Source organism: Chryseobacterium sp. CBSDS_008 (assembly GCF_049959325.1).
In the GTDB taxonomy this organism is placed as follows: domain Bacteria; phylum Bacteroidota; class Bacteroidia; order Flavobacteriales; family Weeksellaceae; genus Chryseobacterium.
The window spans coordinates 2018253-2133595 of record NZ_CP188202.1 but is presented as its reverse complement, the minus strand read 5'-3'; the positions used below and the strand labels follow the sequence as shown (position 1 = coordinate 2133595).

106 protein-coding genes and 1 riboswitch (2 of these 107 cut by a window edge) are annotated in these 115343 nt (G+C 37.1%); of the genes, 68 read left to right on the top strand and 38 right to left on the bottom strand.

Features of this window, described 5'->3' with window-relative positions; translation table 11 throughout:
* Together ppk1 and ACP3T3_RS09525 are read right to left on the bottom strand one after the other, a co-directional pair.
* Nucleotides 1-1050: the 5' portion of a polyphosphate kinase 1 gene (ppk1, locus tag ACP3T3_RS09530; protein ID WP_426479648.1), read on the bottom strand. The gene continues 1023 nt to the left of window position 1, outside the view; the window shows 1050 of its 2073 coding nt (coding positions 1-1050); its start codon is at nucleotides 1048-1050; its stop codon lies off the left edge, out of view.
* A gap of 119 nt (nucleotides 1051-1169) precedes the next feature.
* Nucleotides 1170-2144, bottom strand: coding sequence for a hypothetical protein (locus ACP3T3_RS09525; RefSeq protein ID WP_426479647.1), 975 nt, complete (start codon nucleotides 2142-2144; stop codon nucleotides 1170-1172).
* Nucleotides 2145-2298: 154 nt separating this feature from the next.
* Between ACP3T3_RS09525 and ACP3T3_RS09520 the strand changes: the two genes are divergently transcribed.
* The 5 genes from ACP3T3_RS09520 to ACP3T3_RS09500 all read left to right on the top strand — a co-directional run bounded on the left by ACP3T3_RS09520 (nucleotide 2299) and on the right by ACP3T3_RS09500 (nucleotide 12862).
* The gene (locus tag ACP3T3_RS09520) at nucleotides 2299-2736 is read left to right on the top strand and encodes a T9SS type A sorting domain-containing protein (RefSeq protein WP_426479646.1); all 438 of its coding nucleotides are present in this window, start codon (nucleotides 2299-2301) and stop codon (nucleotides 2734-2736) included.
* Between the two features lie 18 nt (nucleotides 2737-2754).
* Nucleotides 2755-9300, top strand: coding sequence for a polymorphic toxin type 23 domain-containing protein (locus ACP3T3_RS09515; RefSeq protein ID WP_426479645.1), 6546 nt, complete (start codon nucleotides 2755-2757; stop codon nucleotides 9298-9300).
* Nucleotides 9294-9821, top strand: coding sequence for a hypothetical protein (locus tag ACP3T3_RS09510; RefSeq protein ID WP_426479644.1), 528 nt, complete (start codon nucleotides 9294-9296; stop codon nucleotides 9819-9821). The genes ACP3T3_RS09515 and ACP3T3_RS09510 overlap by 7 nt, the downstream gene beginning before the upstream one ends.
* A gap of 307 nt (nucleotides 9822-10128) precedes the next feature.
* Nucleotides 10129-12027, top strand: a complete 1899-nt coding sequence (gene dnaK, locus ACP3T3_RS09505; RefSeq protein WP_426479643.1) for a molecular chaperone DnaK — start codon at nucleotides 10129-10131, stop codon at nucleotides 12025-12027.
* A gap of 397 nt (nucleotides 12028-12424) precedes the next feature.
* A complete protein-coding gene (locus ACP3T3_RS09500) occupies nucleotides 12425-12862 on the top strand; it encodes a hypothetical protein (protein WP_426479642.1) in 438 nt (145 codons plus the stop codon).
* A gap of 245 nt (nucleotides 12863-13107) precedes the next feature.
* Here the strand turns inward: ACP3T3_RS09500 and ACP3T3_RS09495 are convergent, their stop codons facing one another.
* Entirely contained in the window at nucleotides 13108-14763 is a 1656-nt protein-coding gene (locus ACP3T3_RS09495) for a hypothetical protein (RefSeq protein ID WP_426479641.1), read from the bottom strand.
* Nucleotides 14764-15727: 964 nt separating this feature from the next.
* On the opposite strand from ACP3T3_RS09495, the gene ACP3T3_RS09490 reads away from it, so the two are divergent.
* The 7 genes from ACP3T3_RS09490 to ACP3T3_RS09460 all read left to right on the top strand — a co-directional run bounded on the left by ACP3T3_RS09490 (nucleotide 15728) and on the right by ACP3T3_RS09460 (nucleotide 21557).
* The gene (locus ACP3T3_RS09490) at nucleotides 15728-15946 is read left to right on the top strand and encodes a hypothetical protein (RefSeq protein WP_426479640.1); all 219 of its coding nucleotides are present in this window, start codon (nucleotides 15728-15730) and stop codon (nucleotides 15944-15946) included.
* 479 nt (nucleotides 15947-16425) lie between these two features.
* A complete protein-coding gene (locus ACP3T3_RS09485; protein WP_426479639.1) occupies nucleotides 16426-17796 on the top strand; it encodes a LuxR C-terminal-related transcriptional regulator in 1371 nt (456 codons plus the stop codon).
* Nucleotides 17797-18397: 601 nt separating this feature from the next.
* The gene (locus tag ACP3T3_RS09480) at nucleotides 18398-18625 is read left to right on the top strand and encodes a hypothetical protein (protein WP_426479638.1); all 228 of its coding nucleotides are present in this window, start codon (nucleotides 18398-18400) and stop codon (nucleotides 18623-18625) included.
* Nucleotides 18626-18866: 241 nt separating this feature from the next.
* On the top strand, nucleotides 18867-19304 hold the full coding sequence (locus ACP3T3_RS09475; protein WP_426479637.1) for a transposase: 438 nt from the start codon (nucleotides 18867-18869) through the stop codon (nucleotides 19302-19304).
* A 28-nt stretch (nucleotides 19305-19332) separates the two neighbouring features.
* The gene (locus ACP3T3_RS09470; RefSeq protein ID WP_426479636.1) at nucleotides 19333-19653 is read left to right on the top strand and encodes a helix-turn-helix domain-containing protein; all 321 of its coding nucleotides are present in this window, start codon (nucleotides 19333-19335) and stop codon (nucleotides 19651-19653) included.
* A gap of 144 nt (nucleotides 19654-19797) precedes the next feature.
* Nucleotides 19798-20562: an aspartate/glutamate racemase family protein gene (locus ACP3T3_RS09465; RefSeq protein WP_426479635.1), complete on the top strand. Its 765-nt coding sequence runs from the start codon at nucleotides 19798-19800 to the stop codon at nucleotides 20560-20562.
* 53 nt (nucleotides 20563-20615) lie between these two features.
* Nucleotides 20616-21557 carry a BPSS1187 family protein gene (locus ACP3T3_RS09460; RefSeq protein WP_426479634.1) on the top strand — a complete coding sequence of 314 codons (942 nt, stop codon included), beginning with the start codon at nucleotides 20616-20618 and terminating at the stop codon, nucleotides 21555-21557.
* Nucleotides 21558-21826: 269 nt separating this feature from the next.
* Here the strand turns inward: ACP3T3_RS09460 and ACP3T3_RS09455 are convergent, their stop codons facing one another.
* The 3 genes from ACP3T3_RS09455 to ACP3T3_RS09445 form a co-directional block, all read right to left on the bottom strand.
* A complete protein-coding gene (locus ACP3T3_RS09455; RefSeq protein WP_426479633.1) occupies nucleotides 21827-22180 on the bottom strand; it encodes a cupin domain-containing protein in 354 nt (117 codons plus the stop codon).
* 11 nt (nucleotides 22181-22191) lie between these two features.
* Nucleotides 22192-22617 (bottom strand): DoxX family membrane protein, encoded by a 426-nt coding sequence (locus tag ACP3T3_RS09450; protein WP_426479632.1) that lies wholly within the window; start codon nucleotides 22615-22617, stop codon nucleotides 22192-22194.
* 159 nt (nucleotides 22618-22776) lie between these two features.
* On the bottom strand, nucleotides 22777-23568 hold the full coding sequence (locus ACP3T3_RS09445; protein ID WP_426479631.1) for a helix-turn-helix domain-containing protein: 792 nt from the start codon (nucleotides 23566-23568) through the stop codon (nucleotides 22777-22779).
* Between the two features lie 310 nt (nucleotides 23569-23878).
* Here ACP3T3_RS09445 and ACP3T3_RS09440 point away from each other — a divergent pair, with 310 nt between their 5' ends.
* The gene (locus ACP3T3_RS09440) at nucleotides 23879-24391 is read left to right on the top strand and encodes a thioredoxin family protein (RefSeq protein WP_426479630.1); all 513 of its coding nucleotides are present in this window, start codon (nucleotides 23879-23881) and stop codon (nucleotides 24389-24391) included.
* Between the two features lie 67 nt (nucleotides 24392-24458).
* Here the strand turns inward: ACP3T3_RS09440 and ACP3T3_RS09435 are convergent, their stop codons facing one another.
* From ACP3T3_RS09435 to ACP3T3_RS09420, 4 genes are all read right to left on the bottom strand, one after another.
* Nucleotides 24459-25055, bottom strand: coding sequence for a hypothetical protein (locus ACP3T3_RS09435; protein ID WP_426479629.1), 597 nt, complete (start codon nucleotides 25053-25055; stop codon nucleotides 24459-24461).
* Nucleotides 25056-25187: 132 nt separating this feature from the next.
* On the bottom strand, nucleotides 25188-25574 hold the full coding sequence (locus ACP3T3_RS09430) for a DUF7674 family protein (RefSeq protein WP_426479628.1): 387 nt from the start codon (nucleotides 25572-25574) through the stop codon (nucleotides 25188-25190).
* Between the two features lie 51 nt (nucleotides 25575-25625).
* Nucleotides 25626-25757 (bottom strand): hypothetical protein, encoded by a 132-nt coding sequence (locus ACP3T3_RS09425; RefSeq protein WP_426479627.1) that lies wholly within the window; start codon nucleotides 25755-25757, stop codon nucleotides 25626-25628.
* 82 nt (nucleotides 25758-25839) lie between these two features.
* The gene (locus tag ACP3T3_RS09420) at nucleotides 25840-26121 is read right to left on the bottom strand and encodes a DUF7674 family protein (RefSeq protein ID WP_426479959.1); all 282 of its coding nucleotides are present in this window, start codon (nucleotides 26119-26121) and stop codon (nucleotides 25840-25842) included.
* 589 nt (nucleotides 26122-26710) lie between these two features.
* Here ACP3T3_RS09420 and ACP3T3_RS09415 point away from each other — a divergent pair.
* The 3 genes from ACP3T3_RS09415 to ACP3T3_RS09405 all read left to right on the top strand — a co-directional run bounded on the left by ACP3T3_RS09415 (nucleotide 26711) and on the right by ACP3T3_RS09405 (nucleotide 29605).
* Entirely contained in the window at nucleotides 26711-27724 is a 1014-nt protein-coding gene (locus tag ACP3T3_RS09415; protein WP_426479626.1) for a nucleoid-associated protein, read from the top strand.
* A gap of 61 nt (nucleotides 27725-27785) precedes the next feature.
* Entirely contained in the window at nucleotides 27786-28748 is a 963-nt protein-coding gene (locus ACP3T3_RS09410) for a hypothetical protein (RefSeq protein ID WP_426479625.1), read from the top strand.
* Nucleotides 28749-28831: 83 nt separating this feature from the next.
* Nucleotides 28832-29605 carry a cyclase family protein gene (locus ACP3T3_RS09405; protein ID WP_426479624.1) on the top strand — a complete coding sequence of 258 codons (774 nt, stop codon included), beginning with the start codon at nucleotides 28832-28834 and terminating at the stop codon, nucleotides 29603-29605.
* An 88-nt stretch (nucleotides 29606-29693) separates the two neighbouring features.
* Here the strand turns inward: ACP3T3_RS09405 and ACP3T3_RS09400 are convergent, their stop codons facing one another.
* The 5 genes from ACP3T3_RS09400 to ACP3T3_RS09380 are packed head-to-tail and all read right to left on the bottom strand — an operon-like array spanning nucleotide 29694 to nucleotide 35676.
* A complete protein-coding gene (locus tag ACP3T3_RS09400; RefSeq protein WP_426479623.1) occupies nucleotides 29694-30446 on the bottom strand; it encodes a succinate dehydrogenase/fumarate reductase iron-sulfur subunit in 753 nt (250 codons plus the stop codon).
* Between the two features lie 11 nt (nucleotides 30447-30457).
* Nucleotides 30458-32374 (bottom strand): fumarate reductase/succinate dehydrogenase flavoprotein subunit, encoded by a 1917-nt coding sequence (locus tag ACP3T3_RS09395; protein WP_426479622.1) that lies wholly within the window; start codon nucleotides 32372-32374, stop codon nucleotides 30458-30460.
* An 11-nt stretch (nucleotides 32375-32385) separates the two neighbouring features.
* Nucleotides 32386-33042 carry a succinate dehydrogenase cytochrome b subunit gene (locus ACP3T3_RS09390; RefSeq protein ID WP_426479621.1) on the bottom strand — a complete coding sequence of 219 codons (657 nt, stop codon included), beginning with the start codon at nucleotides 33040-33042 and terminating at the stop codon, nucleotides 32386-32388.
* Nucleotides 33043-33058: 16 nt separating this feature from the next.
* A complete protein-coding gene (locus tag ACP3T3_RS09385; protein WP_426479620.1) occupies nucleotides 33059-34489 on the bottom strand; it encodes an anion permease in 1431 nt (476 codons plus the stop codon).
* Between the two features lie 20 nt (nucleotides 34490-34509).
* Nucleotides 34510-35676: a porin gene (locus ACP3T3_RS09380; RefSeq protein ID WP_426479619.1), complete on the bottom strand. Its 1167-nt coding sequence runs from the start codon at nucleotides 35674-35676 to the stop codon at nucleotides 34510-34512.
* Between the two features lie 661 nt (nucleotides 35677-36337).
* On the opposite strand from ACP3T3_RS09380, the gene ACP3T3_RS09375 reads away from it, so the two are divergent.
* The 3 genes from ACP3T3_RS09375 (at nucleotide 36338) to ACP3T3_RS09365 (ending at nucleotide 40152) form a co-directional block, all read left to right on the top strand.
* Complete coding sequence (locus ACP3T3_RS09375) at nucleotides 36338-38536, top strand: ATP-binding protein (RefSeq protein WP_426479618.1); 2199 nt, start codon at nucleotides 36338-36340, stop codon at nucleotides 38534-38536.
* Nucleotides 38537-38555: 19 nt separating this feature from the next.
* On the top strand, nucleotides 38556-39107 hold the full coding sequence (locus ACP3T3_RS09370) for a biliverdin-producing heme oxygenase (protein ID WP_426479617.1): 552 nt from the start codon (nucleotides 38556-38558) through the stop codon (nucleotides 39105-39107).
* Between the two features lie 118 nt (nucleotides 39108-39225).
* Entirely contained in the window at nucleotides 39226-40152 is a 927-nt protein-coding gene (locus ACP3T3_RS09365; RefSeq protein ID WP_034699354.1) for a malate dehydrogenase, read from the top strand.
* Nucleotides 40153-40329: 177 nt separating this feature from the next.
* Here the strand turns inward: ACP3T3_RS09365 and ACP3T3_RS09360 are convergent, their stop codons facing one another.
* The 7 genes from ACP3T3_RS09360 to ACP3T3_RS09330 all read right to left on the bottom strand — a co-directional run bounded on the left by ACP3T3_RS09360 (nucleotide 40330) and on the right by ACP3T3_RS09330 (nucleotide 44766).
* Nucleotides 40330-41244: an alpha/beta fold hydrolase gene (locus ACP3T3_RS09360; protein WP_426479616.1), complete on the bottom strand. Its 915-nt coding sequence runs from the start codon at nucleotides 41242-41244 to the stop codon at nucleotides 40330-40332.
* Nucleotides 41245-41315: 71 nt separating this feature from the next.
* A complete protein-coding gene (locus ACP3T3_RS09355) occupies nucleotides 41316-41867 on the bottom strand; it encodes a putative glycolipid-binding domain-containing protein (RefSeq protein ID WP_426479615.1) in 552 nt (183 codons plus the stop codon).
* Between the two features lie 47 nt (nucleotides 41868-41914).
* The gene (locus ACP3T3_RS09350) at nucleotides 41915-42487 is read right to left on the bottom strand and encodes a Crp/Fnr family transcriptional regulator (RefSeq protein WP_426479614.1); all 573 of its coding nucleotides are present in this window, start codon (nucleotides 42485-42487) and stop codon (nucleotides 41915-41917) included.
* A gap of 132 nt (nucleotides 42488-42619) precedes the next feature.
* The gene (locus tag ACP3T3_RS09345; protein ID WP_426479613.1) at nucleotides 42620-42853 is read right to left on the bottom strand and encodes a hypothetical protein; all 234 of its coding nucleotides are present in this window, start codon (nucleotides 42851-42853) and stop codon (nucleotides 42620-42622) included.
* A gap of 110 nt (nucleotides 42854-42963) precedes the next feature.
* Entirely contained in the window at nucleotides 42964-43500 is a 537-nt protein-coding gene (locus ACP3T3_RS09340) for a GNAT family N-acetyltransferase (RefSeq protein ID WP_426479612.1), read from the bottom strand.
* 15 nt (nucleotides 43501-43515) lie between these two features.
* The gene (locus ACP3T3_RS09335) at nucleotides 43516-43908 is read right to left on the bottom strand and encodes a VOC family protein (RefSeq protein WP_426479611.1); all 393 of its coding nucleotides are present in this window, start codon (nucleotides 43906-43908) and stop codon (nucleotides 43516-43518) included.
* Nucleotides 43909-43917: 9 nt separating this feature from the next.
* Nucleotides 43918-44766 (bottom strand): hypothetical protein, encoded by an 849-nt coding sequence (locus ACP3T3_RS09330; RefSeq protein ID WP_426479610.1) that lies wholly within the window; start codon nucleotides 44764-44766, stop codon nucleotides 43918-43920.
* A gap of 52 nt (nucleotides 44767-44818) precedes the next feature.
* On the opposite strand from ACP3T3_RS09330, the gene pafA reads away from it, so the two are divergent.
* From pafA to ACP3T3_RS09315, 3 genes are all read left to right on the top strand, one after another.
* Nucleotides 44819-46465: an alkaline phosphatase PafA gene (gene pafA, locus ACP3T3_RS09325; RefSeq protein ID WP_426479609.1), complete on the top strand. Its 1647-nt coding sequence runs from the start codon at nucleotides 44819-44821 to the stop codon at nucleotides 46463-46465.
* A gap of 122 nt (nucleotides 46466-46587) precedes the next feature.
* A riboswitch (cobalamin riboswitch) is annotated at nucleotides 46588-46765 on the top strand.
* A 32-nt stretch (nucleotides 46766-46797) separates the two neighbouring features.
* The gene (locus ACP3T3_RS09320; RefSeq protein WP_426479608.1) at nucleotides 46798-48624 is read left to right on the top strand and encodes a TonB-dependent receptor plug domain-containing protein; all 1827 of its coding nucleotides are present in this window, start codon (nucleotides 46798-46800) and stop codon (nucleotides 48622-48624) included.
* Between the two features lie 20 nt (nucleotides 48625-48644).
* Nucleotides 48645-49700 (top strand): DUF5074 domain-containing protein, encoded by a 1056-nt coding sequence (locus ACP3T3_RS09315; RefSeq protein ID WP_426479607.1) that lies wholly within the window; start codon nucleotides 48645-48647, stop codon nucleotides 49698-49700.
* A 162-nt stretch (nucleotides 49701-49862) separates the two neighbouring features.
* On the opposite strand, the gene ACP3T3_RS09310 is transcribed toward ACP3T3_RS09315, so the two are convergent.
* The 9 genes from ACP3T3_RS09310 to ACP3T3_RS09270 form a co-directional block, all read right to left on the bottom strand.
* On the bottom strand, nucleotides 49863-51281 hold the full coding sequence (locus tag ACP3T3_RS09310) for a CCA tRNA nucleotidyltransferase (protein WP_426479606.1): 1419 nt from the start codon (nucleotides 51279-51281) through the stop codon (nucleotides 49863-49865).
* 37 nt (nucleotides 51282-51318) lie between these two features.
* The gene (locus tag ACP3T3_RS09305) at nucleotides 51319-51663 is read right to left on the bottom strand and encodes a nuclear transport factor 2 family protein (protein WP_426479605.1); all 345 of its coding nucleotides are present in this window, start codon (nucleotides 51661-51663) and stop codon (nucleotides 51319-51321) included.
* A gap of 106 nt (nucleotides 51664-51769) precedes the next feature.
* Complete coding sequence (locus ACP3T3_RS09300; RefSeq protein WP_426479604.1) at nucleotides 51770-52318, bottom strand: L-threonylcarbamoyladenylate synthase; 549 nt, start codon at nucleotides 52316-52318, stop codon at nucleotides 51770-51772.
* Between the two features lie 296 nt (nucleotides 52319-52614).
* Nucleotides 52615-53043, bottom strand: a complete 429-nt coding sequence (gene tnpA, locus ACP3T3_RS09295; RefSeq protein WP_426479603.1) for an IS200/IS605 family transposase — start codon at nucleotides 53041-53043, stop codon at nucleotides 52615-52617.
* A gap of 320 nt (nucleotides 53044-53363) precedes the next feature.
* On the bottom strand, nucleotides 53364-53876 hold the full coding sequence (locus ACP3T3_RS09290) for a DinB family protein (RefSeq protein ID WP_426479602.1): 513 nt from the start codon (nucleotides 53874-53876) through the stop codon (nucleotides 53364-53366).
* A 106-nt stretch (nucleotides 53877-53982) separates the two neighbouring features.
* Complete coding sequence (locus ACP3T3_RS09285) at nucleotides 53983-54432, bottom strand: N-acetyltransferase family protein (protein ID WP_426479601.1); 450 nt, start codon at nucleotides 54430-54432, stop codon at nucleotides 53983-53985.
* Nucleotides 54433-54500: 68 nt separating this feature from the next.
* Nucleotides 54501-55640, bottom strand: coding sequence for a cystathionine gamma-synthase (locus ACP3T3_RS09280; RefSeq protein WP_426479600.1), 1140 nt, complete (start codon nucleotides 55638-55640; stop codon nucleotides 54501-54503).
* A gap of 108 nt (nucleotides 55641-55748) precedes the next feature.
* The gene (gene gldC, locus ACP3T3_RS09275; protein ID WP_426479599.1) at nucleotides 55749-56072 is read right to left on the bottom strand and encodes a gliding motility protein GldC; all 324 of its coding nucleotides are present in this window, start codon (nucleotides 56070-56072) and stop codon (nucleotides 55749-55751) included.
* Between the two features lie 29 nt (nucleotides 56073-56101).
* Nucleotides 56102-57085 (bottom strand): gliding motility protein GldB, encoded by a 984-nt coding sequence (locus ACP3T3_RS09270; RefSeq protein WP_426479598.1) that lies wholly within the window; start codon nucleotides 57083-57085, stop codon nucleotides 56102-56104.
* A 239-nt stretch (nucleotides 57086-57324) separates the two neighbouring features.
* Between ACP3T3_RS09270 and ACP3T3_RS09265 the strand changes: the two genes are divergently transcribed.
* The 7 genes from ACP3T3_RS09265 to ACP3T3_RS09235 all read left to right on the top strand — a co-directional run bounded on the left by ACP3T3_RS09265 (nucleotide 57325) and on the right by ACP3T3_RS09235 (nucleotide 61176).
* Nucleotides 57325-57855 (top strand): GNAT family N-acetyltransferase, encoded by a 531-nt coding sequence (locus tag ACP3T3_RS09265; RefSeq protein WP_426479597.1) that lies wholly within the window; start codon nucleotides 57325-57327, stop codon nucleotides 57853-57855.
* Nucleotides 57852-58385, top strand: a complete 534-nt coding sequence (locus ACP3T3_RS09260) for a GNAT family N-acetyltransferase (RefSeq protein ID WP_426479596.1) — start codon at nucleotides 57852-57854, stop codon at nucleotides 58383-58385. The genes ACP3T3_RS09265 and ACP3T3_RS09260 overlap by 4 nt, the downstream gene beginning before the upstream one ends.
* Nucleotides 58386-58397: 12 nt before the next feature.
* Nucleotides 58398-59189: an NAD(+) synthase gene (gene nadE / locus ACP3T3_RS09255; RefSeq protein WP_426479595.1), complete on the top strand. Its 792-nt coding sequence runs from the start codon at nucleotides 58398-58400 to the stop codon at nucleotides 59187-59189.
* A 133-nt stretch (nucleotides 59190-59322) separates the two neighbouring features.
* Nucleotides 59323-59826, top strand: a complete 504-nt coding sequence (locus ACP3T3_RS09250; RefSeq protein ID WP_426479594.1) for a ribonuclease domain-containing protein — start codon at nucleotides 59323-59325, stop codon at nucleotides 59824-59826.
* Nucleotides 59827-59875: 49 nt separating this feature from the next.
* Complete coding sequence (locus tag ACP3T3_RS09245; RefSeq protein ID WP_426479593.1) at nucleotides 59876-60184, top strand: GIY-YIG nuclease family protein; 309 nt, start codon at nucleotides 59876-59878, stop codon at nucleotides 60182-60184.
* 144 nt (nucleotides 60185-60328) lie between these two features.
* On the top strand, nucleotides 60329-60874 hold the full coding sequence (locus ACP3T3_RS09240; RefSeq protein ID WP_426479592.1) for a Zn-dependent protease: 546 nt from the start codon (nucleotides 60329-60331) through the stop codon (nucleotides 60872-60874).
* Nucleotides 60871-61176 (top strand): barstar family protein, encoded by a 306-nt coding sequence (locus ACP3T3_RS09235; RefSeq protein ID WP_426479591.1) that lies wholly within the window; start codon nucleotides 60871-60873, stop codon nucleotides 61174-61176. The genes ACP3T3_RS09240 and ACP3T3_RS09235 overlap by 4 nt, the downstream gene beginning before the upstream one ends.
* Before the next feature lie 230 nt (nucleotides 61177-61406).
* On the opposite strand, the gene ACP3T3_RS09230 is transcribed toward ACP3T3_RS09235, so the two are convergent.
* Nucleotides 61407-61889 (bottom strand): cytidine deaminase, encoded by a 483-nt coding sequence (locus tag ACP3T3_RS09230; protein WP_426479590.1) that lies wholly within the window; start codon nucleotides 61887-61889, stop codon nucleotides 61407-61409.
* Between the two features lie 100 nt (nucleotides 61890-61989).
* Between ACP3T3_RS09230 and namA the strand changes: the two genes are divergently transcribed.
* From namA to ACP3T3_RS09135, 19 genes are all read left to right on the top strand, one after another.
* A complete protein-coding gene (gene namA, locus ACP3T3_RS09225; protein ID WP_426479589.1) occupies nucleotides 61990-63042 on the top strand; it encodes an NADPH dehydrogenase NamA in 1053 nt (350 codons plus the stop codon).
* Nucleotides 63043-63070: 28 nt separating this feature from the next.
* Nucleotides 63071-63349 carry a DUF2752 domain-containing protein gene (locus ACP3T3_RS09220; protein WP_426479588.1) on the top strand — a complete coding sequence of 93 codons (279 nt, stop codon included), beginning with the start codon at nucleotides 63071-63073 and terminating at the stop codon, nucleotides 63347-63349.
* Nucleotides 63350-63641: 292 nt separating this feature from the next.
* Nucleotides 63642-64046 (top strand): type VI secretion system tube protein TssD, encoded by a 405-nt coding sequence (gene tssD / locus ACP3T3_RS09215; protein WP_426479587.1) that lies wholly within the window; start codon nucleotides 63642-63644, stop codon nucleotides 64044-64046.
* 133 nt (nucleotides 64047-64179) lie between these two features.
* The gene (locus ACP3T3_RS09210; RefSeq protein WP_426479586.1) at nucleotides 64180-66111 is read left to right on the top strand and encodes a type VI secretion system Vgr family protein; all 1932 of its coding nucleotides are present in this window, start codon (nucleotides 64180-64182) and stop codon (nucleotides 66109-66111) included.
* Nucleotide 66112: 1 nt separating this feature from the next.
* Nucleotides 66113-66283, top strand: coding sequence for a hypothetical protein (locus tag ACP3T3_RS09205; RefSeq protein WP_153816338.1), 171 nt, complete (start codon nucleotides 66113-66115; stop codon nucleotides 66281-66283).
* A gap of 61 nt (nucleotides 66284-66344) precedes the next feature.
* Nucleotides 66345-67319: a DUF2931 family protein gene (locus ACP3T3_RS09200; RefSeq protein ID WP_426479585.1), complete on the top strand. Its 975-nt coding sequence runs from the start codon at nucleotides 66345-66347 to the stop codon at nucleotides 67317-67319.
* 34 nt (nucleotides 67320-67353) lie between these two features.
* A complete protein-coding gene (locus ACP3T3_RS09195) occupies nucleotides 67354-68769 on the top strand; it encodes a T6SS phospholipase effector Tle1-like catalytic domain-containing protein (protein ID WP_426479584.1) in 1416 nt (471 codons plus the stop codon).
* Between the two features lie 41 nt (nucleotides 68770-68810).
* Nucleotides 68811-69848, top strand: a complete 1038-nt coding sequence (locus tag ACP3T3_RS09190) for a hypothetical protein (RefSeq protein WP_426479583.1) — start codon at nucleotides 68811-68813, stop codon at nucleotides 69846-69848.
* 32 nt (nucleotides 69849-69880) lie between these two features.
* Complete coding sequence (locus ACP3T3_RS09185) at nucleotides 69881-70369, top strand: DUF4280 domain-containing protein (protein ID WP_426479582.1); 489 nt, start codon at nucleotides 69881-69883, stop codon at nucleotides 70367-70369.
* 11 nt (nucleotides 70370-70380) lie between these two features.
* Nucleotides 70381-73200, top strand: coding sequence for an OmpA family protein (locus ACP3T3_RS09180; protein ID WP_426479581.1), 2820 nt, complete (start codon nucleotides 70381-70383; stop codon nucleotides 73198-73200).
* A gap of 4 nt (nucleotides 73201-73204) precedes the next feature.
* Nucleotides 73205-73828: a hypothetical protein gene (locus tag ACP3T3_RS09175; RefSeq protein ID WP_426479580.1), complete on the top strand. Its 624-nt coding sequence runs from the start codon at nucleotides 73205-73207 to the stop codon at nucleotides 73826-73828.
* 12 nt (nucleotides 73829-73840) lie between these two features.
* On the top strand, nucleotides 73841-74551 hold the full coding sequence (locus tag ACP3T3_RS09170; RefSeq protein WP_426479579.1) for a hypothetical protein: 711 nt from the start codon (nucleotides 73841-73843) through the stop codon (nucleotides 74549-74551).
* Nucleotides 74552-74559: 8 nt separating this feature from the next.
* Complete coding sequence (locus ACP3T3_RS09165; protein WP_426479578.1) at nucleotides 74560-75351, top strand: hypothetical protein; 792 nt, start codon at nucleotides 74560-74562, stop codon at nucleotides 75349-75351.
* A gap of 97 nt (nucleotides 75352-75448) precedes the next feature.
* The gene (locus ACP3T3_RS09160; RefSeq protein WP_426479577.1) at nucleotides 75449-76231 is read left to right on the top strand and encodes a hypothetical protein; all 783 of its coding nucleotides are present in this window, start codon (nucleotides 75449-75451) and stop codon (nucleotides 76229-76231) included.
* A complete protein-coding gene (locus tag ACP3T3_RS09155) occupies nucleotides 76231-76791 on the top strand; it encodes a LemA family protein (protein ID WP_426479576.1) in 561 nt (186 codons plus the stop codon). Before ACP3T3_RS09160 ends, ACP3T3_RS09155 begins: the two co-directional genes overlap by 1 nt.
* Nucleotides 76772-77152 (top strand): hypothetical protein, encoded by a 381-nt coding sequence (locus tag ACP3T3_RS09150; RefSeq protein ID WP_426479575.1) that lies wholly within the window; start codon nucleotides 76772-76774, stop codon nucleotides 77150-77152. The genes ACP3T3_RS09155 and ACP3T3_RS09150 overlap by 20 nt, the downstream gene beginning before the upstream one ends.
* 20 nt (nucleotides 77153-77172) lie before the next feature.
* Nucleotides 77173-77487, top strand: coding sequence for a hypothetical protein (locus ACP3T3_RS09145; RefSeq protein ID WP_426479574.1), 315 nt, complete (start codon nucleotides 77173-77175; stop codon nucleotides 77485-77487).
* Nucleotides 77488-77495: 8 nt separating this feature from the next.
* Nucleotides 77496-77825 carry a hypothetical protein gene (locus ACP3T3_RS09140; RefSeq protein ID WP_426479573.1) on the top strand — a complete coding sequence of 110 codons (330 nt, stop codon included), beginning with the start codon at nucleotides 77496-77498 and terminating at the stop codon, nucleotides 77823-77825.
* Nucleotides 77826-77977: 152 nt separating this feature from the next.
* Complete coding sequence (locus tag ACP3T3_RS09135) at nucleotides 77978-78697, top strand: hypothetical protein (RefSeq protein WP_426479572.1); 720 nt, start codon at nucleotides 77978-77980, stop codon at nucleotides 78695-78697.
* Nucleotides 78698-78908: 211 nt separating this feature from the next.
* Here ACP3T3_RS09135 and ACP3T3_RS09130 read toward each other — a convergent pair whose 3' ends face one another.
* The 3 genes from ACP3T3_RS09130 to ACP3T3_RS09120 form a co-directional block, all read right to left on the bottom strand.
* Nucleotides 78909-80699, bottom strand: coding sequence for an endonuclease (locus ACP3T3_RS09130; RefSeq protein ID WP_426479571.1), 1791 nt, complete (start codon nucleotides 80697-80699; stop codon nucleotides 78909-78911).
* A gap of 736 nt (nucleotides 80700-81435) precedes the next feature.
* Complete coding sequence (locus tag ACP3T3_RS09125) at nucleotides 81436-81963, bottom strand: DUF4136 domain-containing protein (protein WP_426479570.1); 528 nt, start codon at nucleotides 81961-81963, stop codon at nucleotides 81436-81438.
* 1 nt (nucleotide 81964) lies between these two features.
* Nucleotides 81965-82147 (bottom strand): DUF5522 domain-containing protein, encoded by a 183-nt coding sequence (locus tag ACP3T3_RS09120; RefSeq protein WP_047420972.1) that lies wholly within the window; start codon nucleotides 82145-82147, stop codon nucleotides 81965-81967.
* 40 nt (nucleotides 82148-82187) lie between these two features.
* On the opposite strand from ACP3T3_RS09120, the gene ACP3T3_RS09115 reads away from it, so the two are divergent.
* From ACP3T3_RS09115 to ACP3T3_RS09085, 7 genes are all read left to right on the top strand, one after another.
* The gene (locus tag ACP3T3_RS09115) at nucleotides 82188-82514 is read left to right on the top strand and encodes a hypothetical protein (protein WP_426479569.1); all 327 of its coding nucleotides are present in this window, start codon (nucleotides 82188-82190) and stop codon (nucleotides 82512-82514) included.
* Between the two features lie 273 nt (nucleotides 82515-82787).
* Nucleotides 82788-83696: a 1-aminocyclopropane-1-carboxylate deaminase/D-cysteine desulfhydrase gene (locus ACP3T3_RS09110; protein ID WP_426479568.1), complete on the top strand. Its 909-nt coding sequence runs from the start codon at nucleotides 82788-82790 to the stop codon at nucleotides 83694-83696.
* Nucleotides 83697-83711: 15 nt separating this feature from the next.
* On the top strand, nucleotides 83712-84770 hold the full coding sequence (locus ACP3T3_RS09105) for a glucosaminidase domain-containing protein (RefSeq protein WP_426479567.1): 1059 nt from the start codon (nucleotides 83712-83714) through the stop codon (nucleotides 84768-84770).
* 74 nt (nucleotides 84771-84844) lie between these two features.
* On the top strand, nucleotides 84845-86134 hold the full coding sequence (hemL, locus tag ACP3T3_RS09100) for a glutamate-1-semialdehyde 2,1-aminomutase (protein ID WP_426479566.1): 1290 nt from the start codon (nucleotides 84845-84847) through the stop codon (nucleotides 86132-86134).
* Between the two features lie 222 nt (nucleotides 86135-86356).
* On the top strand, nucleotides 86357-87691 hold the full coding sequence (locus ACP3T3_RS09095; protein WP_426479565.1) for an amidohydrolase: 1335 nt from the start codon (nucleotides 86357-86359) through the stop codon (nucleotides 87689-87691).
* Nucleotides 87692-87926: 235 nt separating this feature from the next.
* Nucleotides 87927-88772 (top strand): AraC family transcriptional regulator, encoded by an 846-nt coding sequence (locus ACP3T3_RS09090; RefSeq protein WP_426479564.1) that lies wholly within the window; start codon nucleotides 87927-87929, stop codon nucleotides 88770-88772.
* A gap of 78 nt (nucleotides 88773-88850) precedes the next feature.
* The gene (locus ACP3T3_RS09085; RefSeq protein ID WP_426479563.1) at nucleotides 88851-90089 is read left to right on the top strand and encodes an amidohydrolase; all 1239 of its coding nucleotides are present in this window, start codon (nucleotides 88851-88853) and stop codon (nucleotides 90087-90089) included.
* Between the two features lie 455 nt (nucleotides 90090-90544).
* Here ACP3T3_RS09085 and ACP3T3_RS09080 read toward each other — a convergent pair whose 3' ends face one another.
* Together ACP3T3_RS09080 and ACP3T3_RS09075 are read right to left on the bottom strand one after the other, a co-directional pair.
* Nucleotides 90545-91954: a hypothetical protein gene (locus ACP3T3_RS09080; RefSeq protein WP_426479562.1), complete on the bottom strand. Its 1410-nt coding sequence runs from the start codon at nucleotides 91952-91954 to the stop codon at nucleotides 90545-90547.
* Between the two features lie 44 nt (nucleotides 91955-91998).
* Nucleotides 91999-94788: a TonB-dependent receptor domain-containing protein gene (locus ACP3T3_RS09075; RefSeq protein ID WP_426479561.1), complete on the bottom strand. Its 2790-nt coding sequence runs from the start codon at nucleotides 94786-94788 to the stop codon at nucleotides 91999-92001.
* 324 nt (nucleotides 94789-95112) lie between these two features.
* On the opposite strand from ACP3T3_RS09075, the gene ACP3T3_RS09070 reads away from it, so the two are divergent.
* The 13 genes from ACP3T3_RS09070 to ACP3T3_RS09010 all read left to right on the top strand — a co-directional run bounded on the left by ACP3T3_RS09070 (nucleotide 95113) and on the right by ACP3T3_RS09010 (nucleotide 114765).
* Nucleotides 95113-95787 (top strand): response regulator, encoded by a 675-nt coding sequence (locus tag ACP3T3_RS09070; protein ID WP_077418208.1) that lies wholly within the window; start codon nucleotides 95113-95115, stop codon nucleotides 95785-95787.
* A 48-nt stretch (nucleotides 95788-95835) separates the two neighbouring features.
* A complete protein-coding gene (locus ACP3T3_RS09065; protein ID WP_426479560.1) occupies nucleotides 95836-96867 on the top strand; it encodes a sensor histidine kinase in 1032 nt (343 codons plus the stop codon).
* 133 nt (nucleotides 96868-97000) lie between these two features.
* Nucleotides 97001-97591: an IS1096 element passenger TnpR family protein gene (locus tag ACP3T3_RS09060; RefSeq protein WP_426479559.1), complete on the top strand. Its 591-nt coding sequence runs from the start codon at nucleotides 97001-97003 to the stop codon at nucleotides 97589-97591.
* Nucleotides 97592-97763: 172 nt separating this feature from the next.
* Complete coding sequence (locus ACP3T3_RS09055) at nucleotides 97764-99113, top strand: alpha-amylase family glycosyl hydrolase (protein WP_426479558.1); 1350 nt, start codon at nucleotides 97764-97766, stop codon at nucleotides 99111-99113.
* Nucleotides 99114-99263: 150 nt separating this feature from the next.
* Nucleotides 99264-99704: a hypothetical protein gene (locus ACP3T3_RS09050; RefSeq protein ID WP_426479557.1), complete on the top strand. Its 441-nt coding sequence runs from the start codon at nucleotides 99264-99266 to the stop codon at nucleotides 99702-99704.
* 135 nt (nucleotides 99705-99839) lie between these two features.
* Entirely contained in the window at nucleotides 99840-100634 is a 795-nt protein-coding gene (locus ACP3T3_RS09045; protein ID WP_426479556.1) for a thymidylate synthase, read from the top strand.
* A 215-nt stretch (nucleotides 100635-100849) separates the two neighbouring features.
* Nucleotides 100850-101068 (top strand): hypothetical protein, encoded by a 219-nt coding sequence (locus ACP3T3_RS09040; protein ID WP_426479555.1) that lies wholly within the window; start codon nucleotides 100850-100852, stop codon nucleotides 101066-101068.
* Nucleotides 101069-101092: 24 nt separating this feature from the next.
* Nucleotides 101093-103603 carry a M1 family metallopeptidase gene (locus ACP3T3_RS09035; protein WP_426479554.1) on the top strand — a complete coding sequence of 837 codons (2511 nt, stop codon included), beginning with the start codon at nucleotides 101093-101095 and terminating at the stop codon, nucleotides 103601-103603.
* Nucleotides 103604-103768: 165 nt separating this feature from the next.
* Nucleotides 103769-105097 carry a hydroxymethylglutaryl-CoA synthase family protein gene (locus tag ACP3T3_RS09030; protein WP_426479553.1) on the top strand — a complete coding sequence of 443 codons (1329 nt, stop codon included), beginning with the start codon at nucleotides 103769-103771 and terminating at the stop codon, nucleotides 105095-105097.
* 416 nt (nucleotides 105098-105513) lie between these two features.
* On the top strand, nucleotides 105514-108393 hold the full coding sequence (locus ACP3T3_RS09025; protein ID WP_426479552.1) for a SusC/RagA family TonB-linked outer membrane protein: 2880 nt from the start codon (nucleotides 105514-105516) through the stop codon (nucleotides 108391-108393).
* Nucleotides 108394-108405: 12 nt separating this feature from the next.
* Nucleotides 108406-109950, top strand: coding sequence for a RagB/SusD family nutrient uptake outer membrane protein (locus ACP3T3_RS09020; RefSeq protein WP_426479551.1), 1545 nt, complete (start codon nucleotides 108406-108408; stop codon nucleotides 109948-109950).
* A gap of 544 nt (nucleotides 109951-110494) precedes the next feature.
* Entirely contained in the window at nucleotides 110495-113290 is a 2796-nt protein-coding gene (locus ACP3T3_RS09015; protein ID WP_426479550.1) for a SusC/RagA family TonB-linked outer membrane protein, read from the top strand.
* A gap of 14 nt (nucleotides 113291-113304) precedes the next feature.
* A complete protein-coding gene (locus ACP3T3_RS09010; protein ID WP_426479549.1) occupies nucleotides 113305-114765 on the top strand; it encodes a RagB/SusD family nutrient uptake outer membrane protein in 1461 nt (486 codons plus the stop codon).
* Nucleotides 114766-114837: 72 nt separating this feature from the next.
* On the opposite strand, the gene ACP3T3_RS09005 is transcribed toward ACP3T3_RS09010, so the two are convergent.
* Nucleotides 114838-115343 carry the 3' portion of an AraC family transcriptional regulator gene (locus ACP3T3_RS09005; protein ID WP_426479548.1) on the bottom strand. 418 nt of this gene lie beyond the right edge of the window, so only the last 506 of its 924 coding nucleotides appear in the window; its start codon lies beyond the right edge, outside the window; its stop codon occupies nucleotides 114838-114840.

Here is a 115343-nt window from a genome sequence, read left to right as displayed (position 1 = left end):
ATTATATTTATGGTAAGGAAAGGTAAGAAGAACATCTTCTTTTAAGATAACATCGGTCACTCTTTCTCCATGCTCAAACGCCTGATGGGTAAAAGAAGTTCTTTCCACCGGTCTTTCATACTTTTCAAAAACATCAGGAAAGTCCATGAAATGTTTGAAATTATGAATTTTTCCTCCCGGAATGATACTGTCTTTTTTCGTTAAATTCAATTTTCTGATAAGGAGCTCCAACAGGGCTTTATCCATATCTTTATCAAAAACGAAACGGGTAGGTTTTCCTTTTCTTCTGTTTTTGAGCCCTTTTTCTATCTTTTCTGCAAAATTGGTTCTAATGTCATTATCCAGATCCAGCTCAGCATCTTTTGTTACTTTAAAAGCATGAGCCGCAAATTCATCATACCCGAAATAAGAAAATATGTGCGGCAGGTTGAACGTGATCACATCCTCCAATAACATCACATTCTTCTCTTCCGGATCTTCCGTTGGAAGCAATACGAATCTTCCTACAAAACGGGAAGGAATTTCAATAATGGCATAATTGCTGGAATACTGCCAGTCTTTTTTTCTCATAGCCACCCCCAGGTAAAGACTTTTGTCTCTCATGTAGGGCATAGGAGTGTTTTCATGAAGAAGAATAGGAATCACATTGGATTCTACCACTTCGTCAAAATATTGTCTGACAAACTCTTTTTGTTTTGCTGTCAGGTTTTTGGAATTTTTAATGGAAACTTTATGGTCAGCCATTTCGGTCTGGATTTTTTTCCAGGTTTTATCGAAATTCAGCTGCTGTCTCATTACGATTTCATTGATTCGCTGAAGGATTTTGGAAGGTGGCTGGTAAAAAGACTCAGCAATTACTTTTTCCTTAAAATCCATGGCACGCTTTAATCCGGCAACACGCACTCTGAAAAATTCATCTAAATTGTTGGAGAAAATTCCCAGGAAACGTATTCTTAAATGTAAGGGAACTTTTTCGTCCATAGCTTCCTGTAGAACTCTTTCATTAAAGGCAAGCCAAGTAATATCTCGTGGATTAAAGTGTAATGACATTCTGAATATGTATATTTTATCAAAAATAATAATTCGCAAAGATTCTTCCTCTATTTCTTAGGTTAAACTTTGATTAATTTTTAAAAAAATTAGAATTAGGGAATTGAGGAAATTATAATTTATGCTTGCAATTTGAGGTTTTTTTTCAACCCTTCCACTTTCTTGTACATTTTGTTAAAAAATATATTTCTTTCTTTATTGTTGGTAGAAAGAAGTTCTGAATTCTTTAAGATAAGCTTAATACTTTTTTCATAATTATCACATACTCTTTTATCCTGAGTATAATAATAGCTCAGGATATTGTAAGGCATAAACAGTATTTTCTGGTCAACAGACTTTATAAATACACTGTTATTCATGATCAGCAGGTCATTTTGATACAATTTAAAATTAACTTCCTTGTTTCCCTTTTTTTCATTAATGGTATCTTCTTCTATCTGTTTTAGCATATCCAGAATCTCATTGCAAATATTCAAGGCATTTTCAGTAAGAATCAAATCAAGCTGATGAAAATAAATAATCTGTTCCAACAGTGCATAAATGGTAACCTCACTCCATATTTCGGTGGAACTTACATCATTATACACTTCAGGCAGAAGCTGAGCCTTTTCTTTAATGTTTGCCGGAACTTCAAATTTTTCGAAACTTACTCTTTTTGAGAAAAATTCAGCATCCATAAGTTTGAGCCATGTATAAATTTTAAACTTATAAAGGTTTTCAAATTTCATAAAATAAAAAAGGGGAATATCTTTGGCAGCATAGATAAATTCTACATCAGGAGCTCCTTTTATTTTTTGCAGGCTTCGGATAGAGGCTTCAAAATATCTCTCAAGATCGTCAATATTATAAATATCATGTACTTTGTTCAGTACTGCATTGCTTGAGCCGGAGGTATGAATCTGATCCAGTGAGATTCCGAAATGAGAGGCAAGAGAAATACCTTCATTGAGTGTAATATGACTTTTTCCGCTGATTCTCCTGTATGCTGTATCATTGGAGAGTGCCAGCTTTTCTATCATAATATCCACAAGCTTTTTCTTCCCGCCCGATTCCTTAATCAAGAAATCGAATAGAGTTTTTTGATGGTTTTTCATGGTTTTAGTGTTGTATTCTCAAAAATATCTAAAAAAACAAATAAAATCTATTTTTTAGATAATTTATCTGATTGTTTTTTTCTGTTTCAGATGCATTGTCTTTTCAAACCTGATTTATTTTATTGATTTTTGTAATGAATCCAAATTTTTTTCTATGAAAAAATCTATAGTATTAATTTTTTTTCTGATAATCGCATCGGGGAAATTGCAGTCACAGACGCTTACATTTTTGTACGAAGACGGTGGAAACCAGATCGAACGAAGGTACTGTGCCACCTGTGCTGCTCACACAAAGAATGCAACAAATGATATTACAGGCAAAAAAGAGTTTCCTCCACCTGAATATCAGGTGAAGATCTATCCTAATCCTACCAAGGACAAAGTTACGCTGGTATGGTCTTCTGAGCTTGGGAGTATGATTGAAAAAGCAGAATATGTAGCTTATAATTTTACCCAATACAGGGAACTCATACTTGATAAAAGAGAAAACAAGGCAATACTTGACCTGTCAGATCAGCCAATAGGAATGTACGTTGTCATTTTCTATCTGAATACAGGAGATAAGCTAACCTACAAAATTCTTAAACAATAACCATAAAAACTTGCTAACATGAGAAAAAAGTTATCTCTTTTATCACTGCTCTTTTGGGCAGTTGGATGGATAAACGCACAGAGTACAGGCCAAACCGGTGGCGAGCTATCTGTATCTCCTACAGGAGGAGCCAGTTATTCAATACCTATTGTTACACTCCCCGGAATTAAGAACATCGCTCCCGGAATTTCCCTGAGTTACTCCAGCCAGGCAGGAAACGGGATTGCCGGATGGGGCTGGAATATTACAGGTATTTCATCTGTGACAAGAGTAGCTTCTACCAAATTTCATGACGGACTTATCGATGCCGTAAACTTCAACGATAAGGACCGCTTTACACTGGATGGGCAAAGGCTGATTTTGAAATCCGGAATATACGGACAAGATGGTGCGGAATATCAGACTGAGAATTATTCAAACAATAAAATAATTTCCTATGGTTATATTGCGGAAGGGCCACAGTATTTTGCAGTCTATTATCCTGATGGAAGAATTGCGAAGTACGGGTATGTAGATAATAATTCACAGGCAGGAAACTCTCTGGAATGGAAGCTGGTGTCCATGGAAGATCCTCAGGGGAATAAAATTAAGTTCACTTATGAAAGCATCAATGGATATATTTATATAAAATCTATTGAATACGGAAACAATGCCGTTGTCAATCCTACTCAGAATATTAATAAGATCAATTTTTATTATAAAGCCGCATCAAGGTCTGATCAAATTTATATATACAGTTCAAGGGTTATTCATTCAGAAAGAAAACTGGACAGAATTGAGATTCTTGGAAATGATAAATTATTCCGAAAATATCAGCTGACCTATAATACTACCTCCCTGAATTATGAGAGACTTATCAGCGTACAGCAGTTTAATGGAAGCGGGGAAAGTGTGAAACCGGTTTTATTCGAATATGATACTACAGAGAACGGACTTACGAATAATTCAAAAACTGTTACAGCTGTATCCCCGGCTTATGACAATTCCAACTGGCAGTATACTTCCGGATATTTTGATAATGATGGATCCATAGATTTCATGACATATCCTAATTCCAAAGACAAACTGTATCGCTTCAATTCTACTCAGCTGGCCGTAACCAACTCCAACTTGTCAGGAAGTCTTACCAATGTTGAAAAATTTACTGATATTTTTTCAACAAAATTAGTGCTGGGCAATAACAAATTCTATAATCTGGATGCGGTCAGTACGGTTGCTGATACAGGTGTTAGCACCGGTTTAGGTGATGAGGAAACGGTTAAGATCAATAATTATATTCCTAATAACACCACCAATTCATTGGATCTGGCATTTTCGAATTCCTATAAATTTGCCACTGCGCTCAATGAAAGATGTATTGTAATCAATGGAAGCAATACCTATTATTCTAAAATTCCGAAAAGATATTTAAGTGGAGATTTTGATGGAGATGGTATTTCAGATTTGCTTGCTATTACACTTCCTTACAGCATTAACCAAACCTATTATTGCGGGCCTTTAAAAAATGCATCAGCTGGTACAGAGCAAAAACCGCCACCTGACTGTTGTACACAAGGATATACTGTGAACGGCTCTACGGTTTATATGCTGAAACTTGATCCTAATAATTCAGCACCCCAACAACCCTTTGTTCTGGGATATAATACCGCCGTGCAATCGGTCTCAAAACTTTATGCAGCAGATTTTGACGGAGATAATGTATTGGACATTTATGTTGTCAATCCCGGACAAATTGTTGTTCTGGGAATGAAAAACGGAGCTTTTGTACAAAAAGCTGTATTCTCCGGTAATCTTATCAAAGCTGAGTTTCCTGTATATATTGCTGACTTCAATGGTGATGGGAAAACAGACATTATTACCCCAATAGCAGATGATAACACCAGTTGGTATATTCTGATATCCAATGGAAATTTCTTTGAAGCAACAGTAAGAGATATTGGCGCTAAATATTTCAAGCCTAAAGTTGATAATGTATGTTATCCCATAACTTCCGGCGGAAATTACCCTAATAACCTCTGCGGATACATGCTGCAGCAGTTCTATTATACATTTACGGATATTAATGGTGATGGAAAGGCAGATATGTTTTACCATGACATTCTTACTCCTTATAACGTTCCTGAAGACGGATACGCAAAGAATTATCCATATTTGACCTATGGTGATAATTATACTGTAAGGGACAGAGGAGGTGTAAAATACAACATGGGCAGTGATACTAACGGGCTCCCAAATTTTTCTGCTTATATAGACAGCTGGCAGAATAATCATACCTATGGCGGTGCTACCAATAAAGGGACCCCTATATTTTTAAATAATCCTAATATTGCCAATCAGAATCTGGATTACGCTTTCTTTGGCGGGGATAAAATAAAGTATGTTTCTTTCAAAAAAGATAATAGAGTAGATGTTACCCTCAAAAGAATCAAAGAAAATGATCTGATTACAGATATCACTTATGATACGGCAGTAGATACGGGAGGTGGTACCGGAAGTTATATTGCAGACAATTCTGAGGAATATCCTTATATCAATCTGAATATTGCTCCCTCCATAAAGCTTGTGAAACGTGTTGAAAAAAGCTTCAACGGAGAAACGAAGATACAGGATTACAAGTACAAAGGAGCTGTTGTTAATATGGAAGGATTAGGCTTTATCGGTTTTAAAGGACTTGCAGTATCTACGGTGTATGGAGGAAATATCACTCAACCGCTATGGTCAGTCTCTCTGCAGGATCCACAGAAGAGAGGAGCAGTGTCTGAAAGTTTCCAGATGAGTGGTGTGGCGAGCTTTACAGCACCATCATCATTTATTTCCAAAACAATAAATACTTACAATACTACTCTTCTTCCTAATAAAGTTTTTGTAAATCTTCCGGCACAGGTACAACAGATTGACAACCTTACGGGAGTTACAACCAACCAGTATTATGAACTTTATGATACCTATTATAATCCTAAAAGAATACGCAATGTTGCCAATGGAGGAGAAAAAATAACGCTGGTAGACTATGAAGATAATGTCACTCCTGCCAATAGCCAGTATTATATTGGACGAATACTTAAAAAAACAGTTACACAGACTCTGGGTACAGATACCTATTCCACAGAAGAACAATATTCGTATAGCGGAAATCTGGTCACCCAAACCAGAAAAAAGGGGAACAATACAGATTATATTACAGAAGACATCAGCTATGATCCGTTTGGTAATTCAATCCTGAAAACACTTTCTGCTCCAGGTATGATGCCAAGAGAGGAAAAAATGCAATATGACCCGTCCGGCAGATTTCCCGTAAAATCTACAGATATTCAGGGAACTTCGTCACTGTTTACCTATGATACAGATTTTGGAGTACTGCTTTCAAAAACCAATCATCTTAATCAGACAATCTCCTATACTTATGACAATTGGCAACGAAAATCTGAAGAAAAAGATATTTATGGAAATGTTACACAACTGACTTATGAATGGATTACCTCCGGAGACTTCAGTAATGGCACAAAGCTAAGGATAGCGGATCCTACGGGCGCAGTTCAGGAAACAATTACTGATAACTGGGGACGTAAACGTCTTGAAAGAGCTCTTTCTATTAATAATAAATGGATCGAAAAAAGAACAGATTATGATGCTCTGGACCGCGCCTACAAAGAAAGCGATCCCTATTTTTCAACTTCAACTCCAAGTAAATGGACCGTTACCGAATTTGATAGCTACGGAAGGGTTGTGAAAGTGAGTTTTCCGTCCGGAAAAATAATAACATCGTCATATAACGGGTTATCTGCAACAGTAGTAGATGGACAAAAAACACAAACCATCACTAAAGATGAATGGGGAAATAAAATAAAACTTGTTGACAATGGTGGGGTAATTAATTACAGCTACTATGCCAATGGAGCCCTGAAATCATCCGATTATCAAGGACATATTATTAATGTAGAACAGGATGGATGGGGAAGGAAAACAAAACTGTCAGATCCTTCAGTGGGGGGCGATTATACCTATGTTTATGACAATTTTGGACAACTCCTGCATGAAACTAATCCTAAAGGAAAAACAGATTACGGTTATGATCAGTTCGGACGCATTGCCAAGAAAGATATTTCCGGTGATAATACGGATATCAAAATTACATACACATATGATTCCAATGGATTTTTAATTGCCGAAACAGGTTCTTCCAATGGAGTTAGTAACTCCTACACCAATGAATATGACAGCTTTTACAGACTTAAAAAAAGAGTAGAAGATAACGGAACAGCCATTTTTACAAAGCATTTTACTTATGATGGCTTTGGTAGAGTCAAAACAGAGGTCAAAGAAACTTTAATTGCCTCGCTTAGTAGCAGCTATGGTATCGAAAATCTATATGCTTCCTGTGGACTTTTGGACAAAATAAAAAATACCGCCGGAACAATAATATGGCAGCTGAATGATATCAATGAAAAAGGAAGTATTCTGAGCGCAGCTCTCGGAAACGGAGTCTCTATTACGAATCAGTACAGTGCAAATAATTTTTTACAGGAAAGCAGGCACATAAATGGTTCTAATTCGGTAATATTAAACAATACATATGAGTTTGATGATAGCAGCGGGCTGCTGAACAAACGTAAGAATGCCGCCGTATCAGGAGGAATACAGGAAAGCTTCGAATATGATGCCATGCAGCGTCTTATATCTTGGACAGATAATACAGGAACACAGTCCCAGACGTATGACGGATTTGGTAGAATTGATAACAATAGTCTTGTAGGAGAGTATAAATATGAAAGTGCCAACAGGTACAGAAAGAAAGGGATTAATTTAAATTCTTCAGGGAATTCATATTACTCTGTTCCTGCCAATCAGTTGCAGCAGATTTCCTATAACGCCTATAAAAATCCGGTTGAAATTACACAGGATGATAATCAATTGGCCAGATTTGCTTATAACATTCATCAGACAAGATCCTATTCAGAATATAATTATAACAAATCTTTCTTATTCTACGGGCGTCATAAAAGCTATTCCGATGATAATACAGTAGAAGTTATAGAATATAGCTATCCCGGAAAACCTAGTGCTGCTGCTCTGGGAACAAGAATTATTACTTACATAGCAGGGAATCCGTATTCGGCACCGGCAGCTTATATTAAAGATTTTTATGTCACTGGGCAAGTTATGAAGGAAGGGGTACATTACCTTCATAGAGATTATCAGGGAACAATTCTTGCTATTTCTGATGAGGTCGGGAAAGCAGAAGAAAAGAGACATTTTGATGCATGGGGAAATTTAGTATATCTTGAACAGAATGGCACCAATGTTATCCTTAAAGGATTTCCGGATCTTATGCTTGAAAGAGGTTATACAGGGCATGAGCACTTCTTCCAGGTAGGACTTATCCACATGAATGGAAGAATGTATGACCCTAAATTGCATACCTTCCTATCTGTTGATAATTTTATTCAGGATTCATTCAACAGTCAGAATTATAATAGGTTTGGATATGTTCTGAATAATCCTCTGATGTTTATTGATCAGGGAGGAGAATTTGCATGGGTCTTAGTGTATGTGGGAGCAATCATTGGTGCTGTGATGGGAGCCACCAGTTATATAGGTCATGCAATACAGACGGGTAACTGGAACTGGGGACAGTTTGGACTTTCTATTTTAGGTGGTGCTGTTTCCGGAGCGATAATGGGAGCTCTTGATGGTGGAGCTTCCAGTGCACTCACGTGGGGCGCTATTGCAGGATATGCCGCAACAGGATTGGTTAGTGGTTTAATGCCAAGTTATTCTATGGACCTTGGGGGAGGGTTTGGTTTTTCTGTTTCTCCATCTATTGCTTTTGGAAAAGGATTTAGTGTAGGAGCCAGCTTTAGTGTATCTTACCGTAAAGGAGATTTTGGTATTGCTGCAGGTTTTGGAGTAAGCTATAAAATATCTCATGCTGGAAGTGGATTAAGTGGTTGGGAATATAGAAAATCTATTATGGCTGGAACATTGGGTACCGAAGGTAATTTAGGAATTATGCTTGGAACCAATATGTGGAGCGGACTTCATGAACAACGTACCGGTATAGTAAAACTGGTAAGTGGAGATTTTTCTCTCACTTATGAAAATGATGGAGCACCATTTGGTAAATTAAAACTAGGTGACAATAATGATAGCTATAGAACTGCTGCAATGTCTTTATCAATAGGTGACTTCCATGCAGGATTCAACTTATTTACAGGAGTAAGAAATAGCTCTACTTATGAGGAAAATCCTGAAAATGAAACAAAATATCAGTATGATTACAGAGAAATGAGAAAATATGGACGTGATGATTATCTTCCTGGGGCTTATGGAGAAAAATATACCCATGGTCTTGTAGCAGAACAAGGGCCAAGATATAGACTCGGAGCAGCTTATGTTGGATGGGGCAACTTCCGGATAGGGGTCAACTCTGAATGGATCAGACATGGAATTCAGAATGTACTGGCTCACCGATGGATTTCTCCTCAACCTGCATTTTTAATGCTTTCAAATAATTGGGCACCATATTTTCAGTATCAAACAGTAAATGAATTTACATCATGGTAAAACAAAAAACAGTAATCGGATTCCTTATCTACCTGTCTTTTTTTTCTGTGTTTTCGTGTCAATCGGCAGAACTCAGGCATATTAAAAATAAACTTTTAAAAAAGACACAAGGTTTTGAAACTGCAAATTTTCCACTTTTGTATTTTGATAGGCTCTATATGATGGAGGGAACCTATGTTACAAAAGGAAAATTTAACATTGTCCCTCCCAAACTTGAAATGCACAGAGGATCGGATCAAAAACCCTATGAAGATTATATCATTTTCAACAGCAATGGTACCGTTGAAAAAATCTATGCTGAAGATGAAAAATCAGCAAGGCAATTAATTGATAAAGATTCATCAGGCCCGTATGGAGTGTTGTATCTGAAAGGGAACAAGCCTTTTATTGAGGTTGTGCAGGCATTTAAGATGGGTGGTGGATATGGAACTTACAAGCAGGAAGTAAAATTTGATCATAATAAAGTCCTGATCCAGAATGGGGCCAACTGTTCTGTTTACTTACCCGTTGTCAACCCATAACCAGAGATCTGTTAATTTTATAATCCTTAAAGGGAAAAAGACTACTTTTTCCCTTTTTTTATTTTACACCATTGTCTAATTGAATTATCCTATTGTGACAAATTGTACAAAAATGTATTGTGTTACTTTTTATTGGTAAATATATTTTCAGAAGTGCCTCAGAATATCTTAACATCGGATTTAAGCCTAACTTCTACAATTAAATAGTTGCGCTTTGTGTCATTTTGTCATAATTCTTCAAATGGTACAGATATTGAGAAATTGAGAGTGTAAATTAAAATTAAAATAGAAAAAAATATAAAATATTATGAGTAAAATAATTGGAATTGACTTAGGAACAACCAACTCTTGTGTTGCTGTAATGGAGGGGAAAGACCCTGTTGTTATTCCTAACGCAGAAGGTAAAAGAACCACTCCTTCTATCGTAGCTTTTACGGAAGACGGAGAAAGAAAAGTAGGTGACCCTGCAAAAAGACAGGCTGTAACGAATCCAACAAAGACTGTTTACTCTATCAAAAGATTCATCGGAACTCACTTTAAAGATGATGCTTCTGAAATCACAAGAGTACCTTATAAAGTAGTTGCCGGACCAAACGATACTGTAAAAGTAAAAATCGACGATAGAGAATATACACCACAGGAAATTTCTGCAATGACTCTTCAGAAAATGAAGAAAACTGCTGAAGATTACCTTGGTCAGGAAGTTACAAGAGCAGTAATCACTGTTCCTGCATACTTCAATGATGCACAAAGACAAGCGACTAAAGAAGCAGGTGAAATTGCAGGTCTTAAAGTAGAAAGAATTATCAATGAGCCTACAGCTGCAGCGTTAGCTTACGGTCTGGATAAAAACCATAAAGATCAGAAAATCGCAGTATATGACCTTGGAGGTGGTACTTTCGATATCTCTATCCTTGATTTAGGAGACGGTGTATTCGAAGTATTGTCTACAAACGGTGATACACACTTAGGAGGTGATGACTTTGATGATGTGATCATCAACTGGATGGCTGACGAATTCAAAGCTGAAGAAGGAGTAGATTTAAAATCTGATGCAATCGCGCTTCAAAGATTGAAAGAAGCTGCTGAAAAAGCTAAAATTGAATTATCTTCTTCTCCTCAGACTGAGATCAACTTACCTTATATCACCGCTACTGCTACAGGTCCTAAACACTTAGTGAAGACTTTAACAAAAGCTAAATTCGAGCAGTTATCTGCTGATTTGGTAAGAAGATCTATGGAGCCTGTTGCGAAAGCATTAAAAGATGCAGGATTATCAACTTCTGATATTGACGAAGTGATCCTGGTAGGTGGTTCTACAAGAATCCCGATCATCCAGGAAGAAGTAGAAAAATTCTTCGGTAAAAAACCATCTAAAGGAGTTAACCCGGATGAGGTTGTAGCAATCGGTGCAGCTATCCAGGGAGGTGTATTGACAGGTGATGTAAAAGACGTATTACTACTTGACGTTACTCCACTTTCTTTAGGGATCGAAACAATGGGTTCTGTATTCACGAAATTAATTGAAGCGAACACTACGATCCCAACCAAGAAATCTGAAGTATTCTCTACAGCTTCTGACAACCAGCCTGCTGTAAGCATCAGAGTAGGACAGGGAGAAAGACCAATGTTCAACGACAACAAGGAAATCGGTAGATTTGATCTTCAGGACATTCCACCGGCACCAAGAGGAGTTCCTCAAATTGAAGTAACTTTCGATATTGATGCTAACGGTATCCTAAGTGTATCTGCTAAAGATAAAGGAACTGGTAAAGAGCAGTCTATCAAGATCCAGGCTTCTTCAGGTCTTTCTGACGAAGAAATCGAAAGAATGAAAAAAGAAGCTCAGGAAAACTCTGCAGCCGATGCTAAGAGAAAAGAAGAAGTTGAAATCTTCAATAAAGCTGACGGATTAATCTTCCAGACTGAAAAACAATTGAAAGAATTCGGTGAGAAACTTTCTGCTGACAAAAAAGCAGCCATCGAAGCAGCTCATGCAGAATTAAAAACAGCTTTCGAAGCTAAAAATGCTGATGAGGTGAAAGCTAAAACGGAAGCATTAGATGCGGCATGGATGGCCGCTTCTGAAGAATTATATGCAGCTGGCCAACAGCCGGGTGCTGATGCAGGTGCAGGAGCTCAGAACCCTGGTGGAAACGCTGGAGCTGAAGACGTACAGGATGCAGACTTCGAAGAAGTAAAATAATTATTGATTATAATAATAAATATTTAAACCCGCCTTAAACGAACGTTTAAGGCGGGTTTTTTATGCTTACACTTTCCAGCTAATTTTTACTGTTTCATTTTCAATTGGAAATTTCTTCGCTCCAGTCATTCAATTAGTTGAACTGTATGCAGCAGAAATTTTATTAATAAAGAAAAGAAGATTAAGAAAAAGCTTAATCTTGGATCAGGCACGGGTTTTTATTACTTACTTAAATCTCTTATGAAAAGCTATAATTCTTTAATCTGTTTTATTAGATTTTTCAATTTTTACTTTATTGACGATGAATTGATTATATAAATGTTGTATCTAAGCTGTATCTGTTTTGTGCTCTTGTAAGAGATGTCTGATATACATTTGTGTTTAGAAATTAAAAATTATGAAAAACATATGTATCATTCTCCTCGCATTTTTGTTTTCGTGTAAAACAAATACCGCCCCATCAAAATCAATTACTTTTAAAGCTGCAGAAAACTATTTTGTGAAAAATACCTACAGGGTAGGTAAACCTGTTGAAAAAGTAATTACTTCCAAAAAAGAGTTTGATGAAATTTTTGGAATGGCAGCCTATATGGGAAACAAAGGAATGCCAACAGCAATTGATTTTTCCAAAGAACAGGTAATTGCCATCATGCTTCCCATAACCAATACTTCTACAGAAATATTTCCGTTGAAATTGGTAAATACAAAAACTGATGAAGCTGAATTCTTTTATAAAATCAAAACAGGTGAGAAATTAAGCTATGATATTAAACCCAAATTATTATTAATAATCAATAAAGATTATAAAACGATACATTTCAATAAAGAAGATTGATTGGCCTCAACACAATTGAATGTAAAATAATTAAAAATCTCTTTTAGAATAGATCTGGGTAAATGAGTTATAATCTGGCAGATACAAGTAATAAAGATTCGGAATTACAGTATGACGATTTGATGATGCTTCGTTTGCTTTCGAACTTCATTCAATAATCATATAAAAGACAAGGATTTATAAATAAAGATCCCCTGAAAATTACCTCAGGAGATCTTTTATACGGAATTATTAACTTTTTTGTATTAGTTCGGTTTAGCAAATATCGTTCCGCTGAGAGAGCCTTTACCCCAGTTGAAGTTATCTCCTGATACGGCCCACATATTAAACCTGGTTGTCGTTGCAGTACTTTCCGCATATCCATTCAGGGTATATACTATATTAATATCTGTTGATCCTGTATTAACAACTGTTTCAGAGAAGCTTCCTGACACGCTCATCATGTGAGAACCCGTGCTGGCATAAGGAACAGCATATTTTCTGGAACCCTCTGGTGCTTCCACTCCATTTTTAAGAAACCGGATACCGAAATACCCATTAACATTGACATTCCCATTTGTAGCGCCACTAGGATAGGTACCCATAGGGACATTATAGGTCATTAATATCTTAGCGGTAGAATTAGCAGGAACCACTACTGTAGCACTTAATCCAATATTTACATTATCCGCAACAAGTCCAGGTCCAACTCCTGTTGCCGCCTGATCCACTGGGGCTGTCGCAGCTACTGCCACTACCTGAGACAATACAAAATCACTTTTCTGAGGGGATAATTTATTCCAGCTAGGAGCTGCAGAAGTTCCGGAATTATAATAAATTCCCTCTCCATAAGGAGTCAATGCCGTGTTGGAATTATAGACTAAAAGTCCTTTTGCCGGCGAAGCAACAGTAGTACCATCTGTTATAGATGCCAATGATACTCTTGGCATCAAAAACCCCTTATTGGTTGCCGTAATGTCCAGCAAAGCTGAATTGTCCGGTGTATTGGTTCCTACGCCTACATTTCCTCCTACCGGGTTTAATACCAATGGCAGACCTGTAGTAGTGGATTTGTTATGGCTGGAAATATAAGAACCGAAAGGGGCGCTGGTATAGGTTCCTATGTCTAGCGAATGGTTGGTATTGCCATCAATTCTTAAGGTAGCGTTAGTAGCTGCCGTTCCCAGCGCAGTAGGCTGGGCATTAGTACCTAATACCACCAATTTGTTGGTAGGCGTTGTTGTCCCGATACCCACCCGGCTATTCGCTGCATCTACTGAAAAAGTAGTTCCGGCTACTGAAAAAGCATTCGTTTGTGTTCCTGTAAAGGATAGGGTATTAGCCCCTTGCGTTACGATCCTGTTGCCTGTAAGAGTACCGTCTGCGGTATAGATATTAACCGGTGTGGCACCAAGCAGGCCACCTTCTGTAGACCTCCATGCTGAATTACTGTAAATGAACTCCAGTGCTTTTCCATTAGGAACGGTAACTCCATTCAAGGCAGCTCCAAATCCCCCGGTAGTATTATTATATACAATAAGACGCTGACCTGCATTAGGCGCCGCAGGCGCTGTAATAGCCACTGTTGCAGTTGCTGCACCGGTAAGCTGTACCTGACTCACATTGGCAGGAATGGTAACCGCATTTGCAGCTATTGCCAAAGCCGTTTCACGGTTGGTAATGGCTCCGTTTACATCCAGTGTAGTACCGGGAGCTGTAAGGCCCAGTCCTAGATTACCATTAGGACTCATCACCAGGTCATCTTTAGCCTGTGTAATGGAAGGTACTCCGGTTGTTGGATTATTCTTCAACCCGTCAACATTAAATATTCCCTGAGGATTAGTTGTGTTAATCCCCACCTGTGATTTCGCCACCAGGGAAAAAGTGGTTAGCAAGCCTGCTAGTAATAAATTTTTTTTCATAATGTATAATAATTGAGTTTAAATTAAATTAATATCTTCTTTATCAAGGGCTCTGCAATTGAGCAGAAGGTCCTTATACTTTATGTATTTTGCTATGGTTACAGAAGCAATAGTTTAATCTCTAAAAAAGTTCAGTAGTAAATCTGTAGGATTAGCTTGTAGCTGTATCATTTATTATGTCTAAGGGGAATTATCGAGACCAGAAAATGTATTGAAGATAGTAATATATAAAATTATTTAGGATACATCTCTGAACTTGAATAAATCAATCTTGTATTATTTTATTTACTGTTAATTTAATTATTAAAAAAAGAAGAAAGCCTGAAGATTTTTTTATTTTATTCTCTGAGTTTTAAATTTTATCTCAAACAAAAATAATACTTATTATAGCTTATAGGTGTTTTATATATACATCACTAATACATCACTCATACATCATGCATACATCTTACATGTATTTTTTACTTTATTTTTTCATTATTAAGTGAAATAATTAATTTATTTTTGTTTTTTTTCTTTTGTATTTAATTTCATACATGCTGTACTTTGGAATTCTCTTAGTCTGTTCAAAAGCTTTTAGAGGTTTAAATGCTCTTTAAAGATATCTTTAGAAAAGTATTTTAATCCGGGATGTATGCCATCTGCTATATTTAAAATTAATAACGGAAAGCTGATAAATATTTTGATAATAATCTTTGTAGTTGATTTACAAACTTATTCATGTTTTTTTTGCTTCCGTATGAAAAATTAAGTACCCTTTGCAGTGAGTTGTTATGAAAGTTACAGTAGGTGATTTTAAGTGCTTATTTAGCTGTATTAACACGAAATGTTGTATGTATGCTGTATGTTGTTATTATGCATTTTTCTGTTTTTTTTCTTAACCTTGCCAATACACAGCCCCATTATGCATAATGAAAAAAAGTGAAGCAAAACTCACTTAAAATATATTTAAATACCACAAAACATGAAAAAAGCACTTTTTTTACCTATTATTATTGTTTCTTATCAGAATGGAAATAATACAGCTTCAGTACTCTCTTATAAAATTGTATATAATTATTTTGTAAGGAACAATCGCAAAATTCCGGATTTTGGCAAAAAGGTAATAAATACAAAAAATGAATTGAACAGGACTTTTGATGGAGTAGCTTTTAATAATCAAGTAGAAAACCAATACAAATAAATTTTTGAAGGAGAAAAATAATAATCCTTTTTTAATCATAACCATTAATATTGAAAATAGTTCCTGTACATATGGAAAAAACTAAAGAAATGAATTTACTTACCGGTATGAGGTGAAAACCGGTGAAAAAAATCTTTTAATGTCGTTCCAAAACTGGTGATTATTGTAAATAAAAAAAAGAAAAATTTAATGTTCAAAAAAGGACTAATTATATTTTTTGTACAATAAATTATTATGGATAGGATATATTATCGTGTTTTTCTGTAATACTTATAATTTGACTAATTAGATGATTCTGATATGATATCCTTATCATAATAATTTTATTAGATTGTTATCAGTATTTTGTTATCTTTAATTAATTACTTGCTATTATGTTTTTTTTAAAAAAAATAAATAAAATACTTTTATTTTCTTTCATAATATGTTATTCGAAATTATGTTCGCAACAATATACGGAAAGAAATATTGATACGCTATTGATCAAAACAAACGAAGTCCTCCGGACAAGGATCTCTGACGATGATCTTATCCGGTGGAACAGGGGAATTATAAAAGAAGCAATCCGAATTGGCTACCGTGAAGGAGAGGCTATGGGGTATGCCAATATTGCCAATCGGTTTATATTTAAAGGAGATCTTAAGAAAGGACTAGAATATTTAAACAAAGCTGAAGATATTTCTAAGAAATACAAGAATAATTTTCTTTTTGGTAAAATAAATCAGGAGTACTCCCAGATTTATAATAAGATGAACGTGAGTAAGATGGCTCTGGATTATAGTTCAAAAGCTTTGAATTATGGTTTGAAGCTGAAAAAAGATAACCGTGACTGCCGCCTGTTTTTACGATATATTTATTCAACAAGATCTGTGTATATGTACGCTGTTAATCAGCCTGATTCTGCAATTATTTATCTTCACAAATCGTTAAAAATAGATGCGAATCCTCTTGATGTTGCTAATATTGGAATACATTATACCTTTTCTGAAGTAAGGCCTGATTCTGCTAAATATTACTTTCAAAAGGCTTTTGTGCTTTTAGAAACCAAGGATTTTAAACATAACAGATATCAGAGAGCTGTTGTTTATCACAATTACGGATTATTTCTGCGAAGCCAGGGGGAAAATAATCAGGCCATCAATGCATTTAAGATGTCAACTGAGTTTGCAAAGCGGGTTAACAGGCCCATGCTTATTCTTGGGAATTATAAGGAATTATGTACACTTTATAAAAAAGTGGGTAATGTAGATAAAGAAAACGAATATCTGAACAAAGCGGTCTCGTTAAAAGACAGCATGGATGCTAATCAAAACCAAGCCATCAATCTTTCCATCAACAGATTGAATAATGATAGAGAAAACGAAAAGGCTCAACTTGAAAATCAAAGTAATGCCACTTTGTGGTACGGCGTTATTTCAATGCTGTTGGTTATTTTAATTATCATTTACTTTTATTTACGCATAAGAAAAAAGAAAAAGAAGCTCACAGAAAGTGAAAAAATAATTCTTGAAAAAGAAAAAGAAACAAAAGATTTAAAAAGAAAGCTCAATGAAAATTATGAAAATATCATCCAGCTCGCGAGAGAGAAAAAGATTGATTTTTTTCCTAAATTTCAGGAAGCATATCCGGAATTATGTAAAGAGCTCTTAAAAATAAACCCTAATCTTTCCAAGTCTGATTTATCCTTTTGCGCGATGATATGGCTTGGGTTTTCTTCAAAGGAAATTGCTCAGTGTACATCTATGGAGCACAGGTCTGTACAGACAAAAAAATACAGAATACGAAAAAAACTAAATCTGGAAAGCGAAACTGATCTGTATCATTTTTTCAGATCTATATCTGAACCATAAAAAACAAGTTTTTAATTCTATCACTGTATAATGAAGCCATTTTCACTTCTGGAAGTTGGTGAAGGGATTGATGTTTTCATTGTGTTGATAATGTGATTGTTATGTAAAATGTTTCGTGCTTTTTTATGGGCTTATCATAGACTCTTGCTATCAGGCTTGCTGTTTAGCTTCTTTGTGCAGTATATAGTAAGAACCTGATGATATTCGCTTAATTAATCAAAATCTTAATTTTTTGAATGTAATACATGTACAGTATTCTTTCGAAGGCTTTGATAATAGTGTTCTAATCTCTGTTTTTTAGCATTACTAACAAGATTACAAAGGAATTAAAATACTTTCTTGTCAGCTATGAAAAAAACAACAACTTATTTTAGCTTTTATAAAAGAAAATAAAATTAACTTAATGTATTGATATTGAGTATTTTGTAATTAGTTTTTCATGAATTTTCAGACTGTTTAAGGTATGATGCATGAATGATGTATTGGCGATGTATGGATGATGTAGGATTGAAGTTTGAATTTTATTGCAAGTGCTCTAATATTGCACTGTGTTATTAATGACACTTACACACAAATGATTTTTTAAATAATTAATTCACAAATGATGAAAAAAAAATTATTATTAACAGGCATGTTTGTTATCTCCTCATTGGCGGCAAAATCGCAAGTGGGGATTAATACAACGAATCCTCAGGGAATATTTAACGTTGACGGGTTAAACAATAATCCGTCAACGGGAATTCCCACAGCAGCTCGGATAATAGATGAGCTGATGATGCTTCTCCAATACCAGCGTATTGCACCAGAACTCACACTTCCATTCATTTAACATCAATATTGTCAACGGGGCGCAAGCCATTACTATACAGCCTCAAAGTTTAGGGGTAGGTAGGTATGTGTTTGAAAAGATAAGATATACTTTTGGGTATTGCTTATGGATTCACTGCGAATAGCATCTGCAATACAATATAGCAGATTAATTTCTCAGGATAGTATGCAGGTGAAATGTAAATAAATAAAGATCATATGAAAGATATCCTAAGAAAAAATAAAAATACTACTATTAATTTATGATTGATTTTAAAAATATTCATATAGGTTCCATTATTAACCAAAGGGTTATCGAAAGCAAAATAGAAATGCCGAGAATCTGCAGTTTTTTTAAATGCAGTGAACATGAAATACTTGAAATGTATACGCTGGAAAATTTAAATTCGGAGCTTTTATTAAAATGGAGTAAGCTGCTGGATTATGATTTATTCAGAATTTATACCCAGCATTTAATTCTGTTCTCACCTCCTACTTCTATGCATTATAATGTCATTCCTATAAAAAAACAACAAACCACTCCGGAATTCAGGAAAAATATTTATACCAAAGAGCTTATTAAATTTATTCTGGAACTTATAGAATCCGGGGAAAGAACAAAACAGGAAATTATCAACGATTATAATATTCCTAAAAGTACATTATATAAATGGATCAATAAATACGCGAGTATTGGTTAGATACAAGATTTAAAATTAAAAAACACTTATGAATTCACAGGCGCCTAATTACCGAAGAATATATACAGATATTATCAGCAAGAAACATCCGGATAAAGAGTTTGATTGCCGCTCTATTCTGAAAAAAGAACAACTGACTACGATTGATATTATCAGACTTAATGAAATTATTTTTAAAACCGATAAAAAAACTGAAGATTTCAATCAGAAGCATCGTTCCTATGATATTGATTCAATAAAAGATATTTTAGAATATCAGGTTAAAAATAAACTGAGCAATACCCAGGTTGCGTTTCATTTTAAGATGAGTAGAAACACCATTAGTAAATGGAAAAAGCTTTATTTATAAGAGTTTTTAGTCTCTGATGCTTACCAGTGAGCTGATTTTTTAATCACCTTTATCGTGTGGAACTGCCAAGGTGTTATTCCATGATATTTTATTGGTATTAACGAATAGAATTGAAATAACTCTTTATTTATAAAACATCAAATTATGACTATTTATAATAAAACTTCTACAGATTCTAAGAATATTCATCTGGATTTGCATTCTTCCATGTTAAGGAAGTTAGGTCTTATTGGAGGCCTTTCCTGGCACTCAACGCTGGAATATTACATTTACCTGAACCAAATAGTTAATGATCATTTTGGTAATAATACAAACCCTCCTCTTGTCTTATTGAATCTTGATCAGTATTGTATCCATGAACTACAACGTTCGGATAACTGGGATGTAATTGCAAAAATGCTGATTGAAGCCTGCCATCAATTATATAAAGCCGGTGCATCTGCGGTTATGTTTTGTGCCAATACACCCCATAAAGTGTATAATGATGTTCAACAGCATAGCATGATTCCCATACTGCATATAGGCGATGCGATAGGAGCTGCTGTTAAGAAGAGAGGTTTTCGCAAGGTTGGGTTTATTGGAACAATATTTAGCATGGAAGAACCATTTATTTCACAAGTCTTAAAAGATAATTATGGTATTGATATGATCGTGCCTGATAAAAAGGAAGACCGAGAAAAGCTTCATGCAATTATACAGAAAGAGCTTGTTCTTGGTATTTTAAAACCAGAAACCAAAAAATATATCCTGGACCAGATCGTACTTCTTGAAGCAATGGGAGCTGAAGGTATCATATTGGGATGTACGGAATTTCCGCTTATTGTAGGACAAAATGATTTGGAGTTGCCGGTATTCAATACCACATTGCTGCATGCTCAGATGGGAGCAGATTTTATTTTAGGAGTTTAATATTATAGCACTTGTTTATATAGTTTAATTGTTTATTTTAATTCTAAATGCTCATGAAAAAAAAGACTTCATTATCAACCATTATAACATTTATTTTGTTATTTATGGTAAGTTCGTCCGTAACTTTGACAGCACAAAAGGTAAGTCCTGCTATTGATTTTTCAGGATATAAAATGCTCAAAGTGAAACCCAGCGAAGCTGATCCTTCGGTAAAGAAGTGGGACAGTGCGCATGTTGTTTATTATGACAGTGCCATTAAAAATAATAAAGTGTTGTTATGGCTTACAGGCACCAATGGGTCAACTGATCATTTTCCTCAAGCTTTTCTTAAAACAGCCCTGGATCAGGGATATAAGGTTATAGCACTCTCTTTTTTTAGTAAACCTGGTGTTTCACAGATTTGTAAAGATGATTATTTAAGTAAAAATGTTAACTGTGCTGCTGAGTTCCGCAGAAAACGTATTTATGGTGATAATGTTTTCCTTCCTATTCCTGATCAGTATCAGGATGCTATTATACCTCGTTTGACAAAACTTTTACAATATTTGTCGAAGAATGATAAAGAAGATGTATGGTCTCAATATCTGAATCAGGGCACAGGGAAGCCTGTTTGGAGCAAAATAGCCATAGCAGGGCAGTCTCAGGGTGGAGGAATGGCTGAATTTATTGCTCAGCATGAGTCTGTAGCGAGAATTATCAGCTTTTCAGGAGGATGGGATTACAGTGACTCAGAAAAGAAAAAGATTGCAGGCTGGTATTCTCAAAAATTGATGACATCTCCTCAAAATGTTTTTGCAACCTATCATGTGAAAGAAGCTGCAGCGGCACAGTTGGAGGAAATTTGTAAAACATTACATATTCCTTCAGAGAATGTTTTCGCTTTAGACGAACCTCTTAAGATGCAAAAGAAAGGTCCTAATCCATATCATGTGGAAGGGGTTAGCAATACGGTATATAAACCTATCTGGATAAAAATGCTTGGCTCAGGACGATAATTTTTATAAATACTGAACAATAAGTATAGATATATTGTAGGTGATTGAATATGAGTTATTTGTGATGTTGGTACGTATGGTGGATAGGAGCTGCCTCAGTTGTGAGGCGGCTTCTTTTGTTTTAAGCATTAATCATTGAAGTTTATTCTGAAGCGATCCTTTAATAACAGATCCCGTAGCATATCATATTCTAAGGTTTTAAAACAACAATTTTGAAAATATTAATAAACCACAGTAGACTTTTACTGTGGTTTTGTTTTGTAATCAATTTAAAGTATTTCCACTTCTTCAGGTACAACAAAAAGAATGGTACAGCCCTGTTCAGATTTTACAGCATGTTTAAAATTGGGTGGAGTATACAAATAATCTCCTTTTTCAAGCCGGGCCCCAGCAATAGTTGCATCTCCTTCCATGATAAAAAGTTCTTCTCCTGCAGGGTGATTATGATAAGGGTAGCTGGCTCCCGGGTCAAATTTTAAAAGAATACTGGTAGAACGTTTTTTTTCCGGGTCAAATTTTAAAGATTTTACAAAAATACCTTCGTAATGAATTCCCTTCTCAACTAAAGGCTGCCATTCTTTTTGTTCTGTTTTTACGATGTAATCGTGGATGTTGGTGTTCATAATATATAATTTTATTGATATTGATATAAAAACTGGTCTAAGCTCCATATGTGCCGTGAAAAATTGCTCAGGAGAAACGCTGCCGCACTGAATACAAAGACCGAATAATCCAGAGGCTCCTTAATTCCAAAAGAAATACTCATAGCAACTGCAAATAATAAAGTGAGAACAGAGGCGCCCCATGCTGTCATTTTTACCTGATATCCTAAAAGGAGCAGAATACCTAGTGACAGCTCAGCAGCAGTGGATAATACGGCAATTGCAGATGCCCAGGACTGTGGTAAAAATGAATTGGTTTCAGCGGTATAACTGACAAACTTTTCCCAGCCGGAAGATCGGGCTCCCCAAAGATTCAATCTGCTTGCCACGGCAGATAAAAATCCGGATGCTAAGGCAATTCTTAATAAGAAAACGGCGATTTCCTGTTGAGTTTTCATATGCATAATTTTTAGATCTTAAATACAGGACAAAGTTCACGGAAATCCACTGTCTAAAGAATAGACAATTCCGGAAAAAGCATATAATATTTGGGGAAGAAGAGTGAAGATCGAAGCTGGGGGTCAGTATGCAGCTGTCATTTCAAAATTTCCAACTTTTTAAATTTCTTTTACTGTTTTCTGATACTCCTTAGGAGAATGCGAAGTATGTTTTTTAAAGAAATTTGAAAAATAGAACGGATCATTGAAGCCAAGCTGATACGCAATTTCCTTTACGGTTAGTTTTTCATAGTGTAAAAGTCTCTTCGCTTCAGAAACCGTAAGGCTGTAGATTACATTCTGTGCGGTTTTGTTGGTATGGAGTTTTGAAACCTCATTCAGTTTCGCTTCTGTGGTTCCAAGAAGATCTGCGAAATGAGCGACCTGATAATTGTTTTTAAAATTATCCCTCACGCTTTCAAGGAATTTGAGAAATAAAGCATCCGGTTTCCAGATTTCATCACCATTGGCAATTTTACTGCGGTTGATTTCTACCAACAACAGTTCAACAAGAGAATGTGTAGAGATCAGATACTGATATGGCTGTTCCTGAATTTCTTTTTCAATGGTATTCAGTATTTCAGAGAAAAATGCTGGATGTTGTATCGTAATCATTTCATTCATTCCGAAATGACAAAAGAGCCCGTTGTGAAAAATAAGTTCAATATCACTGTCGTTTTTACAGAAAAAATCCAGGGTAAATTCCAATGCTGTAAGTTTGCCTTCCACTGATTTTAATTGATGAAACTGCCCTGAAGTAATGGTTACGGTCTGTCCGGTTTTCAGAATAAACATATTCTCATCAATCAGAATTTCAGCAGTTCCATGATGGCACCAGAATAAAGTGTATCTGATGACCCGTCTCGGCTCAGGATGTCCTGAATGATTAGAATATTTTTTTATTTCAATCATTTTATAGATCTGCTAAAAGTTGAACGGATAAAATTTTAATTTAGTTTTTTATTATCAATTTTCTGAAGCTGTTTTTTTACCGAATTGATATTTTCTTCTGTGGGTTTATCATAACCTTGTAAGAAATAGTATTTAAAGGCTGCGCAAGCTCTTTTACAGCATCAGAAATCTGAGCCTGGCACCATGCCAGATTAAAAGTGAGCAGAAACCCATAAAAATATGTATACCTCATATTTGAAATATTTAAAGTTAAATAAAATAACTGAACGATTAAATACCTAAATTCGTTTAGATTTAAAAAAAATTAAGAATGAAATACTCTAAAATTATTATTGTTGCAGCGCTCTTACTGTTTCAGTTAGGCAGAGCACAGGAAAAGGCAGATGTTGTATTAAATAAAGCTTTTACAGAAGCAAAGGCAGGAAATAAAAATGTTCTGCTGGTGTTCCATGCTTCATGGTGCAAATGGTGCAAAATGATGGAAAAAAACATGGATCTTCCTGAAACCAAACCTATTTTTGATAAAAGATTTGTTACCGCTTATGTAGATGTTCAGGAAAGGGGTGATAAGAAAAGCCTTGAAAACCCAGGCGGCCAAGAACTGATGAATAAATATAAAGGTGAAAATGCCGGACTTCCTTTCTGGCTGATTCTAAATCCCAAAGGAGAGGTTTTGGCAGATTCTTTTGACAGCAAAGGAGCGAATCTGGGATCACCGGCAACTCCTGAAGAAGTAACGGCTTTCATTGCCAAGTTAGGGAAAGCCTCAAAACTGAATAATGAAGAGTCGCAGACCATAGAGAAAATATTTGTGAAGAAATAAGACCTGAAAATAGAAAAATCCCTCCAATGAATTCATTGGAGGGATTTTTTATCATTTAAAATCCTGATTACTGTTTTTTATAGTAGTACTCAATATTACTCCATAAAACGCGGTCTTCAGATTTTGTCATATCAGATGGAGTGGTAAAAAGAGTTCCAAACATATTGTCATATTGGGTTGTACCGAAAGATACGTTCTGAATAATCGTCAGTGCATTACCCTGACTTCTCGATTCACGTTTCATGTACTGTAATGTTCTCTTCAAAGTAAAAGTAGAGTTTTCTTTATTAAAATCACCAATATAAATTAGCTTGGAATCTTTATCATTAATCAATACAGAGTCATTGATGATTTTCATGCTGTACGTTATATCTGCTGAATTTCCTGCAATCAATTGTATAGAGCTGTTTTTAACGTCCAGAAATATTTTCTTCCATGCCGGCTCTTTATACAGGCTCCAGTAGCTGCTCAGGTAAGATTCGTCAGGCATAGATTTGCTGCCGGATGATCCCCTGTAAAGAATGGTTGATTTTACAGCGTAACTTTTGAATTCAAATTGATACATTTCTTTGTCAACCGGTCTCGGATCTTCAATCGTATTATCATTATTTCCACATGAGATCAGCGACAGTGATATCATAACAGCATAAAAAGAGTATTTCATGGGTAATTTTTTACAAAAATAGGGGTTTTGCAGGTATAGTGAAACAGGATAGGGTGAAAGTTACCTGTAACAGGGCAAGAAAGTAAAAAAGCGAAAGTGCGGATTTACTTATCCACCTTTTCGCTTTTTGTTTTAATACATCTGATCCCGCTTCTGCTGCTCATTATAAATGATCTGGAAGCTTACAGGCATATATTGGTAAAGGAGTTTCCAATGCTGAATCTTTGCATGTTTTTTGAAGCTTTCGAAAGATCTTACAAACAGGTTTTCTATCATGGCTTTTACATAAGAATTCCCGTTTCTGTAAAGCCAGTCCATCAGCTTGATATGATGGGCAATGATATTGATCTTCGATTCCTGCAGAAGGTCCTTCAGATAATTCACGGTAGCCTGCATGATCCCGGCAAAATTGTCCTGTACAGACAACTGGGTGATTTCATTGCGAAGTGGCGGATAGAAAAATTTTAAGTATTCAACAGCTATTTTTTGATTAATAGTTTGCATTTGTACTTTCATCATAATTAAGAATTTTTCAAACACTTTTTAGTGCAGCTAAATGTATACCAAAATTTAAAGACAGGCCGCAAAAATAAATACGCCTACGATCACAGCAATGTGAGTGAGTAATATCTCTGTATTGTGTCTGTTAGTGGTGGTTTTCCAGCTTTTCCAATCTGAAATCTTTCTGATTTTGTTTTTCATAATCTATTGATTGTGAGTTATTTTTGTTTTTGTTTAATTTAAACACTTTGTAATGAAACAGATAAAAAATGTAACAAAACCGTTATATACCGTGACTGTAAATTTGTCTCGAATATACCTTCTGCAGGTTGGCAGAAATGTGACTAAAAATTGCTTTTCTGTATTCCTGGCTGCAGAAAGCGGTGCAATTGTCCAGAGAATAGATAAAAGTTGTCTCAATGGCATTCTTTAGTACCGTATCTCCGTCAGTATATATTTTGTCCATTTTCTGTAAACTTCTGAACAGCAGATTTCTGTCATTCTGGCAGATCATATTTTTAATACGCCCTGTGAAAGTCCGGATGATGCTGTATGAGTTTTGAATTTTGAGCTCTTTTACTTCTTTTTCAAAGTCAGGAACTACGTCAGTAATTTCCTTTACGGCTTGTAAATAGTTTTGTATTATATTTTAATGGTGATAGTGTTCGAGCATTTTGATGATTGCACCCAAGATGAAAATGGTTAAAAAAGCAAAAAAGAGCATATGATATGGTTTCAGCCACTTTGGAGTTTCCGGTCCTTTACTTTTTAATCTTCTGAGCCTGTCGAGTCTGTTTAAAGTCTTTAAGTCCATTTTTCTATGTTTTCAAATCATGATGCCAATGGTATTCCGATGGAAATGAAATTTATTTAAGATTCTGATAAATAGTGTTTTGTGATTTTTAAGTTTATTTTTTTAAACAAAAAAGCATGTCAAAATGATAAGACTTTTATCAAATTGAAAATAAAAGCCAAAATTCCTGCTGTAATTCTATCACAAAAGAACGACTAAAAATTCCCCTCCCTTGGAGGGGTGGCGGAAATTCAAAGAATTTTTGACGGGGTGGTCAAAAGAGAGTAGTATAAAATGACATTTTTTAAGTTTCGCAGAAAGGATTAGAATGAATATCTTTGCAGTCCAAATATTCAGAAAAATGTTTTCAAAAATAATAGTACACAGAGTCGGAAATAAGATCAACGGAGATTCCCTGACGCTTTCCCAGGAAGAATTGAAGCTGGAAGAAGGAATGGCAGAATTGCTTGAAGATTACTTTTTAGGATCTTTCAAATCGGAAGAAACTTTTCATTTTTACAGCGACACGTATCTGGTGAATAACCCGGTTTACAGTGCTGTATCAGAAATTTTTGATGATAAATCCAAGTTCATCTGGGAGTCTGAGAACATTGCAAAACATCTTTTCGACGCTGCAGAAAATCCAAGAGTTCAGAGCGGGGAGCTTTTCATCGTACTTTTTGAAGACGAAAGTGACCGTCCTGATAAAGTGGACAAAATAGGGATCTTTAAAACAGAGAAGAGAGAATCTTTCCTGAAAATCAATCCTTCCGAAGAAACATTTAATATTGAAAAAGACCAAGGAATTGGTTTATCCAAAATTGATAAAGCCGCCCTGATCTACAACAACAATAAAGAAACCGGATATGTACTTTCTGTAGTTGACAACAACAAAAACGGGGATATGTATTACTGGTTTGAAGATTTCCTGAAAGTAAAGCAGCGTGATGACGAATATTTCCACACACAGGAAGCATTAATGGTCTATAAAGATTATATCACTAAACAGCTTCCTCAGGAATTTGAAGTTTCCAAAGCAGACCAGGCAGATTTCCTGAATAAATCCATCAATTTCTTTAAAGAAAAAGAAGAATTTAAGCTGGATGAATTTGCGAGTGAAGTGTTGGGAGACGAGCATGTGATTGAAAGTTTCGTGAATTTTAAGACCGATTACGAGCAGGACATGCAGGTGAATATCGCTGAAGAATTCCCGATCAGTGAAGCAGCGGTAAAAAAGACACAGAGACACTTCAAAAGCATTATTAAATTAGATAAAAACTTCCACATTTACATCCATGGAGACCGACAAAAAATCGAAATGGGTGAAGATGATAAAGGAAAATATTACAGACTTTATTTCGAAAAAGAGGTATAAAAAGAAGTCTCCCGTTCCATAATAATATCATAACTTTATTGCTGATTACAAAATAGCAGCTATGAAATTTATGATCATTTTCTGGGGAGCCTTTCTCTTCTTTTTCTGTGTTCCTTTTCCTATTTTCATTTATATGATGACGGAGGAACTTACAGCAGAACCGAGAAATTCATTGGCCGTGAGCTATGGATATCTCGGTTTTTCTTTGTTGGTATGGGGATATGTGATTATTTTCTTTATCAATGCTCTTTTCATCAAAACCTTTAAAGAAAAGAATACAATAAAATCCATTCTGCGGAACGGAATCCCAAGGGAAGCCCGTATCATTGATTATAAACTTCTCAAATACATTCCGGAAACCAATATGAATGTCATTCAGATTGTTCTTTCATTTCCCAATCTGAGCAATACAATGATTGAGCATGAAATGATGTTTCACGATTCCAAACCGAAGGAAAAAAGATTTGATGTCGGAAATAAGGTAAAAGTATTGCTAAATCCCAAAGTATCCCAGGAGCCTTATTTTATTTTAAGCGATCAGAAAGTAGGGTTCAATACATCAGGAATGATATTAAGAATCGTATTTGTTACATTACTGATAGCGTATGTCATTGGTTTGTACTGTTATTTCTATAGGAGAGAATCCTTCGATTTTGGCTGGCGGTTTCTGACCTTCATGCACCCGATTATTTTCAGTGGGGTGATGACCATTATTTATGTATTGGTTTTTCAGCTTGTTTTCAGTAAGCTTTTTAAAAATAAAAAAGAAGAACGCATTCTTTTTTCAGGAAGAAATGCTGAAGCTCATATCATCAGTGTAAGCCAGACAGGTCTTACGGTAAACGACCAGCCGCAAATTATGTTTCAGGTAAGCTTCAAAGATTTTAGAGGTATTGAACATATTGCTGTTTACAAGAAAGTTGTCAGCCTTTTGAAGCTTTCTTCCATTCCTCAACAAGGAATTATTGAGATTATGTATGACGAAAACGATCCGAAGAAAATAATGATTCCTAAAGGTGTCTAAAGTAGGAATGAAAAATATTAATTCACTTTTTGCTCTTTTGCCTTATTCATTATTCAGTACCTTTGCCACCTTACCTAAATCATATGAAAACAACCCTTGTCGATCTGACGAAACCTATCCAATACAATGCAGGAGATCCGTGGTTCATGCGGGTGAAAATCAAACATAAATCACACCGGAAAACACATTGGCTGATTCGACTGGCATTGAGACTTCCATCAAGACTTTTCCCTAAAAACTGGACAGGCTGGGCAGATGATACCATCAAAAATATGGGACTTCATGCTACTACTCATATTGATGCTCCATGGCATTATGGCCCCGTAGTGGAAGGAAAACCTGCCAAAACCATAGACCAGATACCGCTGGAATGGTGTTATGGGGACGGAATTGTAATCGACTGTACCCACAAAGAAGATTTTGTTGCCATCACCGTAGATGATCTGAAAAAAGATCTTGATAGAAACGGAATCACCATACAGGAAGGAAATATTGTATTGATAAGAACCGATCGTGATAAGATGATGGGAACATCAGATTTTGTAGAAAAAGGAACTGGAATGAGCAAAGAAGCTACAGAATGGCTGATTGACCAAGGGGTAAAAGTAATGGGAATCGACCAGTGGGGATGGGATCTTCCCCTAAAATATATGGCCCGGAAAGCCAAAGAACTCAATGATCCGGAATTCTTCTGGGAAGGACACCGTGTAGGAATCGAAAAAGAATATCTGCATATCGAACAGCTTACGAATCTAAGTGCACTACCTCCATCCGGATTTAAAATCTGTGTATTCCCGCTTAAAATTGTGGGCGGTTCTGCTGCTCCGGCGAGGGTGGTGGCGATGATGGATGCATAGGAATGGGAATTTTCACTTCTAAAAAATAAAATGGCGAATTTGATTATTTTCAAATTCGCCATTTTGTTTATTACTATTGTTTCTCAGACTAATTTTTCTTCCTGAAAAACAAAGCTCTGTTATACTCAAAATTCATTCTGGCAATATTCAGTACAGAAATTCCCTGAGGGCATTCCACTTCACAGGCTTCCGTATTGGAGCAGTGCCCGAATAATTCCGTATCCATTTGAGCCACCATATCCAGCACCCTTTTGCTTCGTTCTTCTTTCCCCTGAGGAAGAAGTGCCATATGGGTAATCTTTGCAGACGTAAACAAAGCTGCACTTCCATTTTTACAGGTGGCAACACAAGCTCCACATCCGATACATGCAGCAGAATCAAAAGCTTCCTCAGCGGTTTGGTGAGTCACAGGAATGGCAGTAGCATCAGGAGCCTGACCTGTATTTACAGACACAAAACCTCCTGAAGATATAATTCTGTCAAAAGCAGAACGGTCTACTTTTAAATCTTTCTTCACAGGAAAAGCCTCGGCCCGGAACGGCTCTATCAAAATGGTTTCCCCATCTTTAAAAGACCGTAAATGAAGCTGGCAGGTAGTTGTATTTTTCAAAGGACCATGGGCAATACCGTTAATCATCATCCCACATTGTCCGCATATTCCTTCCCGGCAGTCGTGGTCAAATTCTACAGGCTCATCCCCTTCAATGATCAGTTTTTCGTTTAGGGTATCCAGCATTTCTAAGAAAGACATGTGGGGATTCAACCCTTTCAGGTCGTAAGGGATCAGTTTTCCCTCACTTTTTCTGTCTTTCTGTCTCCATATCTTAAGATGTAAATCCATAATTTTCTGTTTTATTTGTAACTTCTTACCGTTGGCTGAATTTCTTCAAAGATTAAAGGTTCCTTAATCAGTTCAGGTTCGCCGTTTTCACCTTTCCATGCCCATGCAGAAATAAATTGGTATTCCGCATCATTTCTCATAGCTTCTCCGTCCGGAGTCTGATATTCTTCTCTGAAATGAGCTCCGCAGGATTCGTTACGGGTTAATGCATCATAGCACATCAGTTCTCCGATTTCGAAATAATCGGCTACACGGCCTGCTTTTTCCAGTTCGGTATTCATTTTATCTCCCTGCCCGGAAACTCTTACGTCTTTGTAGAATTCCTGTTTCAGTTTTCGGATTTCCTGAATGGCGTATTTCAGTCCTTCTTCATTTCTGGCCAGTCCGCAATAATCGTACAGGAGCTTTCCCAGTGTTTTATGGAAATAATCAACGGTTTTTGTTCCTTTGATATGGATAAAATCATTGATCTGATCTTTAACGGCTTTTTCAGCCTGTTCAAATTCAGGCGTATCCGGTGAAATTTTTCCGGTATGAATTTCATCCGCCAGATAATTGGCAATGGTGTAAGGCGCAATGAAATAGCCGTCTACTGAGGCCTGCAAAAGTGAGTTGGCTCCTAATCTGTTTGCTCCGTGATCCGCAAAGTTAGCTTCACCCAAAGCAAACAATCCCGGGACAGTAGTCATCAGTTCATAATCTACCCAAAGCCCGCCCATTGAAAAGTGGGCAGAAGGGGAGATCATCATGGGTTCTTTATACGCATCATATCCTGTTATTTTAAGATACATGTCGAATAAATTCCCATACTTTTCCTTAATCTTATCTTTTCCCTGTTCCCGGATTGCTTTTGAAAAATCAAGATATACCGCATTTTTCAAAGGCCCGATTCCGAAGCCGGCATCAATTCTTTCCTTGGCTGCACGGGACGAAATGTCCCTCGGAGCAAGATTCCCAAAAGCCGGATATCTTCTTTCCAGATAATAATCTCTTTCGTTTTCGGGAATATCATTTGCGGGTCTGTCTTCACCTTTCTTCAATGGAACCCAGATTCGGCCGTCATTACGTAATGATTCGGACATTAAGGTCAGTTTAGACTGATAATCTCCGGATTGCGGAAGAGAAGTAGGATGAACCTGAATCCAGCTTGGGGAAGCCATTAAAGCACCCTTTTTGTGGGCTCTCCAGATTGCAGAGCCATTACAACCCATGGCAAGGGTAGACAGGTAATAGATTTTTCCATAGCCACCCGTTGCCAATACTACAGCGTGGGCAGCATGCCTTTCAATGTCTCCCGTATCCAAATTTCTTACGATAATTCCTCTGGCCTTGCCGTCAACCGTAACCAGGTCCAGCATTTCATGTCTCGAAAACAATTGTACGGAGCCTTTTCCGACCTGACGCATTAAAGCCTGGTAAGCCCCCAGAAGCAGCTGCTGTCCCGTTTGTCCTCTGGCATAGAACGTACGGCTTACCTGAACGCCTCCGAATGAACGGTTGTTCAGATACCCGCCATATTCACGTCCGAAAGGAACGCCCTGCGCTACAGCCTGGTCGATGAGGTTCAGAGAACATTCTGCCATTCGGTAAACATTGGCTTCACGGGCTCTGAAATCTCCTCCTTTCAAGGTATCTACAAACATTCTGTAGACGCTGTCGCCATCATTTTTATAGTTTTTTGCAGCATTCACACCTCCCTGGGCTGCCACAGAGTGTGCTCTCCTCGGGCTGTCCTGGAAGCAGAATGATTTCACATTATAGCCCATTTCTCCCAGGGAAGCTGCGATTGAACTTCCGGCGAGTCCTGTTCCTACAACAATGACATCCAGCTTTTTACGGTTGGCAGGGTTAACGAGTCTTGCTTTCTTTTTATAATTTTCCCATTTATGTTCCAATGGGCCTTGTGGTATTTTTGAATCTAAAATCATGACCGTTTTGTTTAATGATAAGTAAAGAATACATACACCGGCATCAATGCAAAACCTGCACAGATAATGATTGAATAGGCAATCCCGATCGTCTTAAACCACTGTACGAACTTAGGATGGTAAAGTCCCAGTGTTCTTACCGCACTGTATATTCCGTGAATAAGGTGATAACAGAGTGCAATCATTGATAAAACATAAATGATAACATACCACCATTCTTTAAAGACATTCACTACCAGAATGTAGAGATCTTTATTTCCGTTCTTATCCAAAGGCGGATTTCCGAATTTGTAGACATACCAGAAATTCTGAAAATGAATCACCAGGAAGATCAGAATCAGCGTTCCGAGAATTCCCATATTTCGGGAAGCCCATTGGCTGGCTCTTCCACGTCTGTCGGTGTTATAATCTCCACCAGACTTTCTGTTTTTTAACGTGATAATTAATCCGTCTACAGCATGCAGAATGATGCTGCCATACAAAACGTATGAAACTATTTTAATAATAATATTTCCAGATAAAAAATGCGAGTATGCATTAAACTGCAGTTGCGCTTGCTCCTGTGGCAGAAAAAGCTGAAGATTTCCAAGGAAATGAATCAACAGGAAGAATCCCAAAAAGAGTCCTGTAAGGCACATCAGCATTTTTCTTGACAATGTTGATAACATATTTTTGATTTAATAATTAATAATATCCCAGGACTTTCATCCACAATCCTCCTACAACCATATAAATGATCAACAGGACGATTCCTATCTCAAGACCTCTTACCCACCAGGCTTTCAGGTCTACATATCCGCTTCCGAAGAATACCGGAGCGGGCCCATGTCCATAATGGGTAAGAACCCCATAAATTGAACCCATAAAACCGAGCATCATAGCCAGTAACATAGGAGGAATTCCTAAAGAAACACCAACACCCAGCAATGCTGCATACATAGCCGCTACGTGAGCTGTAGCACTGGCAAAAATATAATGGCTGAAGAAATAGACTACAATAATCACCGGAAAGGCTACCTGCCAGCTGAGACCTCCGATCTGTACTTTGATCAGGTTACTAAACCAGCCAATGAATCCCAATTCATTTAAAGAACTTGCCATCATCACCAGTACGGCAAACCAAACGATGGTATCCCATGCTCCTTTTTCACCTTTTACATCTTCCCATGTTAATACTGAGGTTAACAGCAATAATGTTAATCCGATGAATGCCGTAGTAGTAGCATCAATAGAAAGGGCTCCACCAAATATCCAAAGGCCTAAAAGAATGAAAAAGGCCAATAACATCAGCCATTCATTTTTAGAGATTGGTCCCATTTCTTTTAATTTCTGAGCTGCCATTTTGGGAGCATCCCCTGTTTTTTTCAGTTCAGGCGGATATAATTTGTACAATACCAAAGGAACCACAAAGAATGCTACTGCACCGGGAATGAAACCTGCGGCAGCCCATGACATCCAGGTAATATCAATACCAAGGTTGGCGGCAAATTTCTGACACATCGGGTTACTTGCTGTTCCGGTAAGGAACATGGAAGAAGCGATGAGATTCATATAATAGCTGTTCAAGGTTAAAAATGATCCCAGCTTTCTGTGGGTTTCCGGTTTTTCCGGAACGGAATCAAAGCTTATTGCCATAGATTTCATAATCGGGTAGATAATTCCACCACCTCTTGCTGTATTACTAGGGATGGCGGGAGCCAGGCAAACGTCGGCCAATCCTAATCCGTACGCCAGTCCCAATGAGCTTTTCCCAAAAACCCTGATGAATAAAAAAGCGATACGGTTTCCCAATCCTGTTTTGATAAATCCTCTCGCAATAAAGAATGAGATCCCGATCAGCCAGATTACTTTATCTCCAAAACCGGAAAGTGCTTTGGTAATGGATTTCCCTGCATCTCCAGGAGCAACCACCTGGGTAAGTGCTGTGAAGGCAATGGCCATCATACACATCGTACCCATAGGAGCTGCTTTAAGGATAATCCCTAAAATGGTTGCCGCAAAGATGGCAAACAGATGCCAGGCATTTTCAGCAACACCTTCCGGAGCCGGAATGAACCATATGATCAACGCAACAACAAATGTGACCGCTACGTTTTTGATATTAATTTCTTTCATGATACTAACTGTTTAATCGTTTAAAACCTACTCTGAACCTGTACTATGAATAGATTATTATTGTATTGTGAGGTATTTTCCACCTGATATTTATAGCGGTCAAACTGTACTCCCAGCTGAATTCTTGCGCCGTAATTTTTCAGAAATTCCAGTCCGACCATCGGAGTGATTGTTTGTCTTGGGTTGGAAGCCATTCTGAAATTCGTGTCAAGGTATTCGTATCGGCATGATAGTTCGAAGGCACTGAGGTTTTTATGGTTGATTTCATATCTCAGGTTCGGAAGGAAATAAGCGCCGCGGATCAGATACTGATCGGGGTTATCAGGACGTAATTCCGGGGCAATGGCGTTGTACAGAACGTGGTTGGTGGCTTGTTTAGCTTCCAGCTGCATATCCAGGCTCCATTTTGGATCGAAGTGGATCAGTGAGCTGAGGTCAATACCGAGGGCGTATACTTTTTTGCTGAATACTTCCCCGATACCTCCGTTTAAACCTACATTGAAATTGTATTTTTTGGATAACCCGAAAACAAGGCGGGTAGAATACTGCTTTCCGTTATCGTTATCATTGATCTGGTTTTTTCCGTTTCCGTTCACTAATGAAACAGCATATTGCAAAGGAATTTCCCCAAGCTGAAGCTGTCCTGTGGCAGACATCCCGATCTGGAAGCTTGTCCAGCCCAGTTTTCCGAATTCCGTATACTGGTTAGACCAGTCTAAAGATTTAATAATATCGATAGGATACGTTTCTTCAATACCGAACCAGGGCCTGAACTGTCCTACAGTAATAGCTAATTTAGGGTTAAAAGTGTATTTCAGGTAAGCATTTTCAAGGACCCTGCTTTTAGGATCATTTTTAAAATCGGCGAGGTTGGCTAAGACAACTACTTCTGTCCGTTTGCTGATCTGTGCCCGAACCTGAACTCTCATGTATTTGAGCATAAAATTATTATCTGTTCCAGAGCCGTCGGTATGATGAAGCCCGTTGACATCAACATCCCTGGACATCCCTACGAGGTACCGGGCCTGGAAAAGGCCTTTGATCTGCAGCTGCGGATATTTTACATTGCCTTCTCCCTGTGGAGGAGGTGTGGTCTTCAGAGAATCCTGATTTTGTGCATAGGCAGATAACCCGCAGGCCAGCATGCACAGGATCAGGCTTTTCTTTTTAATTGAAAAAAAGGCCATATCTTTTTTGTTTTTTTATGGTGGAACTTTATTTTACCACAACTTTCTTACTGTAAATGAACTATGACAGTTCCTTACAATCATTGTGAGGCATACCCATTACGATCTATTCCTTTAGGTAGAACCCATAAATTGGCAGGGATTTCGTCACGCCAATCCATAGAACGTGCTGTAAGAGCGGTGTTCTGTGACTCTTTGTAAACGGCTCTTGTACATGCTTCTGATGGATTCCATAATCCTACAGAGAGGACTAAAGAAAATAAAATTAATGGGAACTTTTTCATAATAGTATTATTTGAATTTAAATTTTGTATTGAATTTATTGTGAATAATTCAATGTATTGTGGCTGTATTCATTATTTGGTGATATAAATTTAGCAAAATTGTTTAAATAAAACAATTATTCGGGTTAATAATATGTAATCCCTGTTATGAATCATGGTTAAAGATTGAATAACCTGATTATTGGATTTTTTTTTGTATATTTTAGAGATATAGCATTAAAAAGTGGTAAAAATGAAGAATCATTCAATGTGTTTTCAGACTTTTTTTTCCGGATTTTTCTCATGAATGCCTGATAGGGTAGACTTTGAAATTACATACCACAAAATAGGAAGCTGGTCAAAAAAGCCCTATATTTGTTAATAGACTGAAAAGATGTATGAATTTTATAGAATGCCATGAAGAACCTATCCATATTCCGGGTTCTATACAAAGTTTTGGTTATTTGATTGGCATTGATGCAGAATCCCATACCATTACTTTTTTTAGCAGGAATATTGCAGATTTATTTAAAATCGGAAGTTCAGAAGAGCTGTTCGGAAGAAAGCTTACTGACTTTCCGGAAAGTTTTCAGGGTATTATCGATTCAGAAATCTATACTTCACTGGATAAATTTACCAAACGTAAGAATGAAACGTATTTTGATAAGATTTTCATCAATCATAAAGAGTATCATTTTTCTGTTTTCAGAAGTGAGCTTTATATCTTTCTGGAGTTTGAGGAAGTTGTGGTAAATCCCAATAAACGAATTTCCAATAAATACGATAATTTTTACATCATCGATAATGAAAAGGAACTCTGGAATCATCTGCTGGAAACCCTTTCCAAGGTGGTGAACTATGACCGGATGATGGTTTATAAATTCATGATGGATGGTTCCGGAAAAGTAATTGCCGAAAAGAAAGATGAGAACATGGAAAGTTTCCTGGGGCTTCATTATCCGGAATCTGATATTCCGAAACAGGCACGGGACCTTTATCTTAAAAAAAGAAAAAGAATCTTCAGCAATGTATATGCAGATACAGTTCCTATTTTAAGTAAAAGTACTGACAGTATTGATCTTACGTTCTCGGCATCCAGAGGAATGTCACCTGTTCACGGACAGTATCTGAAAAATTCCGGGGTGGCTTCGAGCTTCAGTGTTTCGATTATTATTGACGATCACCTTTGGGGACTGGTAACCTGCCAGAATGCAGAACCTAAACATATTGATCTTGAGGATAGGGTACAGGCCGGAATTTTTACGGCTCTGGCTGCCAATGCTTATTCTTCTTTTAAATCCAAAAGCGAGCTGAATTACCGGTTGGAACTGAATGAGAGAATGTCTCAGCTTAAAACGGAATTTTTAAAGCATAATCACCTTTTTGATTCGCTTATCGAATGTAAAAAAGAAATCAGAAACTTACCGGAAGCAGACGGACTTGCCATTGTTTCGGATGAGAATATTATAACAGACGGCAGGACTCCCGATCTGGAAAGTATCAACAGAATTGTACAGTGGGCGCTTGGAAATACCATTGAACGTATCTATGTCAGCAGAAATTTCCTTAAAGAGCATGGTGAAGAACTTGAACTGTCTGAAAATGCTGCGGGAATTGTTATTTATTTTATTGAAAGGGATAAAAACGAAATGCTGATCTGGTTCAGAAAAGAGTTTGATGAGCATATCAACTGGGCCGGGAATCCGGAGAAAAAAGTCGGTGTGTTTTCTCAGAACGGAGAGGAAAGACAGATGGTATCACCGAGAACTTCCTTCCGTATTTTTACAGAAAATATCAAAGGCCATTCCAAAAGATGGAATTCCCGGAATATAAATGCCGTACAGGCTTTGAGGGATCTTATTTTAGAAACCTCCCATAAAAATTATAATGCGATCAAAAGACTTAATGATGAGCTTAAAAAAGTAAATGAAGAGCTTGATAGTTTTTCATATACCATCTCGCATGATCTTGGAACGCCGCTCACCGTAATGAAACTGAATGCCCAGATGCTGTTGGGAAATCTTGCCGATGATTCAGAAAAAAGCAAAACCAAGATCAATACGATTATTGAGGAAATAGATAATATGGCTGAAATGATGCATGATGTACTGCAGCTCAGCCGTGCCAAGCATAGCGAAATACAGCTTGAAAGCCTGAAAACAATCCAGACGATTGAGAAAATATCTGAAAATGCCAAGATGACCTACGGAAGTCCGAACAGTGAGATTATCATTAAAGAATGTCCGGATGTACTGGCCGATAAAACGATGCTTCATCAGGTATTTCTGAATATCATCAATAACGCGGTGAAATATTCTTCCCACAAAGATCAGCCGAAAGTGGAGATTGAAGGAACAGAAGACGGGCAGACTATTATTTACAGGATTTCTGACAATGGAATTGGTATCCCCGAAGAGGAAAAGCACAAGATGTTTAAAATCTTCAACAGGATGGATAATGCCAAGAAATTCAAAGGGAATGGAGTAGGATTGTCTATTGTACACCGTATCATGAAAAGGATAGGAGGAAATGTAGATTATGAAAGCAATAATGAGGGGACTTCCTTTATTTTAACGTTCAAAAAGCCTTACATTTGAGAAACTTTAAAACATTATTATGATATCAGAATATCTTAAACAGAATACAGCAGATTATCACGATGCAGCGGAAAAACTTTTTAATTCTGAAAAGATTTTCAACAAAACCTTCACTTTAGAAGATTATAAAAAAATTATCCATACCAATTATCTTATGCTTCTTCACAGCGAAGATAAAATATTCAGCAGCCTGTCTGATAAGTATGCAGAAAAACTTCAGCTTGATACAAGAAAGAAGCTTTCTCTCATTGAAAAAGACCTGAAAAGCCTTTCCCTGGAAAATCAAAAAGTTTCCTACCCTCTGGAATTTGATAACGAACATGAAGCACTTGGCGCCATGTATGTGATTGAAGGTTCTACCCTTGGTGGAAACGTAATTGCAAAACAACTTTCTAAAACGGAAGGTTTTGATGAGGTTACTTTTAACTTTTTCGGATGTTATCAGGAAAATACAGGGCCGATGTGGAAGAATTTTAAAGAGGTTCTGGATACGGAAGTGGCCGAAGAAAACTACAGCAAAGTGCTTTCCGGGGCGAAAAAGCTCTATATGTTTTTACTGAACGTGAACTAATTTATTTTAATTCTAATTAAATTCCTGAAAAATTGCGCATTTTTTCAGGAATTGTTAAATTTGGGGAGTTTCAAATTTAAAACTTAACTAACAAAAAAATAATTTAAAAAGTAACAATATGAAAGTAACTGTAGTAGGTGCAGGCGCTGTAGGAGCAAGCTGTGCGGAATACATCGCAATGAAGAACTTCTGTTCAGAAGTAGTTTTGGTAGACATTAAAGAAGGGTTTGCTGAAGGGAAAGCAATGGATTTGATGCAGACGGCATCTCTTAACGGATTTGATACAAAAATTACGGGTACAACAGGAGATTACAGCAAAACTGCAGGTTCTCATGTAGCGGTAATCACTTCAGGAATTCCCAGAAAACCTGGAATGACAAGAGAAGAATTGATCGGTATCAACGCTGGTATCGTGAAAGAAGTTACTGAAAACTTAGTAAAGCATTCTCCGGAAGTTATCATCATCGTGGTTTCTAATCCAATGGATACTATGGCTTACCTTGTTCACAAAACTTCAGGTCTTCCTAAGCACAAAATCATCGGAATGGGTGGTGCATTAGACTCTGCAAGATTTAAATACAGATTGGCTGAAGCGTTAGAAGCTCCTATTTCTGATGTTGACGGAATGGTAATCGCTGCTCACAGTGATACCGGTATGCTTCCATTATTGAGCAAAGCGACAAGAAACGGTGTTCCTGTAACTGAGTTCCTAAGTGATGAGCAACAAAAATATGTAATCGAAGAAACTAAAGTAGGAGGGGCTACTCTTACAAAATTATTAGGAACTTCAGCATGGTATGCTCCAGGTGCAGCAGTTTCTGTAATGGTTCAGGCAATTGCATGTGACCAAAAGAAAATGATCCCTTGTTCTTTAATGCTTGAAGGAGAATACGGACAAAATGATATCTGTTTAGGAGTTCCTGCTATCATCGGAGCAAACGGAGTAGAATCAATCGTAAACGTAACTTTGACTGCTGAAGAGCAATTGAAATTCGCTGAAGCTGCTAATGCAGTAAGAGAAGTGAATGGAGATCTTAAATTCTAATAATTGACCGGCTTTTAAGCAGGAATTAAATAGATAAAATCCGGCTGTTTCAAATTGAAGCAGCCGGATTTTTTTTGATCATTATTGAAAGGTAATTTTAAGGTTTAGTGCCTGTCAAATTTTCGGCGCGGCCGGAGGCCGCGCCGAAAATTTGACTATAAAAATAAACAGCTGCTATTACTTCGTTGTATTTACAAAACGGCTTACAGCATTCACAAATTCTTTATTTCTCTCATAATACAAAAGATGTCCGCCATCAATGGAAACTACTTTCTGATTGGGAAACCTGAAGGTTTTATAATGCTGAGTTCCCACTGCTTTATCCTTTTTTCCCGTAATAATAAGGACAGGAGCATGGATGTCTTTTGTGATAGGAGCATAATCAGCATAGTATTCAGGAAAATCTTTAGGTTTTGAGATTACTGCCATTCCAAAATCGACGATGCGTGGATGGAGAGAGTCTATTTTGTCCATCTGTTTTATGGTTTCGATATCTTCGGTAAGGAATTTATATCCGATTCTTTTCTTTCTTAATTTACTGCTGACTTTTGAAAGCTCTAAAGAAAGACTGTCTTTGGATACAGTTCTGTTTTCGGCCTGTAAAAGGTTGTTTCCGTATTCAATCTGTTCTTTAACCGATTCATCATTCAGGAAATGGAGTGTGACATTGGTAAGAATGAGTCCTTTGGTATACCGGGGATATTTTTTTGCATAACTGACTGCAATGATTCCACCAAAAGAGTGAGCCAGCAGGAAGATTTTTTTCAATTTGAGATGCTGTCTCAGTTCTTCAATATCCTGAACCATTTTATTAAGATGATAATTTTCAGAAGTACCGGATTCACCCGATCCCCGCTGATCCATATAAATCATCTGCATGTTTCTTTCCAGACTGCTTCCACCCATCAGCTCAAAAGATGGATATCCCTGGCCGGGACCACCCGGAATATAAATGCAGGCTTCTCCTTTTCCGGAGATTTTATATTTGATCTTTACATGATCTGAGGTTTCAAAAAAGCCTTCAGCGTGATGATTCTGAGCTGAAACGACAGTCAGAGAAACGAAAAAGAGTAGAAGAGCAATTGTTTTCATATCATTATAACAATTGTAGAGGGTTGTTTATTACTAATAAATATACAGATCTACTTGAGGTATTCGTGTTCTCAGAGTTCTGCAATTTTTTCAAACAATTTGGGATAGCTGATGACCAACCCTTTTGCATCCACTGTAATCTCTGCTTTAAAATCGTTTTCAATATTTTCATACAGGTATTTATCAATTGACGTCCGGGTATATTGCTGCTGGACAGGTTTGATATGATGGTTTAAAACATCAATATAAATAACATCAATCTTCTGAGAACTTTTTTCTGAAAGTTTTAAATTGTTAATCGGCAGTGTATTGGTAAATGGTGTCAGGGAAATATCGATGAACTTAAAACTATTGAATTCAGGGTGAAGATCATTGTTGATTTCCCATTGGTCCTGATCTCTTTTTCCTGAAAAAGTTCTTTTAATCTTATTAATTTCAGATTCTATCAAAAAATTTTGAACGACCCAATTTTTATCAATGAGAATTCTATAATTTACAGCATACATTTTATCTTCGTGGCAGCCGATAATTTTTGATTCCACAGTATAGGTTTCATCATCGGATTGCAGATTAAAATATTCAAGAGATTGATAATAGATTCCTTGCCAGATCATTGTCTTCATATTATATTATTTTGAGTGTAATGTGATTTCTTTGAATGGAAATGGTGTTACTTTGATATTCTTCGTTTCCGGATTCTGCTTAATGTTTCCCTTGCAACACCCAGAAATGAAGCCAGCTGCGTGAGAGGTACACGCTGAATCATTTCGGGATAACGGGTCTCAAGATATTCAAGTCTTTCCTGTACAGTATAGAGCTTGAACAGGTTGGAAAACTCCTCCTGTCTGGCTGCAAACTGGCGGATACAATGCCGTCCTAATGACTCAATTTCCGGAGCTTTTCCGGTGGCTTCAAAAAGTTTTTTCTTATCAAAAATAACAGCACGAAGTTCCTCGCACGCTACAATATTAAACGCTGATTTTTGTCCGCTGCCAAAACTGCTGATATTGGTTACGATTTCGTTTTCAAAGTAAAATCCGGTGTTTTTAGTATTTCCTTCTATGTTATAATAACTTTTACAAAATCCTTTATCAATATAAAATAAAGAGTTGCAGATCTCACCTTCCTGAACCATCATTTCGTTTTTCCTGTAATTCCTTTCCGATAAGGCAGACTGAAGTATATTCCAGCTTTCATCAGAAAATTGAGTGAGTGATCTTATATATTTCAGAAGATTTTGCATATGGGTCCTGTTTATGCGAAAGTAATAAAATTGGCGGGAATTACCTGTATGAGTAAGTTTTTGCTCCGAAGCAGAGTATAAAAAAGAGCGGTAAAAACCGCCCTCAACAAAATTTTATCTAACAAATATTCTTTACATATAAACGCATCCGCATCCTGTTTCCCATTCCTGGCAAAGACGCATAGGTTCATGACATCCGGGATTGCCGCCGCCACCCCCGGAAACTCTGTAACACATACCATCACTGCAATAATATGAACCTATTGTCGGCGGGCAGTTACCATCAATGTCGCATACTGCATAAGGAGTGTCTCCACCGCTTATGAGTACAAGCTGATTTCTCTTTAATTTTTTAAGATTTTTCATAGTAATCATGTTTAGTTTGTTGTTTACTAATGTATAAATTTTTTAACACACCAACAAGTGTTTTAATTGATTGGGATTAAAAATTTTACAACATCTATTTTGCCATAGGCTTATTCCACATCTAAAGTCATGAAGAGGGCGATTTCCTCTGCATTTTCGTACAGCCTTGTGTTCAGCCCGGTAATATTGAATCCCATTCTTCTGTAAAACTGAATGGCAGGATAGTTGGTATTCTGCGTTTCCAGCTCAATGACCCTGCAGTTTAATTTTCTTGCTTCTTTAATGGCACTTTTAATCAGCATAATTCCGATCCCCTGCCGTCTGTGCTTTTCACTGATCAGAATGTTTTCAATATAGAAACTGTTGTTCCATGTTCTTTGCCCACAGATGATCCAGCCTGCCAGCTCTCCGTTGACAAAAGCGCCGAAGGAATTTCCCTGTTCAATGATGGTATTCAGTTCCTCGAGGTCTTCAGAAGCCGTTTCCCAGATTTTGCTGTAAGGCAAAGACTTTTCTTTTATAATAAACTCAAAAGAACCTCCAGATTCAATAGAAGAAACTGAATATATTCTCTCCGTTGTATAACCGTTATTCCCCCAATTTAAGGCAGGGTTGGAGGTTAATCTTTGTAATTTTCTTATTTCCACATCAGTTATTTAAGCTTATTGGACTTCCGTACAGATTTCTACCAGGTAATTGTTGGGATCCTTGATATAAGCCGTTTTCTGTCCCCATGGTTTTACGGCAATATCTTCATACAGAACAGCACCGTTTTTTATTGCCTTTTCTACCAGAGCTTCTACATCATCAGTAACAAATCCCAGTTCTATTCCGAAAGGTTTATCTTCAGCTTTTGAGATGGAAAATCCTTTTTTAATATTGGAACCGGCAAGGCTTACAGAAGCGAATGAAAGAGTAGTTTCTCCGGTCAGCAGCTCTCCGTAATCGTTTTCAGGGGTGATGAACTTTATTTCAGAACCAAAGGTACTTTTATAAAAATTCATAGATTGCTCTACATCTGCCACGTACAGAATAACATATTTGAATTTGATCATTGTATTGAATTAATATGGGTTTATTTTTTTGTTGATAATATACTCCTCATCCACCATCAATACTGAATGAGGTCCCTGTAAAGGATATTCTTTGAAACTTCCGAAATGGCCGAAATGAAGAGGGTACTTTTGAGTAAGCTGCCGTACTTTACCCCCAAAAGAATTGAGATCAACCTTTTGAACAGAGTCTTTTTTCTGCCTGCCATTGGTGAAAAAGAGCATCAGATTACAATGCTCTTTAAAATCAAAATCATGATAATAAAATACATTGAGGTTTTCTTCCCTGCCTATCTGTACCAAATCATTAATAAGACTTTCTTTATGCCGTAAAGGTAGATGGCAGTCAATTCTGGCAGCGTAATTCTCAGCATTGTTTTTTTTGAAATCAGAACCTACCATCTGGATGAAACGGTGTTCTATATTTCTGAATTTTTCTCTTTCCGGAGGATAACTTTTACTGGATTGAACGGAAAAAGGTATACTTGAATCCAATAATACAGCGTTTTCCAGAATTAACAGATGCTCAATCTCTGCCGCAAACTGAAAATGAAAATCAAAAAGCATATAGTCTCCGATATGGATGATTATTTGATTTTCATCGATATTCAGGTATAAATGCGTTTCTTTGAAACCCGTTTTCAATTCTTCCAGTTTTTGAATAAAATGATCGAGGTTTTTAACCCAAACTCTTGCTGCCAGCTCAGCAGGATTATCGGCATGTCCTCCATATCCCGGATAAAATTTGAAAAACCGGAAATCATATAAATGATCCGGGAATTTGAAATACCAGTATACGCCTAAAATCATAGAAGATGGATTGATGAATTGTACAATAATCAAAATTAAATAAAATTTCACACTCTAAAACTTTCAAAACCCTTAAATTTGTCGTCAATAAAAATTTACTTGGATGCTTAGGAATATTTCAATTGCGGCAGCTACTTTTTTGTCCGTAGTTACAATCAATGCACAGAAGAACAGAAATACCCAACTGGAAAGACCCAAACTAGTCGTAGGCCTGGTAGTAGACCAGATGCGTTGGGACTATTTGTACCGTTTTTATGGTAAATATGGAAATGACGGCTTCAAAAGACTTTTGAATACAGGATATTCTTTGAATAATGTACATATTCCCTATGTTCCTACGGTTACTGCTTTAGGACACACGTGTATCTATACAGGATCTGTACCGGCTATTCACGGAATTGCAGGAAATGACTGGACGGATAAGGAAACGGGTAAAGGAGTTTACTGTACTGCGGATGAAGGTGTGCAGCCGGTAGGAACTACCAATACAAAAACCGGAAGCCATTCTCCGAAAAACCTGTGGTCTACAACGGTAACTGACGAATTGAGGCTGGCAACCAACTTCCAGGGAAAAGTAGTGGGGGTTTCTTTGAAAGACCGTGCTTCGATTCTTCCTGCAGGCCATACTCCGAACGGAGCTTTCTGGTTTGATGACAGTACAGGGAACTTTATTACCAGTACATGGTATATGAATGATCTTCCGCAATGGGTAAAATCATTCAATTCTCAGAACCTTCCTGAAAAATTAGTAGCCAACGGTTGGAATACCTTACTTCCGATCAATGAATATACAGAAAGTGCACCGGACAATTCCTCCTGGGAAGGCCTGCTGGGAAGTGCAAAAACACCTACTTTTCCTTACAGTAATCTAGCCAAAGACTATCAGGCTAAAAAAGATAATATCCGTTATACACCTTTCGGAAACACATTGACTTTGAAGCTGGCAGAAGCTTCTGTAGAAGGTGAAAAACTGGGTGGAGATAATATTACAGACTTTTTAGCCATTAACCTTGCATCTACCGATTATGCAGGACATAAATTCGGACCGAATTCTATTGAAGTAGAAGATGTTTATATCAGATTAGATCAGGATTTAGCGGAGTTTTTCAAATACCTTGATTCAAAAGTAGGAAAAGGAGAGTATACCGTTTTCCTTTCTGCTGACCATGGTGGAGCACATTCTGTAGGATTCCTTAAAGACCATAAGATCCCTACAGGTTTCTTCGGGGAAGATGCAGAAAAGAATCTGAATCAGAAGTTAAAAGAAAAATTCGGAGCTGATAAGTTGATCAACGCCATTGATAACTACCAGATTTATTTCGACAGAAAAGTATTGGCAGATAGCAAGCTTGAACTGGATGATGTAAGAAACTTTGCGGTAAAAGAAATTGAAAAAGATCCTACCGTTTTATATGCTGTTTCTGTAGATAAAGTGCAGGAAGCCAGTATTCCGGAACCGATTAAACAAAGAATTATCAACGGGATCAACAGACAGAGAAGTGGAGATATTCAGCTGATTTCTCATGACTCTATGCTTCCGCCGTATTCTAAAACGGGAACTACACACAGCGTATGGAATTCTTATGATTCACATATTCCATTGATCTTTATGGGATGGGGAGTGAAGCAGGGAGAAAGCAATAAAGAATATCACATGACAGATATTGCTCCTACGGTATCTTCTTTACTGAAAATTCAGTTCCCAAGTGGAAATATAGGTAACCCGATTACAGAAGTTATAGGTAAATAATGATCCTACTATTTTATGATAAACAGCTGCTTTCATCGAAAGCAGTTTTTTTGTGAATTATTGTCAGGAATTTTAATCTGCTGCGCTTTAATCTCACTTTTTGGCAAATACATATAAAAAACTATCTTTGCAAAAATTTTGGTTTCCAGTATTTTGGAATGAAAAGGGAATCGGGTGTAACTCCCGGACTGTCCCCGCAACTGTAAATCGCAATATAAGTTTCTGCAAAAAACCACTGTTTAAAAACGGGAAGGGGCAGAATGCGAAAGTCAGGAGACCTGCCAGGATTATAATTAAAAAACATATTGCTTTCGGAGGAAAAGTAAAAAAGTATGGATATAAAAAGATCTTTAGTACTGCTTTTTTCATCTTATGGCTGTTTTCTTTTTGGACAAGAGAAAGCCATTGACACTATTTACGTCTTTGACAACCAGATGAACAGGGTGAAACTTTTTCATCCTGTACAAACTATTTCGGCGGAAGATGCCGAGAAAAATTCCAGCAACTTTTCAGAACTCCTGAGATTTCAGTCCCAGGTTTTTATTAAAGAAAATGGGCGGGGTGCTGTTTCTTCACCTTCTTTCAGAGGAACTACCGCTCAGCAGACAGCATTTGTCTGGAATGGGATTAACATTAATTCTAATTTTCTGGGGCAGGGAGATATCAATAATATCGCTTTATTCGGGTATGATCAGATTGGTATAAAAGCCGGCGGAGGAAGTGTGGTGTATGGAAGTGGTGCCATAGGAGGAAGTATTCACCTGAATAATACCCTTGATTTTAATAAAGGGTTGCATGGGTCATTATTTTCGGAAATCGCTTCCTTTAATACCTATAATAATTTTATAAAAGGCTCTTACAGTAATGATAAGTTCAGTTTTAAAGCTTCCGGAAATTATTCTGTAAGTGAAAATGATTATAAGGTAAATGATCTGAACTACATCAGCAGAAACGGAAATTATTACAATACGACGTTCAATGTTGGGGCATCCTATAAAATTACAAACGATCATAAAATTTCGTGGCAGAGCCAGTTTTTTGATTCTTCACAGCATTATCCCGTGTATGAGGAAACGGGAACCAAAACGAAATATAAAACCCAAAGTGTAAGAAGCCTTCTTTCCTGGGATTGGAACAAAACAAAGTTCAGCAACTCCTTTAAAGCTGCCTATACAGAAGAAAATTTTCAGTATTTCGGTTCGTTAAATATGCCTAAATCAAGTGGCGGAACAGGGAAAAATTATATCTTTAAAAATGATTTTAACTATTTCCTGAATTCTAAATGGAATTTTAACCTCATCGGAGAGTTTCAGGTCAATAAAGGAGAAGGCTACGAGAACGGGATATCCAGTGTCAGTAGAAATATAGGTTCTGTTTCAGGATTGTTGCGGTATTTTGTAACAAAAGACCTTCGTTTTGAAGGAGGATTTAAGAAAGATTTTGTGGAAGATGTGAAATCACCGTTGATGTATTCATTCTCCGGAAAATGGAGTGCTGCAAAATGGTATGATGTAAGCGTTAATGTATCAAAAAACTTCAGATATCCTTCATTTAATGATATTTATTATGAACCGGGAGGAAATAAAAATCTGAGACCGGAAACGTCTACCCAGTTAGATATGACGAATGAGTTCAAAGCGGGAGATTTCAGGCTTACTTTGTCGCCTTATTATATGAATGTGACAGATCTTATTGTATGGCTGCCAACGTCTATGGGCTACTGGCAGGCATTTAATGTTAATAAATCTGAATCTTACGGGCTGGAATCTCAGCTGTCTTTCAGCAAACAGCTGGGAAACCATAAAATCCGCGCAAATGCAGGATATTATTATGCAAAATCTATTGATAAAGAAACCAAGCTGCAGAGACCTTATGTTCCCATGCACAGAGGATCAGCCGGAATAGATTATGAATATGGGTTCTTTAAATTTTTTGCGCAGGGATTGCTCAATGGCATTACCTACACAACAAGTGATGAAAAAAGGTCAGATGCCATAGATCCCTATTTTCTTTTAAATATGGGTATTTCTGCAACCCTAGCAAAAAAATATACCTTGGGGTTTAAGGTGAATAATGTAACGGATACTTATTATAAAACAGTTTCTTTTAATCCTTTACCAAAGAGAAACTATAGTGTGTATGCAGCAATAAATTTTTAAAAAATTAAAATTGAGTAAATATGAAAATAACTAAACTTTTAACTGTACTATTTGCAGTTGTATTATTGTTTAACATGTCTTCGTGTACAAGTGATTCTGCAGAGTTTGATGTCTCTCCGATCACTTACCAGAACGGATATTTTATCTCTAATGAAGGAAACTTCAACAGCCAGGGAGCTAAAGTAACATTCCTGACAAGAGATCTGAGCCTGAAGCAGGATGATGTATATGGTTATAATAACAATAAAGAAATTCTGGGTGACGTTCTTCAAACGATTGGTCTTAACGGAAATAAGGCTTATCTTGTGATAAATAACTCGAACAAAATTGTTGTAGTAGACCGTTATACATTTAAAAAGCTAGCCGTAATCACGGATCAGATTGATAATCCAAGAGGAATTACTTTTGCTAATGGCTTTATCTATATTGCCAACACCAATTTCAGTGCGCATACTCAAAGTGTAACAAAGTATAAAGCTTCTGACTACTCATTTGTAAGCAAAATCAATATGACTGAAGTTTCTGATAAAACCGTAGAAGCAGGAGGAAATGTTTTTGTACAGAACGCTTCATCAGGATTTGGAAATAAGATTACTTATATCAATACTTCCAATGATGCTAAGACTGAAATTACCGTTCCGAATGGTCAAATTGGGAATACTGTGTCTTACAAATCCAATGTTTACACGATTTCTTCTACAGCTACAGATTCTTATATCTATAAGATTACAAGCACAGGAGCTATGACACCGGTAGTTACACTGACAGGAATTCCAAACGCTACAAATCTTCAGATTGATAACGATAAAATCTACTTCAGCTCTGCTAACAAAGTGTATACAACAAGCTTAGCTACACCAACCGTTCCTACAGCTCCATTGCTAACAGCTGCAAATGGTGGTCCTTACTTTACGCTTTATGGATTTAACGTTATTGATGGAAGAATCTTTGCATCAGATGTTAAGGAATTTACAGCAGAAAGCGAAATGGTAATATATTCAGCAACTACCGGTAGCAAAATAGGATCTGTTAAAACAGGAGGTCTTGGTGCCAGCGGAACTTTCCTGAATCCATAATAATTTTATACTTCTAAAAATAATTTTTTATTTTTTCATCATTTGTGTTTTTTTCCGGCCGGTTTCGAAGAAACCGGCCGGCTTTGTTTTTAGATTTATTTATTAAAAAGCCCGGCGGATGGAACATCCCGCCGGGCTTTTTAATATGATCTGTAGATTAAATTAGATTGTTAATCCCAGTTTCTCAGCCTCAGCAATGACAAACTTGGTGGCTTCTTCTTTTTCATTGGGAATTTCACCCTCCAGAATGGCTTCTTTTACTTTTTCTTTCAGAATACCAATTTCACGGCCCGGTTTAAGATTAAACATCTCCATAATCTCTTCTCCGGTAATAGGCGGCTGGAAATTTCTCACCTGATCCTTTTCTTCCACTTCTCTGATCTTTACGGCTACATATTCAAAATTCTTTTTGAATTTCTCCTGCTTTTTAGAATTTTTAGTGGTAATATCTGCTTTACAAAGCGTAAAAAGATCTTCCAGATTTTCTCCGGCATCAAATAAAAGTCTTCTCAATGCAGCATCTGAAGCATCATCAGTGATCAAAGCAATGGGCCGAGATGAAAGCTTTACCATTTTCTGCACATATTTCATGTCACTTCCCAAAGGTAATTTTAATCTTTGGAAAAGTGTTTTCACCATTTTTGAACCTAAAAATTCATGTCCGTGAAATGTCCATCCTGTTCCTTCCACAAACTTTTTTGTAGGTGCTTTCCCAATATCATGGAACAGGGCAGCCCAGCGGAGCCAAAGATTATCTGTATTTACGGAAATATTATCTACAACTTCTAAAGTGTGATAAAAATTATCCTTATGAGTTTGTCCCTCTACTTCTTCCACTCCTTTCAGTTCTATCAGTTCAGGAATAACCAGCTTCATAAGACCGGTTTGTTCCATTAGCCTTAATCCGACAGAAGGTTTTTCAGAAAGCATAATTTTGTTGAATTCCACCATGATTCTTTCCATAGAAACAATCTTGATTCTTTCTGCTTCCTTCCGAATAGCCTGCAGAGAGTTTTCCTCGATTTTAAAATGTAAAGTTGAAGCAAAACGTACCGCTCTCATCATCCTCAACGGATCATCAGAATAAGTTTGAGCAGGTTCCAAAGGAGTTCGTAAAATGCCTTTTTCAAGATCATCAATCCCATTGAAAGGATCTACCAGTTCTCCGAAATTATCCTTATTTAAAGAAATTGCCATCGCATTGATGGTGAAATCTCTTCGTTTCTGGTCGTCTTCCAGGCTTCCTCCTTCCACTTCCGGTTTGCGGCTGTTTTCAGTATAACTTTCCTTTCTTGCTCCCACAAACTCAAGCTCAAGTTCTTTATACTTGATCATGGCCGTGCCATACGTTTTGAATACGGAAACTTTCAATTTAGGATCCAAGTCCTGAGCTACATTTTGAGCAAGCTCAATACCACTTTGTTCCGTGACAAAGTCTATATCTGTGGAAGCTTTTCTGTTCATCAGAAGGTCACGCACATAACCGCCCACAATGTATACGGACTGGTTATTCCTTTCTGCTGCTTCAGAAATAATTTTAAATAGTTTTAAATTCTTATTTTGATTAAGATTAATTTTCATCGTTAATAATAGTGACAATTTCTACGTATGGTACTCATTAATCGTAATGAGCATACATTCTACTAATTTTTCCGTCTTCATTAAAAAACATGACTTCAACAGCATGTTTATCCATAATCGACTTATAAAATAATGCTACAGAACCTACTCCCGCTGTGGAATGTATCAGATCAAAATGGAGATCCGGAAATTTTTCCAATGCTTTTCTCCAATATTCGCAGACGGCTTTTTTTCCTTTTAAAGAACTTTCTTTACCGCCTGTAGCCAGAGCAATCATGGGAGTTGAGATCTCAATATCATCCGAATAATGGGAGAGTATATCCTCTAAATCATGAGAATTCCATGCATTAACCCATATCTGAGCAAATTCCTGATGATTCATAGCAAATAATTTATGAGTTGAGTTTGCAAAGATAGAACTAAAAAAAGAAATCCTGCCGATATGAACTGACAAGACTCTAAAAAATAAACATAAATCCTCAGTATTTTTATTCCCGAAGCACTTTTATCCTGTTGTCATTCCAGATTTTGATTACCGAAGAACCAGAATATTTTGAAACCTTTTCTCTGTCTTCTTCCACTGCATAATCCACAAGGCTGATCATCTCTTCAGAAATATCAGAAAATTTCAAAGGACTTTTCTCACCACTGAAGTTGGCAGAGGTAGATACCAAAGGTCTGTTCAGTTTTGTAATCAGCTTTTTACAGAAATCGTTTTTTACCAATCGGATTCCGATACTTCCATCTTCTGCAAGAAGTTCTTTAGGCAGACCTCTTGGATTTTCATAAACAATAGTTACCGGCTTTTCGCTAAGATCAATAATTTCCCAGGCCATCTCAGGAACATCTACAAGATCCTGAAGCCTTTTCTCAGATTCCACAAGGATGATCATGGATTTGTTTTTTTCGCGCTTTTTGATGTCAAAAATTTTATTGACCGCTTCTATATTGGTTGCATCACACCCGATTCCCCAGATCGTATCGGTAGGGTAAAGAATGGTTCCGCCGGATTTTAATACTTCAATAATATGTTCCATAAGTGTATGTGAATTCAAAGAGTGGATAAAGGTAGAAAATCTGTAAATTTTGGACAAAAAAATGGAGTGTAAATATGGTTTTGTTGATAGGTTTTGGCTAAAGCCAATGGAATTTTATATAATATGAAAACGAGCTAAAGCCCGTTCCTATTGATGTTTGTAGCGTGTTTAATATAATATTTATATGATTTTAATAAAAAAAATACAATAAATTATTAGAGATTCTATTCAATAGAAATGGGCTTTAGCCCATTTAAATAATAGACATAAATGTATCGGCTTTAGCCAAAACTTATCTACATTTTAAAATCATATTTTTCAATAAATTCCTTATACTCCTCTCCAAAGCTCTTTTTCTGATGGTGTTTTTCCTGGTTTTTAATATAATTTCTTACACTTTCTATCATGGATTCAGAAACTGACACCGCAAAATATTCATCCTGCCATGAGAATTTTCCTACAGTAAGTTGATTTTTATTGATCCAATGCGAGGATTCACCTTTTAATAGTTGTACAACTTTTTCAATATTCTGATCAGAGCCGAGAGAAATAAGACAATGACAATGGTCTGAATATCCATTAATCATATCTAGAAATATTCCTTTTTCTGTAGCATATTCTTTAATATGTTTCCAGACCTTGAGACGAATATCGAATGTATTGAGAAAGGGATCTCTGTTTCTTGTAGAGAAAACGAGATGAATGTAGATTTTGATAAAAGCCATTTGTGTTGTTTTATCAAAAATACTATTTATTTAGTAAGTTTCGGCTAAAGCCAATGGATAGGAATTTATTTAAAAAACGGGCTAAAGCCCGTTCCTATTGATGTTTTTATAACTCAATTAAAAAGATAATGTATATCGTGAAAACGGGCTAAGCCCGTTCTTATTCATTTTTATAATACAATTAAAGGTTGATATGATGAATTATTTTTTATATATGTTATTTATTCAATAGAAATGGGCTTTAGCCCATTTAAATAAAAGATACAAATTTCCACGGCTTTAGCCAAAACTTACAATAATTCAAAATAATATTTAATTTCTTACATCCATCCCAATTTCGATAAATACCTTTCCTCAATAATATTCAGGTGATGATAATTATGTCCTACAATCAGTTTTCCGATGGTTTCCACAGAAATTTTATGGCCATTGGCTGTACCGGTATTTTGTAAAGCGGAAGGAGTAAGGGTTTCCAGTAGAATCTGAGAAGATTTTCTTACCAGTTTGTATTCTTCCAGAAGAGATTCCAATGTTCTTTCACTGGCAAAAGACTGATCTGCATATTCGTTTTCATCAAATCCCGGAAGGTTGTTTTTCTCTCCTCTGGCGAAGGCTAAAATTCTGTATTGAAATACTCTTTCTGTATCTGATAGGTGAAGTAGAAGCCCTTTCAACGTCCATTTTCCTTCTGCATAGGCGAAATCTGACTGTTCCTCAGTAAGATTGGAATATATTCCTATGGTTTTGTCTGCTGATATCTGCAGTTCGTTTAACCAGTTTCCTGATGGAATCTGATCTAAATATCTTTGGATGTATTTTTGAAATTCGGTCATTGTTTTTTGTTTTAGTGGTAGTTTAGGATTTCGAGTTCCGGGATTCGAGATTTGGGTTAGCGAGTGTAATTTATAAAATTATTTATTACTGATTATTTATTACCCATTACTCATGATTAGTCCACTCGTAAAAATTGACAGAGTCATACAGCTCAAAACCGCAGGCTGGATAAAGCTGGTTTCCGATCTCATTGCTTTTTCCTGTTTCTAAAAGAATACCGCACGCTTTTGATGTACGGCAGTGTTCTTTGGATTCTTCAATTAATTCTTTAGAATAGCCTTTTCCTCTATGGCTTATATTTACGTAAAGATCGTTCAGCAGCCAGTAACGCTGCATTCTTGTAGATGAAAATATGGGATATAACTGTACAAAGCCTGTCAGGATTCCATTTTCTTCCACAACAAAAATTTCGGAATCTTTATTTTCAAGCCTTTCCTTAAGAAAATTGGTCGCTGCGGGAATATCTGATGTTTTATGATAAAATATCCTGTACTGATCAAATAATTCCGCCAATTGTGGTAAGTCGGAAAGAACTGCTTTCCTTGTGTTTTTCATAGGTAATTTCGTGGTTATAATAAAATGAGAAAGGTTACTGTAACCTTTCTCATTTTTTGTATGGTTTATTAAGAAAAAGCTTTTTCTAAATCTGCAATAAGATCATCAGCATCCTCAATACCTACGCTTAAACGAACAAGGTCATCTGTAATTCCCAATTCAGCACGTTTTTCTGCCGGAATTGAAGCATGTGTCATCAGAGCAGGGTGGTTAGCCAAAGACTCTACACCTCCTAAAGATTCTGCAAGCGTGAATACTCTTACTTTTTCTAAGAATTTGATAGCATCTTCTTTCTTTCCGGATTTAAAAGTGAATGAAACCATTCCTCCTGATTCCTTCATCTGAGATTTTGCCAGTTCATACTGTGGGTGAGATTCCAGTCCCGGATATATTACTTTGTCTACAGCCGGATGCGTTTCAAGGTATTTTGCTACAGCAAGACCGTTGTCAGAGTGTCTCTGCATCCTTAATGCAAGGGTTTTGATTCCTCTTAATACCAGATAAGAATCGTGAGGTCCCAAAATACCGCCACTTGCAAACTGGATAAAGTGAAGCTTTTCTCCCAGTTCAGCGTCTTTAGCGATAAGCGCTCCTGCAATCACATCAGAGTGTCCCCCTAAATATTTTGTTGCAGAGTGCATTACGATATCAGCTCCTAAATCAATAGGTCTCTGGATGTAAGGTGTCGCAAAGGTATTGTCTACCGCAACTAAAATATCTTTTCCTTTCGCAATCTCTACTACTGCTTTGATGTCTACTAATTTCATCAACGGATTAGTTGGTGTTTCTACCCAGATCAGTTTTGTTTTATCTGTGATAACATCTGCAATTTTAGAAGCATCATCAAAATTCACGAAAGTAAACTTCAGCTGATACTTTTCGAAAAGTCTCGTGAACATTCTGTAAGTTCCTCCGTAAAGGTCATCTACAGCAATAACTTCATCACCAGGGTTTAATAATTTCAAAACACAGTCGATGGCAGCAAGACCAGAACCGAAAGCCAGACCTCTGGCTCCGTTTTCAATACTTGCCAAAGAATCTTCCAATGCCTGTCTTGTAGGGTTGGCAGCTCTTGAATATTCATATCCGGAATGTACTCCCGGGCTTTTCTGTGCAAACGTAGAGGTTAAAAATACAGGTACATTTACAGAACCTGTTGCAGACTCATGGTGCTGCCCTCCGTGAATTACTTTTGTATTAAAATTCATAATATTTTATAATTTATCAATCTGGATAATCTAACAATGTACCAATATTTTCTATTTAAAGATTGTTATATTGTTACACTAATACATTGTTACATTGAATGTGTTATTTTACTTAATAGCTGATTTTACAGCAAATTCTTCTGCAATTTCCTCCATCCACTGTGCTACATCCTCTTCTCCGGTTGCTCTCTGATAGGTGCTTCCTAAAGATATTAAAATCTGGTGAATAAACATCTTCATCTGATCTACGGGCATTTCTTTGGTCCAAAGATCAATTCTTAGAGCTTCTCTTGTCTTGTCATCCCATACAGAAATCATCGTGGCTTTAGTCTCCTGTTTATCAATACCTCCGTCCTGAGCGTTCCAGGTAATGTTTTCCGGTACGTGATTTTCATCAAGCTCTACATCTATCGTAATCTGAGTCTTTCTCATTTTTCTATTTTTTCTAAATTCTAATTCTATTATTTAAGTTTCGGCTTATAACCGGATTGATTAAAAATGGTGGTAGCATCCATTTTCAGGAACTCCGTTAATTTTGTTTCAGGCTTTTCCTTTAAATATGCTTTACAGATCTGCCATCCCGTAAAAATTCCGATCTGTGGTGAAGATTCATTATCGATCTCCGTATAAAATTTTGAGAATGGTCCCGGCGAAATAAAACGCTCTCCCAGTCTTGGATCGTCACCGAAGATCAGATTACTCTCTACAAAATAATTCCAGATATTGGCTTCATTACTCGTCGCCCAGTCATATTGCTTCTGGGTGTAATTCATTTTCAGATAATCAGGTACATCAGGAAGAAAAGCGTCCTGTAGAATCATTACTTTTCCGTTCAGGATGATCTGATCAATGAATTTCTGATGATCAGGAGATTCCGTCACAATATTTTCAGCAAAAAGCTGTGATACTTTCGGAACAATGTTCTGCGGGTTCATTGACTTCTGGAAATACAGTTCCAGTCCTTTATAATTAGCATTTCCGTCTCCCATAAAACCGGTAACATCTATAAATAAAAGATTACCCTTTTCATCATAAAATATCGGATCCTGAACCATCTGGAGAGCAGATGAGAACAAATATACTTTTGGGTTTTTGAACTGTGGAAAGTAATATTTAATATGTGAAAATAAACTTTGAAGCTCCGTTTGCAGTTTTGCCTGATCTATTTTTCCAATAGCTTCTCTGTAGATTTTGATCTCTTCAGCGTCAGTTCTTCTTTTTCCGAAATCAGCATCAGAAACACTTCCCTGAAACCATGGGAATTTAGTTTTAAACTGTTCCAGTGGAACATTCGGATTGTAAAATTCTTTGGAAATATCTGTGACATCAACTTTTTCGGCAGTTTGTTTTATTTCTACCTTCCATTGATTTTCAGGGTCCTTTTTGCAGGAAATAAGTCCGGCAGCTAAAACAGAAGAAAACGCTATATATCTAAAAATCTTCATTATTTTTACATGGAATTTAAGTTTACAAAAATAAGGATTAAATACACAATTTATAATGAAAATTAAAATATTTACAGCTATCTTCATTATTTCCGGACCTCCTTTTTACTATGGGTGAAAACTTGAATTTAAAGATAAAAACTTTGAAAAGCAGTGCTCGAGAATTTTGCTCTGAATAAAAACGGAATGCCTGAATCTCTGGAATTCATTTTTAGCACTGGAGAATAAAATGAATAACTATGAAAATAGAAACACAGCGACTGATTTTAAGAAAACTCGAAGATGAAGATTTTGAACGCATATTTCTTCTGGATTCCGACCCGGAAGTAATGAAATATATTGGTGTACCGGTTTTGACAGATATTAATGAGTCAAAAAGCGTCATCAGAATGATTCAGAAGCAATATGAAGAAAATGGTGTGGGAAGACTGGGTGTTGTGGAAAAAGAAACCGGACTTCTGATAGGATGGAGCGGTTTAAAATTACTGACTCATGAAACGAATGGCTACAAAAATGTGCTGGAACTTGGATATCGTTTTCTTCCCGAATCATGGGGAAAAGGATACGCCGTAGAATCCGGAACAGCTTCTCTGGATTATGGTTTTAACAATCTGAATGCGGAAGTTATCTATGCTTATGCTCATGCTGAACATGATGCTTCCAATCATATTTTAAGAAAATTAGGATTTGAAAAAACCGGAGAATTTGAAGAACCGGACGGAATTTGCTTCTGGTACGAACTGAAGCGTGAAAAATATAATAAAAAATGATAACAATACGACAGGAAGAGAGCAATGACTATCAACAAGTCTTTCAGCTTACGGAAGAGGCGTTCAGGGAAATGGAACACAGTGATCATCAGGAACAGTTTCTGGTAGAAAAATTGAGAGGATCTGAAGCCTTTATCCCGGAATTATCATTGGTGGCGGAAGATGCAAACGGAACAATTGCCGGACATATTCTGTTTACGAAAATTAAAATTGTCGATGATCAGGAATCGTTTGATTCTCTTGCTCTGGCACCTGTTTCCGTAAAGCCTGAGTTTCAGAATCAAGGAATCGGTTCAAAATTGATTCTTCAGGGACATCATATTGCCCAAGAGCTGGGATATGAATCGGTAATACTTATAGGACATGAAAATTATTATCCGCGCTTTGGTTACAAAAAAACAAGTAATTTTGGCATTTCTTTTCCATTCGATATTCCGGAAGAAAACGGAATGGCTGTAGAATTGGTAAAAGATGGATTAAATAATAAAAAAGGAGTGGTGAAATACCCTCAGGAATTTGGAATAGATTAAAAAAAATAAACGATGCAGACACAAAAAATGATAGATCATATCGTAAGCTGGTTAAAAGATTATGCGACAAAAGCAAAAGTAAACGGATATGTAATCGGGGTTTCCGGAGGAGTAGATTCCGGAGTGGTTTCTACGCTGGCAGCAATGACGGGCCTGAAAACATTACTGATCGAAATGCCAATCCGCCAGAAAGCAGATCAGGTAGACCGTGCACAGGATCATATGAACGACCTTACATCAAGATTTCCTAACGTAGAAACCATGTCGGTAGATCTGACACCCGCTTTTGAGGAACTGTACAAAACTTTTGATGTAAAAGATGATCTGTATCCTAACGAAAAACTGGCTTTTGCCAATACAAGATCCCGTTTGAGAATGCTTACGCTATATTATTACGGACAGCTGAACGGACTTTTGGTTTGTGGAACCGGAAATAAAGTGGAAGATTTCGGAATCGGTTTTTATACAAAATACGGAGATGGCGGAGTAGACGTTTCTCCTATTGCAGATCTTTATAAGACTGAAGTATATGAGCTGGCAAAAGGGCTTAATTTGATCAAAAGCATACAGGAAGCAATTCCTACAGACGGACTTTGGGATGTGGACAGAACGGACGAGCAGCAAATCGGGGCAACTTACCCTGAGCTGGAGAAAATCCAGAAAGAATACGGAACCAAAACTGTCGATGATTATGAAGGAAGAGATAAGGAAGTGTTCCTGATCTTTGACAGAATGCATAAAGCCGCAAAACATAAAATAGATCCTATTCCGGTTTGCGATATTCCTGAAGAGTGGAGAGCATAATAAAATAATATACAATATAACAGTTTGTGAATGCTTGTGCCTTCTTATTGTTACATTGTTACATTGTTACACTGTTACACTGTTACATTGTTACACTGTTATATTGGTAAATTGTTACATTAATACAAAATTTATGAACGGAAAAATAAGATCTGTATTTTTTATATGCCTGGGACTTCTTTTCGGGATGGGTGTAATGTATGTTTACAGAAACTTTATCGAAGAGAAAAAAGAGGATCCAGGTTCAGCAAAGACAGAAACCGTGAGTTATGGAAGTACTTCTTCGGATGGAAGTACTTCTGTTCAGGTTTCTATAGATCAGCTGACAGCAGAAAAAACGGTGATCAGCTATGTGAAGCAAAATCATAAGCTTCCGGATTATTATATCACTAAAAATGAAGCCAGAAAACAGGGCTGGAATCCTTCCAGAGGAAATCTTTGTGATGTACTTCCCGGAAAAGCGATTGGTGGAGATAAATTCGGAAACAGGGAAGGACGCCTGCCGGATGGGGAAAAATATTTTGAAGCAGATGTAAATTACCATTGCGGAGGAAGAAATGCTGACCGTATCATTTACACCCAGAATGGTGATGTGTACCTTACGAAAAACCATTATAAAAGTTTTGAAAAACAGTAAGGTCATTGCGAGGAACGAAGTGACGAAGCAATCTCTAAAATAATCACAGGTGAAAGCAGGTTTTGTCTACATCATGACAAATAAAAATCACACAACTCTTTATACAGGAGTTACTTCAAATCTGCCTAAACGTGTTCAGCAGCATAAAGAATCATATTATTCTCAAAGTTTTACTTCAAGATATAATTTATATATACTTGTGTATTGGGAATCCTTTCAGGAAATAGGAGATACTATATTTAGGGAAAAACAGATAAAAGCAGGTTCCAGACAAAAGAAACTGGATTTAATCAATAGTATAAATCCTGATTGGAAAGACCTTACAGATGACATTGAAAATATGATGGATGTTTTTTGAGATTGCTTCGTCACTTCGTTCCTCGCAATGACTAATGTATAATTTGCATTGTAATTATTATAAATCTTAATTTTGAAGAATATTAGATTTCTTTACCTTTTAATTGTTTTGCTTCTGACATACTCATGTTCGGAAAAGAAAGACATGATAAAGGAAAAGAAACCAGCCATAACAATACTCATACAGCCATTTAAGGATATTAAGAAGGAAACTGTAGTAAAAGTAACCGAGGGGATAAAAAATGTATATCCGAACGTAAAAGTTCTGGATCCCATAAATTTTCCGGCAAATACTTATTATAAAGAGAGAAACCGATATAGGGCAGATTCAATTATTAAATTTTTGAATAAGGAAACAAAAGAAAGTTTTGTTACAATTGGTCTTACCACAAAAGATATCAGTGCTACCAGAGGAAAAATAAAAGACTTTGGAATCATGGGATTGGGCTATAGACCAGGAAAAGCTTGTGTAGCTTCAAATTTCAGACTGAACAAAGAAAATAAGGATGAGCAGTTTTACAAAATAGCCATTCATGAACTTGGCCATACACAAGGGTTGCCACATTGCCCTGAAAAAATGTGTTTTATGAGAGATGCGGAAGGCAAAAATCCTACCGATGAAGAAACGGATTTCTGCAAAAAATGCAAAACTTTTTTAATCAATAAAAATTGGAAATTTAATTCAATATGAAGACAGTATATATCGATTTTACAGACATAGGTGACTATGAAGATTTTTATGCCCAGTTAAAGGAGAAAATCCAGCTTCCTGAGCATTTTGGGGATAATCTTGATGCCCTTTTTGATACCGTTACCGGTGGTCTTGAAATGCCGCTCCATTTAGAATTCGTAAACATGACTGTAGATCAGCTTGAGATTTTTGAAGACCTTCTGACTACTCTGGAAGATGCGGAAGAAGAAGTGGATGAGTTTAGTTTTACCTACTATCTCGAGCAGTATGAAGATGAAGATGTAGAATCTGAAGAAGAATAAAAGAAAGGCTGTTCCAATGCAGGAGACAGCCTTTTTTATGCTGATCCTTACTCTACAGTATTCAAATCTTTATTCTTTAACATACAAACCTAACAGGTTTTGAAAACCTGTTAGGTTTTTTATCTTATTTAACTGTAACGTCTATTAGGACTGGTCGATGTGAACTTTTGCTTCACACCCTGTCAGAGTTTCAAACCTGGGCGGAGACTTAAAAATCAAGTTTTACTTGGTTACAAAAACGTAGAATCAAAATAAAAAGGCAGCAGATCTTTCACTGCATGCACTTTCACCACCTCCTCATTCATACTTGAAAAATAAAGGTCAATATTCTCATTCTGTTTCGTTTCGTATTCTATTAAACTCTGGCGGCAGGCTCCACAAGGAGGAATTGGTGGATTTTTCTCATGAAATTCTTTGGGACCTCCTACAACGAAAATCTTTTTTATTTTCACATTAGGAAAATTGGCGGCTACCCAAAAAACAGTGGTTCTCTCCGCACAGAGCCCGGACGGGTACGCTGCATTTTCCTGGTTATTCCCGGAATAGATTTCTCCGTTTTCCAGTAATACGGAACATCCTACCAAAAATTGAGAATAAGGCGCATAAGCATTCTCACGAGCCTCCTTGGCTCTTTTAAATAATTGTTTTTCTATATCGCTCAGCTCACTGCTATTTTTAAAATATTCGTAACCGATCTGTATGTCTTTTTTCATATATTGTCAAGTAAAAAAGGGGGGTAAAATTAGTTCTTTTTAATGAAGTGGACAATACTTTATTCTTCCGGCAAAAAGTTCAATTTTTTAAGATTAAAAAATGTTGTATACACCGATAAAATTCAGAAATGTAGAGTTGAAAAACAGATGGGTAATGTCGCCCATGTGCATGTATTCATGTGAAAACGGAGAAGCTAACGACTTCCATTTTGTACACTACGGAAGCAGATCACAGGGCGGTACGGGGCTTTTGATTGTGGAAGCTACAGGAGTAGTACCCAAAGGAAGGATTACCAATCACTGCATGGGAATCTGGAATGATAAACAGGCAGAGAAGCTGCAGAGAATTGTTGAATTTGTACATAAAAATTCAGAAAGTAAAATAGGAATTCAGCTGGCTCATGCCGGAAGAAAAGGCTCCACATGGAATAATATACAGATTCCTCTGGAAGAAGGCTGGGAAACGGTTGCGCCAAGTCCTATTCCTTATCATCCGACAGAAAGAATTCCACATGTATTGAGCACGGATGAGGTTAAAGAACTGGTTCAGGATTTTAAAAAAGCTGCAAGAAAAGCAGTAAAAGCAGGTTTTGATGTTATTGAAATTCACGGCGCTCACGGATATCTGATTCATCAGTTTCTGTCGCCGCTTTCCAATATCAGAACAGACGAATACGGCGGAAGTTTTGAGAACAGAATCAGGTTTCTGATTGAAATTGTAGATGCTGTTAATGAAGAACTGAATGAAAATACAGCGTTATTTGTAAGAATCTCAGGAACAGAATACGCTGAAAACGGCTGGGACATCCAAAGCAGTGTAGCGCTGGCAAAAATTTTAAAAGAACATGGTGTAGACCTTGTTGATGTATCCAGCGGCGGAAATATTCATGGGGCAAAAATTTCAGTGTTTAATGGTTACCAGGTTCCCTTTTCATCACAGGTGAGAAATGAAGCTGAAGTGAAGACCGGAGCCGTAGGCTTAATTACCAACGTAGAACAGGCCGAAGAAATCCTTCAGAACGGTGATGCTGATCTTATCTTCGTCGCAAGAGAGATTCTGAGGAATCCTTATATTGCTGTTCAGGGATCTTTTGAAATGAAGGAAGACTGCTTTTTTCCACATCAGTATACCAGAGCTAAAATATCTTCTTAACTAACGGGATACCTTTTAAAACCTCGAAATGGATATCGGAGACTTTATGCTTACCTGCCCCAGTAAAAAATTCCTTGGAGTGGAGTGTCTGGGATGTGGCGCTCAGAGGGCGATTGTATTGGTATTTGAGGGAAAGTTTGCTGAAGCTTTTCAAATGTATCCTGCAGTGTATACCTTATTGTTGTTTCTTTTTATTCTTGTTCTCAGCTTTATTGATAAAAAAAGAAAATACAGTAATATTTTAATGATTTTGGTGATAGTTAATCTTATTATTATGGTCATTGGGTATATATATAAACATTCTTAAGTAAGAAGGAAAAATAGGAATAAATGGCTGATATGAAGTGAAATACCTGAAATCCGTCTTCTTTCATATATTGATTTATTCGGGATTATTTAGAAAAATTTAAATAAAAAATAAAATTTATTAGATTAAAATTCTTGTATTATTTTGTTGTGATGAATTTTTAAAATGTCGTAGAACTACTACAATTTATGAAAGAGTGTCTCAAAAACTTTTTAAATCAGAACATGAAGTCTATCTTTGTTATATAAATCCTATAACAGGGAACAGTCGTTAAAGATTAAAATGTAAGAATATGGCAGGAAATTCAAGAGGAATCTTAAAATTCAATGGTGGAGAAGGGCAGAAGTTATTAAGGCTTAACTATAGCGTATCAAGATCTACAGACGTTTCAGGACGTGTAGCATCTGACCCGTCAAACGCATTGATCAAAGTAACCATTGAAGCAACAGAAAAATCTGATGTTTTAGAAAGTTTATTAAACAGCAAATATAAACCTACAAGCGGAGAAATCAACTTTAATAAATCTCACGAAGAAGGTACATTGATTACTTTGAAATGGGAAAACGGATATGTAATTCAGCACGAAGTAGACTTCGATGCCATTGACAGCAATAATATGCTGATCAGCTTTGTTGTAAGTGCGGAAAGCATCACATATGGAAATTCATCTTATGACGGACTTTGGCCAATGAGCTAAGTCTTTCATGAGCCGGAAATAGAAGACTGTCCTTATAAGACGGTCTTTTTTTACCTTAGACTATATTCTGCGGGATTGTATATTCCACCCTGCTGAATAATCGTTTACAAAAACTAATCAAATCACTAAGAATATGTCAAATACACCTGGAAAATCACAAGCGGCGTCTTTTCGTCCCACACAGAATGCAGATGGTATTTCCGAAAATCATCATACAGGTATCAATCGTTTGGTAAAACTCTCTCTTGTTATAGAAGGGAAGATTATCAAGTACTATAAACATCTCAAGCTTAAACAAAGTACCAGGCGACACCACGAATTCACGCTGACACTGGCACACGATACCCTGGGAGGCAGACAGACCCACTCATTGGAAGAAGCCAATAAATTTCTTGGGAAACGACTTACAGCCGTTATTTCCTATAAAGATATAGACAACAGCCCGGAGAGAACTTTTGTAGGAGTGATTACCGGAGTAGGATTCAGCCAGGAAAAGATGAGTTTAGGAAATATTGTACTTACAGGATACAGCCCTACCATTCTTCTTGACGGTGCACCGCATATCCAGAGTTTTGGAGGTTCTCAATCTGTTAATGTAGGGATCATCGCGGAAGAAGTGATCAAACAGGGAATTGATAAAAGCCGTTTTGATGTGAGGGTAGATGCTAACAATTATTCTCAGATCATCTACAGCAGCCAGTATGATGAAACCCACTACAACTATCTGGCAAGAATGGCAGAAGCTTATGGTGAACAGTTCTATTATGACGGTGAAGTCTTACATTTCGGAAAGCTTCCTGCTCAGAACAAACCTATTACCCTTACCTACGGAAGCAGTGCCAATGATATAAAAGTTGAGTTGAAAGCTGTACATACCAAACCGCAGTTCTACGGTTATAACAGCAGTAAAAATGAAAGACTCACTTCCGGCTCAACGCCGATCAAACACGTAAGTGACCTGGCAAAAACAGCCTACAGCCATAACGAAACTATTTATAAAACCCCGGCTTTACAGATGGCTCCCATTAAAGCTACAACACACCTTGATGTGGAGTACTCTCAGAAAAGTGCTTCAGGAAGTGAAGCGGTAAATGTTTTTTCCATTTCAGGAAATACAACCGTTCCTTTCCTGCATCCGGGCTGTGTAGCAGATGTACAGATGCGTAAGCAGGATTCCAATGAAACTTCTTATTTCACCAGAATCATGATTACAGAAGCAGAACATGAAATTGATACAATAGGTCATTACAGTGGAAGTTTTGTAGGAATAGCATCAGATACAGGTTTTCTTCCAAAACCGGAATTTACTGTTCCAAAGGCTGAGCCACAGACCGCTACCGTAATTTCCAATACAGATCCGGAAGGACAGGGAAGAATACAGGTAAGATTTGACTGGCAGACGAATGATACCACTCATTTTATCCGTATGATGAGCCCTGATGCCGGAGGAACAGATCAGATTACCCAAAACCGTGGCTATGTAGCCATTCCGGAAGTGGGCGATCAGGTGATGGTCAACTTTGTGCACAGTCATCCGGACAGACCGTTTGTAATGGGAGGTATGTTTCACGGCGGAGTTGCTTTGGGAGGGGGTGTTAACAATCACCTGAAGTCAATTCAGACCAGAAGCGGAATCCGGATTTTAATGAATGATGAAGAAGGAAGCGTAACGATTCTGGATCCGAGCGGAAATACTTATTTCATGGACGGGCAGGGAAATATCAGCATGAAAGCTCCTAAAAACTTTACTTTAAATGCAGGCGATAATATCAATATCACCGCAGGAAAAGAAATTTCAATAGGAGCAGGAGCAAGTATTACCAGCACTGCAAATGACAATATCATTTCCATTGCAGGAAAAGATATGAAACTTACGGCTTCCGGAGATATTACGGAGACTTCCGATACCCGGACGGAAATGATTGAAAAAGAATTCAAGAGACAGTCTGAAACTTCCAACGAAATTGCAGGGGAAATTTCCATGTTCAGCGAACTGGAAAATATGACCATGCAGAGTGGTAAGATTGTAGAATTCAACAGTGCTGAAAAATCAAAACTTTTCTAATATGGCGATCATTAAGACAGCAACCAATCTGCGCATTACAGTCAAAGATTCTTATCATCTTAGCGTAGGAAAAAAGGTGGAGAAAATAGCAAAGAAAATCAATGTGGAAGCCCATAAAGAAAATCTGGTTTTAGCGAGTAACAAGAAGATTATGTCACATGGCCATAAGTAAATACAACCTGCTGATTCTTTTAATAGGGTGTTTTTCATTAACGAATTGTCAGAATAAAAAAATGGAAGAAAAATACAATTGGCTGGGAACCGTTTCTGCCCCGCAGGAATATCCGATGGAAGTATATGAAGGAGCTATTGTTGCCGATGGTTTTACCTATGCTTTTGATGCAATCTGGGGAACACAGAATACAGGATGGGGTAAAGAAGGCGGTACCATGAACGTGACCACCGAAAGAATGGAGGCTCCCCATGAGCTGGAATTCACATGGTATTCTCTGGTTGAAAAGAAATTCTACACCGGAAAATGGAATCTTGATAAACAAAAGATTAAAAACCTTTTTGATCAGGGATTTATAGATCAGGACACAAAAAAGAAATCTACATACAACACTTTTGTAGTAGGATTAGCTCCACAGGGAAGAGTTGTACTTTGGATGAAAGGTCCCGGGAACCAGCAAGAAATAGGCGCTTTCCAGGCTCATGATACCATTATTACCAAAGAAAAAGCATACGATAATGCCCAGTATATGCTGAAAGACGGCTTTGCAGACAGAATGCTGAAAGATCCGTCTTACAAGACATTCAAGCCGGAAGTTCGCGAGAAAATTGAAAAAGAAGGCTATCCGCCAGCAGATATTTATAACGTATACAGAGAAAAATACAACTGGAAACCTTCCGTGATTCTTCCTGAAGGAGCCACATGGATAGATTTCGGTTTTACCAATTATAACGGAGAGCAGGAAAATCTTTTTGATCAGAGCTTAAAAGAAAATACCTACAAGAGCAGAGCTGTACCAAAATTCTGCGGTTTTTACTGGAAAGATAAAAACAACAACAGATATGCGGTATGGATAGACGCTTTTGATGACAAAGAAATATTTGATCTGTTTCAGAAACTGGGAAAAGACAAAAATATTGATCTTACCATTACAGTCAACGAAGACAATACTAAAGTCTTAGTATCCTTAGAATCTGAAAAAGAAAAACTGGCCGTTACCAAAGCAAAAATCAGGGTATCCCGAAAAATAGAATGATAGCATTCACCCAGTCAATTTAAAAACAAGAACTATGCACAACAATCAATTTGGAAGTTATACACCATCTGTATCCAAAGAGGAAGTACTGGATATTACCATTGGGATTTTTTTTGACGGAACCCTGAATAATAAAACCAATACAGACGAAAGAAAAAAAGGGACAGATGCCCATAAAAAACATGGCGGTAAATCTTCAGATAATACCAGCTACAACAATGACTGGAGTAATGTAGCCCGTATGTGGGATAATTATGATAAAAACTTCGGAATTTATATAGAAGGGATCGGTACTCAGGATAAAGAAGGAGATGCTACGCTGGGATATGCTTTCGGAACTGGCGAAACCGGGATCAGGTCGAAGGTAAGAAAAGGCTGTGAAGAAATTGTAAAAAAGGTAAAAACCATTAAAGCAGAAAAGAAAGCCGATAAAATTGCCATGCTTACTTTTGATGTATTCGGATTCAGCCGTGGTGCCGCTGCAGCCCGTAATTTTGTATACGAAATCGGAAAAGCAAAATATAAAGCCACTTCACGCACGGTTGCCAACGAAGCCGTTTCCGTTACTACCTATTCGGATGACGATGGAAAAGGAGTAGCTTCAGAAGAACTTCCAAAATGGGGACATCTTGGCCTTAAACTCGAAGAAGCAGGATTAAAAGTAGATGTTTTAAAAGTAAGATTCCTGGGAATTTACGATACTGTTTCTTCCTATTCAAAATACCTGTCACCAGTACCCGATTTCAGCAATGACGTAGAAGAACTGAGCCTGAATGATATCGGAAAAGCCCAGACAGTCGTTCACTTTACTGCAGAAGATGAACACAGGGAAAATTTTGACCTTACGAGAGTACATATCGGAACTGAAAAAACATTCCCCGGAGTACACTGTGACGTAGGAGGTGCCTATGAAAACGGACAGGAAACGTGGGAGGAAGTTGAAACATCCTGGACAACCAGCTCCAAATTAAAAGCATTAAAAACAGAGCTCGAAAATGAAGGTTGGTATGGAAAAGACGAACTTACCATTACTCCCGGATTTTATCTGTCACTAAGAGGGTCGCGCTATCTGCTGAAAACTTACAGCTATATTCCTCTGCATTTTATGGCGGAATACAGTGTTGGAAAAAACCTTCCGATAACCATTAAGAAACTGACAGACGATAAATATTCCATTTTGGATGATCCGTTTTTAATAGGAATAAAAGACCGTCTAAGACCCTATGTAATGGGAGACGGTAAACCTTATTCCTTCAAACATTATAAAAATCTGCGTGATGCCTACGGAGGAAACGAAATCCCGGAAAACCGTTATGCAGACTATCAGAAAGAAGTAAAGGAACAGGACGATTTAAGAAAGCTTCGTCATAAATACCTTCACTGGTCGGCAAGAAGAGAAGGAATTGGTATGGATCCGAGACCAAACAGAACAAGGGTTATCCATTTTTAATAATAGTATACAAAGAAAGCAGTTGAAGCAGGAATATTTTTATGCAGAAATACAACATACATACCGTTCAGAAAGATGAAACTTTAAAAAGTATAGCCTCGCTGTACGGGCTCGATAAAGATGCATTAAAACTCTTCCATAATAACCATTGTGCTGTTAAGGATATGATACTGATCAACCTTAACGGACAGAAAGAACTCTTTGTTCCGAGAACAGCTGTTGCAGATAAAAACTTTTTGGTACAATTCGGAAGAGGAAACAGCCTTATCCTTCAGCCGGAAAATTCAGTGCGGAAATACAGTGTTGTCATTACCATTGAAAAAGGAAATACCCAAAGTGAATTAAAATATGAAACATCCGTTCGCTGGCTGAAAACAGAAAAAGGGCATTTTTTTGAGATAGACAGGACTTCGAACTTATATCTCAACGAAGAAGAAGTGAATGAAATTGCAGATCTGCTGGCCTACAGAACATCAAAGGTTTTATATCCTTTACAGATCAGTACAGATGAACATGGGAAATTTGAAACCGTAGAAAACGCTGAAACATTTCCCAAAAGATGGCCTGCTGTAAAAGAAGAATTATATAAAGAATTTGAAGGCGAAACCGTGGATGGGTACTGCGGAAAGATTGAAAAAGTGATCAGCCAGCCTGAAGCCATCAGTCTTTACCTTAAAAATGATTATTTCATCCGTGCTTTATTCTTTGGGATATACCAAAGTTTCGGCAAGGAATATAGAACAGAAATGACAGCAACCTTTCCGGTAGTGGACAATCCGATTGAACCCAGATATAAATTGACACTGGAAACAGATCCGCTAAAAGGAGAAACAGGGCTGATCACTATAGAAGGATCCGGAACATTATATGAAGAAAGAGACATTGATGACTTTATAAGAAAATCACCCTTTTCATTGATTATAGAAGATGAGCCTGTAATGAATGAAGAAGGAACTTTCAGACTCATAAGCTATTTGAAAGGAGAAACTTCACTTCCGGAATCTCTTTACCTGGAATGCAGTATCATGCTGCAGGAGGAGAAAAAGATTTCAGTATCAGTTTCAGGAATTGATGAATAATAAATTACCACCTCACCAAAGATAAAATTAATATGGCAGAAAAACATATTGTAGTACAGGGCGCCATGTGCAAATGCCAGTTCGGGCAGGTTCCGGATAAGCTTAAAGTACTCACACATCAAAAAGAATATGCCAACGATAAAAGCGCTTCCAAAAAACTGATCGCCACCACGAAAGAAATAGGAGCAGCCACATTTGAAAAAAATACATTCGGAAACTGTACCAAAATGGGAGTTCCGCCGCCACCCTGCAAAATTATGGTTACAGAATGGCAGAAATTCTATGATAAAGTACAGCTCAGCAATGGCGGATATATCATTGTAGAAGACAGCAAAGCAGTATGTGCCATTGCCGGAACGCCATGCATTGAAATTATAGACCACGGACAGAGAGCTGAAGCCAGCCAGCAGAATTTCAAAAATGCAGACAAAGATGTCCAGCAGCAGATCAATCCGTTGGTAGATTCCGAAGAAATGTATAATGAGCAGCCTTCAGGAGGAGGGCAGGATAGTGCAATCTAAATGATAAGAAAATGGCAAAAGGCGTAAAAAAAATAAAAGTTGTAAGCGGACTGTATTACCCCAAAATGTCTGTACTAGGGCAAAGGGTAACAATAAAACCGGATCAGTGGGTGCAGTTTGGTGTTGAAGAATGGCTGCCGGGAACCACAGATGCAGACAAAAAAAAGCCTCTTACCTGGATGAGACAAAACAGCAGCAGGAAAATTATTATCAATCAGATGACGTCTGCAGGAGGATATAAATTTTTAATAGATAAACAATATTGCGGAAGCTATCAGTTTTATATTGAAGCCAGTCTTTCAGGAGTAAGAGATACCAAAAGTAATACAGGATTATTTGTAAAAGGCTGGTGTGATCCCATTATTGTAAGCAGCAAATGGTCCACACAAAAAAACAGCAAAAGCATAAAAAACAATAAAAAAACTGAGTATATTTCCTATGGGCATATTGTTCATCTGAACCTGATGACGGAAGGACTGAATGGAAATACCGTCAGCATTGAACTGTGGAACCAGCAGTCGGCAAAAGCAGATAAACTGGTACATACCTACAATAATGTACAGGTAATAGATGGGGAAGTAAATCTGAAAATAGAAAATACCTTTGCCTGGATGGCGTATGTGGATAATATTCAGAATGTGGAAGAATTCTATGTTAAAGTTAAAGATACAGCATCAAAACAATACATCAAAGATAAACTTGGTGATGATCTTCACGCCATCTACCTGAATGTCAAAAATAAAATAGTTACCACCAATACCAACGGAGCCCAGAATCAGACTCCAACCAAAGTATATAAGCCGGATGTAAACTCCGTAAGGCAGGAACCATGTAAGTTTGAGACCATCAAGATCACTGAAAATGAAACAAAAGATGGAAAAGCCAACAATACTATAGCTACCGTATTTAAAAACGGGGACGGTGTAAAGCAGATAAAATCTGCGGCATTACAGGAGCATATTCAGAGAACGATCTTTTATAAATTTGATTCCACAGTCATAGATAAAGATGGAGTAGCCATCCTGAATAATGTACTCAAATTCCTCCTCGAGCATAAAGATTCCACCATGAATCTCAGTGGCTATGCCTGCGTTATAGGAAAAGAAAATTACAACAGAGGACTTTCCCAAAGAAGGGCCGATGTGGTAAAAAAATTCTTTGCAGACGGAGGATTAGATCCCAGAAGAATCATCTCAGTAGGAAAAGGAGAAGTAGATCCCACAGATGATAAAATGGGAAGAGATAATATCAAATACAAAAACGAAAAAGACTACGAAAACAACCGTAGAGTAGACATCTCGTTTGTATTCAATGCCCACGATGCCCAGACGATCAATTATGCTGTAATAGCCCCTACTTCAGCTACAAAAAAAGAACTTATCATTGATGTTACAGGATTTGATACCAACAGCTGTTTCAGAGACACCAAAAACAAGCATAAAAAAGAAATTTATATTGTAGACGCAGGACTGGCAATAGATAAAGGAGATCCGAAGAAAAGCTTTCAAACACCATCCTTTCCTTATGAAGTGTATGCTCCGCTGAGCAGGTATAACTTTGGAGGAGGAGTAGGATTTGATGCCCAATCCATGACCCTCATGCAATATATATGGCCTGCATCTGCCAATCCCAATCAGTTTCATATGCATGTGCATACCTGCAGATATTACAGCAATGAAAAAAGAACCACGGTATTAATCAAAGCATATCCGGATATAAAATGGAGGTTTGCCTTTTTTATCAACCTGAGCAACAGCTTAAGTATAAAATGGCAGAAAATGACTCCTGAAAAACATAAAGAACTTCGAAGCAAAGCATTGAGCCTGGCCAATGAAGAAAAAGGAAAATATACAGACGTAGAATTCGGAGTTGAGCTTAAAGCTTCTTATGACAAACAAAAAGATGGAAGCTATTACTGTAAACCGGAGCTTACCCTGAAATATAAAGACAAGATCAGTAAACTTTTCTCCATCATTTCTTCCGTTAAAAAAATGTCTCAGGGGATCACATCACAAACAAAAGGGGTGGTGTCCAAAGGAGTAGGAAGAAAGCTGCCGTTTGAAATAAAATTAAATGCCCCCGCATTATATTTTGGAGCAGAATGGGAAGCAGATGTGAATGAAGCACATTCTGATATAGGAACCAAACTGATGCTCTTTATCGAAGCAAAGCCTTTGGTTGAGCTGGCGATTGTTTTTGACCTTTTGGCCTTAATTGTTCAGGCAGGAGTTGCTGTAGCTTCAGCCGGAACAGGAAATGCACTGGCTCTTGAAATCTTCAGTATGGTAAGAGAATGGGCAAGCAAAGGATATGAAACAGAACATGTAGTTATCAACTTTAAAATGTACATTGATCTCGAAGTAAAAGGAAAAGTAGATGGCGTTATTGATGGTTCATTCAGTACCGTTAAAGGAGATAAGGAAGTTAACTTTGATCTGAGCTCAAACATCACAGTCGAATTAAAATCAGGACTTGAATTAAAAGGAATGTTTGTGGTTATCGGGACTACAAAAAAACCGGAGCTGGAAGGGCATGTCGAAGGAAAATTAACAGCAGGAGCTACCATGGGAATTACTTCAGGGCATAAATTAAAATATGACTCTACTGCAGGAATTTATTATATCCCGAGTTTAAGTATAGACCCATGTGTGGGAACTGTAGTCATCATGGTAAAAGCCGGATTTACCTATAAAAAAGTAAGCTCAGACTGGACTCCGGTGAATTACAACAGAACCCGTACATTTTTTGACGGATTTAATATCATGAAATATTTAGCAGAATTAGCCGGTTATGATAACAAAATATTACTTTGGGAAAAAAAGAAAAATTAAAAATATGCTTCTACTTTTAATGATGTCTCTGTTTATATCATGCAGTACCGCAAAAGAGGACTTATCCAATGTTCTTTTTCCTGTGAAAAAAGAAAAGATTTTAAACGGACTTGACTATACAGAAAAGAAATCTGCATTAGATGAAAATCTTATCGCCTATCAGGTAAAAGATATGAATGCTTTTAGCTTATATGGACAGTATTTCGCCAATGAAATTAAAAGCAATTCTGCAACGTATGCCGGAAAAAATTATCTTGAGCTTTTAGGAGATGCAAAAGAGATAAACGGCTATAAAATCCATCTGTATACACAGAAGGAAAGCGAAAAGCTGGAAAAACTCCTTCTTGGAAAACTGGGAAAACCAGCCTTTGATAAAGGAAACGAAACAGAAAGAAATATCATCTGGGAAACTTCCGGAAAGCTCTACATTCTCAATAGTGGAAACGCCGAAATACAAGGCGAAAAAACAAAAGAATCGGATCTGTTGTGTTTAAATACTAACTTTACCACACTGATCATTAATGCTACCCAGGCTACAAAATATTCTGAGTACTTGAAATTCAGGATAAAAAACAATAAAAAGGTAGAAAATTACCCGTATAGTGTATACAGTAAAGAACAAGATTAAATAAAAAGTTGAATGAAAAAGATCGTTATATGCCAAATCGCTTTGAGCTTTGTTCTCATGAACTGTCAGGAAAAAGGAACAGACAAATCAGTTTCCCAGACAGCCAATACCAACGTTACCAATAAAGCAGTAAACAACACACAAGGAAAAATGGATTTTAAAGATCTGAAATTCGGAACCAATGGAGAAGACCTGCTTAAAGGAATTGGATTAAGTAGTAACGACAATGCTTCAGGTGATTTTAATACCTCGGTGGATTATGTTGAATTTCAATTTCCAAAAGATAAAAACCTGAACCTGTCGTTGTTTAATAACGCCCTGCAACCGGCTGCGGATGACGTTTCCGTTTTTTATTCAAAGAACGATAAAAAAATATGGTGCTACGAAATGGTATTGCAAAATAATCCGAATACAGATGCCATCCTGAGCGCTATTGAAAAAAAAGCAGGACATAAAGCTGACTTTTCAGATAAAAAAGTAAATACAAAAGAAAGACCCATTTTCCTTGATGAAAACGGAGAATTCAAAACAGATCATATAGAAGAAACAATACAGGTTTGGGAGGACAAGGAAGCTAAAACAACCTTCTTCACCATTCACACCGTTAATCTTTCTAAGAAACCCAATGAAAATACATTGAAGATCTTTGCTTTAGATAAAACAAACCCGAAATATAAAGAATGGGTTTCTTACCGCAGTCTCGATATGTTTTACAATAAATAACCACAATAATGGCCAAAGAACCTTACTATACCATTGATTTTACTGCTGTTTATTGCAAATTCGAAGTTCTGGTGAATGACATCCCCGTTATCGCCCTGGAAACCGAAGGACAAATGTCTCCCAATGTTCCTGTTAATTTCGGAATAAGCAGTTCCGGGGAACAAAAAATTGAGATTAAACTTCTGCCGGTTACAGGAGAACAGCATATAGATTCAAGAACTGCATTTCAATATACGGTCAAATTATTTGATGTTTTTAATGATCAGTTTGTTCATGAAAAAGATTGTGGTCATTTCCAGTTTTCAGAAAAGGAAACCGCAAAGAAACTGCCTTCACTAAGTCATAAATCATCCTTTCAGGCTGAAATTCCTTATAAAATGATGAGCTGGGAACAAAGCCGTGATCTGCTGTCCATTTCAAAAGATAATTCTTACCTTAGTACAAAACTGGATTCAGCATACAAAAAAATAAGCAGTCTTATCAGCTCAAAACAATATGAATCTTACTTTGAAATGATAAAGAACCGTGAAAAAAATATGGCTCTATCCATGTATTTAAGCAATGCAGATACAAAAGCAAGGCTAAACAGCTTATTAGAAGATTTTAATAATGGATTTAGAATGATGCCGCTGCCGGAAGACAGGATTCTGAAAATCTATGGCAATGGAAAACTGGCAACCTATAAAAAATTAAACGGAGAACCTGCATTTTTCCTTTATAAAGACCAAACCGGTGAAGAATTAATGCTGGAGCTGATGTTTCATATTCCACAAGGAAAAGAAGAATTCGAAGTCATTTAAAAAAAGAAAAGTAATACTGAAGGAAGATAGTAAATACAATAACTTTACAAAAATATTGTATTAAATTTTTGAAAAGTAAAGTGCTCGGACAAAGTAGATGGAAGGTAACAAAGGAAGATCATACATAGGGTATATTATTCTGGGAATAATAGCATCATGTTTTATTTATTTTATATTATGGGTTATTTTCAAAGATAAAATGCCATTACATGAATATGCTTATGAAATTGCCAATAACTATGACAGCTATGCGGAAAAGGCCATAATTATTATTCCTTTAGCGGTTTTTGTTCTGATCTTTATCACCTTAATGAAACCTGGTGCCGGAAAACGGTTTTTACGTTTACAGTCATCTCTTCCAACTTCAAAAATCCATTCAGTAGCCAAAGGACTGGTAGAAATTGAAGGGGCCTTAATCATGAAAGATCCTTTATCTTCACCGGTGAAGAATGAAGTCTGTATCGGATATTATTATACCATAGAAGATATTGAGAGAGATTCTGATGGTAAAGAAAGCTACCGAACCATTCACAGGGAAACACAGTGCAATGTTTTCCAGGTCACAGATGCTACCGGAACAATAGACGTAGAGGCGGAAGGAATTGAGCTGGTCTTATTGGGAGAAACCAATATAAGCAGCCATAGCGGTAAAAGGTACAAAGAAACGCTTTTAAAAGACGGGCAGAAAATGCTGTTGGTAGGCTATGCGGATTCCAAAAACGGAGTTCCTTTCATCAGAAAAGATGAACATTATAAAATTCTCGGAATTACATCAGCATCAGGAATCACAGTGTGGAACAAATACCAGCCATTGCTGAGGTCATTTATGTTTACCTGCTCCATTATCCTTTTAATAATTATTTATATACTTACACAATAATGAATCAGACGGTCGCCATCATATTACTTATTCTGCTGGGAGTAGTTATCATCAGCTTTTTGATCAATCTGTATAACAAGCTGGTTATGCTCAAATTTAACGTTGAAAAAGCTTACGGAAATATTGATGTAGTGCTGAAACAGCGTGCAGATGAGATCCCCAATCTTGTTACGGTTGCCAAACACTTTATGAACTATGAGGAAAAGCTCCTTGCCCGCCTTACAGAACTCAGGACCTTTTATCATAACAGTACGGATGCAGATAAAAGAACAGAGATTGCCAATGAAACCTCAAAAGCACTTTCTTCATTCTTTGCTGTTTCAGAAAACTATCCCGAACTGAAGTCTAATAATAATTTCCTTGAACTGCAGAAAAGAATTTCCGATCTGGAGAACAGAATAGCAGACAGAAGAGAATTTTTTAATGACAGCGTTAACCTTTATAACATAGGAATCCATGAATTTCCCAATGTGATATTGGCGAAAATGTTAGGCTATAAAGACAAAACTTTACTGGAAATAACAAACGAAGAAAAACAGTATGACGGGGTTCAGTTTTAATACCTTTTTCGGATTAGAAGATAAAATAGCGGATTTCCCGGAAGTAACCATTTTCGGCGCTATGTTTCTGCCGCTTTTGTTGTTTATTCCGGTTGCCGTGATAGGATGGATTTTCAGAAAGCTTACATTCAATATGTATATCATTCATGTGTTGATGTATACTTTGCTTTTTACATTTATATTGGGGGCTATCACCATATTTGTACTTTTTTTTATTACCGATAAAAACGGAGTGAAACTGGCCTATTGCTGGCTTACAGTACTAATGGGAATGTTTTTTTTCAGTTTAATCAATGCCAATACCATCACCAAAATGTTTACCGACTGGTCTAAAATAATTAAAGAAAAAAACAATCAGTAATTTCAGGAAAAATATTTAATATGATGAAAAAAGCAAGGATTGTAATATTGATTTTTGTTGTACTGATCAATATCTGCTGTGGAAATAAATCATTTGACCTGTCAGCCGTATCATTGGGTGAAGATGCAAAAAAATATGATTTTGAAAACAAAGACCTGTTTCTCAAAGATACAGCCAAACCAGACATTATTCAGTACTATGCTGATGAAAATAAAGGAATATCCTATGGAAATATTCCGTTAGACAATACAATGGGCACAAGAATTACAGTGTATAAAGGAAAAGTAGGTGCTATTGATACCAATGCTGCGAAAAATATACCCTGGAATTTGTAGAAAAAATAATGAAACAGCATGGAAAACCTACAGCTTCTATTACAGATAAAGCAACTGTAGATACCCAATTTATAAAGCCTATCTTTGAAAAGCTTAAAAAACTGTCCCCGGAAAAAGTTTCATACAATCAAAATGAGAAAGACTCATTTACCTATCCGGCCTCTTTTTTCTGGGACGATGGAAGAAATTACTCCATATTGAGTATCTCCATTGAAAATGACGGAAGAATAAGAAATAAATACATTGCTGTTACCAAAGATGCATACCGCAACAACGCCGTGTTTGGATTAAAATTTCCCACACCTCCTGCATCCCCATGGTATAAGTATATGAATTAAATGTAAGTGGCAAAATAAAAAGAAATATACTTCTTATCGAGGGAATGAAAGAAGTAAAAGCAAGAACAAAATGAATAAAATTCATTTTTCCATATACTTGAATCCTATTTTTTCTGTTTTATTATTGATAACCGGATACTAACACTAACATTATGAAGAAATTGAAATATGCATTAATATCAATGATCTGTTTGGAATTTGCTTCATGCAGCCAGCAGCAAAATAAAGATAGTGAGTCTGTGGTTGAAACACAGGGAAGTACTCAGACAGAGCCCTTTAATCTTGCAAACGTTACTGTCGGACAAAATATCAATGAAATTTTAAAATCTGCCGGAGCAACAGCAAAAGAAGCCGTACGCACCAATGAAGTAACCCTGATAGGAAATGAAAGACTGGCTTTTGCATCAAAAGAACTATTGCATTTCAATGGGATAGATTTAGAAGGAAAGAATAATAAAAATATCAATAAAGTCCTTTTACATTATGGAAAAGTAGACCAGGAGATTGGCCCGCTTGCCAATGAAAAAGAAGACGAATTAGGAATGTACCAGATTGATATTTATACAGAGCAGCAAAAAACAGCACTCTTTGAAAACCTAAACAAAACACTTCAGAAACCCACTTTTGATACCCTACGCGAAAGCTTTGAATCAGAAGTTAAAGACAATGAGATTATTCAGACCCATAATAAACTCAGACAGGAAGTAGCGATCTGGAAAAATAAAGATATGCTCTATTATTACTGCGAAACCAAAGTAGACAACAGACCTGATGAATACCGCTGCCATCTTTTCGTTTTCAAAAATAAAGAGTGGAAAGACCTTCTGAAAGGATCAGGATATCCGGATCTGGATAAAATATCTCTGAATTAATTGAATTAAGATAAGAACAAACAAAAAAAATAAAACATTTGCTTAGTCGGATCAGCTTGCTGATTCCTCTTTGCCCTCTAAAATAAAATATTATAAAAATAAAACCTTTGCGTAAAAACATTAGCTCAATCAGCAAAATGTGCGATAGTTTAAAAAACACAAAATGCCGGTTTAAAAAGACCGGCATTTTTATATTGAATCAGTATTTGAATTACTTTACAAGGAACTGCATTGTCACCTGATCCAGCTTCAAAATATAAACTCCCTGACCAAGATTTCTGGTTTTAATAGAGTTTCCGTTTCTGAAAGGCTGATCAATCGTCTGAAGAGTTTTCCCCTGAAGATTATAAATCTCAGCTTTTTTTACCTGCTGAAGATCTCCTTTTACAAAAATCTCCTGATTGGTAACAGGGTTCGGAGAAATCTTAAAACTGTTGGACGTGTTTTTAGCAGCTGTATTTTGAACCATTCTTGCACTTGATCCGGAATAGCAGGTCCATGCAAGGTCATCAATAGCTACTCTGTTGCTTGTTGAATTATTAACCAGGCTTACCACCACATTTCCGGAAATATTGATATTGCTGATGGTAGTAGTTGTAGATGAAGTGCTGTAAGGAATAGTTCCTACCGTTGTTCCGTTTACCTTTACGTCAAAAGTACCATTAGTTCCTGAGAATTTAAGCTGTGTCGTCACTGTTAAAGATCCAATACCGTTGGCAGAGCTGCCGGAAGTTAAAGAACCGTTTCTTACGGTAATAGCCTTATTGTTGATAGTCTGATCTGTTCTTGCATCCGTTGCTGTCCAGGAAATGCCTCCGTTGCTCCATGTTCTGGTTGTATAGGTAGAATTGGCAGCAGGAATTGTTTCAAAATTTTCATTGGCACAGTTCGTTGCCGGAGTTGTACCTCCTGAGTTGGTGGTACCGGAAACCGTTGAGCTGTTTGATGAAGAATTTCCTGCGGCATCTTTTGCTACCACATAAAAGCTGTAAGTTGTGGAAGGAGTAAGCCCTGAAATTGTTGTGGAAGTAGAGTTTACTGTAGTTTTCAGACTTCCGTTCATATAAACATTATAGGCCGTTACCCCTACATTATCAGTGGAAGCGTTCCATGCCAGAGAGATGCTGCTGGAAGTTGTTCCTGAAACATTCAGTCCTGTTGCTGCAGTAGGTGCCTGAGTATCACCTGAAGGCTGCTGAGAGCCCCAGATAAGATTTACATAATTCGGATTGTCTATGAAAGGATTTCTGTTCCCCTGGAAAGTATATGATGCGTTATTTCTTTTGATCTCAGCCTGGGAAACCGGATCCTGGTTATGCCATGCCAGCAGAACATTCAGCTCCCATGTCTGTAATCCAGGGAATGTAGAGCTTCCCAGCATGTCTCCTGATGAGAAAGTAGAAAGTTTGCTTTGATAACGGGTTACAAAATAGAAAATCATACGGGCCACATCTCCTTTAAACTCGTCAATCGGCTCAAATACTGTCCCCGAATATCCTGAAGAAATGGAAGTTCCAAGCTTTGAGCCATTCTGTGATGTAAAAGAAGCACTTCCTACCTTTCCGAAAGGATAATTACTTCTCATTCCGTTTACTTTCCCGTCTGTTGCTCTGATAAAGTGAATATCAGCAACCATTGGAGAGGCTTGGTTGAAAAGGCTTTGAGGCACAATATGCTCCCTGTTATAGCAATTTCCTTCCGTAGAGTACGTACCACACTGGTTGGTACCGGGAGTATAGGTATAAGAATCAGCAGCTGTAGGCTTTTCAGAATAAATATCAAGGATAGTCCCGTCATTTTCGTAGTCCTTATCAATGTCAGTGGTTTTATATGCTGTCCAAAGTCCACTGTAGCCTTTATCAATATGCCCGTTGGTGATAATGCTGCTTAATTCAGTTTTCAGTGCTGCACCGCTTAGTCCACTGGCAGAATTGTAGTATCCTGCAGGAGCCTGAGCGTGGGCAAGTCCCGCGAATACAGAAAATAAGATGATTTTTTTCATATGAATATAAGTTTCAGCAAGAATACTACATTTTTGCGAATAAAAAATTACGGAATCGTTAATTTTGAAATGTACAGCATGTAAGATCGTCGAAGACTTGTTTGGTGATTCGGGATTCGAGATTTTGGGTTTAGGATCTGTGTTTTAGGTTTTGAAGTTGGGTTTCTGGGTTTGACTGTAGATTCTTAATTTCTATATTGAATAAGACTGGGCTTTAGCCCGGTTTAGGTAAAATAGTTTTTCATTCGGCTTTAGCCAAAAAAGTTTCCCAATCCATAAAAATCCAAAAAGAATCTGTGCAAATCCGTGTTATCTGTGGGAAAAATAATTTCTATATTGAATAAGACTGGGCTTTAGCCCGGCTTAAGATCAAATCGTTCATTCGGCTTTAGCCAAAAAAAGTTTCCCAATCCATAAAAATCCAAAAAATCTGTGCAAATCCGTGTTATCTGTGGGAAAAATAATTTCATATTCAATAGGGCCGGGCTTTAGCCCGGTTTAGGTAAAATAGTTTTCATTCGGCTTTAGCCAAAACTTAAATAATAGAAGTGGCTGTCTCAAAAAGTCAAGTAATCTGACTTTATCATTCTGACGTATGAAGAATCTTGTTGATAATCAAATAAATGAGAGATAGCCTCACTCTGCAAATCTGTATAATCGGTGAGAAAAACATCTATTATTCCCATAAAAAAAGCCGATACAAAACGTACCGGCTATATAATGGATGACTTACATCTTATTTTCTTTGTGGCGGATAATTTTTCATGATCTCAGCCATGATTTCAGGAATCTGTCTCTGTTTTGCTTTTGGAGAATCTACAGAAATTCCGCTTCCGATACCCTGCCAGACCAATTTGTTGCTTTTTGCATCAATAAGGTCAACAATCAGTGCTCCTTCATTATAATTCGTGGTCCATGTTCTGTTCATTCCAACGCCCCATCCGAATGGTCCGCCCCATCCCCACATTCCGTAAGGTGAAGAGGAATTGATATCGGTAACCTTTTTATGATTTGCTTTTACGTTGATAATCAGATCAGGGCTTTCTCCGGATTGAAGTCCTTTGCTCTGAAGCTGTCTGGACAGTTCATTCAGCACTCTGTCTTTATCAATATCATTCAGTTTCAGATCATCAATTCTTATTTTATAGGTTTTGTAAGAATTGAAATTGGCGGTTTCAGCATAGTCTGAACGTACCTGAAAAGGGCTACAGGAAGTTAAACCTAATGTAGCAGATGCCAACAAAATAAAAATATATTTTTTCATTTTATTTATTTTTTTTATCACTTTTAATGAATGTATCAGTCTTTTTATCGTACCCGTAAGGACAGTGTCTGCAGCCGCTTTTACAGCAATGACCTCTTTTCAGATGAAATTTTTCTGTAAAAACCTTGTACCCCTGTTCATTATAGTAGAAGTCTTCACCTTCTTTGATGTCATAATGGGCCATAAGTTAAATGCTAGTCAAAAAACTTTTTATATTTGTTACTATGATAATTGTATGCCAAAAGCCTTTAAAAAAATTAAAAATTAATGGTATTGCTCTCTTTCCCTTTATCTTCATTAGGAAACCCGAAGATAAGGAAAATAATGTATTGATCAATCACGAAAAAATCCATTTGCGGCAACAATTGGAAATGCTCATTATTTTCTTCTATATTTTCTACATTATTGAATATTATTACTGGTTTTTCAAACTCAAGGACACTTACCTTGCTTACAGAAGAATCTCCTTTGAAAGAGAAGCTTATGCTAATGAAAGGAGCCTGAATTATCTCAAGAAAAGAAAATTCTGGAGCTTCAGAAAATATCTTTGAAATGAAAAATGATAAGTGTGGGTTTCGTGTTCGGATCCGGGTTTTGGTGTTTTATATTTCAGCTTATGATTTCAACATTCTTTACAATTACACTTATCAAATAAATTACCATTTATCCGGCTTTAGCTAAAACTAAAAAATCATCCGTGAAAATCCGTGTCATCTGCGGGAGAAAACAAATGAACTACAATTCATAAAAATCTGAAATCACTACAACACTAAATCTTTTCCTATTTTTGCAAAAGAATAAAACATTGAATCATCCAAACTGAAATGCTGTTAAAACTTCCCACAGAAGCTGTTCCCATCCAGGAAATTCCCATTCATAAAAATGTTAAGCTTTTCATTAAAAGGGAAGACCTGATTCATCCGCTGATTTCCGGCAACAAATACTGGAAACTGTTTCACAATGTCAATCACTATCTGGAAAAAAATCCTGAAAATCCCTATATTATTACTTTTGGTGGAGCTTTTTCCAATCATATAGCCGCAGTTTCAGCAGCAGGCAGTCTGGCAGGTATTCCAACATTGGGAATCATCAGAGGAGAAGAGCTGCAGCATAAATGGCGGGATAATCCAACCTTACTTTTTGCAAAAAGAAACGGAATGAACCTGAAATTTGTCACCCGCGAAGAATACCGCCACAAAGAAAAACTTACGGAATTCCTTCAGCAGGAGTTCCCAAGGGCATTGATTGTTCCGGAAGGAGGCACCAATGAAGAAGCTGTGGGAGGGGTGAAAATGATGCTGAACGCACAAACAAAAGATTTTGACTATCTTTGCACCGCAGTGGGAACCGGTGGAACTATTGCAGGAATTTCAAAATTTTGTGAAGACAATCAGAAAGTTATAGGATTTAAAGCGGTTGACGATGCTTCACTGGAAAATAAAATTTTTGAATTAACTTTGAGACATAATTTTCATCTAATAGATTCATGTTTCGGAGGTTACGGTAAAATAAATGATGGAAACATCCGTTTTATCAATGATTTCAAAGAAAGATACGGTATTCCTTTGGAACCGGTTTATACAGGAAAAATGATGGAGAAGGTTTTTGAACTGATTGAAGATGATTATTTTCCTGAAAACAGTAAGATTTTGTGCTTTCATACTGGTGGATTACAGGGAATTGAGGGAGCCAATCTGCTGTTGGAAAAACAAAATAGAAATTTAATTATATAAGTAAAATTGAAAAACATGAAAAGACTTTTCCTATCCATAAGCCTTTTAGTTTTATCAAAATTTTCTGCCCAGACTTGGGCAACCGAAGATCAGTATATTCAGAAGTTTGCTAAATATGCCGTAGAAGAAATGGAAAAATATAAAATTCCGGCTTCTATTACCCTTGCCCAGGGATTATTGGAAACCGGGGGAGGACAGAGCAGACTGGCACTGGAAGGTAAAAACCACTTCGGTATAAAATGTAAAGAAGACTGGACCGGTAAAACAATGAAACATACCGATGATGCACCCAATGAATGCTTCCGTGTGTATGAAGATCCAAGACAGTCTTATGAAGACCATTCCATCTTCTTATCTACCAGAAAATATTACGCAAACCTTTTCAAGCTGGATATGAAAGATTACAGAGCGTGGGCTACTGGCTTAAAAAAAGCAGGTTATGCTACCAATCCACGCTATGCATCCATTCTCATCACCAAAATTGAAAAGTATAAGCTATACGAATACGACAATACCAATTCCAATGAAGTGTTGTATGCTGTTCTCAAAATGTACCCGGACCTGAAAGACGACAGAACTTTCATGGCACAGCTGGAACCTTCAAAAGCCACCAGAAAAGCTAAAGAGCCGGTTACCGTAGAAGTTCCTTACAAACAGACTTCTTACGCCCAGCAGCAAAAAAGAGTGGAGAGAATTAAAACGAAAGCTGAAATTCTTAATTCCATTCTTATCAAAAGCCACCCGAATGACGGGCTGAAGTATATTGTAATTCCTGAAGATACCGATGTGAAATTCATCGCCAACAAATTCAAAGTAAGCGAGAGCAGACTGATAAAGTGGAATGAATTGGAAGGTGAAACCTTAAAGAAAAATGACATCGTTTTCCTGGAATCCAAAAACTCTACAGGAAATACAGCTACCTATAAAGCAGAATATGGAGAAGATATGCACGATATCGCTCAGAAATTCGGAATCAAATTAAATAAATTATATGCTAAAAACAGGATGGATGAAGGACAGCAGCCATCTGCAGGACAGCTGATTTATTTAATAGACAAAAAACCACGAAACTAATTTAATTTTTTGTTGAGAGTCTATCGTTGACAGTTACATGCCAACCAGCAGCTGTCAGCAGCAACCAAGTATATATGAAGTATCAAAGAAGTTCGGCTTTATTTGATGAAGCCTACAAATACATTCCGGGAGGCGTAAACTCTCCGGTAAGAGCATTCAAATCCGTAGGAGGAGTGCCTGTTTTTATGAAATCGGCAAAAGGAGCTTACCTTACCGATGCAGATGACAATACGTATATCGATTATATCAATTCATGGGGCCCGGCTATTTTAGGACATACACATCCTGAAGTACTGGAAGAACTGAAAATACAGGCAGAGAAAGGATTCTCTTTCGGAGCACCTACAGAACTGGAAACAGAAATTGCAAAATTCATCGTTGAAAATGTCCCTAATATTGACCAGATCAGAATGGTTTCTTCAGGTACAGAAGCCTGTATGAGTGCAATCAGGCTGGCAAGAGGATATACAGGAAGAGATAAAATTGTAAAATTTGAAGGCTGTTATCACGGACATTCCGATTCATTTCTGATCAAAGCAGGAAGTGGTGCTGCCACATTCGGAAATCCAAATTCTCCAGGAGTAACCGCTGGTACAGCTAAAGATACTTTATTGGCCCGTTATAACGATTTTGAACAGGTTGAAGATTTATTCCGTCACAATCAGGGAGAAATTGCAGCGGTAATTATAGAGCCGGTTGCCGGAAATATGGGTTGTGTACTTCCGGAAAATGATTTCTTACAAAACCTGAGAAAGATCTGTGATGAAAACGGGGCCTTATTAATCTTTGATGAGGTAATGACCGGTTTCAGGCTGGCATTCGGAGGAGCCCAGGAACTTTTCAATGTAAAAGCAGATCTGGTGACTTACGGAAAAGTAATCGGTGGCGGACTTCCGGTAGGTGCTTTCGCAGGAAGAAATGAGATCATGGATCACCTGGCACCGAAAGGAGGTGTTTACCAGGCAGGAACATTAAGTGGAAATCCCTTAGCAATGAGAGCCGGATTAAAAACACTTCAGCTTATTAAAAACGATCCGGAATTTTTCAGCAGATTAGAGAAGACGACAGAAACATTGGATTTTGAAATCGGAAAAATTTTAAATGAAAAAGGAATCGCCCATAGAATCAACAGGAAAGGTTCTATGATGTCTGTATTCTTCCATATCAAAAGCGTTTCCAACTTTGATGAAGCGCAGGAAGCTAATCATCCATTGTTCAATAATTTCTTCCATCAGATGCTGCAAAACGGAGTGTACCTGCCACCAAGCGGTTATGAAACCTACTTCATCAGTGATGCCATCAAAGATAAAGAGATTGATATGACACTGGAAGCTGTAAGGAAATTTGAATATTCCAATAAATAAAAATAAATGAAACCGGATTTTAGATCCGGTTTTTTTATGCAAGGATATAACTTCAATATTGAAAATCTGTGTATTCTGTGTGATCTGCGGGGGAAAATTTTCTTTTTAAAATGATTATCTGAAACATGAATATTCACAAAGCATAAATCATACAGATTTTGTAATAAACCATACACTTTGTTCAGCAGACTTCTTTTTAATTTTGTCTTAAATAGATTGGAAATGAAGACCTCTGACAATACCATCTCCCGAAAAGATTTTATCCGGAATTCAGCCTTGGCTGTAGCGGGATTAACTTTAATACCTAATATCATGACTGCATCACCTTTCCTGGATGAAAATAATAGTTCCGCAAAAGGGAAAATGAGCCTTAAAAATGTTCGTCTGGAAACAGGTTTTGAATATCAGGATGGGGAAGTAGCTTCTACCAAAACAGATCTGTTCTATGTAGAAATTGAAAACGGGAAAATTGTAAAGATTAGTCCAAATCAGCCTAACGCTAAAGCGGTAGATGCAAAGGGATTGTTGATGCTTCCTGCATTCAAGGATATGCATATTCACCTTGATAAAACCTTTTATGGAGATCAGTGGCAGGCTGTCAGAAAAAGAACCGGAGGGATCAAAGGAATGATAGAGCTGGAACAGAAAATGCTTCCTGAGATGCTGAAGAATTCAACCTTTAAAGCTGAAAAGCTGATTGAGCTGCTGCAGTCGAAAGGAACTTCCTATGCAAGAAGCCACGTGAATATTGAACCGACTTCAAAACTTCAGTCATTAAAAAATCTGCAGAAAGCCTTAGAGAATAAAAAACAAGGTTTTGGAGCAGAATTGGTTGCCTTTCCGCAGCATGGCGTGTTTTACACAGATTCAGTGCCCTATCTGAAAGAAGCAGCAAAGATGGATATTGATTTTATCGGAGGAGTAGACCCGTTCAACGTTGATGGAAACATTGAAAAGGTAGTAGATTTCACTGTTCAGCTTGCTTTAGATCATAAAAAAGGAATAGATATCCACCTGCATGAAACAGGAGATTCCGGATTGAAGACGGTAGAATACCTTATTAAAAAAGTAAATGAAAATCCTGCTCTGAAAGGGAAGACTTACTTAAGCCATTGCTTTATCCTGGCAAAATTAGAATCTGCAAAACAGGAAGAAATTGCTGAAAAATTGGCTGAAGCACAGATCGGAATTGTTTCTACAATCCCTTTCGGCAGAATGATTATGCCTATACCAACGCTTTACAAACATAATGTAACCGTTCTCACCGGAAATGACAGTATTGTGGATCACTGGAATACCTTCGGAACAGGAAGTGTACTTCAGAAAGCTAACTTAATGGCTCAGCTGTACGGATATTCCACGGAGTTTTTATTGTCAAGAAGTTTAAAGCTGGCTACAGGAAATGTTCTTCCACTGGATGATAAAGGTACTCAGCAATGGCCGAAGTCAGGAGATAAAGCAGATTTTGTACTGATAAACGCAAGCTGTTCAGCAGAAGCGGTGTCAAGAATTTCAGACGTAGAATCATTGGTACATGATGGAAATATTGTCTTTTAATGCAAAATAAAATTGATTAAATAAATTAATATATTTTAGTTGTGTTTTTTAACCACAAAGGGTATGAAAGCTTTACGGCAAAAAGGCTGGAGTTTTTTCATAATTTCCAGAGACAGCCGCTGAATGCAGATAGAAAGTGAAGGAAGTGTGGTGAAGGTAAAACTTTTGTTCCTTTTGTGGTTATTTTAGTTTTTCTCTCATAAATTTTAGTAATTTTAGGAGAAAATCAGGCAGAGTGAGTAACCATACGGATCATTTTCCTATTTTAGGAATTCAGGAATTTAGTGAAAATCAGCTGAAAGGCTGTAATTTGCTGTTCAATGAACTTTCGGGGGCGCGTTCCATTGATGATCCTCACAAGCATGATTTCTTTATCATCAATCTTTTTGAACGCGGACTGGGCTCACATACCATAGACTTTACAGAATACCAGGTAAAAGACTACCAGATTCACCTTGTTTTTCCGGATCAGGTACACCAATGGGTGATTGAAAAGGAAACCATCGGTTATCAGCTCATGATCAGCAGAGATTGGTTTGAAAGTTTTCTGCCTTCGTTAAGATTTTCCGCCTCCTATTACCAGAATCATCCGGTAATCAATCTTTCCAAAGAAGTTTTTGAAACTTTTCTATATGAATTCCAGGCTATTCAGAAGGAACTGAACGGAGAAAAAGTATTTTGGGAACTGATTCAGAAAAGAAGTGAACTCATTGGTTTGCTGGTAAGTAAATCTGTGGAAGGCGCTTTTAAAGATTTTGAAGTCTATAACTCAAATCCTATTATTTCAAAATTCCTAAATCTTATTGATGAGCATTTTAAAACAGAAAGATCCGTTTCTTTCTATGCAGATAAACTGAATATCTCTGCCAATTATCTGAATATTGTCTGCAAAAAAAATCTCAATGCTTCGGCTTCATCGCTTATTCAGGACCGTATTTTACTGGAGGCAAAAAGGCTTTTAAAAGTTTCCGAAATGTCGGTAAAAGATATTGTGTATGATCTCGGTTTCTACGATCATGCCAGCTTTTCCAAATTCTTTAAAGTACAGACGGGAATGACACCTTCCCAATTCAAAGAATAATCTGTACAAAACAAGACATAATTGATACACCGGTTTTATCTTCAAGCCGGCTAATTTTGTATTGTTAAATTTAAAATCATGCAATTTCCCTATCAATTAACTGCAAAAGGAAAATATTCCCTTAAAAATGTCCGCCTGGAAACAGGCTTTGAATACGAAAATGAAGAAGTTACCGGAACAAAAACTGATCTTTTCAGCATTGAAATTGAAGACGGAAAAATAAAAACAGTAAAAGCAAACGACCCGGCTTCTAATGCAATAGATGCTAAAGGACATCTGATGCTTCCGGCATTCAGGGATATGCACATTCATCTGGATAAAACATTATACGGCCTTCCATGGCAGGCCCTTTCTCCGAAAAGAAGAACAGTGAAAGATATGATTGCCTATGAACAGGAAATCATTCCCAAACTGCTGAAAACTTCAGTAAGCAGGGCAGAACAGCTGATCAGTCTGCTGCAGCATTACGGAACTCATTTCGTGAGAACCCATTTCAATATTGATCCTACCTCTGGATTGAAATCTCTGGAAAATCTGGAACAGGCTCTTGAAAATAAAAAAGATTCTTTCAAAGCTGAACTGGTAGCTTTCCCGCAGCATGGAGTTTATTATACGGAATCTGCTTCGTTGATGAAAGAAGCAGCCCAATTGAAAAGTGTAGGATTTATTGGTGGATTGGATCCATTAAGTATTGACGGAAGCATTGAAAAGGTAATGGATTTTACTGTTCAGCTGGCTTTAGATCACAATAAAGGAATTGATATTCACCTGCACGAAACAGGAGATTCCGGAATGAAAACAATTAATTATCTGATTGATAAAGCGATCGAAAACCCGGCACTGCAGGGAAAAACATTTATAAGCCATGCATTTGCCTTAGCGCATCTTTCACCAAAAGAAACAGAACAGATTGCGGAAAGACTGGCTGCAGGAAAAGTGGGAATCGCTTCTTCTGTACCTTTTAAAGGGAAGGTAATGCCCATTCCAACCCTGAAAAAATATGGAGTTAATGTATTGATAGGAAATGATAATGTGCAGGACTACTGGAGTACTTTCGGATCCGGAAGTATGCTGCAGAAAGCCAATCTGATTGCTGAACTGTACGGTTATGCCACAGAATATGCTTTATCAAGAACTTTACAGTTTGCGACTCAGAGTATTCTTCCGCTGGATGAAAAAGGAAATCAGCAGTGGCCGAAAGCCGGTGATGAAGCCGCCGTTATTCTTGCAGATGCTTCATGTTCTGCAGAAGCCGTTTCCAGGATGTCCGAAATAAAAGCCCTGATGAATGACGGGAATTTGTTCTGGAGAATTTAATCTGAAATATATTTTTTTATATACTTGTTTTTTGTAACTGCCATCGGGAATTTTCCTGGTGGCTTTTTTGTGGATTAGGTTTCGAGTTTTCGCGATACGGGGCCTTATTTTTTTGATTCGGGGTGCGAGTTTCGAGATGCGTGATTTGGGAATTTGTGATATAATATCAATTTTATGATTTCTTATATTCAATAGGAACGGGCTTTAGTCCGTTTACCCTTAATAAATACTACATTCGGCCGTCTTTAGCAAAGCTTATCAATAAAAACCCATAGTCAATTTAAAAAATTACTGTTCATATTCCTTTTTCTGTTTTTACAATGTGAACATCTATTCATATTCAGAATTCCTAATATTTGTAATATTCAATAATAACAATAAAAAAAGCCCCCGGAAAATGTTTCCGAAGGCCTTCTATTTGAAATTAAATCTAAGTACTTATATCTTATGTGATGTTATAAGTTGAAGTTTGTCCATCCTGCATACCAGGTATCCGTAGCGTCTTTTACAGCACCTCTATAAGTTACCTGTGTAAACCAGGTAGCCAGTTTAGGATTAGTAAATGCTCCTCCGGTTAATAATGGTGAACCTGCACTAGGAGTGAAGTTTGGTGTAGTTCCTGCAGGAGCCCATGCACCGGCAAGTTTTACATCAGCAGTAGAAGCAAGGATGGTGTTTCCTTTAGCATTAAACCATGTTGTAAGATCGTTTAATGTATATGTTGTCGGAGTAGAAGTAGATGGTCCGAATTTTAAAGGAGTTGGGCTTCCTGCTATAACGTTGTTTTCAAAGAACAGTTTATTACCTACAATATTGTTATCTGTAGGAGAACCTTTGGTAGCATCAATGAATAAACCAACAGGGAATCCTGTAAATACAGAGTTGAATACTGAGATAGAAGAGTTTCTTCTGATCTGTAATGCATTCTGGAATAACGCGTTGATAGATCCTGGAGCCGCAGAGTTGATTGGTCCGATAATCGTCATGTTAGAGAATGTAGCGGATGTCTGCGGTGTCAAAGTAGAACCGTTGGCATCATTATCAGATTCAAATGCATTAGAACCTGAAACGTCCGCTACCTGAGAATCTCTTACGCCGATACCAAACTGTATATTTCCTGAGAAACCGTTATCCGTATCGAAATCATCATCAAGGCCTTTGTAAGAAATAAGGTGAGAACAGTTTACCGTTCCTCCGAACCACTCAAAGCTATCGTCATTAGCGTAAGCAACTTCTACGTAATCTACTGTAGTTCCGTTACCTACACCGCCGAACGTAAGTCCGTTAATCTCTTTATCCGGTAAGAATGCATATCCTGCATATTCTATTCTTACATATTTTAATACACCACTGTTGTCAGCTGCGTTAGTTCCACCATAAAGTCCAAGACCTTCAGAGTTGTTGATCCCTCCTTCAATTTCTCCAACTCCGTTTGCTCCTCCGAAAGATGCATTGGTAGGAGCATTTCCTAGGATGACTACCCCTGCCCAGTCTCCTCTTTTAGGACTTGGTTTTTCAGAAGTGAAGATAATAGGGTTGGCAGCAGTTCCTTCCGCCATGATTTTGCTTCCTCTTGTAATGATCAAAGCTCCGTTTTTATCTGCTTCACCTACGATCTTTGTTCCTGGCTCGATAGTTAAAGTGGCTCCGTTAGTTACATATACCAGTCCTCTCAGCTTATAGATTTTATTTGCTTTAAGCGTAATGCTGGAAGTGATTTTTCCTGAAAGAATAAGGTTTTCAGTTTCTCCGTTTCCGTTACCTCCATTTTGAATAATGGTAGGCCCATCTTCTTCTATATTTCTACATGCGGTAGTTGATACTAGAGCGCCAAGCATTAAAGAATATAAAACGAACTTTTTCATGTTATAAAGAATTAAATTATTTATTAGATTATTTGTTGAGTGAATTAAAAATTGTATCCCAGTGTTAAACTGATATTGGTTCCTGTAAGTCTTTCAATAGCAAGAGCATCTTTGCTGTCATACTTGCCGTTGTCGTTCAGGTCATGGTAGAATTTAGCACGGCGGTTCAGGATATCTGAAACATTCAGCTTGATTTCTCCCTTGTTGCTCCATAATTTTTTAGCAAGCTGGAAGTCTAAAAGAGGTCTCGGTGCTTCCCAGATTGGTGGAACCTGATCATTTCCTACATAAAGGATTCTTCTTCCGATCATATTGAATAATACGGTGGAAGACCATCCTGATTTTTCAGTGTCATACTGAAGACTTACGTTTACAGTATATGGAGACTGCCCCTGCATTGGTCTGTCAATTTTCGTAGCTTCGTCTGTTACTCTGTTTTTAATCAATGCTACGTTTCCACCCAGCGTAAAGTTTTTAAGAGCACTTACAAAATCCAGTTTTTTTCTGGCTTCCACTTCTACTCCGTAAGCATCAGCTTTGTCTACGTTAAGGTAATTGAAGGTGTTACTGGTTCCTACCCCTGATTGATTAAAGTATAATTCGATAGGTTTTTTGAAGTTTTTATAGAAACCTGCCACGGATATAATTTCTCCGTTTCTTGGATAATATTCCCAACGAAGGTCGGCACTGGTAATTTTAGTTCTTTCAATAGATTTGTTACCAATTACGGTTGCGCCAAGGTCAAAATCATAATATGCCAAAGGAGAAACCTCTCTGAATTCCGGTCTTACAACAGTCTGAGAACCTGCAAGACGGATATTCATTTTAGGATTTACCTTGAATGTTAAGTTGACGGCAGGCAAGAAGTCAGTAACACGTGTGTTGACAAAACGGTCATCACTTTTCTTCGTGCTCCCTACCAATTGGTCAAAGTTCTCCACTCTTAATCCCCAAACTGCTCTTAACCATGGTGTAAAGTTATTGTCAAACTGTAAATATCCTGCGTTAAGGATCGTATTCGCAATATATCTGTACTGGTTTCCTGCAATTTCATCAAATGTAAACCCACCATTACCTCCGAAGTTTCCTGGATTGAAAATGGTTTCAAAAGGCTGGGAAAGTAATCCCTGGTTGAAGTTTTCAAGCCTTACAGAAAAAGGTCTTGAATTATATATTCTGTCTTTTACCTGGAATAAATAACCTCCTTTGATGGTTTGCTTTTGTCCAAACATGGTAAATGTTTTGGATACATCACCTCCTGCATTATATAAATAGTCGCTTAGCGTAGAGTAGAATACACTTCCTGACTTTTGAGAAAGACCATTAGAAATCAATGCTAAATAAGGGCTTCCCGGCATGTTGGTATATTGGTTATACTGCAGACGCTGTAGCAAAGGAATATACTGATCCAGAATCCCGAAGCTTCCGTACCAGTTTACGGTCAGTCCGCCAAGAGCTTCAATTTTGTGAGTTCCGGAAAGGGTTGAGTTATAGAAAGTAGTTTCTTTAAATCCAATTTCCCTTGCCATGATATTTGTTCCGTTGATCGGATCAAATTCAAAGTCCTTTCCTGTTCTGAAAGACATGTGGTTCACCGTATTGTTGGTGATGATATTCTTTAGAGAAATTTTGTTGTTGTTGTTCAGCTTTAAAGAAAGGTTCAACATCCCTCCTAAAATAATATCATTGCTGTATTTTTCTGTAAAATAATCGAAGTTGGTATCAGCAAGCTGGTTGTTGATGGTAAAGAAGCGGTTGGTAGACTCAGTTCTTCTTTTGTTGTTACTGTAGTTTAAAACTGCAATTACCCCTAAGTCTTTTCCGAATACTTTGGTATTAAACCCTCCGTCTAACTGTAAACTTAGGTTTTCAGGATAACCGATACTGTTGTATCCTAAATTCTTTGTATATCCTTTACCAATTTCTGTTTTCTGACCTTCAGTAAGAATACTGAACGCATTTTTTGCAGGCATATTGGCAGGAAGTTTTCTATAACCATCATCAATACCTAAGAAATCCCATTTTCCGCCTTTCTGCATATGGAATTCCTGACCCATAGTCGCTGTGTTTCCTCCTACACCTACCTGTACATTGAAGAAATTTTTATTAGGAATATCTTTCGTATTTACCTGAATCAGTGCACCTCCCCATTCTCCGGTATATTCAGGAATGAAAGTTTTGTTGATCACAAGGGTTTCGATAACATTAGCAGGGAAAAGGTCAAAAGAAAAGGTCTTTCTGTCAGGCTCTGTACTGGATAACTGAATACCATTCAGCATCGCCTGGTTGTAACGGTCAGACAAACCTCTTACGACAATATATTTTCCGTCAAATAAACTCACTCCGGAAACTCTTTTCAGAACTTCACCCGTGTTTCTGTCCGGACTTCTTTTAATAGCTTCGACCCCGATAACCTGGGAAACTACACCGGCATTCTTCTGTAAACCGATGGTAGAGGCTATGGTTTCTTTTCTAGCGTTTGATTTTATGACAACTCCCTCAATTTCTTTTTCTTTGGTAGAGGGCTTATCCAGAACGATATCAAGATGAGTGTTACCTTCATTTTTGACAATTACCTCACTGATCTCTTTTCTGTTATATCCGTTGGAGCTTACCGTTACAATGTAATTGGTACCCGGTGAAAGGTTGATAGAATAGTATCCGGAAATGTCAGTAGTTACTTCCTGGTCATTTACTTTTACTTTTACCCCTTCTATAGGAGTATTATCTTTCTCGTCCAATACCCTACCTTCCAAAATCTGGCTTTGTGCAAAAGCATAGCCAGCAGAAAACAAGGCAAGCAGCATGATGCTCTTGTGGAGTTGTTTTTTCATTTTACTTCTTTTACTTCTTTTTCAAGGGCAAAATAAGGGCTAAGTTTTTAGGAAAACTTTAGGATAATCTTAATTAATTGTGAAGTTTGCATTAACGGATGAGTGGTTTTTATAGTTATCAAAGTTTTATTTATATAATTATAATTATTGTTTTAATATTAAATATTATTCCTTATATTTGATTGATGTGTATTTATTATTTAATTTTTTTATGGATTTTATAATTTGTGGTTCAAATGTGATTTTTTAATAATTAGTTAACATTTGACGGATAGATGAAATCAATGGAAATAATTAATTTTGTGGGAATTCTTAAACTAGAAGATGAGCAAAAAAATTCTTTTAATAGACGATGAACTGGACATTTTAGAGATTCTGTCTTACAATTTGGAAAAGGAGGGGTATGATATCTATACAGCTACCAATGGTAATGAAGGTATAGAAAAAGCAAAGGAGATTGTTCCGGACCTTATCTTATTAGATGTCATGATGCCTGAAAAAGATGGTATAGAAACCTGTCAGGAGCTTCGTAAAGTGAAAGAACTTCAGAAAACACTTATTGTGTTCCTTTCTGCAAGAAGCGAAGAATTTTCTCAGTTAGCAGGTTTTCAGGCAGGTGCCAATGATTACATCGTAAAACTGATCAAACCGAAAATCCTTATCTCTAAAGTAAATGCATTACTACAATTAACCTCTCAGGTTTCTGACAATGCTAAACTTATCGAAATCGGAGACCTTATTATCGACAAAGATAACTTCAGAGTTTCCAAAAGCGGGCAGCAATTTCTTCTTCCTAAAAAAGAGTTTGATTTGCTTTACCTTTTGGCTTCCAATACTGAAAAGGTTTTCAAAAGAGAAGAGATCCTGGAGAAAGTCTGGGGTAATGATGTGATTGTAGGAGAGAGAACCATTGATGTTCATATCAGAAGGTTAAGAGAAAAACTGGGAATCAATACGATTCAGACATTAAAAGGGATTGGGTATAAACTGATCGTTTAATTATTTAAAAATCTTAACTTTACGTTCAATCATTAAAACGTTGTAAAATTGAAATTTTACAGACTTACCCTCGTTGCCTCCTGTCTGCTGACACTGGTAATGTTCCTTTTAGTAGTCGTATTCGATTCACTGAAAGATATCTATTATGAGACCCCTTTATTCAAAACGGGTCTTTTCATCTGTATTGTCCTGATCTTTCTGATTAACTGTGTGGTATTGGAACTTCTTTTTAATTACTACAGCAGAAAACAGGTAAAAGGTCTTTCCGGGTTTCTTCCGCAGGAAATCGTGCAGAATCATGACGAAAATATCACCATCAAAGAATTAGGAGAAAGATTTTCAGATCTCAATCAGCAGCAGGTATCAGAAATTGATATGATGAAAGAGATGGAAAGCTACCGTAAAGAATACATCGGAAATGTTTCCCATGAGCTGAAAACTCCTTTGTTTTCTATTCAGGGATATGTAGAAACCTTAAGAGACGGCGGTGTAGACAACCTTACGATCCGGGATAAATACCTGGAAAGAATAGATAAATCGGTAGAGAGGCTTATTGCCATTGTGACAGATCTGGATATGATCAACAGGCTGGAAGCAGGCGAAATCAATCTTACCGTTTCAAAATTCGATGTCAACCTTCTGATCAAGGAAATCTTCGACCTTCTGGATCTTGAAGCTGAAAAACGAAATACAACATTACAGATACAGACCCTTCATCCACAGATTTTTGTGGAAGCTGATAAACAGAAAATTTCCCAGGTTTTTATTAATCTTATTTCCAATGCCATTCATTATGCCAACAGACAGGAAGCAAAAGTGATCGTAAAAACCAGTGTCCTGAAAAATAAAGTACTGATAGAAGTGATAGACAACGGAATGGGAATCAAATCTGAAATTCTTCCCAGGATCTTCGAAAGATTTTATCGGGTGGAAACCAGCAGAAGCAGAAGAGAAGGCGGCTCCGGACTTGGCCTGGCGATCGTAAAACACATCCTTGAAGCACATAACGAAAATATTACCGTAGAAAGCGTTTACCTTGAAGGTACAAAATTCAGTTTTATGCTTGAGAAAAGTAAATAATTCCGGCAAAATGTATGAAAAAAAAATAATTTAAAAAATCCTGAAATATTTTTTTGTCACATGTCATTTATTATATATTTGCAACAGAGATTTATCATAATTATAAAGGCAAAAAGTAATTTAAGAAACTGATATGGTTTACAAAATCCGCGTAATATTAGATGCGAAAGAGGATATTTTCCGTGATATTGAAGTTAAGGGAAAACAAACGTTATGGAACTTACATTTAGGAATTAAAAGTGCATTCAGTCTGCAGGGAGATGAGCTTTCTACCTTTAATCTGCTGGAAGATGACGGAACGATCGTAAAAAGTGTCCCATTGGAAGATATGAGTGATGATGGTGATGGTGAGATTATGTCAGATGTTTACATTGATGAAGCTTTTGAAAATGTAGGAGACAAAGCACAGTTTCAATACGGACTTCTTGATCTTTGGGAATTCTTCTGTGAGCTCGTAGAGGTAATTGAAGAAACAAAAGGCGTTAATTACCCGATCACCGTATACAGATTTGGAAAAGTTCCATTGAAGGCTCCCAGCAAAAACGGAACTGCAGGCGGCAAAAAGAAATCAGCAATGCCATTGGTAGATGATGAGTTCGGTTTTGATGAAGATTTCGTGGCTGGCGGAAACTTTTCAGATGAAGACGACAGCTTCGATGATGATGAAGAGGAAGACTACGATGATGATGTTTTTGATGAAGATGATAATGATGACGAAAGATAGTCAACAAAAATATAGTGCCCCGGGTTTTGATCCGGGGCTTTTTTATGGTGACAAGGTGTAAATAATCCACCCTTATATTTCCCTTTAGCAATTTTGCTTATTTACTTTTATAATTTTACCCTTTTACCTCTTCTCTCCAAAAACAATCCTTATTTTTGTTAAAAATAGTTTAATGAAAAAATTAATTTTGTTAGCTGTAATTGGTCTGGGAATTGTTTCCTGTACCACTCAAAAAAATATCCGGAAGATGACAGAACTGCCAAAAGATTGGAAACATAATACAAATATCTACGAAGTAAACATAAGACAATATACTCAGGAAGGAACTTTCAAAGCATTTGCGAAAGAAATGCCCCGCCTGAAATCTATGGGTGTAAAAACACTTTGGTTTATGCCCATTACCCCAATTGCCCAGCAGAATAAAAAAGGAAGCTTGGGAAGCCCTTATGCAGCATCAGATTATACTTCCATTAACCCTGAATTCGGTACCCTGCAGGATTTTAAAAACTTGGTGAATGAGGCCCACAGATTAGGATTTAAAGTAATCATAGACTGGGTGGCCAATCATACAGGCTGGGATCATGTATGGACAAAAACACATCCCGAATTTTATCTGAAAGATCCGGATGGTAAATTTCATATGGCTTCCGGAATGGACGATATTATAGAATTGGATTATAAAAATCAGGAAATGCGTCTAGCCATGATAGATGCCATGAAATTCTGGGTGCAGGAAACCAATATTGATGGTTTCCGGTGTGATCTTGCTTCATGGGTGGAAGTAGATTTCTGGCAGCAGGCACGTCCCGAAGTAGAAAAAGTGAAACCTCTTTTCTGGTTGGGAGAATTTGATGAATTGGAAAGTCCGGAGTACGGGAAAGTTTTTGATGCCAGCTATTCATGGAAATGGATGCACAAGTCTGCAGATTATTATAAAAAAAATGAACCTCTTCAGGAATTGAAGGATCTTCTGAGACAATATTCCAATATCGGAGATGCTTCAATGAGGGCATGGTTTACAGCAAATCACGATGAAAATTCATGGAATGGTACCGAATATGAAAAATACGGCGTAATCACAAAACCTATGGCCGTCTTCTCCGCAACATGGAATGGGGTACCATTATTATATTCAGGACAGGAACTTCCCAATATGAAAAGACTGGAGTTTTTCGAAAAAGATGCCATCAAATGGACAAATACGTACCAGGCAGCCGGTTTCTATAAAACATTATTAGATTTAAAAACATCAAATCCTGCATTAAGAGGAGGAGATTCCCACGTGACGACCTATCTTCTCAATACAACAGCCAACGATAAGATTCTGGCCTTTGTAAGAAAAAACGGAAAAGATGAAGTATTGGTCATCCTGAATATGTCAAAAGAACCTGTTGATTTCTCCATTGAAGACGAACATGTATCAGGAATGTTCAGAAATGTTTTTGATCAAACCAAAAGAGATTTCAGCAATGGAAAAGACTTCAGCTTCAAGGTTTCTGATTATGCCGTATTTGAAAAATAAACAATAAAGTCTCTTAACTTCTGGCTTAAACTGTAAAATCTTAATGAAGAATCTTTAAAGGTACTCAATTCCCCTCCGCCGGAGGGGTGTCGAAATCTATGATTTTGACGGGGTGGTTTTACCATTCACAATAAAAAATCTACCATTGCAATGAACAAACAGGAAATAATCAATATCATTAAAACAAAAGCTGCAGGCAAAATCCGGCATTTTGAAAACCTTATTGCAGAAACACGGGCTTCCAACAACGATACGAAAAGCTCCATGGGTGATAAATACGAAACAGGCAGGGAAATGCTTCAGCAGGAAATTAATAATCTTCAAAGGCAGCTTAATGAAGTATTGAATCAGCAGGCAGTTTTGCAGAAGATATTATCTGATCCTTCGGAAAAAGTTCAGAATGGAGCATTGGTAAAAACCAATAAAGGATTGTTTTATATTGCTGTTTCCATGGGCGAAATCGTTTTTGAGAATCAGAAAATTATGACTGTCTCTGCAGAATCACCTTTGGTAAAAGTGATGTATGGCAAAAAAGCAGGAGAAACATTCACCGTGAATATGATTCATCAGACCATTGAAAATATATGGTAAAATTAATATCTGTTAGATCACAGATATACAGCTGTTTAATAGAAAATACACATATCCCCTATAAAAAGCATTCATAAAAGTGAGTGCTTTTTTTGATGCTTTTTACTAAATTTGAAACTTAAAATCTCATTCAAAATGCAAAACTACCTGGATCTTTTACAGCATATTTTAGACAACGGAACTGATAAAACCGACAGAACAGGCACTGGGACAAGAAGTGTGTTCGGATATCAGCTGAGATATGATCTGTCTAAAGGATTTCCTTTGGTTACCACCAAAAAAGTGCATTTAAAATCCATTATCTATGAATTGCTTTGGTTCCTGAAAGGAGACACCAATATCAAATACCTTAAAGATAACGGCGTAAGCATCTGGGACGAATGGGCAGATGAAAACGGAGATCTGGGACCGGTTTACGGGGCTCAATGGAGAAGCTGGAATGGTGCAGATGGAAAAATTGTAGACCAGATCACAGAAGTAATCGATCAGATTAAAAAGAATCCGGATTCCAGAAGACTCATTGTATCAGCATGGAATGTAGCGGAAATCCCGAACATGGCTTTGGCACCCTGCCACGCCTTATTCCAGTTTTATGTAGCGGATGGTAAACTTTCTTTGCAGCTTTATCAGAGAAGTGCTGATGTATTCCTTGGGGTACCGTTTAATATTGCAAGCTATGCACTGCTATTGATGATGGTGGCACAGGTTTGTAATCTGGAAGTAGGGGATTATGTTCACAGTTTCGGAGATGTTCATATCTACAATAACCACTTTGAGCAGGTAAACAGACAGCTGGCAAGAGAGCCGAGAGCACTTCCAACGATGAAACTTAATCCTGAGGTTAAAGATATTTTTGATTTCAATTTCGAAGATTTTACCTTAGAAAATTACGATCCGCATCCCGGCATCAAAGCTCCTGTAGCAATTTAATATTCTTATATCACTTTGTTTTTTGTATTTACTTCTATTACTTTAACATAAATAGATGGCACTATCCGTGCCCGCAAGTTGGGAAATCAGAATATAAATACTTCAGCACACTCTCTTTTGACAATAGTTTCTTACATTTGAAAGAACAACTTCAGCTCATTAATTATTGGAACAGATGAGAAAGTTGCAGATTACAAATTCCAAATGTTTAAATCATGAAATATTTAAAAATCAATATAGAAAATAATGCAGACATTGAAGCCCTGAAAAATGCGATACTTCAGATGAAAGGAGTAGCTTCGGCGGAAATAGTGGATGATGAAAATCCGGAGAGCGAACTCAAAAAAGCCTTTGCCAAAACAAAGGAACAGCTTAAAACGGGTGACTATAAAACTTTAGTCAATGATATTTTTGATATCATCATAAAAAAATAATTCTAAAAATAATAAAGTAGACCAATGAGAAAGGCCATTTTGTCAATTGCTATACTCGGAATGTTGTTTTCCGCAAATGTATCAGCACAAACTGAAACTTCAGGAAGGGAAAAAGTATACAGAGCTACCCCTGCCAAAGTAACGGAACTTAAACACACCAAGCTGAAAGTAAATTTCGATTATCAGAAAGAGCAGATGAACGGGGAAGAATGGCTTACCGCCTCACCATATTTTTATGCTGCGAACGAGCTGACACTGGATGCGAAAGGAATGCTCATTCATGAAGTGGCTCTTGATAATAATGGTAAAAAGTCTCCTTTAAAATATGAATACAAAGACGATATTCTAAAAATCACTCTGGATAAAACATACCAGAGAAACCAGGATTATACAGTTTATATCAAGTACACATCCCGCCCTAATGAGGTAAAACAGCAGGGAAGCATGGCAATCAATGATGCAAAAGGACTTTATTTTATCAATCCTCAGGGAACAGATCCTGATATGCCGACACAAATCTGGACGCAGGGAGAAACAGAATCGTCTTCCGCATGGTTTCCCACTATTGATAAACCCAATCAAAAGACCACACAGGAAATCTATATGACAGTTCCTGATAAGTATGTAACCCTTTCCAATGGACTGCTGAAAGACTCAAAAAAAGAATCCAGCGGACTCAGAACCGATCATTGGGTGATGGATAAAAGACATTCTACCTACCTGTTCTTTATGGGAGTAGGAGAATATGCTATTGTCAAAGACAAATGGAAGAACATTCCGGTAGATTATTATATTGAAAAAGAATATGAGCCTTATGCCAAGCAGATCTACGGAAATACTCCGGAAATGATCGATTTTTTCTCCAAAAAACTGAATTATGAATATCCCTGGGCAAAATATGCTCAGATTTCCGGAAGAGATTATGTGAGCGGAGCGATGGAAAATACCACGGCAACACTTCACGGAAGTGATATCCTTCAGAAACCGGGACAGCTGATCGATGAAAATACATGGGAAGACACCATTGCTCACGAATTGTTTCATCACTGGTTTGGAGATCTGGTGACAGCAGAAAGCTGGAGCAATCTTACAGTCAACGAATCTTTCGCCAATTATTCCGAATACCTTTGGAATGAATATAAATACGGAAAAGACCAGGCAGATTATCACCTGATGACCGACGTGAATCAATATATTCACAACCCATCTGACTTTAATAAAAATCTGGTAAGGTTCAATTATGAATCCCGTGAAGATGTTTTTGACCTGGTAACCTATCAGAAAGGAGGCGGAATTTTAAACATGCTGAGAAACTATCTTGGTGATGATGCTTTTTTTGCCGGAATGAATGACTATCTGAAAACCAACGAATATCAGAATGCAGAAGCTCATCAGCTGAGACTGTCTTTTGAAAAAGTATCCGGTAAAGACTTAAACTGGTTCTTTAATCAGTGGTATTTTGGGAGTGGAAACCCTAAAATTAATTACTCATCCACGTTTGAACCTGTGAAAAAGCAGGTGACAGTTACCATCAATCAAACCCAGGAAAAGCCATTTGAATTTCCTTTGGCTATAGATGTATATGACAACGGAAAACCCAAAAGATACAATGTCTGGGTAAATGCAGAAGCTAAAAATACATTTAATTTTGAGACCTCTAAGACTCCGGATCTTATCAATATCAATGCCGATGGAGTTTTACTGGCAGATATTACAGACACCAAAACTCCGGAACAGAACCTGATGCAGTTTACAAACTCTAAGGAATTTAAAAGCAGGTACCAGGCTTTAACCGGAATCAAAGATCAGGCTGGAAAAAGTCCTGCTGCGGTAAAATTATTAGCTGCGGCCCTGAAAGATCCTTTCTTTAGGGTAAGGATAAAAGCCTTAAATTTAATAGATCTTACCAATCCTGATCAAATGAAAGCGCTGGGCAGTGAAGTTGAAAAACTGGCTTCCAATGATCCTAAAACCTTGACGCAGGCTGCCGCTATTACCGCCTTAGGAAAGACAAAAGACAAAAAATACCTTCCATTATTTGAAAAAGGTGTGAATGCCGTTTCCAATGCTGTGAAAGGAAGTTCAATGAGTGCACTTCTTTCCATTGACCCGTCAAGAGCCAACACGCTGGCTGATAAAATTGATATGAAAGGCGCTTCAGATGCGCTGCAGGCACAATTGCTCCCAATTATTGTGAAGAACAAAATTGCATCCCAGATAGAAAATATTGCTCCTCTTGCGGCTTTTTATCCGTTTATTAAATTCCAGAATCCGGAATTAGGAAAAGCGGCAGAAGACGGTTTCAACTGGATCATGACTTCTGATAATCTGAAAGCAACAGAAAGCATCACGAAAATAGCAGGATATGCCAAAAATCAGATGGCAGATAATCCACAGGCAAAAATGATGATGGTTCAGATGCTGAAAGATGGCTTAAGTAAAAAAATGGAACTGCTGAAGCAGAATCCACAAAATGCGGCAAGCATTAACAAACAGATTGATGTGATCAATAAAGCAATTGAAAACTATAAATAAACAGACAGAGCCGGCAGATTGCCGGCTTTATTTTTATACTTCAGATGCCAGATTGTTACCATATCACTTAAGTATACTGATTTTTAATGATATTGTAAAAAATAGCATTTTTTACCACTGTTTTTTGCATGATCTTTCATAAATTCGTTTAAAATTTAGACAATTATGAGTTTTGGAATTGAGGCAGCAGGCTTTTATGTGCCTGGTTTATATTTGGAGATTAAGGATTTAGCAGAAAAAAGAGGAATAGAACCGGCGAAACTAGAAAAAGGTTTAGGGCTGCACAAAATGGGGCTTTCTGATGTTCACGAAGACACCGCTACCTTTGCAGCTGAAGCGTTAATGAAGCTTATACAGGATTATCATATCAACCCCAGGGAAATCGCACGGGTATATCTGGGAACGGAAAGTGCTGTGGATGCAGCAAAACCTACAGCTTCCTACGCTGTACAGATGGTAGAAAAAGCAATGGAAGAAGAGTTTGGAGCAAGATGCTTCAGAAACTGTGATGTCCTGGATATGACTTTTGCCTGTGTAGGAGGAGTAGATGCACTGCATAACGCACTGGATTTTGTAAGAGTGAATCCTGATAAAAAGGCAGTGGTCATTGCCAGTGACTATGCGAAATATGAATTGGCTTCTTCAGGTGAATATACACAGGGAGGAGGTGCGGTAGCTCTTTTGGTTTCATCAAAGCCGGATCTTCTAGAAATTGAAAATAATTGGGGAGTTGCTTCAGAAAGTGTCTTTGATTTTTTCAAGCCGAGGAGATCATATAAGAAGGAAGATTTAAAAGGAGCTCCGGAAAACTATCCGGATACGATTGAAGTCTTTACGGATGAGCCTGTTTTTGACGGCCAGTATTCTAATCAATGCTATCAGGACAGAATAAGAGAAGCTTACAGCCATTATAAAGAAATAACTGGGCTGGAAAAACCTTATGAAAACTGGGAGTATATTATCTTCCACCTTCCCTATGCTTTCCACGGAAAAAGGATTTTCACTGAGATCTACAGCCTTGAAAATGGACTTTCCTATGGAACGGCAGATGAACAAAAAGCCGTTGCAAAATCTGAAGATTATTTGAAATTAATTAATGATAAGATAGAAAAGACACAGAGAGCTTCTTCCGAAATAGGAAATATGTACACAGCGTCTATATTTATGGCGCTTCTTTCCGCATTGCAAACAGCTTTTAATGAAAATGAAAATCTTTCAGGGAAAAAAATTGGGTTTGTAGGGTATGGAAGTGGTTCAAAATCAAAGATTTTTGCCGGTAAAGTTTCTGATAACTGGAAAAAAGTAGTAGAAAAATGGAACGTATTTGAAAAACTGAATCAGAGAACAGCTGTTGATTTTGATACCTATGAAAAATTGCACAGAAAACAATTAAAACAGTCTGTAAATCCAGAATATCAGGGATTTGGCCTGGTTTCCATAGAATCAGAAAATCCTGTTTTAAACGGAGCCAGATATTATAACTTCCGGAAATAAATAATGATTATATAAATATAAATAAAGCATTCCAACTAATGGAGTGCTTATTTTTTGCCATTTATTGGTTTTTTTGTTTGATTATTTTATGGTATTTGTTTCGTTTTATTATAAATATTTCATTTGTTTTTCAATTTTTTTTTATTAAAAAAACTATTAAAATTGATTTTTTTTATTGATTTTACGAAATATGAGAAAGGTGCCGATATTTTTAACAATCATTAAGATTCTGTTAATATTAAATAATATGGTTTTTTTTACTTCTTTTTCGGCGATCATGTGAGTTAGTGCTTGGTAATCAGTCATTTTAACGAAATTATTTTAGTTTAAACAGTTGTTTATCAGTATTTTAAACATTGAATCTGTTGATTTTTATTAACATATTTGTTTTTGCTATATTAAAAATATGTTAAATTATGAATGTGAAACTACAGGTATGGAGCGTGGGCGTTCTGTTTTTTATAGGACAGGGGGTTGTGGCTCAGAAAGTAAAAAGAGATTCAACTTCTGCAAAAGAAATTGATGAGATTACGGTTGTAGGATATGGAACTCAAAAGAAAAAAGAAATTACAGGTTCTGTTTCGTCGATTAAAGCTTCGGATGTATCTACTATCGCAGCACCCAGCTTTGAACAGCAGCTGGCTGGTAAGGCTGCGGGAGTTCAGATTACAAGTACTACAGGAATATTGGGTGAGGGGCCCAGAGTAAGGATTAGGGGAATAGCCTCAATAAGCTCCGGAACTTCACCTCTTTATATTGTGGATGGCATTCCTATTTTTTCTGATGATGTTGGCGGGCAGACTGCAACAAATGGATTGGGTGATATCAATCCTAATGATATTGAGTCTTTTGAAATCTTAAAAGATGGGGCTTCAACTGCAATTTATGGTTCAAGAGCTACTAATGGGGTGGTTCTGATCACTACCAAAAAAGGAAAAGGCGGCCGGTTCAACCTTAATTTCAGCAACTATGCAGGATATGCAATGCCCGTAGGCTTATATAAATTACTGCAAACTCCTGATTTTATTGCCATTTCAAATGAAAAAAGAGCCAATGCAGGTCAATCCGATATAGCCTTCGGAACAGATTATAATACAGATTGGCAGAAAGCCGTTCTGAGATCAGCTGCTTTTCAGACAGATAACGCATTATCAGCCTCAGGCTCATTCGGAAAGTCCAGCTATTATACCTCTGTGGGATATACAAAGCAGGAAGGTGTTGCATACCCTAACGAAATGAGAAGATTCTCTACCAGGGCTAATATAGAGCATCAGGCTTTTGACTGGTTGAAAATTGGGACCAATGTCAGTTTTACAAAAACAGACTATGACGGTTTAAATACAGGAGCAACAGCCCTTTCCGGAAATATTACCAATGCGATTAAACAGCTGCCTAATACCCCGATTTATAATCCGAATCATCCGACAGGATATAATATTGATTTTCAGGATCCCCGGGTTGTAGGAAGATGGGATAATGTATTGCCGGCAGGAGATAATATTACCAATATTATGTATGTGCTTGATAATAATAAATTACAATCCAATGTTAATAGATTGATTGGGTCTCTGTATTCTGATGTAAGATTATATCCTTTTTTAAGTTACAGAATTCAGGTAAGCATTGATCAGTCTCAGACAAAAGGCTTACTTTATTATAATCCTGTACATGGCGACGGACAGTCAGGAAATGGGTTGATAAGAAATGATTTTTCAGACCTTCTGAGAAATAATATCCAGAATATTTTAACCTTCAATAAAACTTTTGCAGAAAAGCATAATGTGACAGCAGTTTTGGTAAATGAATATCAGAAACAAAAAATACAGAGTTTTTACGGAGGAGGAAAGAACCTGTCAAGCTCTTTTTTTAATAATGGGGTAATTTCCGGGTCTATCGGAACTCCACAATCAGGAGGAGGGATGTCGGAACAGGGTATACTGTCATATGCAGCTAGGCTTAACTACAATTATGACGGTAAATATTTTTTGCAGGCATCTATTAGAAGAGATGGGCTATCTTCTCTGCCCTCAAAAAATAAGTGGGGGAATTTTCCGGGAGTGTCTGCAGGCTGGACGGTAAGTAAAGAAAGCTTTATGAAAGGCATCAGCAATGTAATTACTGATCTTAAAATAAGAGCATCTTATGCAAAAGTTGGGAACACCAATATTGGAAATTATCCTTATGTAGGCGTATTCAGCAATTCAAAATATGCAGATTATAACGGTATCGCGTATTCACAGATCAGGAATGATGAATTATTATGGGAAACGAGTAAGAAAATTGACTATGGAGTAGATCTGGCAATGTTTAAAAATAAACTGAGGTTTACGTTTGATTATTTTGAAAACAAAATCACGGATATGATCCTGGATGCCCCTATAGCCCCTTCACTTGGTGTACCCGGTAACAGCATTTCCAAAAATATTGGGGATATGCAGAATAAAGGGATAGAGCTGTCATTAGATTACAATGTTTTCAATACAAAGAAATTCGCACTGGATATTAATGCTAATGTCACATTTATGAAGAATGAAGTTTTGGCTCTTGCAAACAATAATGCCGATGTTATAAGTGGCAATACTATAATAAGGGTTGGTGAGTCTTTGAGGTCTATTTACGGATTTGAATATTGGGGCGTGAATGCAGCCAATGGAAATCCGGTATACTACAAGGCGGATGGGAGTTTAGTTCAGGGTATTGTTGGAAAAGGAGCCTATGCTGTCTTTAATCCCTCCAATCCTAATGATGTAACACAGTCTGCCACATTAAGTTTATCAGACAAAAAAATATTGGGAAGTACTTTACCTAAGTATTTCGGAGCTTTTAGCCTTAAATTCCGATTCTATAATTTCGATCTGGGAACGACTGTCAGATTCAGCGGTGGAAATAAAATATTTAATGCCACCAGAAGAAATTTAATGACTTTGAATTTCAATAATAATTCAACCGAAATTTTAGGAAGATGGCAGAGTCCTTCAAATCCGGGCGATGGAATGACTCCAAAGTTATATTACGGAGACAATACACTCAGCAATTTAACAAGCAATGCTTCAACAAGATTTCTGGAAGATGCTGACTTTGTCAAGTTTGATGTAATCAGTCTGGGGTACAATTTTCCAAAATACGCTCTTAAGGCCATCGGTGTGAAAGGGTTAAGAATCTATTTTCAAGCCCAGAATGCTTTTATTATTACTAAATACAAAGGGCTGGATCCGGAAATGGAAGCTTCAGGGGTAGATCAAAATGGCACACCTCGCCAAAGAGTACTGAGCATGGGTTTAAATGTTTCATTATAAATTAAGATGACAATGAAAAAAAATAATATCATAAAAGGAAAACTGTCAATTGTATCAGTATTGATATTAATAATGACAATGATAAATTCTTGTTCGGAAAGCGAACTTGATTTGCAGCCTCTAAATAGTATGGATGAAAGTCTGGTTTTTTCTACTGCTGCAAATGTTGATCTTTCTGTAACGGGAGTTTACAGCACTGCACAGAGTGGAGTTTTTGGTTTGGCTTATGTAGAGCAAAATGATATGCGTGGAGAAGATATGGTGAATACGGCAAGTTTTTACCAGATAACGTACACAACAACGTATGATGGAGGAACAGGTTCTAATGTGAATTATTGGGTGAATAACTATGAGATGATCAATAAAGCGAATATTATAATAGAAGGGGTGACAAAAGCCGCAAATAGCGGCGTGATCACAACAGCTGTACGTGATAATTATTTAGGGGAAATGTATTTTCTGCGTGCGTTGGCACATTTAGAACTGTTAAAGCATTTTTCCCAGCCGTATAATTTTACAGCCGATGCCAGCCACCCGGGAATACCTTACCGGGTGACAGCGATTACGGATTCAGGCTCATTTGAAGAAGCTCTTAAAGTGGGAAGAGGAACAGTAGCGGAAACATATACTAAAATTCTTGCAGATCTGAATATGGCAGAGAACCTGACAGTAAGTAAAAGTGCAAGAACAGGCAATGGTAAAATTACCAGAGCGACTAAAGAAGCTGCTATCGCTTTGAAAGTTAGAGTTTACTTAAATATGAGAGACTGGACAAAAGTGCTTAGCGAAGGTGCAAAGCTGAATGGGGCCTATTCTCTTACAGCTTCTCCTGGTCAGCCATTTGTAATAGGAGGTAATTATAGCAATACCGAATCTGTTTTTTCCATTGAGAATTCGGCTAACACAAACCCCGGAGTTAACGGCGCATTAGCAGCTATATACAATAACAGATCATTAGTATGCATTAGTCCTATTATTTGGAGAAATCCCAGATGGATGGCTGATGATAAAAGAAGAGAAGAAACGGCAATGGTAAGAACAAATCCTTCAGGAGTTAAATTTGTCAACAAATATAAAGACGTTATTAATTTGTCAGATGGAGTTCCAATTATAAGATATGCAGAAGTGCTTTTATCCATGGCGGAAGCAGATGCCAGACTGGGCAATACTGCAAAGGCAATCAGTGAGCTGAACCAGGTAAGGAATAGATCATTGGCAAATGTAACTGCTCAACAGTACACATCTGCATCATTTGCTAACGTGACTTCCTTGGCTGATGCTATTATAACAGAAAGGAGGATTGAGTTTATAGGAGAGGGAATGAGATGGGGAGATATTCATAGGTTATTGTATGATGATTTAGTACCTACTCCTGGTATTCCTGCTAAAATGGCAAATGCTATGCCTGCAGGTTCCACTTTTAAATTAGGAAGCCCATATACAGGACCACTGACTGATATAATCCCCAAAACAAATTTTAAAATTTTATGGCCTATTCCAAACATTGAGGTTATAAATAATCCAACGCTGGCAGCACAACAAAACCCGGGTTGGTAGAGGTGAATATAACTACCCGATAAAAAAGAGATATATATAAATACTCATGAAACAGTTGGGAAATGTTAATAAATATCCCTGAAAAATTAAAAGGTGTATACAGATTGGGAGATATAATAGGGTAACCTTTTTTTAATTTAATCAAAACAAGACCTTCTTTAAAAGAGGGTCTTTTGCTTTTAAAGTGTATTTTTTATGTAAAATTTAAGAAAAAAGGTTGGATTTTTCGTCATTTTTAGCAAAATTAAGAATTAGATTTGTTTATTTATTTCATGTAAAAATATAATTAGGTTAATTTTTTTAATTATATATTTTAAATTGGTGAAAATTGATTTTAATTTTAAAATTTATTAAAATTCCGTTAATATTTAAATTGACTCATTTTTTGTTAATTTTTTAAATATTATTAAAATAATTCTACATCATTTTTTAAGTATAGATGTAAATATCTCCTTTCTGGAAGCCCATTTTCAGCGTTTAATGAATTGATGTTATAGATATTTATCGACATATTTGCCCCTTGAATATATTAAAATCTGTTAATATGAATGTGAAGTTGCATGTATTAAGCGCTGGAGCTTTGTTTTTTTTAGGACAAGCTGCTTTTGCACAAAAATCTAAGAATGATTCTGTTCTGAAGGAGAATAAGATCGATGAGGTAATCGTTACTGGATACCAGAAGAAAAAAGCAGATGAAATTACCCAGGCACAGGCTGTTGTTGGTGGTGACGAAATCAGAAGAAACTCTCCAACAACATCTATCGGTAACTCTTTACAGGGTAGAGCTTCAGGAGTATTTGTACAAAGTACTACCGGGCAGCCAGGTGCTGCTGCTACCATCCAGGTAAGAGGGATTGCCGGTGTTGGCGGTTCTTCAGAACCCACTTATGTAGTAAACGGAATGTATATGACTGCAAGACAGTTCAGTGCGATCAACCCTGCAGACGTAGAATCTATTTCAATTCTTAAAGATGCTGCTGCTACAGCACAGTATGGTGCGAGGGGAGCAAACGGGGTGGTGGTAGTAACTACTAAAGCCGGAAAAGCCGGGAAAACTCATTATTCATTTGAAACTAAATTTGGTTTCAGTGAAAAGCTGAGAGACAAGAATTACACGATGATGAATTCCAGAGAGCTGCTGGATTTCCAGAATCAATTGGGATATCTTGGATTTAAGCCAAGATCTCAGCAGGAAATAGACAGATTGGCTGCCTATGACCATAACTGGCAGAAAGATATTTTGAAACCTTCAAGCATCCAGTCTTACTTATTCAGTGCACAGGGTGGTTCCAGAGAAAGTACTTTTTACTACTCTTTAGGATATGACTCTGACAACGGGATTATCAGAGATATAGACGGGCTTAAGAGATATACAGGTAACTTTGGATTTACCAATAAACTGAGTGAGAAACTGAACGTAGGTATTAACCTTGGAGTTCAGTATCAGGAAACACAGAATTTCAGAGATAGAAACAATACTCAGAATCCATTTGGAGCGATGTACAAATATGCTCCATATGAGCCGGTTTATAACCCGGATGGAAGTTATAATCAGACCATGAGAGCGGGTTCTAACGTTGTTGAACAAATCCGTAATTATAGATTAGATGATCAAAGACTGAGAATTCCGGTAACTTTGTTTGCTGAATATAAAATTATCGATGGTCTGAAGTTTAAAACAAACTTTAACGGACTTTTTGATTGGTACATGGGAACTCAGTGGTTGAAGAAAGGTTCAAACCTGGATATCACAGTGAACAAAGTTCCTACAGGTTCATTGAACAAAAACTCATTTTACACATTTAATTACACCTGGAATAACTCCATTAACTATAAAAAATCATATGGAGGTCACAACTTTGATTTCTTAGGATTTATCGAATACAACGATAACTACAACGAAACAATGAATGGTGGGGCTTATGGTTTGAAATCTCCTGTAATTAATGTTCCGTCTATTACGACGCCGTCTGACAGAAATACATTTACCGGGGTTAAAGTAAGAAATACATTATTCAGTTTAGCAGGTATACTAAACTACGACTATGAAGGTAAATATTTGGTAACAGGATCATTGAGAAGAGATGCTTCATCAAGATTTGGTGCGAATAACCAAAGTGGTATTTTCTGGTCTGCAAGTGCAGCTTGGAATATTGCGAAGGAAGACTTTATGAAAGGTGGCTTTATTAATGATTTAAAGCTTAGAGGATCTTACGGAACAACCGGTAATGACGGTACTTTACCAGATTATTTTAATGTCAATAATATCAGCTATGGTTTATATGGTGCTAATGGTACTTCATATCCTGGAACATTATCACAAGGCAATTATATTATTGGTAACAGCAATCTTAAATGGGAATCTAACGCAATTACCAACTTAGGAGTAGATTTCACGATGTGGAACAGAAGAGTTCGTGGTTCCGTAGAGGTATATCAGAATAAGAGAAAAGATTTTGTACAGCTTGTACCTTTGGATAAACTGGAAGGAGGATATTACCAGTATATCAATGCTGGAGATATGTCTCAGAAAGGTCTTGAAGTTGAGCTTAGCGTAGATGTGATCAAGCAGAAGGATTTCCAATGGAATTTACACGCTAATATCTCTTTCCAGAAATCAGTTCTTGATAAGCTGGCAGACGGTCAGACTGAAAGAAACTTGGGAGATACTTATCTAAAAGTGGGAGAAACTCCATATGTATTCTATAATGTTAGATTTGCCGGGGTAGATCCGGGTAACGGAAATGCATTGTATTATGATAAAGCTGGAAATATTACGAATGTTTATAGCGCATCTAATGCAGTTCCTCTTACCGATAAATCTCCATTCCCAAAAAGCTTTGGTGGATTTGGAACTACGGTTCAGTACAAAGGACTTGATTTCAGTGCAGATTTCGCATTTAAGCTAGGCGGATATACTTATAACAACATGTACGCTGCTGCTGTTGATCCAACGTTGGCTGTTGCGGGTAGAAATATGGCTCAGGCTGCTGCTCAGGTTTGGCAAAATCCTGGAGATACAGGAGTATTCCAAAAAGTTGACTCCAATGGTATGCGTGATTCTGATCAGTGGATTGAAAAATCAGATTACTTAAGATTAAGATCACTTACACTAGGATATACATTTGATAAGGCATTCCTTGGAGATAGTTCACCAATTAATAAGCTTAGAGCATATGTGCAGGGACAAAACCTATTTACTGTAACGAAGTTCCACGGAGAGCCTGAGGTTTCAGTAGGGTCTGGTGAATCTACGGCATTGTTTGTTCCCGGAGCATATAACCTTTATACTTACCCTGCTGTAAGAACAATCTTGGTAGGACTGCAATTAGAATTTTAATATTGAATAGCTTTATGAAAAAGAATATAATAAAAATAAGTTTAGCTGCGTTAACCGTGTTTGTTTCGTTAACGTCTTGCGACAGAAATCTAGATCAAATCTCATCAATCAATGAAGATCAGGAGCAGGCGATGGCCAGACCTGAAACCTTCAGACAGGCTATGGATGGTGCCTATACAGCTCTTAAAGGAGCTGGATATTATACTGGAGATACAGGAAACCAGCTTATCATGGGTGATCTTACTACTGACAACCTGGTTCGTACAGCTTCAGGAAGAAATACTAATTCTGCAGCATCAAACTTTGAATTTTCTTCAGATAATTCACAAACAACAGGTTTGTTTAGTGCAGCTTATCTTGTAATCAGCAGAGCCAACTTTGTTTTGAAATATATCAATAACGGAGTATTATCCGGGACACAGAAAGCAAATATGGAAGCTGAGGCAAGAGCATTAAGAGCAATAGCTCATTTTGATATTGTGAGAGCATATTCGCAAATCCCAACTCAATCTGCAGGAGCTAAAAACTCTATCGGGATTTATTATTCAGAAACATATTCTCCTTTAAATAATACAGCATCCAGAAACCTAACTGTTGATCAGGTATATGATAAAATTATAACGGATCTATTGTTTGCTGCTGATAATATTACTCAAAATGATGCTGATAAAGGAAGATTAAGCAAAGCTGCTGTATATGGATTACTATCAAGAGTAAACCTCTATAGAGGAGATTATGCTAATACCATCAAATATGGTGAATTGGCATTGGGAATCTCTTCAAGTATTACTCAGAGATCTAATTTTTACAAGATCTGGAAAGAAAAAGAAGGTGATATTAATGATGGCGTTTTATTCCAGGTATCGAATTCTGCAGCTGAGCAAAACACAGTAGGAGTTGCTTACAACCAGTCAGTTCCGGCTTTAAGATCAGAATTTGTTGTAGACTATGACTTATATACAGCTTATACATCGAACGATGTTAGAAAAGAAGCTTACTTTACAACGAGCACATATAGCGGACAAAAATACAACCACGTTACAAAATATGCCGGTATTACAGGATTGCCATCTAATATAGTACCTGTTAGATATCTGAGAGGTGCTGAAGTACTATTGAATGTAGCTGAAGCATATTACAGAAGTGGTAATGGTGCGCAGGCTTTAGTTCTATTAAATAAACTAAGAGCTGAAAGATATACTTCATTTACTCCTGGTACAGAAACTGGACAGGCTCTTTTAGATGCTATTTTAAAAGAGAGAAGACTCGAGCTTGCATTTGAAAATGACAGATGGTATACATTGAAGAGATTAAATCTTCCTGTTCAGAGATCAGGTAAAGGAGACCTTTTTGACGGTACAGGAACACCTGCTGTAGCACAGACTCTTGCAGCTGGAAGCTTCAAATGGCAGTGGCCAATCCCTATTACTGCTATTCAGGCAAACCCGAACATTAAGCAGAATGATCAGTATTAGTAATTAAATATTTAATTTTATAATACGTATAAAGAGTCCTATTGAATAGGGCTCTTTTTCTTTTCTGCAAAATTATCGGATGTATGTTCTGTCCTGGTAACTCTTTGGAGTTATTCCCTCCAATTGCTTAAATACTCTTGAAAAATAATTGGTGTCTGAAAAACCTGTCTGAAAAGCAGTTTCCTTAATGCTGGTCTGGCTTGCCAGCAATTCTTTTGCCCTGCTAATCCTTTCCTGTAAAATAAAATCATTCGGAGACGTTCCCAATTCGTCTTTGAACATTTTAAAGAAATTCGATTTGCTTACATAAGCAAGCTTGGCAATACTGTCTATCGATAATTTCTGATGGAGATTTCTTTTAATATAATCCACTACAAAACCTATCCTTGATTTATTTTTAACAATATTCTTTTCTACCATGCTCCGCGCCTGGGTTTGCATCAGTCTTATCAGAAGCTCTTTCAATGCAAAATCTGCCATAATATCCTTTTGGGAGTTATCATCCATGGCAATTCTCATAATATTGTTGGTTGCTGAAGCAAGTGATTTATTGTTAAACAGAAAGTACTCATCCAGCT

Bases quoted from the DNA above. Each gene is read 5' to 3' on its own strand.
- ACP3T3_RS09480 (WP_426479638.1), top strand. From the start codon at position 18,398: ATGATGAAAAAAAAATTATTATTAACAGGCATGTTTGTTATCTCCTCA.
- ACP3T3_RS09265 (WP_426479597.1), top strand. From the start codon at position 57,325: ATGAAAATAGAAACACAGCGACTGATTTTAAGAAAACTCGAAGATGAA.
- ACP3T3_RS09490 (WP_426479640.1), top strand. From the start codon at position 15,728: ATGAAAAAAGCACTTTTTTTACCTATTATTATTGTTTCTTATCAGAAT.
- ACP3T3_RS09120 (WP_047420972.1), bottom strand. From the start codon at position 82,147: ATGGCCCATTATGACATCAAAGAAGGTGAAGACTTCTACTATAATGAA.
- ACP3T3_RS09345 (WP_426479613.1), bottom strand. From the start codon at position 42,853: ATGAAAAATCTTAAAAAATTAAAGAGAAATCAGCTTGTACTCATAAGC.
- ACP3T3_RS09025 (WP_426479552.1), top strand. From the start codon at position 105,514: ATGAATGTGAAACTACAGGTATGGAGCGTGGGCGTTCTGTTTTTTATA.
- ACP3T3_RS09250 (WP_426479594.1), top strand. From the start codon at position 59,323: ATGAACGGAAAAATAAGATCTGTATTTTTTATATGCCTGGGACTTCTT.
- gldC (WP_426479599.1), bottom strand. From the start codon at position 56,072: ATGAGAAAGACTCAGATTACGATAGATGTAGAGCTTGATGAAAATCAC.
- ACP3T3_RS09105 (WP_426479567.1), top strand. From the start codon at position 83,712: ATGAAAAGACTTTTCCTATCCATAAGCCTTTTAGTTTTATCAAAATTT.
- ACP3T3_RS09125 (WP_426479570.1), bottom strand. From the start codon at position 81,963: ATGAAAAAATATATTTTTATTTTGTTGGCATCTGCTACATTAGGTTTA.
- ACP3T3_RS09185 (WP_426479582.1), top strand. From the start codon at position 69,881: ATGGCAGAAAAACATATTGTAGTACAGGGCGCCATGTGCAAATGCCAG.
- tssD (WP_426479587.1), top strand. From the start codon at position 63,642: ATGGCAGGAAATTCAAGAGGAATCTTAAAATTCAATGGTGGAGAAGGG.
- ACP3T3_RS09170 (WP_426479579.1), top strand. From the start codon at position 73,841: ATGAAAAAGATCGTTATATGCCAAATCGCTTTGAGCTTTGTTCTCATG.
- ACP3T3_RS09230 (WP_426479590.1), bottom strand. From the start codon at position 61,889: ATGAAAAAAGACATACAGATCGGTTACGAATATTTTAAAAATAGCAGT.
- ACP3T3_RS09410 (WP_426479625.1), top strand. From the start codon at position 27,786: ATGAAATTTATGATCATTTTCTGGGGAGCCTTTCTCTTCTTTTTCTGT.
- ACP3T3_RS09400 (WP_426479623.1), bottom strand. From the start codon at position 30,446: ATGGATTTACATCTTAAGATATGGAGACAGAAAGACAGAAAAAGTGAG.
- ACP3T3_RS09405 (WP_426479624.1), top strand. From the start codon at position 28,832: ATGAAAACAACCCTTGTCGATCTGACGAAACCTATCCAATACAATGCA.
- ACP3T3_RS09160 (WP_426479577.1), top strand. From the start codon at position 75,449: ATGGAAGGTAACAAAGGAAGATCATACATAGGGTATATTATTCTGGGA.
- ACP3T3_RS09335 (WP_426479611.1), bottom strand. From the start codon at position 43,908: ATGATCAAATTCAAATATGTTATTCTGTACGTGGCAGATGTAGAGCAA.
- ACP3T3_RS09115 (WP_426479569.1), top strand. From the start codon at position 82,188: ATGATAATTGTATGCCAAAAGCCTTTAAAAAAATTAAAAATTAATGGT.
- ACP3T3_RS09305 (WP_426479605.1), bottom strand. From the start codon at position 51,663: ATGAATCATCAGGAATTTGCTCAGATATGGGTTAATGCATGGAATTCT.
- ACP3T3_RS09060 (WP_426479559.1), top strand. From the start codon at position 97,001: ATGGTTTACAAAATCCGCGTAATATTAGATGCGAAAGAGGATATTTTC.
- ACP3T3_RS09050 (WP_426479557.1), top strand. From the start codon at position 99,264: ATGAACAAACAGGAAATAATCAATATCATTAAAACAAAAGCTGCAGGC.
- ACP3T3_RS09360 (WP_426479616.1), bottom strand. From the start codon at position 41,244: ATGAAAACAATTGCTCTTCTACTCTTTTTCGTTTCTCTGACTGTCGTT.
- ACP3T3_RS09095 (WP_426479565.1), top strand. From the start codon at position 86,357: ATGAAGACCTCTGACAATACCATCTCCCGAAAAGATTTTATCCGGAAT.
- ACP3T3_RS09070 (WP_077418208.1), top strand. From the start codon at position 95,113: ATGAGCAAAAAAATTCTTTTAATAGACGATGAACTGGACATTTTAGAG.
- ACP3T3_RS09425 (WP_426479627.1), bottom strand. From the start codon at position 25,757: ATGAAAAACAAAATCAGAAAGATTTCAGATTGGAAAAGCTGGAAAACC.
- ACP3T3_RS09150 (WP_426479575.1), top strand. From the start codon at position 76,772: ATGACGGGGTTCAGTTTTAATACCTTTTTCGGATTAGAAGATAAAATA.
- ACP3T3_RS09510 (WP_426479644.1), top strand. From the start codon at position 9,294: ATGGTAAAACAAAAAACAGTAATCGGATTCCTTATCTACCTGTCTTTT.
- ACP3T3_RS09015 (WP_426479550.1), top strand. From the start codon at position 110,495: ATGAATGTGAAGTTGCATGTATTAAGCGCTGGAGCTTTGTTTTTTTTA.
- ACP3T3_RS09020 (WP_426479551.1), top strand. From the start codon at position 108,406: ATGAAAAAAAATAATATCATAAAAGGAAAACTGTCAATTGTATCAGTA.
- ACP3T3_RS09500 (WP_426479642.1), top strand. From the start codon at position 12,425: ATGAAAAACATATGTATCATTCTCCTCGCATTTTTGTTTTCGTGTAAA.
- ACP3T3_RS09430 (WP_426479628.1), bottom strand. From the start codon at position 25,574: ATGATGAAAGTACAAATGCAAACTATTAATCAAAAAATAGCTGTTGAA.
- ACP3T3_RS09375 (WP_426479618.1), top strand. From the start codon at position 36,338: ATGAATTTTATAGAATGCCATGAAGAACCTATCCATATTCCGGGTTCT.
- ACP3T3_RS09520 (WP_426479646.1), top strand. From the start codon at position 2,299: ATGAAAAAATCTATAGTATTAATTTTTTTTCTGATAATCGCATCGGGG.
- dnaK (WP_426479643.1), top strand. From the start codon at position 10,129: ATGAGTAAAATAATTGGAATTGACTTAGGAACAACCAACTCTTGTGTT.
- ACP3T3_RS09175 (WP_426479580.1), top strand. From the start codon at position 73,205: ATGCTTCTACTTTTAATGATGTCTCTGTTTATATCATGCAGTACCGCA.
- namA (WP_426479589.1), top strand. From the start codon at position 61,990: ATGTTGTATACACCGATAAAATTCAGAAATGTAGAGTTGAAAAACAGA.
- ACP3T3_RS09190 (WP_426479583.1), top strand. From the start codon at position 68,811: ATGCAGAAATACAACATACATACCGTTCAGAAAGATGAAACTTTAAAA.
- ACP3T3_RS09130 (WP_426479571.1), bottom strand. From the start codon at position 80,699: ATGAAAAAAATCATCTTATTTTCTGTATTCGCGGGACTTGCCCACGCT.
- ACP3T3_RS09465 (WP_426479635.1), top strand. From the start codon at position 19,798: ATGACTATTTATAATAAAACTTCTACAGATTCTAAGAATATTCATCTG.
- ACP3T3_RS09445 (WP_426479631.1), bottom strand. From the start codon at position 23,568: ATGATTGAAATAAAAAAATATTCTAATCATTCAGGACATCCTGAGCCG.
- ACP3T3_RS09055 (WP_426479558.1), top strand. From the start codon at position 97,764: ATGAAAAAATTAATTTTGTTAGCTGTAATTGGTCTGGGAATTGTTTCC.
- ACP3T3_RS09030 (WP_426479553.1), top strand. From the start codon at position 103,769: ATGAGTTTTGGAATTGAGGCAGCAGGCTTTTATGTGCCTGGTTTATAT.
- ACP3T3_RS09165 (WP_426479578.1), top strand. From the start codon at position 74,560: ATGGCCAAAGAACCTTACTATACCATTGATTTTACTGCTGTTTATTGC.
- ACP3T3_RS09235 (WP_426479591.1), top strand. From the start codon at position 60,871: ATGAAGACAGTATATATCGATTTTACAGACATAGGTGACTATGAAGAT.
- pafA (WP_426479609.1), top strand. From the start codon at position 44,819: ATGCTTAGGAATATTTCAATTGCGGCAGCTACTTTTTTGTCCGTAGTT.
- ACP3T3_RS09385 (WP_426479620.1), bottom strand. From the start codon at position 34,489: ATGAAAGAAATTAATATCAAAAACGTAGCGGTCACATTTGTTGTTGCG.
- ACP3T3_RS09460 (WP_426479634.1), top strand. From the start codon at position 20,616: ATGAAAAAAAAGACTTCATTATCAACCATTATAACATTTATTTTGTTA.
- ACP3T3_RS09320 (WP_426479608.1), top strand. From the start codon at position 46,798: ATGGATATAAAAAGATCTTTAGTACTGCTTTTTTCATCTTATGGCTGT.
- ACP3T3_RS09495 (WP_426479641.1), bottom strand. From the start codon at position 14,763: ATGAAAAAAAATTTATTACTAGCAGGCTTGCTAACCACTTTTTCCCTG.
- ACP3T3_RS09365 (WP_034699354.1), top strand. From the start codon at position 39,226: ATGAAAGTAACTGTAGTAGGTGCAGGCGCTGTAGGAGCAAGCTGTGCG.
- ACP3T3_RS09455 (WP_426479633.1), bottom strand. From the start codon at position 22,180: ATGAACACCAACATCCACGATTACATCGTAAAAACAGAACAAAAAGAA.
- ACP3T3_RS09280 (WP_426479600.1), bottom strand. From the start codon at position 55,640: ATGAATTTTAATACAAAAGTAATTCACGGAGGGCAGCACCATGAGTCT.
- ACP3T3_RS09035 (WP_426479554.1), top strand. From the start codon at position 101,093: ATGAGAAAGGCCATTTTGTCAATTGCTATACTCGGAATGTTGTTTTCC.
- ACP3T3_RS09415 (WP_426479626.1), top strand. From the start codon at position 26,711: ATGTTTTCAAAAATAATAGTACACAGAGTCGGAAATAAGATCAACGGA.
- ACP3T3_RS09075 (WP_426479561.1), bottom strand. From the start codon at position 94,788: ATGAAAAAACAACTCCACAAGAGCATCATGCTGCTTGCCTTGTTTTCT.
- ACP3T3_RS09080 (WP_426479562.1), bottom strand. From the start codon at position 91,954: ATGAAAAAGTTCGTTTTATATTCTTTAATGCTTGGCGCTCTAGTATCA.
- ACP3T3_RS09210 (WP_426479586.1), top strand. From the start codon at position 64,180: ATGTCAAATACACCTGGAAAATCACAAGCGGCGTCTTTTCGTCCCACA.
- ACP3T3_RS09205 (WP_153816338.1), top strand. From the start codon at position 66,113: ATGGCGATCATTAAGACAGCAACCAATCTGCGCATTACAGTCAAAGAT.
- ACP3T3_RS09355 (WP_426479615.1), bottom strand. From the start codon at position 41,867: ATGAAGACAATGATCTGGCAAGGAATCTATTATCAATCTCTTGAATAT.
- ACP3T3_RS09380 (WP_426479619.1), bottom strand. From the start codon at position 35,676: ATGGCCTTTTTTTCAATTAAAAAGAAAAGCCTGATCCTGTGCATGCTG.
- ACP3T3_RS09085 (WP_426479563.1), top strand. From the start codon at position 88,851: ATGCAATTTCCCTATCAATTAACTGCAAAAGGAAAATATTCCCTTAAA.
- ACP3T3_RS09315 (WP_426479607.1), top strand. From the start codon at position 48,645: ATGAAAATAACTAAACTTTTAACTGTACTATTTGCAGTTGTATTATTG.
- ACP3T3_RS09290 (WP_426479602.1), bottom strand. From the start codon at position 53,876: ATGACCGAATTTCAAAAATACATCCAAAGATATTTAGATCAGATTCCA.
- ACP3T3_RS09180 (WP_426479581.1), top strand. From the start codon at position 70,381: ATGGCAAAAGGCGTAAAAAAAATAAAAGTTGTAAGCGGACTGTATTAC.
- ACP3T3_RS09240 (WP_426479592.1), top strand. From the start codon at position 60,329: ATGATAAAGGAAAAGAAACCAGCCATAACAATACTCATACAGCCATTT.
- ACP3T3_RS09435 (WP_426479629.1), bottom strand. From the start codon at position 25,055: ATGAAATACTCTTTTTATGCTGTTATGATATCACTGTCGCTGATCTCA.
- ACP3T3_RS09350 (WP_426479614.1), bottom strand. From the start codon at position 42,487: ATGCAAAATCTTCTGAAATATATAAGATCACTCACTCAATTTTCTGAT.
- nadE (WP_426479595.1), top strand. From the start codon at position 58,398: ATGCAGACACAAAAAATGATAGATCATATCGTAAGCTGGTTAAAAGAT.
- ACP3T3_RS09310 (WP_426479606.1), bottom strand. From the start codon at position 51,281: ATGAAAATTAATCTTAATCAAAATAAGAATTTAAAACTATTTAAAATT.
- ACP3T3_RS09370 (WP_426479617.1), top strand. From the start codon at position 38,556: ATGATATCAGAATATCTTAAACAGAATACAGCAGATTATCACGATGCA.
- ACP3T3_RS09525 (WP_426479647.1), bottom strand. From the start codon at position 2,144: ATGAAAAACCATCAAAAAACTCTATTCGATTTCTTGATTAAGGAATCG.
- ACP3T3_RS09270 (WP_426479598.1), bottom strand. From the start codon at position 57,085: ATGAAGATTTTTAGATATATAGCGTTTTCTTCTGTTTTAGCTGCCGGA.
- ACP3T3_RS09045 (WP_426479556.1), top strand. From the start codon at position 99,840: ATGCAAAACTACCTGGATCTTTTACAGCATATTTTAGACAACGGAACT.
- ACP3T3_RS09040 (WP_426479555.1), top strand. From the start codon at position 100,850: ATGAAATATTTAAAAATCAATATAGAAAATAATGCAGACATTGAAGCC.
- ACP3T3_RS09200 (WP_426479585.1), top strand. From the start codon at position 66,345: ATGGAAGAAAAATACAATTGGCTGGGAACCGTTTCTGCCCCGCAGGAA.
- ACP3T3_RS09395 (WP_426479622.1), bottom strand. From the start codon at position 32,374: ATGATTTTAGATTCAAAAATACCACAAGGCCCATTGGAACATAAATGG.
- ACP3T3_RS09450 (WP_426479632.1), bottom strand. From the start codon at position 22,617: ATGAAAACTCAACAGGAAATCGCCGTTTTCTTATTAAGAATTGCCTTA.
- ACP3T3_RS09470 (WP_426479636.1), top strand. From the start codon at position 19,333: ATGAATTCACAGGCGCCTAATTACCGAAGAATATATACAGATATTATC.
- ACP3T3_RS09285 (WP_426479601.1), bottom strand. From the start codon at position 54,432: ATGAAAAACACAAGGAAAGCAGTTCTTTCCGACTTACCACAATTGGCG.
- ACP3T3_RS09140 (WP_426479573.1), top strand. From the start codon at position 77,496: ATGAAACAGCATGGAAAACCTACAGCTTCTATTACAGATAAAGCAACT.
- ACP3T3_RS09110 (WP_426479568.1), top strand. From the start codon at position 82,788: ATGCTGTTAAAACTTCCCACAGAAGCTGTTCCCATCCAGGAAATTCCC.
- ACP3T3_RS09135 (WP_426479572.1), top strand. From the start codon at position 77,978: ATGAAGAAATTGAAATATGCATTAATATCAATGATCTGTTTGGAATTT.
- ACP3T3_RS09440 (WP_426479630.1), top strand. From the start codon at position 23,879: ATGAAATACTCTAAAATTATTATTGTTGCAGCGCTCTTACTGTTTCAG.
- ACP3T3_RS09390 (WP_426479621.1), bottom strand. From the start codon at position 33,042: ATGTTATCAACATTGTCAAGAAAAATGCTGATGTGCCTTACAGGACTC.
- ACP3T3_RS09155 (WP_426479576.1), top strand. From the start codon at position 76,231: ATGAATCAGACGGTCGCCATCATATTACTTATTCTGCTGGGAGTAGTT.
- tnpA (WP_426479603.1), bottom strand. From the start codon at position 53,043: ATGGCTTTTATCAAAATCTACATTCATCTCGTTTTCTCTACAAGAAAC.
- hemL (WP_426479566.1), top strand. From the start codon at position 84,845: ATGAAGTATCAAAGAAGTTCGGCTTTATTTGATGAAGCCTACAAATAC.
- ACP3T3_RS09220 (WP_426479588.1), top strand. From the start codon at position 63,071: ATGGATATCGGAGACTTTATGCTTACCTGCCCCAGTAAAAAATTCCTT.
- ACP3T3_RS09260 (WP_426479596.1), top strand. From the start codon at position 57,852: ATGATAACAATACGACAGGAAGAGAGCAATGACTATCAACAAGTCTTT.
- ACP3T3_RS09475 (WP_426479637.1), top strand. From the start codon at position 18,867: ATGATTGATTTTAAAAATATTCATATAGGTTCCATTATTAACCAAAGG.
- ACP3T3_RS09195 (WP_426479584.1), top strand. From the start codon at position 67,354: ATGCACAACAATCAATTTGGAAGTTATACACCATCTGTATCCAAAGAG.
- ACP3T3_RS09515 (WP_426479645.1), top strand. From the start codon at position 2,755: ATGAGAAAAAAGTTATCTCTTTTATCACTGCTCTTTTGGGCAGTTGGA.
- ACP3T3_RS09145 (WP_426479574.1), top strand. From the start codon at position 77,173: ATGATGAAAAAAGCAAGGATTGTAATATTGATTTTTGTTGTACTGATC.
- ACP3T3_RS09010 (WP_426479549.1), top strand. From the start codon at position 113,305: ATGAAAAAGAATATAATAAAAATAAGTTTAGCTGCGTTAACCGTGTTT.
- ACP3T3_RS09300 (WP_426479604.1), bottom strand. From the start codon at position 52,318: ATGGAACATATTATTGAAGTATTAAAATCCGGCGGAACCATTCTTTAC.